Source organism: Ruegeria sp. R13_0, assembly GCF_017743995.1.
In the GTDB taxonomy this organism is placed as follows: domain Bacteria; phylum Pseudomonadota; class Alphaproteobacteria; order Rhodobacterales; family Rhodobacteraceae; genus Ruegeria.
This window is the reverse complement of record NZ_JAGHRB010000003.1, coordinates 1-111310: the sequence shown is the minus strand read 5'-3', so window position 1 is coordinate 111310 and position 111310 is coordinate 1. Positions and strand designations below refer to the sequence as shown.

113 protein-coding genes and 1 tRNA gene (1 of these 114 cut by a window edge) are annotated in these 111310 nt (G+C 59.3%); 62 read left to right on the top strand and 52 right to left on the bottom strand.

The annotated features are described in order from the left end of the window. Window positions 1-190, bottom strand: partial view of an Lrp/AsnC family transcriptional regulator gene (locus J7394_RS04925; protein ID WP_209251373.1) — the beginning only. Its footprint begins 272 nt before the window's first position; the window shows 190 of its 462 coding nt (coding positions 1-190); its start codon is at window positions 188-190; the stop codon falls past the left edge of the window. A gap of 102 nt (window positions 191-292) precedes the next feature. On the opposite strand from J7394_RS04925, the gene J7394_RS04920 reads away from it, so the two are divergent. The 4 genes from J7394_RS04920 to J7394_RS04905 all read left to right on the top strand — a co-directional run bounded on the left by J7394_RS04920 (window position 293) and on the right by J7394_RS04905 (window position 4620). Beyond that, complete coding sequence (locus J7394_RS04920) at window positions 293-1708, top strand: aminotransferase class V-fold PLP-dependent enzyme (protein ID WP_209251372.1); 1416 nt, start codon at window positions 293-295, stop codon at window positions 1706-1708. 64 nt (window positions 1709-1772) lie between these two features. After that, the gene (gene hisC, locus J7394_RS04915) at window positions 1773-2858 is read left to right on the top strand and encodes a histidinol-phosphate transaminase (protein ID WP_209251370.1); all 1086 of its coding nucleotides are present in this window, start codon (window positions 1773-1775) and stop codon (window positions 2856-2858) included. Next, on the top strand, window positions 2855-3775 hold the full coding sequence (locus tag J7394_RS04910) for a prephenate/arogenate dehydrogenase family protein (RefSeq protein WP_209251368.1): 921 nt from the start codon (window positions 2855-2857) through the stop codon (window positions 3773-3775). The genes hisC and J7394_RS04910 overlap by 4 nt, the downstream gene beginning before the upstream one ends. Continuing rightward, window positions 3772-4620 carry an extensin family protein gene (locus J7394_RS04905; protein WP_209251366.1) on the top strand — a complete coding sequence of 283 codons (849 nt, stop codon included), beginning with the start codon at window positions 3772-3774 and terminating at the stop codon, window positions 4618-4620. The genes J7394_RS04910 and J7394_RS04905 overlap by 4 nt, the downstream gene beginning before the upstream one ends. Here the strand turns inward: J7394_RS04905 and J7394_RS04900 are convergent. Then, window positions 4617-5624 (bottom strand): DUF2125 domain-containing protein, encoded by a 1008-nt coding sequence (locus J7394_RS04900; RefSeq protein WP_247748065.1) that lies wholly within the window; start codon window positions 5622-5624, stop codon window positions 4617-4619. The genes J7394_RS04905 and J7394_RS04900 overlap by 4 nt on opposite strands. Window positions 5625-5685: 61 nt before the next feature. On the opposite strand from J7394_RS04900, the gene J7394_RS04895 reads away from it, so the two are divergent. The 4 genes from J7394_RS04895 to J7394_RS04880 all read left to right on the top strand — a co-directional run bounded on the left by J7394_RS04895 (window position 5686) and on the right by J7394_RS04880 (window position 9899). Next, on the top strand, window positions 5686-6216 hold the full coding sequence (locus J7394_RS04895) for a gamma-glutamylcyclotransferase (protein ID WP_209251364.1): 531 nt from the start codon (window positions 5686-5688) through the stop codon (window positions 6214-6216). 68 nt (window positions 6217-6284) lie between these two features. Continuing rightward, window positions 6285-7463: a biopolymer transporter ExbB gene (locus J7394_RS04890; RefSeq protein ID WP_209251362.1), complete on the top strand. Its 1179-nt coding sequence runs from the start codon at window positions 6285-6287 to the stop codon at window positions 7461-7463. 3 nt (window positions 7464-7466) lie between these two features. Further along, window positions 7467-9146: a peptidoglycan -binding protein gene (locus tag J7394_RS04885; protein ID WP_209251360.1), complete on the top strand. Its 1680-nt coding sequence runs from the start codon at window positions 7467-7469 to the stop codon at window positions 9144-9146. A 111-nt stretch (window positions 9147-9257) separates the two neighbouring features. Beyond that, a complete protein-coding gene (locus tag J7394_RS04880) occupies window positions 9258-9899 on the top strand; it encodes a phosphotransferase (protein ID WP_209251358.1) in 642 nt (213 codons plus the stop codon). An 83-nt stretch (window positions 9900-9982) separates the two neighbouring features. Here J7394_RS04880 and clpA read toward each other — a convergent pair whose 3' ends face one another. Both clpA and gloB read right to left on the bottom strand, forming a co-directional pair. Further along, window positions 9983-12307, bottom strand: coding sequence for an ATP-dependent Clp protease ATP-binding subunit ClpA (gene clpA / locus J7394_RS04875; protein WP_170460457.1), 2325 nt, complete (start codon window positions 12305-12307; stop codon window positions 9983-9985). 174 nt (window positions 12308-12481) lie between these two features. Next, entirely contained in the window at window positions 12482-13249 is a 768-nt protein-coding gene (gene gloB / locus J7394_RS04870; protein ID WP_209251356.1) for a hydroxyacylglutathione hydrolase, read from the bottom strand. 62 nt (window positions 13250-13311) lie between these two features. Between gloB and J7394_RS04865 the strand changes: the two genes are divergently transcribed. From J7394_RS04865 to J7394_RS04835, 7 genes are all read left to right on the top strand, one after another. Next, the gene (locus J7394_RS04865; protein ID WP_170722335.1) at window positions 13312-14046 is read left to right on the top strand and encodes a class I SAM-dependent methyltransferase; all 735 of its coding nucleotides are present in this window, start codon (window positions 13312-13314) and stop codon (window positions 14044-14046) included. Between the two features lie 300 nt (window positions 14047-14346). Then, window positions 14347-14907: a F0F1 ATP synthase subunit delta gene (locus J7394_RS04860; protein WP_209251354.1), complete on the top strand. Its 561-nt coding sequence runs from the start codon at window positions 14347-14349 to the stop codon at window positions 14905-14907. Next, a complete protein-coding gene (gene atpA / locus J7394_RS04855) occupies window positions 14908-16446 on the top strand; it encodes a F0F1 ATP synthase subunit alpha (RefSeq protein WP_170460465.1) in 1539 nt (512 codons plus the stop codon). A gap of 12 nt (window positions 16447-16458) precedes the next feature. Beyond that, window positions 16459-17334: a F0F1 ATP synthase subunit gamma gene (locus J7394_RS04850; RefSeq protein WP_209251351.1), complete on the top strand. Its 876-nt coding sequence runs from the start codon at window positions 16459-16461 to the stop codon at window positions 17332-17334. Between the two features lie 18 nt (window positions 17335-17352). After that, complete coding sequence (gene atpD / locus J7394_RS04845) at window positions 17353-18777, top strand: F0F1 ATP synthase subunit beta (protein WP_209251349.1); 1425 nt, start codon at window positions 17353-17355, stop codon at window positions 18775-18777. Window positions 18778-18789: 12 nt separating this feature from the next. Then, window positions 18790-19200, top strand: a complete 411-nt coding sequence (locus J7394_RS04840; RefSeq protein WP_170374624.1) for a F0F1 ATP synthase subunit epsilon — start codon at window positions 18790-18792, stop codon at window positions 19198-19200. Window positions 19201-19316: 116 nt separating this feature from the next. Beyond that, the gene (locus J7394_RS04835) at window positions 19317-19667 is read left to right on the top strand and encodes an H-type lectin domain-containing protein (RefSeq protein ID WP_209251347.1); all 351 of its coding nucleotides are present in this window, start codon (window positions 19317-19319) and stop codon (window positions 19665-19667) included. 42 nt (window positions 19668-19709) lie between these two features. Here J7394_RS04835 and rpiB read toward each other — a convergent pair whose 3' ends face one another. Both rpiB and J7394_RS04825 read right to left on the bottom strand, forming a co-directional pair. Next, the gene (gene rpiB / locus J7394_RS04830) at window positions 19710-20150 is read right to left on the bottom strand and encodes a ribose 5-phosphate isomerase B (protein ID WP_209251345.1); all 441 of its coding nucleotides are present in this window, start codon (window positions 20148-20150) and stop codon (window positions 19710-19712) included. 102 nt (window positions 20151-20252) lie between these two features. Next, the gene (locus tag J7394_RS04825) at window positions 20253-21272 is read right to left on the bottom strand and encodes a ribose-phosphate pyrophosphokinase (protein ID WP_170637503.1); all 1020 of its coding nucleotides are present in this window, start codon (window positions 21270-21272) and stop codon (window positions 20253-20255) included. A gap of 107 nt (window positions 21273-21379) precedes the next feature. Here J7394_RS04825 and J7394_RS04820 point away from each other — a divergent pair, with 107 nt between their 5' ends. Beyond that, window positions 21380-21982 (top strand): 2-hydroxychromene-2-carboxylate isomerase, encoded by a 603-nt coding sequence (locus J7394_RS04820; protein ID WP_209251344.1) that lies wholly within the window; start codon window positions 21380-21382, stop codon window positions 21980-21982. A gap of 2 nt (window positions 21983-21984) precedes the next feature. Here the strand turns inward: J7394_RS04820 and J7394_RS04815 are convergent, their stop codons facing one another. The 7 genes from J7394_RS04815 to J7394_RS04785 all read right to left on the bottom strand — a co-directional run bounded on the left by J7394_RS04815 (window position 21985) and on the right by J7394_RS04785 (window position 28258). Further along, window positions 21985-23019, bottom strand: a complete 1035-nt coding sequence (locus J7394_RS04815) for a low specificity L-threonine aldolase (protein ID WP_209251343.1) — start codon at window positions 23017-23019, stop codon at window positions 21985-21987. Beyond that, window positions 23019-23492, bottom strand: coding sequence for a YcgN family cysteine cluster protein (locus tag J7394_RS04810; RefSeq protein WP_209251342.1), 474 nt, complete (start codon window positions 23490-23492; stop codon window positions 23019-23021). The genes J7394_RS04815 and J7394_RS04810 overlap by 1 nt, the downstream gene beginning before the upstream one ends. Next, window positions 23489-24421: a bifunctional riboflavin kinase/FAD synthetase gene (locus J7394_RS04805; protein WP_209251341.1), complete on the bottom strand. Its 933-nt coding sequence runs from the start codon at window positions 24419-24421 to the stop codon at window positions 23489-23491. Before J7394_RS04805 ends, J7394_RS04810 begins: the two co-directional genes overlap by 4 nt. Window positions 24422-24601: 180 nt before the next feature. Continuing rightward, window positions 24602-25045 carry a MaoC family dehydratase gene (locus tag J7394_RS04800; protein ID WP_074736482.1) on the bottom strand — a complete coding sequence of 148 codons (444 nt, stop codon included), beginning with the start codon at window positions 25043-25045 and terminating at the stop codon, window positions 24602-24604. A gap of 101 nt (window positions 25046-25146) precedes the next feature. After that, window positions 25147-26022 carry a TIGR01459 family HAD-type hydrolase gene (locus J7394_RS04795; protein WP_209251340.1) on the bottom strand — a complete coding sequence of 292 codons (876 nt, stop codon included), beginning with the start codon at window positions 26020-26022 and terminating at the stop codon, window positions 25147-25149. A gap of 229 nt (window positions 26023-26251) precedes the next feature. Beyond that, window positions 26252-27172, bottom strand: coding sequence for a manganese-dependent inorganic pyrophosphatase (locus J7394_RS04790; protein ID WP_209251338.1), 921 nt, complete (start codon window positions 27170-27172; stop codon window positions 26252-26254). A gap of 105 nt (window positions 27173-27277) precedes the next feature. Beyond that, the gene (locus tag J7394_RS04785) at window positions 27278-28258 is read right to left on the bottom strand and encodes a TraB/GumN family protein (protein ID WP_209251336.1); all 981 of its coding nucleotides are present in this window, start codon (window positions 28256-28258) and stop codon (window positions 27278-27280) included. Window positions 28259-28371: 113 nt separating this feature from the next. Here J7394_RS04785 and J7394_RS04780 point away from each other — a divergent pair, with 113 nt between their 5' ends. From J7394_RS04780 to J7394_RS04750, 7 genes are all read left to right on the top strand, one after another. Then, the gene (locus tag J7394_RS04780; protein ID WP_209251334.1) at window positions 28372-29055 is read left to right on the top strand and encodes a DUF2161 domain-containing phosphodiesterase; all 684 of its coding nucleotides are present in this window, start codon (window positions 28372-28374) and stop codon (window positions 29053-29055) included. Between the two features lie 228 nt (window positions 29056-29283). Continuing rightward, a complete protein-coding gene (locus J7394_RS04775; protein WP_209251332.1) occupies window positions 29284-29889 on the top strand; it encodes a VPLPA-CTERM sorting domain-containing protein in 606 nt (201 codons plus the stop codon). 207 nt (window positions 29890-30096) lie between these two features. Next, window positions 30097-30384: a co-chaperone GroES gene (groES, locus tag J7394_RS04770; protein WP_170352338.1), complete on the top strand. Its 288-nt coding sequence runs from the start codon at window positions 30097-30099 to the stop codon at window positions 30382-30384. A 56-nt stretch (window positions 30385-30440) separates the two neighbouring features. Continuing rightward, window positions 30441-32084: a chaperonin GroEL gene (gene groL / locus J7394_RS04765; RefSeq protein WP_170643143.1), complete on the top strand. Its 1644-nt coding sequence runs from the start codon at window positions 30441-30443 to the stop codon at window positions 32082-32084. A 178-nt stretch (window positions 32085-32262) separates the two neighbouring features. Beyond that, a complete protein-coding gene (locus J7394_RS04760; RefSeq protein ID WP_209251330.1) occupies window positions 32263-33099 on the top strand; it encodes a DMT family transporter in 837 nt (278 codons plus the stop codon). Between the two features lie 44 nt (window positions 33100-33143). After that, entirely contained in the window at window positions 33144-33917 is a 774-nt protein-coding gene (locus tag J7394_RS04755; RefSeq protein ID WP_209251328.1) for a triacylglycerol lipase, read from the top strand. Next, window positions 33914-35065 (top strand): alpha-D-ribose 1-methylphosphonate 5-triphosphate diphosphatase, encoded by a 1152-nt coding sequence (locus tag J7394_RS04750; protein WP_209251326.1) that lies wholly within the window; start codon window positions 33914-33916, stop codon window positions 35063-35065. Before J7394_RS04755 ends, J7394_RS04750 begins: the two co-directional genes overlap by 4 nt. A gap of 66 nt (window positions 35066-35131) precedes the next feature. Here J7394_RS04750 and J7394_RS04745 read toward each other — a convergent pair whose 3' ends face one another. The 3 genes from J7394_RS04745 to J7394_RS04735 form a co-directional block, all read right to left on the bottom strand. Next, window positions 35132-36199 (bottom strand): 5-(carboxyamino)imidazole ribonucleotide synthase, encoded by a 1068-nt coding sequence (locus tag J7394_RS04745; protein WP_209251324.1) that lies wholly within the window; start codon window positions 36197-36199, stop codon window positions 35132-35134. Beyond that, entirely contained in the window at window positions 36192-36680 is a 489-nt protein-coding gene (purE, locus tag J7394_RS04740; RefSeq protein WP_170664738.1) for a 5-(carboxyamino)imidazole ribonucleotide mutase, read from the bottom strand. The genes J7394_RS04745 and purE overlap by 8 nt, the downstream gene beginning before the upstream one ends. A 65-nt stretch (window positions 36681-36745) precedes the next feature. Continuing rightward, window positions 36746-36970, bottom strand: a complete 225-nt coding sequence (locus J7394_RS04735) for a YdcH family protein (RefSeq protein WP_037308505.1) — start codon at window positions 36968-36970, stop codon at window positions 36746-36748. Between the two features lie 163 nt (window positions 36971-37133). Between J7394_RS04735 and J7394_RS04730 the strand changes: the two genes are divergently transcribed. The 4 genes from J7394_RS04730 (at window position 37134) to J7394_RS04715 (ending at window position 39643) form a co-directional block, all read left to right on the top strand. After that, window positions 37134-37547, top strand: a complete 414-nt coding sequence (locus J7394_RS04730) for an Hsp20 family protein (protein ID WP_170374660.1) — start codon at window positions 37134-37136, stop codon at window positions 37545-37547. 5 nt (window positions 37548-37552) lie between these two features. Next, complete coding sequence (locus tag J7394_RS04725; protein WP_170374662.1) at window positions 37553-37777, top strand: DUF1150 family protein; 225 nt, start codon at window positions 37553-37555, stop codon at window positions 37775-37777. A 109-nt stretch (window positions 37778-37886) separates the two neighbouring features. Next, complete coding sequence (locus J7394_RS04720; RefSeq protein WP_209251323.1) at window positions 37887-38774, top strand: PhzF family phenazine biosynthesis protein; 888 nt, start codon at window positions 37887-37889, stop codon at window positions 38772-38774. After that, window positions 38771-39643, top strand: coding sequence for a glycosyltransferase family 10 (locus tag J7394_RS04715; RefSeq protein WP_209251322.1), 873 nt, complete (start codon window positions 38771-38773; stop codon window positions 39641-39643). Before J7394_RS04720 ends, J7394_RS04715 begins: the two co-directional genes overlap by 4 nt. Here the strand turns inward: J7394_RS04715 and J7394_RS04710 are convergent. From J7394_RS04710 to trxB, 4 genes are all read right to left on the bottom strand, one after another. Beyond that, on the bottom strand, window positions 39640-40479 hold the full coding sequence (locus J7394_RS04710; protein WP_209251321.1) for a hypothetical protein: 840 nt from the start codon (window positions 40477-40479) through the stop codon (window positions 39640-39642). The two genes, J7394_RS04715 and J7394_RS04710, sit on opposite strands and share 4 nt — an antisense overlap. A 241-nt stretch (window positions 40480-40720) precedes the next feature. Next, window positions 40721-42439 carry a bifunctional sulfate adenylyltransferase/adenylylsulfate kinase gene (locus J7394_RS04705; protein ID WP_209251320.1) on the bottom strand — a complete coding sequence of 573 codons (1719 nt, stop codon included), beginning with the start codon at window positions 42437-42439 and terminating at the stop codon, window positions 40721-40723. 227 nt (window positions 42440-42666) lie between these two features. Further along, window positions 42667-44337, bottom strand: a complete 1671-nt coding sequence (locus J7394_RS04700; protein ID WP_371811945.1) for an adenylate/guanylate cyclase domain-containing protein — start codon at window positions 44335-44337, stop codon at window positions 42667-42669. A 77-nt stretch (window positions 44338-44414) separates the two neighbouring features. Then, window positions 44415-45356, bottom strand: coding sequence for a thioredoxin-disulfide reductase (trxB, locus tag J7394_RS04695; RefSeq protein WP_170460512.1), 942 nt, complete (start codon window positions 45354-45356; stop codon window positions 44415-44417). Between the two features lie 225 nt (window positions 45357-45581). Here trxB and J7394_RS04690 point away from each other — a divergent pair, with 225 nt between their 5' ends. Further along, window positions 45582-46082, top strand: a complete 501-nt coding sequence (locus J7394_RS04690) for an Lrp/AsnC family transcriptional regulator (RefSeq protein WP_209251319.1) — start codon at window positions 45582-45584, stop codon at window positions 46080-46082. A gap of 117 nt (window positions 46083-46199) precedes the next feature. On the opposite strand, the gene J7394_RS04685 is transcribed toward J7394_RS04690, so the two are convergent. From J7394_RS04685 to lgt, 5 genes are all read right to left on the bottom strand, one after another. Then, complete coding sequence (locus J7394_RS04685) at window positions 46200-46982, bottom strand: Hint domain-containing protein (RefSeq protein WP_209251318.1); 783 nt, start codon at window positions 46980-46982, stop codon at window positions 46200-46202. Window positions 46983-47307: 325 nt separating this feature from the next. Then, on the bottom strand, window positions 47308-47436 hold the full coding sequence (locus tag J7394_RS23020; protein ID WP_256439789.1) for a hypothetical protein: 129 nt from the start codon (window positions 47434-47436) through the stop codon (window positions 47308-47310). A 273-nt stretch (window positions 47437-47709) separates the two neighbouring features. Further along, entirely contained in the window at window positions 47710-48468 is a 759-nt protein-coding gene (pgeF, locus tag J7394_RS04680) for a peptidoglycan editing factor PgeF (protein WP_170374677.1), read from the bottom strand. Then, window positions 48465-49532, bottom strand: coding sequence for a class I SAM-dependent methyltransferase (locus J7394_RS04675; protein WP_209251317.1), 1068 nt, complete (start codon window positions 49530-49532; stop codon window positions 48465-48467). Before J7394_RS04675 ends, pgeF begins: the two co-directional genes overlap by 4 nt. After that, window positions 49529-50416, bottom strand: a complete 888-nt coding sequence (gene lgt / locus J7394_RS04670) for a prolipoprotein diacylglyceryl transferase (RefSeq protein WP_209251316.1) — start codon at window positions 50414-50416, stop codon at window positions 49529-49531. The genes J7394_RS04675 and lgt overlap by 4 nt, the downstream gene beginning before the upstream one ends. A 97-nt stretch (window positions 50417-50513) precedes the next feature. Here lgt and J7394_RS04665 point away from each other — a divergent pair, with 97 nt between their 5' ends. The 5 genes from J7394_RS04665 (at window position 50514) to J7394_RS04645 (ending at window position 53722) form a co-directional block, all read left to right on the top strand. Then, on the top strand, window positions 50514-50762 hold the full coding sequence (locus J7394_RS04665) for an accessory factor UbiK family protein (RefSeq protein ID WP_209251315.1): 249 nt from the start codon (window positions 50514-50516) through the stop codon (window positions 50760-50762). Window positions 50763-51086: 324 nt separating this feature from the next. After that, window positions 51087-51587 carry a YbjN domain-containing protein gene (locus J7394_RS04660; RefSeq protein WP_170468281.1) on the top strand — a complete coding sequence of 167 codons (501 nt, stop codon included), beginning with the start codon at window positions 51087-51089 and terminating at the stop codon, window positions 51585-51587. A 38-nt stretch (window positions 51588-51625) separates the two neighbouring features. Further along, window positions 51626-52441 carry a pyrroline-5-carboxylate reductase gene (proC, locus tag J7394_RS04655; protein ID WP_170460524.1) on the top strand — a complete coding sequence of 272 codons (816 nt, stop codon included), beginning with the start codon at window positions 51626-51628 and terminating at the stop codon, window positions 52439-52441. Further along, the gene (locus J7394_RS04650) at window positions 52434-52772 is read left to right on the top strand and encodes a tRNA-binding protein (RefSeq protein WP_170492266.1); all 339 of its coding nucleotides are present in this window, start codon (window positions 52434-52436) and stop codon (window positions 52770-52772) included. Before proC ends, J7394_RS04650 begins: the two co-directional genes overlap by 8 nt. Continuing rightward, window positions 52772-53722, top strand: a complete 951-nt coding sequence (locus J7394_RS04645; protein WP_209251314.1) for a D-glycerate dehydrogenase — start codon at window positions 52772-52774, stop codon at window positions 53720-53722. The genes J7394_RS04650 and J7394_RS04645 overlap by 1 nt, the downstream gene beginning before the upstream one ends. Here J7394_RS04645 and J7394_RS04640 read toward each other — a convergent pair. After that, window positions 53719-54297, bottom strand: coding sequence for a thymidine kinase (locus J7394_RS04640; RefSeq protein ID WP_209251313.1), 579 nt, complete (start codon window positions 54295-54297; stop codon window positions 53719-53721). The genes J7394_RS04645 and J7394_RS04640 overlap by 4 nt on opposite strands. A 358-nt stretch (window positions 54298-54655) precedes the next feature. Between J7394_RS04640 and J7394_RS04635 the strand changes: the two genes are divergently transcribed. Further along, on the top strand, window positions 54656-55117 hold the full coding sequence (locus J7394_RS04635; RefSeq protein WP_170374695.1) for a hypothetical protein: 462 nt from the start codon (window positions 54656-54658) through the stop codon (window positions 55115-55117). A gap of 75 nt (window positions 55118-55192) precedes the next feature. On the opposite strand, the gene J7394_RS04630 is transcribed toward J7394_RS04635, so the two are convergent. Beyond that, window positions 55193-56317: a beta-ketoacyl-ACP synthase III gene (locus J7394_RS04630; RefSeq protein ID WP_209251312.1), complete on the bottom strand. Its 1125-nt coding sequence runs from the start codon at window positions 56315-56317 to the stop codon at window positions 55193-55195. A 168-nt stretch (window positions 56318-56485) separates the two neighbouring features. Between J7394_RS04630 and J7394_RS04625 the strand changes: the two genes are divergently transcribed. Genes J7394_RS04625 through J7394_RS04615 form a run of 3 tightly spaced genes read left to right on the top strand, consistent with a single transcriptional unit; the run spans window position 56486 to window position 61040 of the window. Further along, window positions 56486-56953, top strand: a complete 468-nt coding sequence (locus tag J7394_RS04625; RefSeq protein WP_209251311.1) for a MarR family winged helix-turn-helix transcriptional regulator — start codon at window positions 56486-56488, stop codon at window positions 56951-56953. Beyond that, window positions 56950-57987, top strand: a complete 1038-nt coding sequence (locus J7394_RS04620) for an efflux RND transporter periplasmic adaptor subunit (RefSeq protein WP_209251310.1) — start codon at window positions 56950-56952, stop codon at window positions 57985-57987. Before J7394_RS04625 ends, J7394_RS04620 begins: the two co-directional genes overlap by 4 nt. An 11-nt stretch (window positions 57988-57998) precedes the next feature. Further along, entirely contained in the window at window positions 57999-61040 is a 3042-nt protein-coding gene (locus J7394_RS04615) for an efflux RND transporter permease subunit (protein ID WP_209251309.1), read from the top strand. A gap of 55 nt (window positions 61041-61095) precedes the next feature. Here J7394_RS04615 and carB read toward each other — a convergent pair whose 3' ends face one another. Further along, complete coding sequence (carB, locus tag J7394_RS04610) at window positions 61096-64440, bottom strand: carbamoyl-phosphate synthase large subunit (protein WP_209251308.1); 3345 nt, start codon at window positions 64438-64440, stop codon at window positions 61096-61098. A gap of 177 nt (window positions 64441-64617) precedes the next feature. On the opposite strand from carB, the gene J7394_RS04605 reads away from it, so the two are divergent. From J7394_RS04605 to aspS, 4 genes are all read left to right on the top strand, one after another. Beyond that, window positions 64618-65745 carry an aminodeoxychorismate synthase component I gene (locus J7394_RS04605; RefSeq protein WP_209251307.1) on the top strand — a complete coding sequence of 376 codons (1128 nt, stop codon included), beginning with the start codon at window positions 64618-64620 and terminating at the stop codon, window positions 65743-65745. Further along, a complete protein-coding gene (locus J7394_RS04600; protein WP_209251306.1) occupies window positions 65700-66344 on the top strand; it encodes an aminotransferase class IV family protein in 645 nt (214 codons plus the stop codon). The genes J7394_RS04605 and J7394_RS04600 overlap by 46 nt, the downstream gene beginning before the upstream one ends. Next, window positions 66341-67012, top strand: coding sequence for a CPBP family intramembrane glutamic endopeptidase (locus J7394_RS04595; protein ID WP_209251304.1), 672 nt, complete (start codon window positions 66341-66343; stop codon window positions 67010-67012). Before J7394_RS04600 ends, J7394_RS04595 begins: the two co-directional genes overlap by 4 nt. 77 nt (window positions 67013-67089) lie before the next feature. After that, window positions 67090-68865 carry an aspartate--tRNA ligase gene (aspS, locus tag J7394_RS04590; protein WP_209251302.1) on the top strand — a complete coding sequence of 592 codons (1776 nt, stop codon included), beginning with the start codon at window positions 67090-67092 and terminating at the stop codon, window positions 68863-68865. Window positions 68866-69233: 368 nt separating this feature from the next. On the opposite strand, the gene J7394_RS04585 is transcribed toward aspS, so the two are convergent. After that, a complete protein-coding gene (locus J7394_RS04585) occupies window positions 69234-69950 on the bottom strand; it encodes a response regulator (RefSeq protein ID WP_209251300.1) in 717 nt (238 codons plus the stop codon). A gap of 135 nt (window positions 69951-70085) precedes the next feature. Here J7394_RS04585 and mce point away from each other — a divergent pair, with 135 nt between their 5' ends. Both mce and J7394_RS04575 read left to right on the top strand, forming a co-directional pair. After that, window positions 70086-70490 carry a methylmalonyl-CoA epimerase gene (gene mce, locus J7394_RS04580; RefSeq protein WP_209251298.1) on the top strand — a complete coding sequence of 135 codons (405 nt, stop codon included), beginning with the start codon at window positions 70086-70088 and terminating at the stop codon, window positions 70488-70490. Window positions 70491-70511: 21 nt separating this feature from the next. Continuing rightward, complete coding sequence (locus tag J7394_RS04575; RefSeq protein WP_170374730.1) at window positions 70512-70784, top strand: DUF1467 family protein; 273 nt, start codon at window positions 70512-70514, stop codon at window positions 70782-70784. Window positions 70785-70786: 2 nt separating this feature from the next. Here the strand turns inward: J7394_RS04575 and J7394_RS04570 are convergent, their stop codons facing one another. From J7394_RS04570 to J7394_RS04560, 3 genes are all read right to left on the bottom strand, one after another. Beyond that, the gene (locus tag J7394_RS04570) at window positions 70787-71479 is read right to left on the bottom strand and encodes an EI24 domain-containing protein (protein ID WP_209251296.1); all 693 of its coding nucleotides are present in this window, start codon (window positions 71477-71479) and stop codon (window positions 70787-70789) included. Further along, a complete protein-coding gene (locus tag J7394_RS04565) occupies window positions 71476-72054 on the bottom strand; it encodes a nitroreductase family protein (protein WP_209251294.1) in 579 nt (192 codons plus the stop codon). The genes J7394_RS04570 and J7394_RS04565 overlap by 4 nt, the downstream gene beginning before the upstream one ends. A 187-nt stretch (window positions 72055-72241) precedes the next feature. After that, window positions 72242-72481 (bottom strand): hypothetical protein, encoded by a 240-nt coding sequence (locus tag J7394_RS04560; RefSeq protein WP_170460576.1) that lies wholly within the window; start codon window positions 72479-72481, stop codon window positions 72242-72244. A gap of 120 nt (window positions 72482-72601) precedes the next feature. On the opposite strand from J7394_RS04560, the gene J7394_RS04555 reads away from it, so the two are divergent. The 4 genes from J7394_RS04555 to J7394_RS04540 all read left to right on the top strand — a co-directional run bounded on the left by J7394_RS04555 (window position 72602) and on the right by J7394_RS04540 (window position 74272). After that, window positions 72602-73303 carry a M48 family metallopeptidase gene (locus tag J7394_RS04555; RefSeq protein ID WP_209251293.1) on the top strand — a complete coding sequence of 234 codons (702 nt, stop codon included), beginning with the start codon at window positions 72602-72604 and terminating at the stop codon, window positions 73301-73303. After that, the gene (locus tag J7394_RS04550) at window positions 73300-73668 is read left to right on the top strand and encodes a YigZ family protein (RefSeq protein ID WP_170480391.1); all 369 of its coding nucleotides are present in this window, start codon (window positions 73300-73302) and stop codon (window positions 73666-73668) included. Before J7394_RS04555 ends, J7394_RS04550 begins: the two co-directional genes overlap by 4 nt. 68 nt (window positions 73669-73736) lie before the next feature. After that, the gene (locus tag J7394_RS04545) at window positions 73737-73988 is read left to right on the top strand and encodes a DUF6455 family protein (RefSeq protein WP_209251292.1); all 252 of its coding nucleotides are present in this window, start codon (window positions 73737-73739) and stop codon (window positions 73986-73988) included. Between the two features lie 14 nt (window positions 73989-74002). After that, window positions 74003-74272: a DUF6455 family protein gene (locus J7394_RS04540; RefSeq protein ID WP_209251291.1), complete on the top strand. Its 270-nt coding sequence runs from the start codon at window positions 74003-74005 to the stop codon at window positions 74270-74272. Window positions 74273-74295: 23 nt separating this feature from the next. Here J7394_RS04540 and J7394_RS04535 read toward each other — a convergent pair whose 3' ends face one another. Continuing rightward, window positions 74296-74538: a CDGSH iron-sulfur domain-containing protein gene (locus tag J7394_RS04535; RefSeq protein WP_209251290.1), complete on the bottom strand. Its 243-nt coding sequence runs from the start codon at window positions 74536-74538 to the stop codon at window positions 74296-74298. Window positions 74539-74767: 229 nt separating this feature from the next. Between J7394_RS04535 and J7394_RS04530 the strand changes: the two genes are divergently transcribed. The 3 genes from J7394_RS04530 (at window position 74768) to J7394_RS04520 (ending at window position 75764) form a co-directional block, all read left to right on the top strand. Beyond that, window positions 74768-74953, top strand: coding sequence for a hypothetical protein (locus J7394_RS04530; RefSeq protein ID WP_247748062.1), 186 nt, complete (start codon window positions 74768-74770; stop codon window positions 74951-74953). A 139-nt stretch (window positions 74954-75092) separates the two neighbouring features. Continuing rightward, complete coding sequence (locus tag J7394_RS04525; protein ID WP_209251289.1) at window positions 75093-75449, top strand: diacylglycerol kinase; 357 nt, start codon at window positions 75093-75095, stop codon at window positions 75447-75449. Window positions 75450-75551: 102 nt separating this feature from the next. Next, window positions 75552-75764: a hypothetical protein gene (locus J7394_RS04520; protein WP_209251287.1), complete on the top strand. Its 213-nt coding sequence runs from the start codon at window positions 75552-75554 to the stop codon at window positions 75762-75764. A gap of 157 nt (window positions 75765-75921) precedes the next feature. On the opposite strand, the gene rimO is transcribed toward J7394_RS04520, so the two are convergent. Beyond that, a complete protein-coding gene (gene rimO / locus J7394_RS04515) occupies window positions 75922-77310 on the bottom strand; it encodes a 30S ribosomal protein S12 methylthiotransferase RimO (RefSeq protein ID WP_209251285.1) in 1389 nt (462 codons plus the stop codon). Between the two features lie 97 nt (window positions 77311-77407). On the opposite strand from rimO, the gene J7394_RS04510 reads away from it, so the two are divergent. Continuing rightward, window positions 77408-79354: an AsmA family protein gene (locus J7394_RS04510; protein WP_209251283.1), complete on the top strand. Its 1947-nt coding sequence runs from the start codon at window positions 77408-77410 to the stop codon at window positions 79352-79354. Between the two features lie 28 nt (window positions 79355-79382). On the opposite strand, the gene J7394_RS04505 is transcribed toward J7394_RS04510, so the two are convergent. Genes J7394_RS04505 through J7394_RS04490 form a run of 4 tightly spaced genes read right to left on the bottom strand, consistent with a single transcriptional unit; the run spans window position 79383 to window position 83939 of the window. Further along, window positions 79383-80879: a phosphomannomutase/phosphoglucomutase gene (locus J7394_RS04505; protein ID WP_209251281.1), complete on the bottom strand. Its 1497-nt coding sequence runs from the start codon at window positions 80877-80879 to the stop codon at window positions 79383-79385. A 15-nt stretch (window positions 80880-80894) separates the two neighbouring features. Continuing rightward, window positions 80895-81728, bottom strand: a complete 834-nt coding sequence (gene kdsA / locus J7394_RS04500; protein WP_170689277.1) for a 3-deoxy-8-phosphooctulonate synthase — start codon at window positions 81726-81728, stop codon at window positions 80895-80897. Window positions 81729-81733: 5 nt separating this feature from the next. Beyond that, window positions 81734-83302, bottom strand: coding sequence for a capsule biosynthesis protein (locus tag J7394_RS04495; RefSeq protein ID WP_209251279.1), 1569 nt, complete (start codon window positions 83300-83302; stop codon window positions 81734-81736). After that, window positions 83280-83939, bottom strand: a complete 660-nt coding sequence (locus J7394_RS04490) for an ABC transporter ATP-binding protein (protein WP_209251277.1) — start codon at window positions 83937-83939, stop codon at window positions 83280-83282. The genes J7394_RS04495 and J7394_RS04490 overlap by 23 nt, the downstream gene beginning before the upstream one ends. A gap of 237 nt (window positions 83940-84176) precedes the next feature. Between J7394_RS04490 and J7394_RS04485 the strand changes: the two genes are divergently transcribed. Both J7394_RS04485 and J7394_RS04480 read left to right on the top strand, forming a co-directional pair. Then, window positions 84177-84764, top strand: coding sequence for a uracil-DNA glycosylase family protein (locus tag J7394_RS04485; protein ID WP_209251275.1), 588 nt, complete (start codon window positions 84177-84179; stop codon window positions 84762-84764). Beyond that, entirely contained in the window at window positions 84757-85545 is a 789-nt protein-coding gene (locus J7394_RS04480; protein WP_209251273.1) for an SseB family protein, read from the top strand. The genes J7394_RS04485 and J7394_RS04480 overlap by 8 nt, the downstream gene beginning before the upstream one ends. 58 nt (window positions 85546-85603) lie before the next feature. On the opposite strand, the gene yghU is transcribed toward J7394_RS04480, so the two are convergent. Beyond that, window positions 85604-86482, bottom strand: coding sequence for a glutathione-dependent disulfide-bond oxidoreductase (gene yghU / locus J7394_RS04475; RefSeq protein WP_209251271.1), 879 nt, complete (start codon window positions 86480-86482; stop codon window positions 85604-85606). A 229-nt stretch (window positions 86483-86711) separates the two neighbouring features. Between yghU and J7394_RS04470 the strand changes: the two genes are divergently transcribed. After that, window positions 86712-87230, top strand: a complete 519-nt coding sequence (locus J7394_RS04470) for a YHS domain-containing (seleno)protein (protein WP_170460640.1) — start codon at window positions 86712-86714, stop codon at window positions 87228-87230. Window positions 87231-87299: 69 nt separating this feature from the next. On the opposite strand, the gene J7394_RS04465 is transcribed toward J7394_RS04470, so the two are convergent. Further along, window positions 87300-87962 (bottom strand): J domain-containing protein, encoded by a 663-nt coding sequence (locus tag J7394_RS04465; RefSeq protein ID WP_209251270.1) that lies wholly within the window; start codon window positions 87960-87962, stop codon window positions 87300-87302. A 184-nt stretch (window positions 87963-88146) separates the two neighbouring features. Beyond that, a complete protein-coding gene (gene metF / locus J7394_RS04460) occupies window positions 88147-89013 on the bottom strand; it encodes a methylenetetrahydrofolate reductase [NAD(P)H] (protein WP_209251269.1) in 867 nt (288 codons plus the stop codon). Between the two features lie 94 nt (window positions 89014-89107). Here metF and J7394_RS04455 point away from each other — a divergent pair, with 94 nt between their 5' ends. Next, a complete protein-coding gene (locus tag J7394_RS04455) occupies window positions 89108-90013 on the top strand; it encodes a LysR family transcriptional regulator (protein WP_170468211.1) in 906 nt (301 codons plus the stop codon). Between the two features lie 98 nt (window positions 90014-90111). Next, complete coding sequence (locus J7394_RS04450; RefSeq protein WP_209251268.1) at window positions 90112-90897, top strand: inositol monophosphatase family protein; 786 nt, start codon at window positions 90112-90114, stop codon at window positions 90895-90897. Between the two features lie 106 nt (window positions 90898-91003). On the opposite strand, the gene J7394_RS04445 is transcribed toward J7394_RS04450, so the two are convergent. Then, on the bottom strand, window positions 91004-91747 hold the full coding sequence (locus J7394_RS04445) for a rhomboid family intramembrane serine protease (RefSeq protein ID WP_209251267.1): 744 nt from the start codon (window positions 91745-91747) through the stop codon (window positions 91004-91006). Between the two features lie 42 nt (window positions 91748-91789). Next, the gene (gene putA / locus J7394_RS04440; protein ID WP_209251266.1) at window positions 91790-95188 is read right to left on the bottom strand and encodes a bifunctional proline dehydrogenase/L-glutamate gamma-semialdehyde dehydrogenase PutA; all 3399 of its coding nucleotides are present in this window, start codon (window positions 95186-95188) and stop codon (window positions 91790-91792) included. Window positions 95189-95291: 103 nt separating this feature from the next. Between putA and J7394_RS04435 the strand changes: the two genes are divergently transcribed. The 6 genes from J7394_RS04435 (at window position 95292) to J7394_RS04410 (ending at window position 101464) form a co-directional block, all read left to right on the top strand. Continuing rightward, entirely contained in the window at window positions 95292-95780 is a 489-nt protein-coding gene (locus J7394_RS04435) for an Lrp/AsnC family transcriptional regulator (protein ID WP_209251609.1), read from the top strand. A gap of 30 nt (window positions 95781-95810) precedes the next feature. Continuing rightward, entirely contained in the window at window positions 95811-96377 is a 567-nt protein-coding gene (locus J7394_RS04430; protein WP_209251265.1) for a tetratricopeptide repeat protein, read from the top strand. Between the two features lie 86 nt (window positions 96378-96463). Beyond that, window positions 96464-96537 (top strand) — tRNA-Gly (locus J7394_RS04425). Between the two features lie 123 nt (window positions 96538-96660). Continuing rightward, a complete protein-coding gene (locus tag J7394_RS04420; protein WP_209251263.1) occupies window positions 96661-98478 on the top strand; it encodes an ABC transporter transmembrane domain-containing protein in 1818 nt (605 codons plus the stop codon). 160 nt (window positions 98479-98638) lie between these two features. Beyond that, on the top strand, window positions 98639-100528 hold the full coding sequence (locus J7394_RS04415; RefSeq protein ID WP_209251261.1) for an acyl-CoA synthetase: 1890 nt from the start codon (window positions 98639-98641) through the stop codon (window positions 100526-100528). A 12-nt stretch (window positions 100529-100540) separates the two neighbouring features. Further along, window positions 100541-101464, top strand: a complete 924-nt coding sequence (locus J7394_RS04410) for an alpha/beta hydrolase (RefSeq protein ID WP_209251259.1) — start codon at window positions 100541-100543, stop codon at window positions 101462-101464. 85 nt (window positions 101465-101549) lie between these two features. On the opposite strand, the gene J7394_RS04405 is transcribed toward J7394_RS04410, so the two are convergent. From J7394_RS04405 to J7394_RS04365, 9 genes are all read right to left on the bottom strand, one after another. Further along, window positions 101550-102386 (bottom strand): alkaline phosphatase family protein, encoded by an 837-nt coding sequence (locus J7394_RS04405; protein WP_209251257.1) that lies wholly within the window; start codon window positions 102384-102386, stop codon window positions 101550-101552. A 142-nt stretch (window positions 102387-102528) separates the two neighbouring features. Next, window positions 102529-104169, bottom strand: a complete 1641-nt coding sequence (locus J7394_RS04400; RefSeq protein WP_209251255.1) for an ABC transporter ATP-binding protein — start codon at window positions 104167-104169, stop codon at window positions 102529-102531. After that, window positions 104166-104981, bottom strand: coding sequence for an ABC transporter permease (locus tag J7394_RS04395; RefSeq protein WP_209251607.1), 816 nt, complete (start codon window positions 104979-104981; stop codon window positions 104166-104168). Before J7394_RS04395 ends, J7394_RS04400 begins: the two co-directional genes overlap by 4 nt. Beyond that, the gene (locus J7394_RS04390) at window positions 104981-105937 is read right to left on the bottom strand and encodes an ABC transporter permease (protein ID WP_170374804.1); all 957 of its coding nucleotides are present in this window, start codon (window positions 105935-105937) and stop codon (window positions 104981-104983) included. Before J7394_RS04390 ends, J7394_RS04395 begins: the two co-directional genes overlap by 1 nt. Window positions 105938-105952: 15 nt before the next feature. Then, on the bottom strand, window positions 105953-107539 hold the full coding sequence (locus J7394_RS04385) for an ABC transporter substrate-binding protein (protein WP_209251253.1): 1587 nt from the start codon (window positions 107537-107539) through the stop codon (window positions 105953-105955). Window positions 107540-107770: 231 nt separating this feature from the next. Beyond that, window positions 107771-108874 carry a DUF4147 domain-containing protein gene (locus J7394_RS04380; protein ID WP_209251251.1) on the bottom strand — a complete coding sequence of 368 codons (1104 nt, stop codon included), beginning with the start codon at window positions 108872-108874 and terminating at the stop codon, window positions 107771-107773. Next, window positions 108874-109311 (bottom strand): D-aminoacyl-tRNA deacylase, encoded by a 438-nt coding sequence (dtd, locus tag J7394_RS04375; protein ID WP_209251249.1) that lies wholly within the window; start codon window positions 109309-109311, stop codon window positions 108874-108876. Before dtd ends, J7394_RS04380 begins: the two co-directional genes overlap by 1 nt. Before the next feature lie 114 nt (window positions 109312-109425). Continuing rightward, complete coding sequence (locus J7394_RS04370) at window positions 109426-110514, bottom strand: TFIIB-type zinc finger domain-containing protein (RefSeq protein ID WP_209251247.1); 1089 nt, start codon at window positions 110512-110514, stop codon at window positions 109426-109428. Window positions 110515-111053: 539 nt separating this feature from the next. After that, window positions 111054-111310, bottom strand: a 257-nt coding sequence (locus J7394_RS04365) for a DUF4339 domain-containing protein (protein WP_209251245.1), incomplete at its 5' end; no start/stop codon positions are given.

The window sequence follows — 111310 nt, the reverse complement described above, 5'->3', positions numbered from 1 at the left end:
CCAAAGTCTCGCGCGCAATGCGGGCGGTTGACCCGATCAGAACCCCGTTTTCATTCAGCGCTTTCAACCTGCGCCAACACGCGTTCTGGGACAGCCCGACCCGATCGGCCAACTCGCGCTGCGAAAGGGTGGCGTCTTTTTGAAGCTCTCTCAGGATGTGAGTGTCTATATGATCTAAATTTTGGCCCATACCTAATCATATGACACAAAATTTATGATTTCTACGCAAAGAACGATTATGTTTCCACAGTTTGGATGGATCACATTGGACCTACAGTAAGGAGCCAATGCTATGACCCTGTCCAAATTTCGTGCGGATCTCTGTTCCACCACTCACAATTCCCACCTGCGCGACGGGCTGATCGGAGAGAATGCTCTGATACCGGGTCTGCAGGGGGACGTGCCGCTTGTCTATGCGGATTACGTTGCTTCGGGTCGCGCGTTGCGACAGGTCGAAGACTTTGTGGCCGATCACGTGTTGCCATTTTATGCCAACAGCCACACCGAGGCCTCCTTCTGCGGGTCCTACATGACCCGTCTGCGTCGCGAAGCGCGTGACGAGATAGCCCGCCTTGTTGGCGCGAGGGGAGAAGACGCGGTGATCTTTACCGGGTCCGGTGCCACGGCGGGGCTCAACCGGTTGGTCAGTCTGCTCGGGGTGGCGGAAGCTGATCAACCGGTTGTCCTAATCGGTCCGTACGAGCATCACTCGAACATCTTACCATGGCGCGAGAGCAAGGCTCTGGTGGTCGAGATTCCGGAATCGGCGGAAGGGGGCATTGATCTGCGCGCGCTGCAGGAGGCGTTGGACACGCACGCTGATGCGGATCTGTTGATCGGGTCATTTTCGGCCGCGTCCAATGTGACGGGGATCATCACCGATCCCGATCCGGTGACGCGTTTGCTCAAGTCTTATGGCGCTTTGGCCGTTTGGGACTATGCCGGGGGCGGGCCTTACCTGCCGATGGACATGGGGCCTGCGGAAGCGCGCAAAGATGCGATCGTGGTGTCTCCGCACAAGTTTCCGGGAGGGCCGGGGGCGTCGGGCGTGCTGGTCGTGAACCAGAGTGTTGTACAGCGTCGTTGCCCCAGCTGGCCGGGCGGAGGGACGGTGAGTTTCGTCTCGCCTTGGCGCCACGATTACAGCGAAAACCTGTCAACGCGAGAGGAGGCGGGAACGCCCAATGTGATCGGTGATATCCGCGCGGCACTTGCCTTCATCGTCAAGGATGTCGTCGGAACGGATGAGATCGCCCGCCGCGAGGCGCAATACAACCAAATGGCGCTGGAGAAATGGAAGGACAATCCAAACCTGACCTTGCTTGGGGTGGAAAACGCACATCGCCTGCCGATCTTTTCCTTCCTCGTGCGCGACAATGCAGGGCAGCCGGTGCATCAGCAACTGTTCACGCGGATGCTAAGCGACATATACGGCATTCAGGCGCGCGGAGGATGCGCCTGTGCCGGGCCATATGCGCATCGGCTTCTGGGCATAGATCGAGCCGCGTCAGAGGAATTGCACGCCGCTCTGTCCGCCGGTGAAGAGATGAAAAAGCCCGGATGGGTGCGCCTGAACTTCTCGTATCTGATGCGCGAGGAAACGGTCCAGTTCATCATCGACAGCGTCAATGACCTGTCCCGCCGGACCGAAGAATTCGCGCCGTTCTACGATGCCGACCCGGCGACTGCGCGCTTCAAAGCCGCATGATGGAATTGCTGCTTTTCTGAACGCGTTGAGACAGGTATGAGAGGCCCAATAAACGGAGCCTCTCATGACCAAGATTACCCCTCAACCCGGCATTATGGACATCGCGCTGTATCAAGGCGGCCAGTCGCATGTGGCGGGTGTTGAGCATGTGATCAAACTGAGCTCCAACGAAAACCCGTTTGGCCCCAGCCCCAAAGCGATTGAGGCGGTGCGCGACAGCGCCGCCACCTTGCATCGCTATCCCAGCACCGACCACGCCAGCCTGCGCAATGCGGTCGGCGCGCGTCATGGTCTGGACCCGGCGCGGATCATCTGCGGTGTGGGCAGTGACGAAGTATTGCAATTCATCGCTCAGGCCTATGCAGGGCCGGGGGATGAGGTGGTTTATACGGAACATGGGTTCTCGATGTATCCGATTATTGCTCGGATGGCGGGTGCCACGCCGGTCATGGTGGCCGAGCGCGAGCGCAAGGTTGACGTGGATGCCATTTTGGCGGCCGTAAACGCGCAGACGCGGATCGTGTTTGTCACCAACCCCGGCAATCCGACCTCAACCATGATCTCGCAGCAGGAACTGGAACGTTTAGCGCAGGGTCTGCCGGATAGCTGCCTGATGGTCATTGATGGGGCCTATGCCGAGTTTGTCGACGGTTTCGACGGCGGTGCGTCTCTGGTGGATGCCCATGAGAACGTGGTCATGACCCGGACCTTTTCAAAGGTGTATGGGCTGGGCGGGATGCGCGTGGGCTGGGGCTATGCGCATCAGTCGATCATCGACGTGCTGAACCGGGTGCGCCAACCGTTCAACCTGTCTTTGACCGCGCTGGCTGCGGCCGAAGCAGCTGTAAATGATGTCGACTTCCTGTCCTTCTGTCAGGCTGAAAACGCGCGCCTGAGGGTATGGCTGTCGGATGAGCTGGCCAAGATCGGTGTCCCGTCCGACCCGTCTTTCACCAACTTCATCCTCGCGCGCTTTGCCGATCAGGCCGAGGCTGAGGCTTGCGATGACTACCTCAAGTCGCAGGGTTTGATTGTGCGGCGCGTTGCGGGCTACAACCTGCCAAACGCGCTGCGGATCACCGTGGGCGATGAGGAAGCCTGCCGCCGTGTCGTCGCGGCCATCACCGCATTCAAAGAGGGCGCAGCATGAGCCAGATTTACGACCGTGTTGCGCTGATCGGGCTGGGCCTGATCGCCTCATCCATGTTCTGGGCCATCAAACGCGCAGGTCTGGCTGGTGAAGTCACCGGCTATGCACGCTCCGAGGCCACCCGCGACACAGCTCGCAGTATCGGCTTGTGTGATCGGGTCTGCGACACCGCGCAAGAGGCGGTCGAGGGCGCGGATCTGGTCGTCCTCTGTGTGCCGGTTGGCGCTATGGGCGCGGTCGCACAGGACATCGCCCCAATGCTGAAGCCGGGGGCAACGGTGACGGATGTCGGCTCGGTCAAACGTAGCGTGATCGAGGCCGTATCGCCTCATATCCCCGAAGGCGTCCATTTCATCCCGGCGCACCCTTTGGCCGGGACCGAGCATTCGGGGCCTGAGGCCGGGTTCGCCGAGCTCTATGACAATCGCTGGTGTTTGCTGGTGCCGGTCGAGGGATCCGACCCCGAGGCCATCGCCCAGTTGCGGGCCTTGTGGGAAGGCATGGGGGCCAATGTCGATGAGATGGACGCGGACCATCATGATCTGGTTCTGGCCGTGACCTCTCATGCGCCGCACCTGATTGCCTATACGATGGTCGGTGTTGCCGATGACTTGCGTCGGGTGACAGATAGCGAAGTCATCAAATACTCGGCTGCGGGCTTTCGGGATTTCACCCGTATCGCGGCCTCGGACCCAACCATGTGGCGCGACGTGTTCCTGACCAACAAGGACGCGACGCTTGAGATTTTGGGTCGTTTCACCGAAGAGCTTTTCGCCCTGCAGCGTGCAATCCGCACCGGGGACGGAGAGCATCTGTTCGACTATTTCACCCGCACCCGTGCGATCCGGCGTGGGATTATTGATGCGGGTCAGGATACTGATGCGCCGGACTTTGGCCGGGGGAAGGCAGGGTCATGAAACAGGTTTTGCGATACGCGTTTGTTGCCGCGCTTTGGGCCACATCCACCCACGCCGCCGCGCCCGAGCAATCCCTGTATCCCGTTGCGCGCCCCAGCACAGCCGTTGAACCTGCTGGCATCGTCGCGATCTCCAGCCGGGCAGCAACACCTCTGACCATACCAAACCTACGCCCCGAAACACGACCCGAGTCGCCTCAGCTGATCGCCGTAGCAGCGCGCCCGGCGGATTTGCCTTTGCTGGGGCCTGATACCTCTTTGATGCCTTACCTCAGACCCAAATCATTGGAGCAGGAGGTGCTTTTCAAGAAGCGCAAGCTGCGCAAAGGCTCGGTCTGCGGTGATATCGCGATACAGGGCAAGCCTGTCGGGCGTGTCTCTAGCAAAACCAAGGCTTGCGGAGTCAAAGATGCGGTCCAGATCACCTCCGTCTCGGGAGTGACGCTGAGCCGGGCTTCGACGATGGATTGCGGCACGGCCATCGCGTTGAACAAATGGGTCGACAAAACCGTCAAACCGACGTTCAAACGCCGTGGCCCGGTGGTCCAACTGCAGGTTGCCGCACACTATGCCTGCCGGACGCGCAACAACCAAAAAGGCGCGCGAGTCTCTGAGCATGGCAAAGGTCGTGCCATTGATATTTCTGGCTTTGTCATGGCGGATGGAGAGGTCGTGACCGTTCTGAAAGGTTGGCGCAAGAACCCCTCGCAAAAGCAACTCAAGAAGATCTGGCGCGGGGCTTGCGGGCCGTTTGGCACCGTGTTGGGACCCAATTCAGACAGGTATCATCGGGACCATTTTCACCTGGATACGGCGCGGTATCGCACCGGGTCCTATTGCCGTTAACGCAGGATCAGACGTGGGGCTGGGCCAAGAGGCAGCGGCCCCAGAGCCACGAACCCGTCGCGAAAATTCAGTTGCAGGTCCAGCGCGTTCGGGTTGCCGCCCAGTCCGGCCAGAAAGTTGAGCGCGCGGGTCACCGGGTCGACGGCTTGATCGGGCAGGGCGCCGGCGGCATTCGCCATTGCGATCATGTCGCGCCAATTCTCGGCCTTGATTGCAATCTCTCCGGTTGGGATGCCCTGTGTGTCTACATCCAACTCACCGGCGGCAAACAGGCGCAACTCGCCCCATTTGACCTCGGCCAGATTCAGATCAATGGCGACGGGCTGAGGGCGGCTGTCCTCTAGCGCGGTCCGGTCCCAAGGCTTGTCGAACGTAGTTAGCATATCCAACTGCAACGTCTCGAACCGCTGGGGCAGCGAGGTCGCGGATTGCATCAGTGCACGCAAATCCTCACCGGGGGTGAACCCGTCAATTTGCGCCGTGATGGCATAGGCTTCGGGCGCAGTGGTCTGCTCCATGATAACGCTGAGGGTACCACCGCCCGCCAGCGCCTCATTGTCTTCGCTGATCAGCCATGGACCAGCGGTCAGGGCCATCTTCTCTAGCACCAAGGCAACACCGGGTTGCAATTCCAACTGGGCCTGCAAAGCCTTGGCCTGGATCGTCGCGGTCTGGTCGAAATAGGATAGGCGCTGAGGTGTATCGGCAAAGCTGAGGGTTTGCCGACCGGGCCAGATTGCGGGGCTTTGAAACTCGATCCAATCGGCGCTCCAGGCGGTGCCGTTGACTGGATCGGCCAGCGCCGGGTTGTTTAAGCGGGTGGTGTGATGTGTCGGGTAGCCCGCCGTTTCAACGCCTGAGAATTCGGCTTGCCAGCCGCGCGCCTGCTGGGCATCGAACCAGCTGGTGATCGCATTGCGCAGACCATAGCCCGCGATGAACCAATAGGCGCTCCATGCGATGGCGATAAAAATGAACACTCGTATCAGACGGCGCATGAGCATTGGCCCTTTTTCCTGCCTTGGATTTGATGTTTATAGGCCCAAACGGGCAAGGACCAGAGCAATGACGATGTGGGTTTTCGGATATGGATCGCTACTGTGGAACCCGGGCTTTCCCGTGGCACGCACCGAGCTTGCGATGCTGCACGGATATGCGCGCTCTTTCTGCATGAGTTCGATCCACCATCGCGGCACCGAGGACCACCCCGGCCTTGTGCTGGCTTTGGACGAACAGCCTGAGGCGCATTGCAAAGGTTTGGCGCTGGCCGTGGAAGCCGGGCATGAGGATCGCACCCTGCAAGAACTGCGCGAGCGCGAGCTGATCTCGTCGGCCTATGTCGAAAAGATGCTGGACGTGCATCTGGACAACGGTGAGGTCGTAAATGCGGTGACCTATGTGATTGATGCCGATCACGTTCAGTATTGCGGCGGCATGCCCCTGGAAGAGCAGGCTCAGATCATCGCTCATGCCGTTGGCGGGCGCGGCCCAAACACGGAATATCTATACAACACCACCGAGCATCTGGCCGAGATCGGCCTGCACGATCCCGATCTTGAGTGGTTGTCGCAACGGGTGCGCAGCATCACCGCATAAACCCTTGGCGTCATCGGCGTCTTTTCGCTAGATTCAGGCCAGAGCAGGCAGAACCAGGAATAACGCGCATGGCGCAGGCACAACAGGGCGCGAGACCGCATTTCTCGCAACCGATCAGGCAGATTCTTCTGATGCTGATCGCAATCGGCCTGTCGGGCCTCGGGGTGTTTCTGGCGCTGCCCTACGTGCTGCCGGTCTTCTTTGCCAACCCTTATCTGAACGGCTTTATTCTGCTGGTGTTCATCATCGGCGTGTTTGCCTGTTTTTATCAGGTCGCGCAGCTGATCGGCTCGGTCCGCTGGATCGAGGCTTTTGTGGGCGGCGTGGTGCATGAGGACGCGCGCACCCCTCAGTTGCTCGCGCCATTGGCCTCGCTGCTGCGCGAACGCGGTGCGCGGTCGCAGATCAGTTCCACCTCGACCCGGTCCATTCTGGATTCGGTTGCGGAACGGGTGGAAGAAGAGCGTGAGATCACGCGCTACATCACCAACGTTCTGATCTATCTAGGCCTCTTGGGGACGTTCTTTGGCCTCGCTACCACGGTGCCCGCCATTGTCGACACCATCCGCAGCCTGAACCCGCAAGAAGGGGAAGAGGGGCTGGCCGTTTTCAACCGTCTGATGACGGGCCTTGAGGCGCAACTGCAGGGGATGGGCGTTGCGTTTGGCTCCTCCTTGCTGGGCCTTGCCGGGTCATTGATCGTGGGCCTGTTGGAGGTCTTCGCTGGCCACGGACAGAACCGTTTCTACCGCGAGCTTGAGGAATGGCTGTCGGGCATCACCCGGGTCGGATTCGCCTCGGGCGAGGACGGTGGGGCTGAGGTCGCCGTTCTGGCGCCTGTTCTGGACGCCATGTCGGATCAGATGAACGCGCTACAGGATCTGTTCTCGGCGCAGGAGGCCGAGCGGACCGACGTGTCCAATAAGCTTGGCCAGTTGGTTACTGTCATCGGACAAATGAACCAGCGTCAGGCGGATAATGAAGGCGTTGCCGCCGCGCTGGAGCGTGTTGCCTTGGGTCAGGACGCCTTGCTGGATCACATGCGCGAACACGGGGCGGGCGAGGGCATCGATGCAGAAAGCCGGATGCGCCTGCGGTCGATGGATGTTCAGTTGCTGCGCATCCTCGAAGAGATCTCCGCCGGTCGTCAGGACAGCATGAACGAATTCCGCAAGGATATCGAACTGCTAGTGAAGGCTCTGACCCTGCCACGCGGCGCGGTTCGAACCACGCACGAGGGGGAATAACCCATGGCCCTCTCCCGCCGCACCGGTCAACGGTTCCAGGGCTCGGTCTGGCCCGGTTTCGTCGATGCGATGACGGGTCTTTTGATGGTTTTGACCTTCGTGCTGACCATCTTCATGGTCATCCAATTCGTGCTGCGTGAAACGATCTCGGGTCAGGAGGATGAGCTGACGACCCTCGCGGATGAGGTTGCCGCACTGGCTGGTGCTTTAGGGTTGGAAGAGCGCGAGAACAGCCGCCTGCAAGCGCGGTTGGGGGCCTTGAATGCCACACTGACCGAAACGGAAGATAGTCTGGCTGAGGCGCAAAGCCAGATCACTGGGTTCGAGGCTCAGGTCGCGGCGCTATTGGCTGATCAGGCGCGGGCGCAAGACGCGATTGCGGCGCTTGAGACGCAACGGGCGGATCTTTTGGGCGAACGCGACAGTCTGAATCAAGCCTTGGCGCAAAGCCGCGAAGAAATCGACGCCCAAGCCGAAGCTGCCCGCCTTGCTGCAGCCCGCCGTGAGGCGCTGGAGGCTCTGGTCGCAGATTTGGAACAAAGCGGTGAGGAACGCGCGGCGCAGATAGCTCAACTCGAAGATCAGCTAAGTGCGGAAGAGGCTGGCAGGCTGGCGGAGGCCGCCGCTGCCGAAGCTCTGAGGGATCGCCTTCAGAACGCCGATGCGGAACTGACCGCCATGACCCTTGCGCTAGAGGCGCAGCGCAAAGAGGCTGAGGATACCCTGACCCTTTTGGCTGCTGCGAATGCTGCCCGCGCAGAACTGGAACGACAGTTTGGCGAGTTGAACACGGAAGAGCTGGAGGCCCAGTTGCAGGCCGCTCTGACAGCGCAGGCCCAGGCGCAGGAAGATGCAGCATCCCAGCGTTCCTTGGCCGAACAGCGCGATGCCTTGCTGGCCGTGGCTCGCGAGACGCTTTCGGCGGAACAAGCGGTTTCCGAACAGGCGCAGCGCGAGGCCGCTTTGTTGAACCAGCAAATCGCAGCATTGCGCGGGCAATTGGGATCGCTGCAGGCGCTGCTGGACGACTACGAGGACCGCAATGCGGCAGCTGAAATTCAAATCCAGTCTCTGGGGCAGGACCTGAATGCGGCTCTGGCCCGCGCCGCATCCGAGGAACGCCGCCGCCGCCTGCTGGAAGAGGCCGAGCGTCAACGCCTAGAGGCTGAGGCCGAAGCACTGGCCGGCCAGAATGAGGAACTCGCGGCGCAGGCCGAGGATCTGCAACGCTACCGGTCGGAATTCTTCGGCCGCTTGCGCGACGTATTGGGCGATCAGGATGGCGTGCGGATTGAAGGCGATAGATTTGTGTTCTCCTCTGAGGTGCTGTTCGCCACAGGGTCTGCCGTGTTGTCGTTGGAAGGCCGGCAGGAGGTCGCCAAAGTCGCTGAGATCCTCCGCACAGTTGCTGCCGAAATCCCGGAAGGTCTGAACTGGGTGATCCGGGTGGATGGCCACACCGACAATGTGCCCTTGGCTGGCTCGGGTCGATACCGCGACAATTGGGAACTGAGCCAGGGTCGGGCGCTCTCTGTCGTGCGCTATATGGTCGAAGCGCTGGGTATTCCGCCCAATCGCCTGGCCGCCAACGGGTTCGGTGAGTTCCAGCCGGTCAACCCTGAAGATACGCCCGAGGCGCGGGCACAGAACCGGCGGATTGAGTTGAAACTGACCGAGCGCTAAGGCCCTCGCGTGGCGAAAAACCGCCTTTGTGACCGGGGTTTGCCGCCTGCAACCAATGAAATACACCCGTCTCAAACCTAGATTACTGTCATAGGTTGATAGGAGACGCGCGTGGCCCATAGGGTAGCAGACCTGTACTACACGATTGAAACGGTTTTACGAGCATCATACCGACGGGTGGTGTTGTGCCGGAGCGCAAGTGGAGACAGGTTCTGGCTCAAACGGGTTGAGCGCTTTGCCCCCCATCTCTGGTTGGTCAAAGGCTGTCCTCAGGCGGCGTTTGCCAGGGACCGGACGTCGCATCGCTATTTGTGGAACAAAGGCGTGCCGGTACCGCGCATCTTGGCCGAAGGTTCGGATTTCATCGCCGTCGAGGATGCGGGTCTCAGCCTGACCCGTTTTTGCGGGGATCGTTCCCGTGAGCTTGTCAGCAAACAAACGGCCTGTCGCGCCGCAGGAAGGGCTTTGGCACGGCTTCATGCGTTGGATCTTGCCCATGGCCGCCCCGCCTTTCGCGATATGTGCTGGGATGGGCAGCAAATCAGGTTCATCGATTTCGAGTATTTCAAGCCGACCAAAGCGGGGAGTTTGCGCAAAGCCCGCGATCTGAGCATCGCAGTGCTGTCGGCCTTGTTTCAAGGTCAGCAAGCAATGCGCTATGCGTCCAGCCTGCTATCTGGTTATTGGACGGTTCGGGGCAAATGGACCGTCTCCCGTACCGCTCCAACGCGTCAGATCCACACTGGACAGTGAAAAACGGATTTTGACCACGAGGGTTTTCGACATGAAAAAACCCGCCAAACACGGGCGGGTTTTTCTGTTTCAATGAACTGAGATCAATCCGCCGTCAAAAGCGGAGGCTTGTTGCCCGGAATGCGCGGCTGATCGGGGCCGAGGATATCCAAGTGCAGATCGCCTTTCTTGACCGAAACACGAACAACACCGCCCTTGGCGAGTTTGCCAAACAGCAACTCTTCGGCCAGAGGCTTTTTGATGTGTTCCTGGATCACGCGGCCCAGAGGACGCGCGCCCATCTTGTCGTCATAGCCCTTATCAGCCAGCCATGCTGCGGCCTTGGGCGTCAGGTCGATGGTCACGCCGCGATCCAGCAGTTGCGCCTCAAGCTGCAGAACGAACTTTTCGACTACTTGCAGGATGACCTCTTTTGGTAGAGGCGCGAAGGAAATCACCGCGTCCAGACGGTTGCGGAATTCCGGCGTGAACGTCCGCTCGATAGCTGCGGTATCTTCGCCCTCGCGACGGTCGCGGCCAAAGCCGATGGCAGCCTTTGCCTGTTCTTGCGCGCCCGCGTTCGAGGTCATGATAAGTACTACGTTGCGGAAGTTCACCGTGCGGCCGTTGTGATCGGTCAGCTCGCCATGATCCATAACCTGCAGCAAAATGTTGAACACATCCGGGTGCGCTTTTTCGATCTCATCCAACAGCAAGACGCAGTGAGGATGCTGGTCGACGCCATCGGTCAGCAGACCGCCCTGATCAAACCCGACATAGCCCGGAGGCGCACCGATCAGACGGCTGACCGCGTGCTTCTCCATATATTCCGACATGTCAAAGCGCAGCAGTTCCACGCCCAGATTATCGGCCAGCTGTTTCGCCACCTCGGTCTTACCCACACCGGTCGGACCGGCGAACAGGTAGTTGCCGATGGGCTTTTCAGGCTCCCGCAGCCCGGCGCGCGCCAGTTTGATCGCGCTGGCCAAGGCCACAATGGCGTCATCCTGTCCGAAGACCACACGCTTGAGAGAGGCTTCGAGGTCTTTCAGAACCACCGCATCGTCCTTGGTGACGTTCTTCGGCGGGATACGGGCGATCTTGGCGACGACGGCCTCGATTTCCTTCACGCCGATTGTCTTGCGGCGCTTGCTTTCGGCCAGCAAATGCTGCGCGGCACCGGCCTCGTCAATGACGTCAATCGCCTTGTCCGGCAGTTTGCGGTCGTTGATATAGCGCGCCGACAGTTCCACAGCGGTTTTGATCGCATCCGCGGTGTATTTGATGGCGTGATGCTCTTCGAAATAGGGCTTCAGACCGCGCAGGATCTTCACGCTGTCTTCAACAGAAGGCTCGTTCACGTCGATTTTCTGGAACCGGCGGCTCAGCGCGCGATCTTTTTCGAAATGCTGACGGAACTCTTTGTAAGTGGTGGACCCCATAGTGCGCAGCTTGCCCCCCTGAAGCGCTGGCTTCAGCAGGTTGGATGCGTCCATAGCCCCGCCCGACGTCGCCCCAGCGCCGATTACGGTGTGGATTTCATCGATGAACAGCACCGCATCAGGGTGATCTTCCAACTCGGTCACGACCGCTTTCAAACGCTCTTCGAAATCGCCGCGGTAGCGGGTTCCGGCCAGCAGAGCGCCCATGTCGAGCGAGTAAATGGTGGTGTTCGACAGAACATCCGGGGCTTCGCCGGCCACGATCTTGTGCGCCAAGCCTTCGGCAATCGCCGTCTTGCCCACGCCGGGGTCGCCCACCAGCAGCGGGTTGTTCTTGCGCCGGCGGCACAGCACCTGAATGCAGCGCTCGACCTCATCGGCGCGACCGATCAGCGGGTCCACGTCGCCCGCGCGCGATTTGGCGTTCAAATCGACGCAATATTTGCCCAAGGCGCTTTCTTTTTGATCTTCGTCGCTGGCGGTGGCCTGCACTTCATCTTCGACCTGATCCGCGCCCGAAACCGAGCGGCTTTCGCCATAGGCCGGGTCTTTCGCGACGCCGTGCGCGATGAAATTGACCGCGTCGTACCGGGTCATGTCCTGTTCCTGCAGGAAATAAGCGGCGTTGCTTTCGCGTTCGGCGAAGATCGCGACCAGTACGTTGGCGCCTGTAACCTCGGTCCGGCCCGAGCTTTGCACGTGAATGGCAGCGCGCTGGATGACGCGCTGGAAGGCTGCCGTTGGTACGGCCTCGGACCCGTCGATATCGGTGACGAGGTTCGACAGATCCTCATCAATGAATTCGACCAATGTGCTGCGCAATTCGTCCAGATCAACGCTGCAGGCTTTCATGACCCGGATTGCGTCAGGCTCTTCCAATAGCGCCAGTAGTAGATGCTCTAACGTAGCAAACTCATGTCGCCGTTCATTCGCCGCTGCCAGAGCTGCGTGAATGGCTTGTTCCAAAGTGCTCGAGAATGAAGGCACGTGGGTGCTCCTCTGTCTTGGGTCAGAAGGGGGCAGGCTTTCGGCCGGATCCCCATCCCAACCATGTCCTCATACTATTAGAGTTTGGTTGATCGACGCCCGGCTTCAAGGGTTTTCTTTCACTTGACAGTCACATTTGTTGTGAGAGTGGCCGTGAGGATGGTCAAATAGGCATCAGAAATTGTCTTTTCTACCCCTGATCTCGGCAAAAACAGCAACCGGGTCCGCGCCTTCCATGCCCAAATGGGCTAGAATCGCCGGATCTTCGGCGCGCAGGAACGGGTTGGTTGCCTTTTCCAGACCCAGTTTCGAGGGCACCGTGGGCTGCCCAGCGGTGCGCGCGCGGTCGATATTGACGACGCGCTGTTGTAGCGCCGTGTTGGTTGGGTCGACGGTGACGGCAAATTTGGCGTTAGACTGGGTGTATTCGTGGCCCGAACAGACCAGCGTGTCATCCGGCAGCGCCGCAAGCTTGCTGAGTGATCGCCACATCTGCTCTGGCGTGCCTTCGAACAAGCGCCCGCATCCCAGCGCCATCAGGCTATCCGCGGTGAAGACAGCGGCACTTTGCGGCATGTAATAGGCGACGTGACCCAAAGTGTGCCCCGAGACATCCATCACCTGAACTGGCACGCCCGCAAACTCAAAGCTATCGCCATCGCTGACTTGTTGGTCGAGCGGGGGCAGGCGGTGTGCATCGGCGGTGGCTCCGATCACCTTGGCTGGGTGTTTTTCAAGAATTCCGGGCAGTCCGTCGACATGATCCCAGTGGTGGTGAGTTAGCAAGACATGGCTGAGGGTCCAGCCGCGCGCCTCCAACTCGGCCAGGATGGGCCCGGCTTCTGGTGCGTCGATCAGCGCGGTCGCGCCGCTCTGGGCATCATGCGCAAGAAACGCGTAATTATCGCTGAGACATGGGATGGTTACGATCTCAAGAGGCATGGCCTTTTGCCCTTTCGTTGCTAGACTGCGCCTCAGCTAAGCCGATTGACCGGGTGTCCGCAATGCATCTTGATGTGCAGGATCTGAGGAATTTCTACTATCGCAGCACGCTGGGCCGTGCGGCGCAGGCTGCGATTCGTGGTCGGCTGATCGACCTCTGGCCCGAGGCGAAGGGCCAGACGGTGGCCGGATTTGGCTTTGCGGTCCCTCTTCTGCGGCCCTACCTCGCCGATGCGCGGCGGGTTATCGGTTTGATGCCCGGCCCTCAGGGGGTGATGCCCTGGCCTGCCGGGATGCCCAATGTGTCCGTCCTGACCGAAGAAACGCTCTGGCCGATTGAGACGGGCCACGTGGACAAGCTGGTGGTGATGCACGGGCTTGAGACCTCGGAACAGCCCAGCAAGGTGCTTGAGGAATGCTGGCGCGTGTTGGGGCCGGGGGGGAGGGCGCTTTTTGTAGTGCCGAACCGGGCGGGGCTGTGGTCGCGCTCTGACCGGACGCCGTTCGGATTTGGTCACCCATATTCGGCCACGCAACTTGAGAACCTTCTGCGCAGCCATCATTTCGTGCCTGAAAACCACTGTTCTGCGCTTTATCTTCCACCCTCATTCCGGCGGTTTTGGCTAAAATCGGGTAGCCTGATCGAAAAAACCGGCCAGCGCATTCCCACCGTAATGGCCGGAGGCGTGCTGATGGTTGAGGTCAGCAAGCTGATCCGCCCGCCAAGCGGTACGGTCACCAAGGACAAGGTGAAACGTCCGATAAAAGCGCTGGACGGTTTGCTGAAGCCGGCGTGACGATTCCGCGCAGTCATCGGGAAAAAATGCGGGAAAAAGGTCACAGGAATCGCAAAAACCTGCAAATCAGTAACATTTTTCAACTGCGCCAAGGGGTCCAAACGGTCGCACTTGGGTTAAGCCTATGAAAACTAACGATTTGTGGATAATTCAGTTACCGCTATCGCGTATTGCTTGGTGGAAGCACCTCTGATACATCCCCGGTGATTTTGATCCCCGCCCTTCATGGACGGGGTATCTTCACGCCCCCGGGTTGGCTGCGTGCGCGGTTTTCGGGGCCTAAGTATCGGAAGGGTGGACGTGTCCGAACCAGCTTCGATTTCCACAGGCATCGCCGAGCGCTATGCCACCGCGATTTTCGAGATCGCAAAAGAGAACAAAGACCTTGCAGGTCTGGAATCCGGCATCAATGATCTTGCAGCAGCACTGGGCGAAAGCGCCGATCTGCGCGACCTGATCGCATCTCCGCTGGTTTCCCGCACCGAACAGGAAAACGCCATTGCCGCTGTTGCTGATAAGATGGGCCTGAACGCCATCCTGCGCAACACGCTGGGCCTGATGGCACAGAAACGCCGCCTGTTTGTGGTGCCGCAGTTGGTGCAGGTTCTGCGTGACATGCTGGCCGACGAGCGTGGCGAAGTGACCGCCGATGTCGCCTCGGCCAAGGCGCTGACCAAGACACAACTGGAAAAACTGTCCAAGACGCTGTCCGAGCGTGTGGGCAAGACCGTGACTATCAATGCGACCGTGGATGAAAGCCTCATCGGCGGTCTTGTCGTTAAAGTGGGCTCGAAAATGATCGATAGCTCGATCCGTTCGAAGCTGAACTCCCTACAGAATGCAATGAAAGAGGTCGGATAAATGGGAATCCAAGCTGCAGAGATTTCTGCAATCCTGAAGGACCAGATCAAGAATTTTGGTCAGGAAGCCGAAGTGGCCGAGATCGGCCGCGTGCTGAGCGTCGGTGACGGGATTGCCCGTGTATACGGCCTGGACAACGTGCAAGCCGGTGAGATGGTCGAATTCCCCGGTGGCATCATGGGCATGGCCCTGAACCTGGAAAGCGACAACGTTGGCGTCGTTATCTTCGGTTCTGACCGTGACATCAAAGAAGGTGACACCGTCAAGCGCACCAACTCGATCGTGGACGTTCCGATCGGTGACGAGCTGCTGGGCCGCGTTGTAGACGGTCTGGGCAACCCGCTGGACGGCAAAGGCCCGATCAACGCCTCCAAGCGTGGCGTTGCGGACGTCAAAGCCCCCGGCATCATCCCGCGTAAATCGGTGCACGAGCCGATGGCAACCGGCCTGAAATCGGTTGACGCGATGATCCCGATCGGCCGTGGCCAGCGTGAGTTGATCATTGGTGACCGTCAGACCGGTAAAACTGCCGTTGCTCTGGACACCATCCTGAACCAGAAAGTTTACAACGACGCAGCAGGCGACGACGAGTCGAAGAAACTGTACTGCGTTTACGTTGCGGTTGGTCAGAAGCGCTCGACCGTTGCGCAGCTGGTGAAGAAACTGGAAGAGTCCGGCGCGATTGAATACTCGATCGTTGTTGCTGCGACCGCGTCCGACCCGGCGCCGATGCAGTTCCTGGCGCCCTACGCCGCGACCGCGATGGCGGAGTACTTCCGCGACAACGGCCGCCACGCTCTGATCATCTATGATGACCTGTCGAAGCAGGCTGTGTCCTATCGTCAGATGTCCCTGCTGCTGCGCCGCCCGCCGGGCCGTGAAGCGTATCCGGGTGACGTTTTCTACCTCCACTCCCGTCTGCTGGAACGTTCGGCGAAGCTGAACGAAGATTTCGGTGCAGGCTCGCTGACCGCTCTGCCGGTTATCGAAACGCAGGGTGGTGACGTTTCGGCGTTTATTCCGACCAACGTGATTTCGATCACCGACGGTCAGATCTTCCTGGAAACCGAACTGTTCTACCAGGGCATCCGTCCTGCTGTGAACACCGGTCTGTCGGTTTCGCGTGTGGGCTCCTCGGCTCAGACCAACGCGATGAAATCGGTTGCTGGTCCGGTTAAACTGGAACTGGCTCAGTACCGCGAAATGGCTGCGTTTGCGCAGTTCGGTTCGGACCTCGACGCCGCAACCCAGCAGTTGCTGAACCGTGGTGCGCGTCTGACCGAGCTGATGAAACAGCCGCAGTACTCGCCGCTGACCAACGCGGAAATCGTCTGCGTCATCTTCGCGGGTACAAACGGTTACCTCGACAAGATCGACGTATCGGATGTTGGCCGCTACGAGGCCGGTCTGCTGGCGCACCTGCGCGGTAAGCACGCTGACCTGCTGACATGGCTCACCGACGAAGATCCGAAGATCAAAGGTGAAGCGTCCGACAAGATCAAGGCAGCGATCGACGAATTTGCCGCGACCTTCGCATAAGAGGAGGTTCCGATGCCTAGTCTGAAGGACCTTAAAAACAGGATCGAGTCGGTCAAATCGACCCGCAAGATCACCAAGGCCATGCAGATGGTCGCGGCTGCAAAACTGCGCCGCGCCCAGGAATCTGCTGAAGCCTCGCGCCCCTATGCCGAGCGGTTCAATGCCGTGATGGCGGGGCTGGCGGCTTCGGTCGGGGGCAGTGACAGCGCCCCCAAGCTGCTCCGTGGTACGGGCAGTGACGATGTCCATCTGCTGGTTGTGATGACAGCTGAACGCGGCCTATGTGGCGGCTTCAACGCGAACATCGCCAAGCTGGCCCGTGCCAAAGCTGAAGAGCTGCGCGGCAAAGGCAAAACGGTCAAAGTTCTGACCGTTGGCAAAAAAGGCCGCGACGCGCTCAAGCGTGATCTGGGCGACTTGTTCGTAGGTCATGTCGACCTGAGCGAAGTCAAACGTATTGGCTACACCAATGCGCAAGACATCGCGAAGGACGTCCTGTCTCGCTTCGATGCGGGTGAGTTCGACGTTGCCACGATCTTCTACTCGAAGTTCGTCAACGTTGTGACCCAGATCCCGACGGCGCAGCAGGTCATCCCCGCCTCGTTCGAGGATACCGAGGGTGACGACAGCGGTGCCATTTTCGACTACGAGCCCAGCGAAGAGGCCATTCTGGCCGACCTGCTGCCCAAGGGGGTTGCGACGGCAATCTTCTCGGCTCTGCTCGAAAACGGAGCGTCTGAACAGGGTGCACGGATGTCCGCGATGGACAACGCGACCCGTAACGCGGGTGAGATGATCGACAAGCTGACGATCCAGTTCAACCGCTCGCGTCAGGCCGTGATCACCAACGAGCTGATTGAAATTATTTCCGGCGCCGAAGCGCTGTAAGAAAACCGGAGACGAAACATGGCGAATGCAAAAGGCAAAGTCACACAGATCATCGGGGCCGTCGTCGACGTGCAGTTCGAAGATCAACTGCCTGAAATTCTGAACGCGCTGGAAACCACCAACAACGGCAAGCGCCTGGTGTTGGAAGTTGCTCAGCACCTGGGTGAAAACACTGTCCGCACCATCGCGATGGACGCGACCGAAGGTCTGGTCCGTGGCGAAGAAGTGACCGACACCGGCGCACCGATCTCGGTTCCGGTTGGGAACGCAACTCTGGGCCGCATCCTGAACGTTGTCGGCGAGCCGATCGACGAAAAAGGCCCTGTTGAAGCAACTGAAGCCCGTGCCATCCACCAGCCCGCACCTGAGTTCGACGAACAGTCGACCGAGTCGGAAATCCTGGTCACCGGCATCAAGGTTGTTGACCTGCTGGCCCCCTACGCCAAAGGCGGTAAGATCGGCCTGTTCGGCGGTGCCGGCGTTGGTAAAACCGTTCTGATCATGGAACTGATCAACAACATCGCAAAAGTGCACTCGGGCTTCTCGGTGTTCGCGGGTGTTGGTGAACGGACCCGTGAAGGCAACGACCTGTACCACGAGATGATCGAATCGAACGTTATCAAGCCCGATAACCTGGAAGAATCGCAGGTTGCGCTGGTTTACGGTCAGATGAACGAACCTCCGGGTGCGCGTGCGCGTGTTGCTCTGACAGGTCTGACCCTGGCCGAGCAGTTCCGCGACCAGTCCGGTACCGACGTTCTGTTCTTCGTCGACAACATCTTCCGCTTCACGCAAGCCGGCTCCGAGGTTTCAGCTCTGCTGGGTCGTATTCCTTCGGCTGTGGGCTACCAGCCGACACTGGCCACCGACATGGGCGCCCTGCAGGAACGCATCACCTCGACCAAGTCGGGCTCGATCACCTCGGTGCAGGCGATCTACGTACCTGCGGACGACCTTACCGACCCCGCGCCGGCCACCTCGTTTGCTCACTTGGATGCGACCACCGTTCTTAACCGTGCGATCTCGGAAAAGGGTATCTACCCGGCTGTTGACCCGCTCGACTCGTCGTCGCGTCTGCTGGACCCGGCCATCGTTGGTGAAGAGCACTACGCGGTTGCGACCGACGTTCAGCAGATCCTCCAGCGCTACAAGTCGCTGCAGGACATTATCGCCATCCTCGGCATGGACGAACTGTCGGAAGAAGACAAACTGACCGTTGCCCGCGCCCGAAAGATCGAGCGCTTCCTGTCGCAGCCGTTCGACGTTGCCGAAGTCTTCACCGGTTCGCCGGGCGTTCAGGTTCCTCTGGACGTGACCATCGCATCGTTCAAAGCTGTTGTGGCTGGCGAATACGATCACCTGCCCGAAGCGGCCTTCCTGATGGTTGGCGGCATCGACGAAGTGATCGCCAAAGCGGAGAAGATGGCCGCAGAAGCCGCCTAAGGAGTATCCCTGATGGCAAACACAATGCAATTCGACCTCGTCAGCCCCGAGCGGAGCCTCGCTTCGCTCGCGGCCACCGCGGTCCAGCTACCCGGCGCGGACGGGGATATGACGGCCATGCCCGATCATGCCCCTACGATCACGACGCTGCGCCCGGGCATCCTGAAGGTCGACGCGCCCGAAGGCACCAGTGAATATCTGGTGACCGGCGGGTTTGCTCAGATCAACGGTGATGGCCTGTCGGTTCTGGCCGAAAAGGCCATTCCGGTTGCCGAAGTGACCCGGTCGCATCTCGATGACCTGATCGCTGACGCGCGTGCCTCGCATGACGCGGCCAAGGAAGGAGATGATCAGTCCATCGTCGACGAAGCCGCCAAGCTGCTGGCCGATATGGAAGCCCTTGGAACGCATATGAGCCTGTAACAGGTTCACCTGCAGAAGAATTGAACGGCCTCGCTTTCGCGGGGCCGTTTTTTTGTCGTGATTGTGAGATATCTGTGGAATAAGTACCGGTAATTACGAGTTAAAGACATAAAAATATGAAGACTTTTCGCACCCATCCCATAGGTATTGATCAAGGCGAGACTGTTTTGTTCTCGGACTTTTCCAACGGCGGCGAGATGTGGACAGGCAATGGCCCGCGTGAACGCCGTTCCCCGGTGAAATTCAGCCAGCCGTTCCGGTCAGCCCCGGTGATCCAGATCGGAGTGTCTTTGTGGGATGTGGATACATCCTCGGCCCTGCGTGCCGAGGTTCAGGCCGAAGAGATCACCGCCGAAGGGTTCACGGCCGTGTTTCGAACATGGTCCGATACGAAGATCGCGCGTATCCGCGCCTCATGGACGGCAATTGGTGAGGTTGCCCATGAGGATGATTGGGACATCTCATAAGACGCTTCTCTGGCCCGCAGTTCATGCGGGCCATTGCTTTGGTTATTCTTCGATCATGTCCACGCGTGTTGCGTGGCGGCCGCCTTCGAACTCAGCCTTCAGAAACGCATCCACGATGTCGATAGCCTGACCTTCACCGATGACGCGCGCGCCGATGGACAGCATGTTGGCGTTGTTGTGCTGGCGGATCATCCGGGCCGAGAACGTGTCAGAGCAGACGCCGCAGCGGATACCCGGAACCTTGTTTGCAGCCATCATGATCCCCTGGCCTGTGCCACACAGCAGAATACCCAGCGTACAATCCCCCGAGGCCACACGTTCAGCCGCAGCCTTGCCGTGCAGAGGGTAGTGCGTGCTTTCAGGCGTGGTGGGGCCGATATCGACGACCTCCCACCCGGCTTGGGCGATATGCGCGGCAAGGGTCTGGCGCAGGTCGATGGCGGCGTGGTCGCTGGAAAGAACGACGCGTTTGGTGTCAGTCATGAGAACGCTGTCCCGCTGTTTGGTGGTAGAGAAAGGGCAGAGGCGTCCTAAGCCGCCGCTGCTGAAAAGAAAAGGGCGGCTATCGCAAACCGCCCCGTCAGATCAGTCCATCTGGTACATGGATTCGTAGATTGGGGTCAGGGTCTTGTCCTCGAACAGGGACGAGACGCTGGTGCCGTTCCAGATGTTCAGGATGGCCTGGGTAAAGATCGGCGCGGTCGGCACGATGCGGATGTTCTTGGCTTTCAGGATCGCATCTGTCGGCTGGATCGTGTCGGTTAGAACCAGAGATTTCATTACCGAATTCGTCACACGCTCAACCGCGGGGCCGCTCATGACGCCATGGGTGATGTAGGAGTGGACCTCTTTCGCGCCGTTATCCAGCAGCACCTGCGCCGCCTTGCATAGGGTACCGGCGGTGTCGCACATGTCGTCAACGATCAGGCAGATCTTGTCTTTAACATCTCCTATGACGGTCATCTCGGCCACTTCGCCGGCTTTTTCGCGGCGTTTGTCGACGATCGACAGGGGGGCTTCGATCCGCTTGGCCAGTTCGCGCGCGCGGGCCACACCGCCGACGTCGGGCGAGACTACCATGATCTCGTCCATATTGTCTTTGAACTGGTTTTTCACATCCAGTGCAAAGATCGGTGAGGCGTAGAGGTTGTCCACCGGGATGTCGAAAAAGCCCTGAATTTGGGCCGCGTGCAAATCCATGGTCAGAACCCGCTCGATCCCTGCGCCGGTCAGCATGTTGGCGACCAGCTTGGCCGAGATCGGTGTGCGCGCCTTGGTGCGGCGGTCCTGACGGGCGTAGCCAAAGTATGGGATCACTGCGGTGATGCGCTGCGCGGACGAGCGGCGCAGGGCATCGGCGATGATAAGCAGCTCCATCAGGTTGTCATTCGCCGGGTTTGAGGTCGGCTGGATAATGAACATATCCTCGCCACGGACGTTCTCGAACACCTCGACGAAGATCTCGCCGTCGTTGAAGCGCTCGACGCGGGCATCGACCAGCCCCTGATCGACGCCGCGATACAGGCTCATGCGGCGTGAAATGGTTTCGGCAAGCGGAAGGTTAGCGTTCCCAGCAATCAGCTTGGGTTCGTGGAGTGTCGGCATCGGCTGGAGTCCCCGGACAGCGTTGGCAATGTGACAGATTCGTGATGTTGACACCGCTTAGCATGGCCTTACCGTTCCGCAAAGACAACGCAGCGGAGAAAGTGCAGATGACCCAGATTGACTACTATTTTGCGACAATTTCACCCTATACCTATCTGGCGGGCACACGGCTGGAGGAGATCGCAGCCAAGCACGGCGCGACGATCAATTACAAACCGCTGGACATAATGGCGCTGTTCGGGCGCACGGGCGGGACGCCACCAAAAGACCGGCATATCTCCCGCATTGAATACCGCGCACAGAATTTGGTGCGGGTCGCGAAAAAGTTAGGCGTACCGTTCAACCTGAAACCGGCGCATTGGCCGACCAATATGGCTCCGTCCTCTTATGCCGTGATTGCGGCAGCAAAGGATGGATCGGGGGATGTGGGTAAACTATGCCATTCCCTGCTGCGCGCGTGTTGGGCCGAAGAGAAAGACGTCGCGCAGGACGACGTTGTCCGTGATTGCCTGACGCAAGCCGGGTTCGATGCCGATCTGGCCGATAGCGGCCTGTTGGTGGGGGCCGAGACCTACGCCGCCAATCTGGAAGAGGCCGTTGATAGCGGCGCCTTCGGCGCGCCCTTCTACATCACGCCGGATGGTCAGCGGTTCTGGGGGCAGGACAGTCTGGATGACCTTGACCAACATTTGGCCGAGTTGAAAGGCTGAGCCTAAAGATGGGATAGAAACTGGTCGATCTGTTCATGGCTGATCGACCAGTCGCAGACCAGACGGCAGGGCAGAGGTTCTGCCTCATCCGCGCCTTCCAACTGCGCTCCCCACAGGTGATAGACCGCGCCCGCCTTATGAAGCTGGCGGTGTTTGGCGCGCGGGAAGGAGGCGAAGATCATGTTGGCCTGCGGCTCATGCAGGAAATCGGCTCCTTTCCCCCGAAGACCCTCAGCCAGACGAGCACAGTTTGCATTCGCCTGGCGAGCTGATGTCAGCCAAAGATCATCGTCCAGATAGGCTGCCATCTGTGCAGACAGATACCGGTGCTTCGAGAACAAATGCGCCCCGCGTTTGCGGCGCAGCTCGAATTCCCATGCTTTGGATTCGTCGAAGAAGATCACCGCCTCGACGCCCATCAACCCGTTCTTGGTCCCGCCAAAGCTGACCGCATCCACGCCGGCCTTCCATGTCATCTCTGCCGGTGAACATCCCAACGCGACCAGAGCGTTGGTGAACCGCGCGCCATCCAGATGCACCGGTAGGTCATACTCTTTCGCTACGGCGCAGAGCGCCTGTATTTCTTCCAGCGAATAAACCGACCCTCGCTCGGTCACTTGTGTGATGGAAACCGGTCCGCGTTGCGGTCCATGCACACCACGCGTTTCTTCTAAGGAAATCGTCCGGCGCAGGGCCGCGGGGGTCATCTTGTCAGTACCCGGCACAAGGGTCAGCTTGGCGCCACTGTAGAATTCCGGCGCATTGCACTCATCCTCGTGGATATGCGCGACCGGAGAGCAGAAGATCGTCTCCCACGGGTTGGAGAGGGTGGCCAGCGCCAGTGAATTCGCTGCCGTTCCGGTCGCCACCAGATAGACCGCCGCGCCGGGGGCTTCGAAAATGCTGCGAAGGCGATCCCGGACCTCATTCATCAGCGTGTCCGCCCCATAGGCCATCTGATAGCCCTGATTGGCCTCGGTCAGTTTTGCCAATACCTGCGGATGGACAGGCCCGGAATTGTCGGAAGCGAAATACATCAGGTCGGCTCCTCAATGATATAGTCTTCCCACTCTTCCAGGGGGGTCTCGAACTCGGACACGGTACGCCCCTGAACCGAGACGCCGGCGGCATGAACAGAGTCAGCTGTACCAGTCAACAAGGGGTGCCAATCATAGAGAGGCTTACCCTCCCACAGCAGGCGATAGGCGCAGGTTTGGGGCAGCCAGTAGGCGTGCGAGTCGATGTTTTCTGGCGTCATGACGATGCATTCGGGCACGAACTGGTGCCGGATGTCATACTGGGTGCAACGGCAGCTTTCATCGTCCAAAAGGCGGCAGGCGACGCAGGTCAGAGCGACCTCGCCAGTGTCTTCGTCTTCCAACTTGTTCAGGCAACATTTGCCGCACCCATCGCAGAGCGCCTCCCACTCGCGCTGGTTCATCTTGCGCAGGGGTTTGCGTTCCCAAAAGCGCGGGGGCAGGCCCGCGCGGTTGATCGGATCCACGCTCATCGAGCCGCCAGAATGTCGCGCGATTTCGCGCAATCGGCATCCATCTGGGCGATCAGCCCGTCCAGACCATCGAACTTCATTTCAGGGCGCAGGAACTCGACCAATCCGACCGAGAGGGTTGCGCCGTAGAGATCGCCGGAGAAATCAAACAGGAAAGTCTCAATATTGGGGACCTCACCATTGAACATGGGCCGTACGCCAATCGACGCCGCGCCTTGGTAGGAGCCCTTGTTGGGGCCGTCCAGAACGTCCACCAGTACGGCATAAACACCGAATTTCGGCGGGTGCAGGCCCTCGATCGACATGTTTGCGGTGGGAAAGCCCAGCTCGCGCCCGCGCTGCTCGCCGCCAATGACCTCACCTTCGATGCGGTGCCAATGGCCCAGCATGGTCGCTGCATCGCCGGGTCGGCCTTCGCTGAGCGCGGTGCGGATCGCGGTCGAAGAGACGACGTTCTCGGACCGCTCCATCAAAGGGGCGATGGTCACGCCGAACCCCATTTGCGCGCCAAAACGGATCATATCCTGCGCCGTTCCGATCCGCCCTTTGCCAAAGCAGAAATCGGCCCCCACGACGATATGAGACAAGCCCAGACCATCGCAGATCACATTGCGCGCGAATTCCTCGGGGGTCAGCCCGGCCAAAGCGGCATTGAAGGGCAGTTCGTAAAGCTTTTGCACACCCAGCTTCTCAAGCCGGTGTGCCCGCGCGTTCCCGCGCATCAATCGAAACGGAGGCGCATCGGGTGCAAAATACTCACGCGGATGCGGTTCAAACGTCAGCACGCCCAGAGGTGCATTCGGAGCCGCATTGCGCGCCAGCTCGATAACCGACTGATGCCCCACATGGACGCCATCAAAGTTCCCGATCGCCACGCTGGCGCCGCGGTCTTTTGGCTCGATATACTGGAAGTCCCGGATGATCTGCATGCGCTTTGGGTACTGTTCATCAACAGTATGTTCAAGCGTGACCTTCGAGAATTTCGGACAATTCAGCCCGTTCCGATGGTGAGGGGCAATGCGGCACTCGGTTCAGCGAAGACGGATACAGCGCGCCGGTCATTGCCGCAGAGATTGAGCCCCTCTGTGGCAAGGTGTGTGTTTACTCGCTCAGTCGAACTTACGCGATGGAGCAAGGACCATGGCTTCACCGACCAGAACCTTTTTGCCGTCGACTGCGCAGTGACAGTCCAGCTTCACGCGGCGTTTGGCAAAATCAATATCGATCACCTTGACCTCGGCATAGACCATGTCGCCGGGGCGGACCGGAGCCAGGAACTTCAGCGACTGACCCATGTAGACCGTCCCGTGGCCAGGCAGTTGCTCACCAATCACGGCCGAGATCAACCCGGCTGTCAGCATCCCATGCGCGATGCGGCCCTCAAAGATCGTATCGCGGGCGTAGTCGTCGTCCAGATGCACAGGGTTCCGGTCGGTCGAGACCTGGGCGAACATCTCGATATCTTCATCCGTCACCACTTTGCGCAGGTGGCGGGACATGCCCATCTCGATGTCTTCAATACAGATCGTTCCGCGTGGAAGATTGTCCAACATGGTGCCCTCACTTGATATCTGCCGAGTAACAAAAGTCTACCATCGGCCATCCGTTGGCAACTTTATTACTTCGCAACTGCAGAAAATCAAGTGAAAAATGACTACCGCAAACGCCCGATTGTATAGGTGGGATTGATCTTTTCCCTTTCAATATAGGTGCTTAGAGATTCTGCATGGGGGTGGTGCGACGTTTTCGTCTCCGCTGCGGCTAACCCGCCTGAGATAAAGAGCGTATCGATTCCCTCCCCCATGCCGCCAAGGATGTCGGTATGCGGGCCGTCACCGATAGCCAGAACGTCGCTGTCCGAGACGTCAACATCCATTTCCTGCATGCGACGACGCGCCAGATCATAGATCGGAGGATGGGGTTTGCCGAAATACAGGCTCTCACCACCCATCTCGGTGTAAAGCTTCGCCAAAGCGCCTGCGCACCATTCCCGTACTTCGCCCCGATCGACCACTATGTCAGGGTTCGCACATAGCAGCTTCATGCCTTTTTGCTTGGCATATAGGAAGTCCGGGCGATTTACGTCGGGATCCGCCATTGTGTCAAAAGGCCCGCAGCATACGATCCCCTCGGCCTGATCCAGAGGGACGCGCTCGATATGAACAGGATGGTCCAACAGCTTCAGGGGCTCGAAGAACCCCGCATCGCGTTCCCATTCGCCCATGAAGTAGACCTTTTCGCCGACCGTTCCGCGGAACATGGCTGAACGCGCTGAATCCCCGCTTGTGGCGATGGTGTCATAGGCATCGGCGGGGACCTTGAACTGCGATAACTGCGTGGCGACGCCCGCGCGCGGTTTTGGTGAGTTTGTCACCAGAACAACGAAACCGCCCTTCGAGCGGTAGGTTTGCAACGCGGCAACCGCTTCCGGATACGCAGTGATCCCATTGTGAACACAGCCCCAAAGATCGACAAAAAGTACTTTGTAACGGTCGGAGATCTCGTGGAGGGCGGAGATGATCTGGGTCATGGGATTCCCTTTGGCATGGTCTGCAGACAGCCAAGCCTATGGCAGAGCTTGGCGGGTTTTGCCAGAGGGGGCGCTGCCCCCGCCGCGGCAAGCCGCGCCTCCCCCGAGGTATTTTGAAACAGAAGAAGCAAGGGATCCGCACTTCATCTGGCTAAAAATATCCCGGAGCGCGAGGCAGAGCCTCGCACAAAGAAAAAGGCGCCCGCTTGGGGCGCCTTAGAGTAAGGTCTCAGACCTTGAGGTTCGGAATGATCTGCTTTTTCCGGCTCATGATGCCGGGCAGGACGACGGCGTCGCCGTCGACCGATGCACCGAAGCTTTTCTCGGCAACGGTTTTGACCAATTCATTTGGGACCAGCAGGGTGGCTTCTTCGTTCAGGATGTCGACGACGAACAGCAGCACCTGATCGACGCCGTCTTCTTTTGCTACGTCAACCATCGACGCGGCCAAGCTGCCCTTGCGGTCCAGAACAACGCCCGGAACCGTGGTTTCCAGAACCGAAACACGGAACTTGGTGCCGTCAACTTCGTATTCCTTGCTGTCCATGCGGATCAATTCGGCGTCCGAGAACGAGGACACATCCGATTTTGCCGCGAACATATCTGCCGCATAAGCCGATACATCCAGACCCAGTTCCGCTGCCAGTTTCTCGGCCACTTCGCGGTCATGCGCGGTGGTGGTGGGCGAGCGGAATTCCAGCGTGTCGGACAGGATGCAGGTCAGCGCCGCGCCTTTGATGGCCTCGGGCATCTTGGCGGCGTCGTCACCCATCAGGTCAACCATGATGGTCGCGGTGCAGGCCAGAGGGCGCACGGTGATGTCGATTGGTCCTTTGGTTTCCAAACCGCCAACCAGCTTGTGGTGATCGATAATGGCGCGAATGTCGGCGCTGTTAACGCTGGCGGGCAGCTCGGCCGGGTTGTTGGTGTCGACGATGACAACCGGAGTGTCCGCTTCCACGTCTGCGATGATGCGTGGCTTGGGCAGGTCCCAGCGCTGCAGCATGAAGGCGGCTTCGGTGTTGGGCTCGCCCAGCAGCACGGGTTCGGCCTGCTCGCCTTTTACTTCGTTCAGGTACCACGACCACAGGATCGGAGAGCCGGTGGAATCGGTGTCGGGAGATTTGTGACCAAATACTAGGGTTGTCATATCAGCGTCCTGCGGATTGGAAATTTGCGCGCCTTATAGGGCGCGAGACATGGCTTGTCACCCGCTTGCGGGCCCATGCGACTGTTGGTCTGCCATGTCGAGAATTCAGAACGGCGCGCGCGTCAGCGTGTAGCCTTCCCTTTCCAGAAGTGAGAGCAAGCCGTATGTCTGGCTGAGATGCCCGGCACCAACAGCGATCACGGCCGTTTGGTCTTGAATACGCAGGATGTGGTCCATCCAACTGTTATTGCGATCCACCAACAATTGCTGTTCGAACTGCGCCCATTCTGCGTCGTAATCCTTTTGCGACAGGCCCGAAGCCTCGAACCCCTGAATCCGGGCCAGTTGCAGGATCTGCGCATGTTTTTCCTCGAGATACGCATTGGCCATCGTGGCAAGGTGGTTGGCATCGGCCTGCATCGCTCCGGACAGGCGGACCAGCGAGTCGACCTGTTGTTCCAGTGAAAGCGTGTCGAACATAGCCATCAGGTCTTCGATCCGCTCCAGCGAGTGCTGGGGGATTCCGTGCGCCTCGGCCACGTCTGTCAGGCGGGCATCCATACCATGGTTCGCATCCGGGTTCTGCATCAGGCAGGGCGGGATGCCCAACATCATGCTCAGAAACCACGGCCGCATTTTGGCTGCCATCCAGCTGGGAATGCCGCGTTCGGCTAAAGAGGCCGAGAGGGCAGCCCAGTCCTCGGCGCTCATCAGGTCGATCAGGGTGGGGCCCTCGGTGATCATCACGGGGCTCAGATCATTGGCCAAACCTTGCTCGAACGCTTCCATTTTGGCCTCGGTGACTTCGAAATAGATCGCGTCTGCCTGGGCTACGATGGGTGTCAGCCGTTCGACGACCGGCCCCATCCGTGCATCACTGGTGTGCAGTGTTCCGATCAGGTGCAGGGTCGTATCGCCCTTGGTGGCGATCCAGTGATTGCCCTCGGGGTAGGGGACCGAGGCAAGGGAGTGCTGCAGGGCGGCCTGATCCTCTTCCGACATCAAGGGCCGCAGGTCGTGACCTTCGCAGGCGGCATGTGCCGTCATGGGCAGAAGCAATAGTCCAAAAAGGGCCATCAGGCGCATAGGCGGTCCTTCCTCGGTTGGTCAAACAGACGACACAGGATTTAGGCATCCAAATGCAGCATATTCAAGGCGACCCATCTGGTATTTCGACACGAAACGCATAGCATTGGGCCATGGAGCGCGAGCAGGATCTTTATCCCCCCATCAAGGCATTGTTCGAGAGGCAGGGCTATACCGTAAAAGGTGAGGTTGGCGCAGCCGACATCATGGCCGTGCGCGACGGGTCCGAGCCGGTGATTGTCGAGTTGAAGCTGCGCTTTTCGCTGGCTTTGTTTCATCAGGCCGTCGCGCGGCTCAGGATCACGGATCAGGTCTATCTAGGCGTCAGCAAACCAACCGGACGCACCGCGCGTCGTGCGTTGCGGGACAATCTGGCGCTCTGCCGCAGGTTGGGCTTGGGACTGATCACCGTGCGCGCGGACGGAGCGGTCGAGGTGCAGTGCGATCCCGGCCCCTATGCCCCGCGCAAGAACAAGGCTAAAGCGGGCCGGATGCTGCGAGAGTTTGATCGGTTGCAAGGCGACCCGAACTCTGGCGGCGCAACGCGGCACGGCATTGTCACGGCCTATCGTCAGGATGCTTTGAAATGCGCGGCCCATCTTGCCGAACATGGCGCCTGCAAAGGGGCCGAGGTCGCGAAGTCGACAGGCGTAGCTGAGGCCACTCGGCTGATGCGCACCAATCACTACGGGTGGTTCGAAAAGGTTGAAAAAGGTGTTTACGCCCTAACGGATGCGGGGCAGGAAGGCCTTAAACACTGGGCCTACAGTTGGGAGGATAGTGAGTTGCGGAACTAGGGGCGCGAATCATTCAACTTTGCCCGACTAACCGAAACAATTTTCGTCCTTCGATCACATTGTATTTGGGTGGTTCAGCTTTTGGCTGAGTAGCCTCTTGTGAGATCTCCAAAACGGAGAACTTCCATCCAATTATGGCAAAAAATGGGCTTTTAGTTTGGATGCAAGACTGATCCGTGAGATGGTTATGAGGGTGTGAAATGGTTAAACGGTGTTTTGGAGTGCGTAATGATCAGAGTTTGTTGTCTCTTTTTAGCTTTTTGTCTGGCTGCAAGTAGTGCTGACGCGGCTACTTATCGATATCTTCTGGGTGACCACCCTGGTGGTTCGGCGCAAGCGAACTATGACTACGGTCTGCGGCTAGACAGGGAAGACCCAGATTTATTTTACACATTCCAAAACAACAATGCGTTTTTGATCTATGACGATGTGCTGGGTACAGCGTCAATTACTGGTACAGTTAACCAGTCGCTGTTTGGCAATGTAACTTCGCCTACAAATGTTGCCATTAGCTATGTTCTTTCAGGCATCGTTGATTTCGGCGGTGGTTTTTTTACCGCAACAGGAGGATCTGGTAGCGTCGGAGGGAACCTGCTGATGGGTAAACAGCAGGACATGAATGATCCTACCAGCCCCGCTTTTCTTTTCCTCAATGATGGTCACCGACTTGGTGGTTCCGGTATCGTAGGCCGCGGTTGGGTGAATGGTGAGGAACGTCCAAACGATTTCTTGTTCACTGCGACAGTGGCTCCAGTTCCACTTCCAGCTGCTGGTCTGCTGCTGATAGGTGGTCTTGGTGCCTTGGGTCTAATGCGTCGAAAAAAACGCGCTTAATTTGTTTTTTGTAGTTTTAGAACGCCCGGATTTTTCCGGGCGTTTTTTGCGGCAAGTTTTTGCGACAAGTTTTTGCGACAAGATAGTTGACACAGTCGGGGGGGCTGACTAGCTATGCGTCGTTATCACTCTCTACCCTTGAGTGCTAACGCCTCGCCAGTCGGCGAGGGGAGGATAGATAAACTTTGAGCCCAAGGAGCTGCAAAGATGGCATTGAAACCGCTTCATGACCGTGTGCTGGTTCGCCGTACAGAAAGCGAAGAGAAAACCGCAGGCGGCCTGATCATTCCTGACAGCGCAAAAGAAAAGCCCAGCGAAGGCGAAGTCGTCGCAACCGGTGAAGGCGCACGCAAGGACAGCGGCGAGCTGATCGCAATGGCGGTCAAAGCTGGCGACAAGATCCTGTTCGGCAAATGGTCGGGCACCGAGGTTCAGGTCGACGGCGAAGAGCTGCTGATGATGAAAGAAAGCGACATCATGGGGATCATCGAGTAAGCCGCCGCGCTTCACTCTGATCTTCATTTACAACTAATTTCTCAAGGAGAAACGACATGGCTGCAAAGGACGTCAAGTTCGACACCGATGCCCGTAACCGCATGCTGGCAGGTGTGAACATCCTGGCCGATGCTGTTAAAGTGACCCTGGGCCCCAAAGGCCGCAACGTGGTTCTGGATAAATCCTTCGGCGCACCGCGCATCACCAAAGACGGTGTTTCGGTTGCCAAGGAAATCGAACTGGAAGACAAGTTCGAAAACATGGGCGCGCAGATGGTGAAAGAAGTCGCCAGCCGCACCAATGACGAAGCCGGTGACGGCACCACCACCGCAACCGTTCTGGCTCAGTCCATCGTCAAAGAAGGTCTGAAGCAGGTTGCTGCTGGCCTGAACCCGATGGATCTGAAGCGTGGCATCGACCTGGCGACCGCCAAGGTTGTTGAAGGCATCAAGGCCGCTTCGCGCGAAGTCAAAGACTCGGCCGAAGTTGCTCAGGTTGGCACCATTTCGGCCAACGGTGAAGCTGAAATCGGCAGCCAGATCGCAGACGCGATGCAGAAGGTTGGCAACGAAGGTGTTATCACCGTCGAAGAAAACAAAGGTCTGGAAACTGAGACTGATGTTGTCGAAGGTATGCAGTTCGACCGTGGCTACCTGTCGCCTTACTTCGTCACCAACGCAGACAAGATGATCGCAGAACTCGACGACTGCATGATCCTGCTGCACGAAAAGAAACTGTCCTCGCTGCAGCCGATGGTTCCGCTGCTCGAGCAGGTGATCCAGTCGCAGAAGCCTCTGCTGATTATCGCTGAGGATGTTGAAGGCGAAGCGCTGGCAACTCTGGTTGTCAACAAACTGCGCGGCGGCCTGAAAATTGCTGCTGTAAAAGCACCGGGCTTCGGCGATCGCCGCAAAGCCATGCTGCAGGACATCGCAATCCTGACCGGCGGTCAGGTCATCAGCGAAGATCTGGGCATGAAGCTCGAGTCCGTGACCATGGACATGCTGGGCACCGCCAAGAAGATCGAGATCACCAAAGACGAAACCACCATCGTTGACGGTGCTGGCGAGAAAGCCGAGATCGAAGCACGTGTTGCTCAGATCCGCACTCAGATCGAAGAAACCTCGTCGGACTACGACCGTGAGAAGCTGCAAGAGCGCGTTGCCAAACTGGCAGGCGGTGTTGCTGTTATCCGCGTCGGTGGCATGACCGAAGTTGAAGTGAAAGAGCGTAAGGACCGTGTGGACGATGCTCTGAACGCGACCCGCGCTGCTGTGCAGGAAGGCGTTGTCGTCGGCGGTGGTGTTGCTCTGGTTCAGGCCGGCAAAGCACTGGAAACTCTGGAAGGTGCAAACGCTGACCAGAACGCCGGTATCAACATCGTTCGCAAAGCGATCGAAGCGCCGCTGCGCCAGATCGCCGAGAACGCAGGTGTTGACGGTGCGGTCGTTGCGGGCAAAGTCCGTGAATCCGGCGATGTATCGTTCGGCTTCAACGCGCAGACCGAAGAATATGGCGACATGTTCTCGTTCGGCGTGATTGACCCGGCCAAAGTTGTCCGTACCGCGCTGGAAGACGCGGCCTCGGTTGCTGGTCTGCTGGTCACCACCGAAGCAATGGTTGCTGACAAGCCCGCCAAAGAAGGCGCGGCACCTGCTGGCGGCATGCCCGACATGGGCGGCATGGGCGGCATGATGTAAGCTGCCTAGGCCATAGTGCTTACGAGCGGGGTCGCCTTTGGGCGGCCCCGTTTGCGTTTGGAATGCCCGTTGCGCGGTCATGCCTTCGGCGGAGGTTTTGTTGAACTGAAGAAGGCTGCCGTTGCACTTAGCTGGAAAGTGAGTGTGCAAAGCGGGGGCAACGCGCTATGCGGGTTTCATGAGACTTTTTCTTCTGACCTCCCTGACCATGTGCGCCTTTGCGGCCAATTCGATTCTGAACCGAATGGCGATTGAGAGTGGGGTGAGTGATCCTGCGGGGTTCGCCGTTGTCCGTGTTCTCGCGGGGGCGGTAGTTCTGGCCGTGTTGGTTCTTTTGAAGGGCGGGGTTCTGCCGCTTCGGTCGCCACGTCGGATCATCGGGGCGGGTTCACTGTCTCTCTACATGATTGGCTTTTCTTTGGCTTACCTGACGCTGGACGCCGGGTTGGGGGCGTTGATCCTGTTTGGTGTCGTTCAGATCACCATGTTCGCAGTTGGGGCTATGACTGGAGCGACCCCGACGGCGCGCCAATTGGCAGGCGCAGCGGTTGCGCTGGGCGGTTTGGCCTATGTGCTTTGGCCATCGGGGGCCGTTCAGGTGGACACCTTGGGGGCTGCTCTGATGGTTGCGGCGGGGATTGGCTGGGCCGCTTATTCCTTGGCCGGGCGTTCCGAGCCGAACGCGTTGGAGGGCACCGCGGCCAATTTTGTTGTCGCCTTGCCCGTCACGGCATTGGCCTTGCTGGTGGCAGGTGGTACATGGCAGATGACCGGATTTGGCTATTTTCTGGCGGCTCTGTCCGGAGGCGTGACTTCGGGCCTTGGCTACGCGCTTTGGTATCGCGTGTTGCCGCAGCTTGCCCCTTCGGTCGCTGCGGTCGTACAGCTGAGCGTCCCTGTCATCGCAATCGTTGCCGGAATTTTGCTGTTGGGTGAGGTGGCAAGCGTACGATTGATCATCGGCGCAGCGCTGGTTTTGGGCGGGATCGCGCTGGCAGTACAGCGCAGAACCTGAGGTCACATCTTTCCCCGAACCAAAATAGGCCTTATCTGGCGGGTATGAGAGTTCTGCTTGCCATATTTTTTCTCCTTCTCCCGGCTGCGGCCCAGGCGAAATGCGTGATCCTGCTGCACGGGCTGGCTCGGACCGAGGCGTCCTTTTCGGTGATGGAGCAATTGTTCGAGGTGCATGGCTACACGGTCATTCGCCCAGGTTATCCGTCGACCGATTTGGGCATTCCGGAATTGGCCGAGCAAACTCTGCCCGATGCGTTCGCCGAATGCGGGGACGACACCGCAAATGTCGTGGCGCATTCCATGGGCGGTATCCTGTTGCGCTACTGGCTGCAGGATCATGAACCGGAGAATTTGGGTCGCGTTGTTATGCTTGGGCCGCCCAATCAGGGCAGCCAGTTGGTAGATGAATTGGGTGCATGGGAGGTGTTCGGCTACCTCAACGGTCCGGCAGGATTGCAGTTGGGCACAGGCCCCGAGGGGATCCCGCGCCAATTGCCTCCGGTAGAGTTCGAGCTTGGGGTGATCGCGGGTGAAAATTCTCTGAACCCGGTCTTTTCGACGATGATAGACGGGCCTGACGATGGCAAAGTGTCGATCCGCACGACCCGAGTAGAAGGTATGGCGGATCATATCGTTCTGCCCGTGACGCATACTTTCATGATGAACAATCCTCGCGTCATGGCTCAGGCGCTGCACTTCATCGAGTTTGGACAGTTCGACCCGCAAATCACTTGGCTTGATGGGGTGATGGACGTAATTGACGAGATCTGTATCGGGCAGGATTGCTCGGAGCCAGACTCGGAGCGCACGGAATGACCGCATTGGAACTGACGTTGACCGGAGCAGAGGTTCTGCTGCCGGAGGCCGGGTTGTCGCGTGCCGATTTGTCAATCGCCGAAGGGGAGGTGCAGGGCGACCGAACCGGGCGACAGGTTGATCTGTCCGGCTATTTGGTTCTCCCCGGCATCATCGACCTGCACGGGGACGGGTTTGAACGTCATATTGCCCCGCGCCGTGGTGCCATGAAGCAGATGAACGAAGGCATCCTTTCGGTCGAGGCCGAACTTGCCGCCAACGGCATCACCACCGGCGTTCTGGCCCAGTTCTACAGCTGGGAGGGCGGGGTGCGCGGGCCGGATTTTGCCTCTCAGGTGTTCAAGGCGATTGCCGAGGTCAAGGACAGCACCGTCACGGATCTGATCCCGCAATTGCGGTTCGAGACACATATGTTGGACGATTATGACGGCTTGGCCGAAAAGATCGCGGATTGGCAGGTGCCGTATGTCGTCTTCAACGATCACCTGCCGCATGACCGCCTGGCCGAAGGGCGCAAACCACCACGCCTGACCGGGCAGGCCTTGAAAGCGGGGCGCAACCCCGATGCGCATTTTGAGATGCTGCTATCCATGCACGCCCGTAGCGATGAAGTCCCTGCGGCGTTGGACACGCTTTGCGCTGAATTGACCCAAAGCGGCGTGCGCTTGGGCAGCCACGATGATGCCACGCCCGGGACCCGCGCAGGGTGGCGCACCAGAGGCGTTTCGATCGCTGAATTCCCCGAAACCCTCGCCGCCGCCGAAGCCGCACGTGCGGCCGGAGATCATATCATCCTCGGCTCACCTAACGTGGTGCGCGGAGGCTCCCATAAGGGCAACGCCAGCGCGCTGGACTTGATCGCGATGGGGCTGTGTGATGCTCTGGCCTCGGACTACCACTACCCCAGCCCGCGCCGCGCCGCATTGATGTTGGCAAAAAGCGGGTTGCTGGATTTTGCAAACGCCTGGGCGCTTGTCTCATCCGGCCCCGCACGAGTTCTTGACCTGAAAGATCGGGGCACGCTGATGCCGGGTCAACGCGCCGATATCGTCATCCTTGACGCTAAAACCCACCGCGTCGCCGCCACCTTTGCGGGCGGACGTGTCAGCCACATGTCCGGTGACATAGCGGCCAGATTTTTCGCCTGACCACCTCATCTTCTTCTGTTCAAAAATACCTCCGCCGGAGGCATCGCGCAGACTGCGCGATTTCCCTCAGCGAGCGATGCGGTTGAAGTGACCCATCTTCCGTCCCGGCTTGACCTCGGCCTTGCCGTACAAGTGCAATGCAACTTCCCGCTCCTGCGCTAGGTCCGGCACGCGGTCCATGTCGTCGCCGATCAGGTTCTCCATCACCACGTCCGAATGCCGCTGCCCATCGCCCAACGGCCATCCGACCACGGCGCGAATGTGCTGTTCGAACTGGTCGACGGCGCAACCATTCTGCGTCCAATGACCCGAGTTATGCACCCGAGGCGCGATTTCATTCACGATCAGGCCCGAGGGTGTAACGAACAGCTCCACCCCCATCACGCCCACATAGTCCAGCGCATTTAGAATGTTGGCCGCGAGCAGTACCGCATCCGTCCGTTGCTCCGGGCGCAGGCGGGCAGGGACCGTTGTGGTGTGCAGGATACCGTCGCGGTGGACATTCTCACCGGGGTCAAAGCAGGCGACCTGACCATCAAGCCCGCGGGCCGCGATGATCGAGACCTCGTGCGAAAACTCCACAAATCCCTCAAGGATCGCAGGCGCGCAGGCCATATCGGCCAGAGCAGCCTCGGCATCCTCAGGCGCGCGCAGGCGGGCCTGGCCTTTGCCGTCATAGCCGAACCGGCGGGTCTTCAGGATCGCGGGTGTGCCGATTTCCTCAATGGCCGTATTCAGACTTGCCAGATCGGTGACGTCTGCAAAAGGCGCGGTGTTGAGCCCCAGACTTTGTAGGAAGTTTTTCTCGGTCAACCGGTCCTGACTGACCCGCAGCGCCTCGCGTCCCGGTCGGATCGGGCGGTGGGCTTCCAACAGGTCTAGCGCCTCGGTTGGGATATTCTCGAACTCGTAGGTGATGACATCGACCGAGTCGGCGAAGGCGCGCAGCGCGTCGGCGTCGTCATAGGGTGCGGTTGTCAAGCGGTCGGCGACTTGCGCTGCAGGCGGGTTCGCGCCCGGCTCAAAAATATGCGTCACAAACCCCAAGCGGGAGGCAGCGACCGACAGCATCCGGCCCAACTGGCCTCCGCCCAGGATTCCAATCCGGGCACCGGGTTTCAGAGCGTCACTCATCAACAGGCTCCTCCGGGATCGAGGCGGACAGAGCCTCACGCCACGCGTCCAGCCGTTCAGCCAGTGCGCCGTCCTGCAAGGCCAGAATACCGGCCGCCATCAGACCCGCATTGGCCCCACCTGCCGAGCCGATTGCCATGGTTGCCACAGGAAACCCTTTCGGCATCTGAACGATCGAATACAGCGAGTCGACGCCCGACAAAGCCCGCGTCTGAACCGGAACGCCGATCACTGGCACGCGGGTTTTCGATGCCATCATGCCGGGCAAATGTGCGGCCCCGCCAGCGCCTGCGATGATCACATGCAAACCGCGCGACGCAGCGGTCTTGCCGTAATCCCAAAGACGATCAGGGGTGCGGTGGGCCGAAACGATGCGTTTTTCATACGCGATGCCCAATTCATCCAAGATATTGGCGGCTTCTTTCATCGTAGGCCAATCCGATTGGCTGCCCATGATGATCCCCACTTTCACATCGCTCATCCGCTTGCGTCCCTGCCGTTCGAAAGAGCGCGCACTATAGCCAAATCCGCATGCGTGGCAATGCGTCAGGCGATGATGTCGGGGGTCAGGCGATCCTCGATCAGACGGATGATGTCTTTCAGCCGCAGTTTCTGCTTTTTCAACCGTTTGATCGTCAATTGATCCGATGTACCGGTGGCCTGCAACGCCTCGATCGCCTCATCAAGATCACGGTGCTGACGGCGAAAAACCTCCAGCTCAACACGCAGAACTTCGTCGGTTTTCATGGAAAGGTCAGTGGGCGCGTTCATTGGCGACTCGGGCTTGTTGTGGTGCGTCCCCAACAAGATAGTGTGCAAGACGTTATCGCGCCAGACCTTGTGGACTTCCCGGTTTCTTCCCATATTCTATCTTGTGCGGTTGCCAAAACGGGGCCGCCCAATACGTCGCTTTGACATAAAAGGACGAGAACACGTGTCAAAACTTACCTTGGGCTCATACCCGCATCTGTTGGGGTTCGAGCAATTGGAACGCCTTCTGGAACGGTCTGCAAAGGCTGGCAATGAAGGATATCCGCCCTACAACATCGAACAGACCTCGGACTATTCCTACCGCATCACTCTTGCGGTGGCCGGGTTCGCGGAAGAGGATCTGTCGATCACAATCGAGGATCGCCAGCTGGTGATCCGAGGCCGTCAACGCGACGACAGCGAGGGGCGCATCTTCCTGCATCGCGGCATCGCGGCGCGTCAATTCCAGCGCATGTTCGTGCTGGCCGACGGTGTTGAGGTGGGCGAGGCGATCATGGAGAACGGTCTGCTGCATGTGGATCTGACCCGCGCCGTGCCGGAAACCGTGGTGCAGACAATCAACATACGGAAGGGGTAAGAGCAATGAACACACCGATTGAAATCAACACCGAAGGCGACCGTATCGTCTATGTCAAAACGGTTGAGGTTGCCGATTTGCCCAGCGATCTGCGCGATCAGGCGGGTGATCTGGATCAGCTGTACGCCGTTCATGACTCAGACGGGCAGCAACTGGCGCTTGTCGCCGACCGCAAGCTGGCCTTTGTGCTGGCCCGCGAGCACGATCTCTCGCCGGTGGCCGTTCACTGAACGGCCCCAGCCACACGCGTTTGCGCGTGACATTCCGCCCGACACCAGCGAAACATGCACAAGCTCCGGATTGCATCCGGGATGACATGTGCATGTAAGGAAAAGCTGGATGAGCTGGTTCGATTTTGACTGGGTGGATGCCTTTACCGACAAAGCCTTTGGTGGCAATGGCTGCGCCGTCGTCCATGGCGCGGCCCATCTGTCGGACGAGGTCTGCATGGCCTATGTGCGCGAAACCTCTCTGGTCGAGTGTACGTTTTCAGGCCCGTCGGATGTGGCCGATATCCGGGTGCGGTATTTTCTGGCCAGTCGTGAAATCCCCTTTGCCGGTCATCCGACCATCGCAACGGTCGCGGCACTTCGGTCGCGCGGCCTAGTTGAGGGTGACTCTCTGACGTTGGAAACCGGGGCAGGCCTTGTCGCCATTCGTCTGAACGGTAATGAGATCGAGATGACACAGGTTGCGCCGGAATTTGGAGCACATGTTCCCGCCGATCTGGTTGCCAGCGCGATTTCGCTGTCCGAGGACGCGATAATTTCTCCGCCGCGATTTGTCTCTACCGGGTTGCCGTTCTGTATCACTGTGCTGCGGGATCACGACGCCTTGCGCGCAGCGCGGCTGGCCGAAGGTCCTTTGCGCGAGGTGGCAGCAGTAGCGGGATTTTCTGGTTCAGATATGGCAGAGCCGTTTTTGGTCACCTTGCAGGGAGCGACGACACAGGGGGATACGTTCTCGCGCCTGCTGCTGGCCCCGCCCAGCCCACCCGAGGACCCATTTACTGGGTCTGCCACGGGCGCGATGGCGGCCTATCTTTGGAAATACGGTTTGATGAAGAAAGACCAATTCATCGCTGAGCAAGGCCATGACATGGGGCGCCCGGGGCAAGCAACGGTGACGCGTGTCGGTCCGAGCGATGCCATGACCGGGATCAAGGTGGCGGGGCAAGGCTATGTTCTGATGCGCGGACAGGTCGACTTGCCTGAGGCGGACCAATGACCGAAGCGATTGCTGTTTTGCCTTACGGGCACCGTCTGGGCCCGAAACTGGCCAAGGTGCCTCTGTCCGAGCTGATCTGGCACGAGGGCTGCCCGGATCGTTTGCTGGGCAAAACAGTTGGCGACCTCGCGCCGACGGATCATCTGATCATGTATCCCAATTCGACGGTTCACTGGCGATTGCGGCGGGGCACAAAGGCGCGGATTTCACTGATGATGGGTGAGCCTTCGGCCATCCACGCCAAGCATGACCGACAGCTGCGCCTGACATGGCGGCGGTTCTTTCGGGTGTTCACCTTTCACGACGTTCTGCTGGAAAACCTGCCCAACGCCGTTTTTCTGCCCTATGGCGTGACGATGGTGCCGGACTGGCAGGAGCTACAGGCTGAGAAGGTTAAATCCTGCTCGCTGATCGCCTCGGCCAAGCGGGACCTCGTGGGCCACCAGCTGCGCCATGACGTGATCGACTGGATCCGAGAAACCGGGGCCGATGTGGATATCATGGGGCGCGGATACACGCCTTTCGACCAAAAGTCGGATGGGCTGGCCCCTTACCGCTATTCAGTCGTGATCGAGAACGTGCGGGAGCGGAACTATTTTTCCGAGAAACTGATCGACTCGATCCTGTGCGCAACGGTTCCGATTTACTGGGGCTGTCCGAATATCGGGGATTTCATGGACACTTCGGGGATGATCCTCTGCGAGACACAGGCAGAGATACAACAAGCGATCCAATCTGCGTCCCAAGAAGACTATGCTAAGCGTCTGCCGCATCTGAAGGCGATTCAGGACGTAGCCGCAGATTACGGTCAGTTCGAAGAGCGGGCAGTACGCGCTCTGCGGCATGAGCTATCGGGCGCGCCCGGTTAAAGCCCCATCCAAGCCATCGGCGCGATTGGGTTGTCTTGTGGGTCAATCCTGTGGCGAGTGCACAAGGTGCTGAGAAACGATCCCCGCGCCGGCAGGCCCGCAGTCTGTTGGGCCATGAATTTCTTCTGATGCCCAAATACATGCACGGAATGCACCCCGTCCCGTTCAATAGCGGATGGCGGCACACGAGGATCGTGCAACTTCCAAAGCCCCTCATTCGCCAGCGGGTAGAACGTATCGGCGGGCATAGCGTGGATGTCCTCTCCGGTCTCACACAGAAAATGCCCCAGCGCCTTCGGGCCGGAGCATCCCCAGGGCAGCGCCTCGATACCCCAGGTCTCGCCTTCCGCGATACGCTGCGCATTGCGTCTACGCAGCTTGGCCCCGCGCCAGGGTTGAGTCGGGTTGGCCGAGGTGACAAAGGCCAGCATCTGCGCAAGCGTTTGCGAGTCTTGCGGCAAGCGCAGCACTCCGTTGGGAAATTTGCCGGATTGAGACGGGGCAAAGACATAAGGGGACGCAAAATCAAAGGGCTTCAGACAGAGCGCATCCAGATCCACCCAGATGAAATCTGTGCTTTCCAGCAACCTCAGCCTGAAAATATCCGAAAAAACCGCAACACCCAGCCGATCTTCGGGCCGCAGATCAAATTGGGCGGGCCACAGTATCTCGGACGCGTGCCGCAGGTCGACGCCATTCGGGATGCCCGCGATGTCATGCGCCGCAAAAAGGGTGAAGGAATGGCCATGGTCCAGATAGGATTGTATGCACAGCGCCTCAAGCCAGCTGAGATCGGAGCCAAACCAGAAGCTGGCGATTTGAGGAAGGGGGTGCATCGTGGATTGGCCGAACAGAAACTGACTGGGCCGACTGCATCAAGGCTACGCATCTTTGTCAATCTCGGTCGTCATAGCGTTTCGGGTTAAACCTGCGACACGAATACCCTGCCACGCTTTCAGCGTTCTCGGGACATTCGCGCCACTTTATGATTTAGTTAAAACCCGAAACGCTTTGATTGTACGAAAAACGGCCCCCGGATGACCGGAAGCCGTTTCCATTCTGGCTTAGCGCAATCGCTTAGTTCGCGGCGATCAAGCCCATGCTCTCAAGCTTCAGCAGAACCTGATGGGCGCAGTTGTCGACCTCGACATTCTCGGTCTCGACGCTCAGTTCAGGGTTCTGGGGCACGTCGTAAGGGTCCGAGATGCCGGTAAACTCTTTGATCTTGCCTTCGCGCGCCAGCTTGTACAGGCCCTTGCGGTCGCGGCGTTCGCATTCCTCGATGCTGGTGGCCACGTGAACCTCGCAGAAGGCGCCGAACTTTTCGATCTCTTCGCGCACAGCCCGACGGGTGGCGGCATAGGGCGCAATCGGCGCACAGATGGCGATACCGCCGTTCTTGGTGATCTCGGAGGCCACGTAGCCAATGCGGCGGATGTTCAGATCGCGGTGTTCCTTCGAGAAGCCCAACTCGGACGACAGGTTTTTACGCACGATGTCGCCATCCAGCAGCGTCACGGGGCGGCCGCCCATTTCCATCAGCTTGACCATAAGCGCGTTTGCGATGGTGGATTTGCCCGAACCTGAAAAGCCGGTGAAGAACACGGTAAAGCCCTGCTGGCTGCGCGGCGGTTTGGTTTTGCGCAGTTCCGCCACAACCTCGGGGAAGCTGAACCATTCGGGGATTTCCAAACCTTCTGCCAGACGACGGCGCAGTTCGGTGCCCGAGATGTTCAGGATCGTGACATCGTCCTTGTCGAGGATCTCGTCATTCGGCTCGTACTGGGCGCGTTCCTGCACATAGACCATGTGCTTGAAATCGACCATCTCAACGCCGATTTCATCCTGGTATTTGCGGAACAGGTCTTGCGCATCATAGGGGCCGTAGAAATCTTCGCCAGCCGAGTTCTTGCCGGGGCCAGCATGGTCGCGGCCAACAATGAAGTGGGTGCAGCCGTGATTGGCGCGGATCAGACCGTGCCAGACGGCCTCACGCGGGCCAGCCATACGCATCGCCAGGTTCAGCAGCGACATCGAGGTGGTCGAGGCCGGGTATTTATCCAGAACCGCCTCATAGCAGCGCACGCGGGTAAAGTGGTCCACGTCGCCAGGCTTGGTCATGCCGACAACCGGGTGGATCAGCAGGTTGGCCTGCGCCTCTTTCGCGGCGCGGAAGGTCAGTTCCTGGTGGGCGCGATGCAGCGGGTTGCGGGTTTGGAACGCAACAATGCGACGCCAGCCCAGTTTGCGGAAATAGGCGCGCAGCTCGTTCGGAGTATCCCTGCGGCCACGGAAATCATAGTGTACGGGCTGTTGAATGCCGACAACGGGACCGCCCAGATAGACCTTGCCTGCGACGTTATGCAGGTAGTTGACGGCCGGGTGCGCATCGTCATCCGCGCCAAAAACCTTCTCGGCCTCGCGCGATTTGTCGGGGGTCCAGCGGTCGGTCACGGTCATGGTGCCGAGGATCACGCCCTCTTGGTCGCGCAGGGCAATGTCCTGGCCCAGTTCGATGCTTTCGGCGAACTCTTCGCTCACATCCAGTGTGATCGGCATCGGCCACAGCGTGCCGTCGGCCAGACGCATGTTCTCGACCACGTTGTCGTAGTCGGCCTCGGACAGGAACCCTTTCAGCGGGTTGAAGCCGCCGTTCATCAGCAGTTCCAGATCGCAGATCTGGCGCGGAGACAGGTCATGGCTGGTCAGATCCGCTGCCTCAACCTTCAGCTTCTGGGCCGAGTCATAAGAGACGTATAGTTCGGGAATGGGGGCGAGATTGCTTAACATTGTCATCGGAATTCTCTTGTCGATGTGATGATGCGCCAGTGTGATCTTGGCATTTGAAACGGCATGTGCCCCGCCACTGAGTCAGAGTCCACAGGGTCAGATAAAACTAAGGAGGATATGAGCGGTTTTTCTTGTGATTGGAAGAATTTTTCCAATTCGGCGGAAAACGGGCGATCAAAGTTCTGGCAATCTAGCGCAAATGTGCCACAGTAAGTATGCGTGTTCCTGTTGTATCAGGCCTGTTCCAGTTCCGAGGCGCGGGGCACCGGCAGGGCTGGAACGGGCTCGGATACGCCGCGCAAATTGAAGGGCTGAATACGATCGTCCGAGATATCCATCTCGGCGGCCTGTAGCAGCTTGGCCGACACCAGCAGCTCAACCCCCAGCGGTTTTGTTTCAGCCTCAAGCCGGCTGGCGACGTTCACCGCGTCCCCGATGATGGTTTGCGCGGCATGGCCGGCCGCGCCAATTTCCCCAAGCACCAGATCGCCCAGATGCAGCCCCATGCCAATGCGGATATGCGGGCTGTCTTCGGATGAGAGCTGCCGGTTGAACTGTTCCAGCGCATGGCTGATCTCAATAGCGGCTTTCAGACCGGCGCGGGCGGATTGCTGGGGGTCGGGTTTGTCAAAGACGGCCAGCAACCCATCCCCCATATATTTGTCAACGACCCCGCCTTGAGAGATGATCGAAGGCACAATCGCGTCAAAGAACCGGTTTAATAGGAAGACGATGTCATAGGGCAGTTGCCCCGCAGTGCGGGCGGTAAAGCCGCGCATGTCCAGAAACAGAACGGCCAACTGACGTTCCTGCCCCTGACTGGCATGGGCCCGGTCGTGCTTGCCGTCGGGGCGGAAAACCCGAAAGACCTTGACCGGCTCGGTCGGGCGCATCTGACAGGCCAGGCGCGTCTGGGCCGAGGCCCCAACAGCGGCCAGACTGCGGGCTTCGATCTCGCTGGGCGGGGGTAGGTGATCTCCGCCATCCTCAACGATCACGCGGCAGGTTGTGCAGCGACCCTTGCCGCCACACAGGGCGGCATGCGGGATACCATTAGCCTGCGACATCTCAAGAAGGGTCATACCCTTCTCGGCAAAAACCTCGGGGCCACGGGCATAAGTCACCTGTACAGAGTGCCGACGACGCCACAGCTTGCGGCCAAGATAGAAGGCCGCCGTGGCCCCGAGCGCGGCCCAAAAACCCGTCATGGCGTTGTCTTCGACGCGGAACATGGCCTCAAAGGCCTCGGCCGAGGGCCAGTTATAGTGTTCGATATACTGTGCGCGCAGGAAGTCATCGGCAAAATCGGCCCAAATCCGGCGCCCCTCGGTCAGGACACCAGCCAGGGCGAAACAGGGCACAAAGACCGCAATACCGATCAGGTAGGGCAGGGTCTTGCCCCACCACCGGGTCAGCCGCAGCCACATGTGCAACCCGATGCAGCCATGTACCCACACGATCAGCAACAGCAGGCTTTGCATCCAAATCGCAGAGCTTGGCCACATCAGGATGATGATGTAGCCCATTTCGTCATTCACGTCGTAGATCTCATGCGCGTATCGCGTGTGAATGATATGGACGATCAGCTGGATCGGGATCAGCAGCCCCAGCACGATTTGCAGGGCTGAGCTGAACGGCATGCGCAAAGTCCGTCGTTGTATGATTGACGTTAGCGCAAGGCCCGAATGCACGATCAGCGCAAGGTAGAGAAGCGCGCTCATGGCGTCGTGGCGGGTTACGGCCTTTCGACCATCTTGCATGCCATGCAGATAGTCGGTGTGAAACAGGCCCAGGCCAATGTTCAGAAAGTGGAAGAAGGCAAAGACAAAAAGGACCAGCCCGCTGCCGATTCTAAGCCGGGTTGACCACCCGCCACGCCAAAGAGCGTTGTCCGTTGTGACCACGCGCGACCCTCATGTTTTGCACCAGTGTGAGGCCGCGCGGGGATAGGGTCAAGCCGGTCTGGCTTGACCCTGTGCCCTTAGTCCTGTTCGGCCAGAAAGCGTTCGGCGTCCAGGGCGGCCATGCAGCCCATCCCTGCGCTGGTGACGGCCTGACGGTAGATGTGATCTGTCAGGTCACCGGCTGCGAAAACGCCCGGAACCGAGGTCTCTGTCGATCCCGGTTTGGTGACGACGTAGCCACCCATATGGGTTTCCAGCGTGTCCTTGACCAATTCATTGGCCGGGGCATGGCCGATGGCGACAAAAACGCCCTTGCACGGGATCTCAGAGATTTCGCCCGTTTTCACGTTCTTGACGCGCACGCCTTCGACACCCAAAGGCGCGTCAGTCCCGATGACTTCGTCCAGTTCGTGGAACCAGAGAGGCTCAATCTTTTCATTCTTCATAAGGCGATCCTGCAGGATCTTTTCCGCCCGCAACTCGTCGCGGCGGTGGATCAGGGTCACCTTGCTGGCGAAATTGGTGAGGAATAGCGCTTCTTCCACGGCAGTGTTGCCGCCACCGATTACAACGATCTCTTGCCCGCGATAGAAGAACCCGTCGCAGGTCGCGCAGGCCGAGACGCCGAAGCCTTTGAATTTCTCTTCCGATGGCAGGCCAAGCCATTTGGCCCGCGCACCGGTCGCCAGAATGACCGCGTCAGCGGTGTAAACCGTGCCGCTATCCCCTTTTGCGGTGAAGGGACGTTTCGAGACGTCCAGATCGCTTATGATGTCGCCGATGACCTCACAGCCCATCGCCTTGGCGTGGTCCTGCATGCGGACCATCAGGTCGGGGCCTTGTACCTCGGTATCGCCGGGCCAGTTTTCGACCTCGGTGGTGGTCGTCAGCTGGCCGCCGGGCTCGATCCCTTGCACCAGAATGGGTTCCAGCATCGCGCGGCTTGCATAAACCCCGGCTGTATAGCCTGCGGGCCCTGACCCGATGATCAGAACCTTGGTGTGTCGTGTGTCGGCCATGGTACCCCCGCTCGAACTGCATGAATTGGGCCTTTTGCCCGTCGCAAGGATATAGCGATGGGCGGGCAGGGCTTAAAGCCCCTTCATGAAGGGAAGCTGATATGCCTTGACGGTATGGCCCTGCGCAAATGAGCGATTTGAAAACAAAGAAAATTGCGCAGCAACGAAACATTATTGCGCGTGGGCTGGGTGCTGATATAAGAACCGAAAAATCAGGAGCGTTTTATGGTCACGACCCGGCTGGATGAAATTGATCGCAAGATTCTGGCGGAATTGCAGGCGGACGGTCGCATGACCAATGTGGAACTGGCCAAAAGGGTCGGTATCTCGGCCCCTCCGTGCCTGCGCCGCGTGCGCACGTTGGAGGAATCGGGTTATATCACCGGTTACCACGCCGAAGTGAACGCCCGCGAACTTGGGTTCGAGGTTCAGGTCTTTGCGATGGTTGGATTGGACAGCCAGGCGGAATCGGAACTCAGCGCGTTCGAGGCGCAATGCGGAAAATGGCCGTTGGTGCGTGAGTGCCACATGCTGAACGGCGAGGTTGACTTCATCCTGAAATGCGTCGCGCCCGACCTCAGCAGTTTTCAGCAGTTCCTGACCGGAGAATTACTGACCACGCCAAACGTGGCCAGCGTCAAGACATCGCTTGTTATCCGCGGCGCAAAAGACGACCCAGGCGTCCCGTTCGATGTGTTGGAAGACCGAATGAACCGCTCGGCGTAAACCACATCCGTCGTGTTTCTGTCGGGCAGGGTGGCAGCATAGCCACCACCGCCAGGGTCAAAGCCCATCCTATCAAAATCTGCATAAAGCCCCCACTCTGCAGTACTCTTTAACACGTCACGCCGATATCGCGTCGATCTCGCCGTCTCCGGCGCGTGGCATAAGCAACGGGCCAAAATCGTTCAACGATTCGATATGCGCGAACAGGTTCAGATAGATCGACCGCAACGAATGGCTGATCATGCGAACCGCATTAGCACCTGGATGATAGGTTTCAAAGGGCAGGCCGTCTACACGGATGACGGAGTGTTTTTTCAGGCAAATGTGAAACAATTCTACCGGAGTTGGCGGCATTGTTTCCACAACGCCCATTCCGTCCTGAAATTCAGCCACAGGAGCCAGAATCGGTGACCCACCATGCAGGTGCCGCAAATGGGCTGGCGTGCCAAGCAGGCGCGCGGCAGGTCCTGCGATCACACCGGACATCGGTTTCTGCATACCAAACGTATCGGCCATTATGCGGGTCAACGGACGGGTGCGCCCGCGCGAATCCTCGCGGCCCGGTATCAGCGTCACAGAGCCTTTCCACAAAACGGTCTCGGAGGTTCCGTCCTGCGTCAGTACTGTGTCGCCGGGCAGCAGATCCTCGATCGCCATGGGCCCCTGTTCGGTTTCCACAAGCGACCCCCGTGAGAAGGCGCAAAAGGCGTCCTCGAACATCGGCAGGGCCGGTGCGATATGCCGGGTTTGCGCGATGTCTCCGTTTCTGAGCAGGGCGCTCACTTCGTAACGGCGCAGCTGAGCTTTCTGTTTTGTCGTCGGCCGTGGAGTGTCGCGGAGCAATGCCGAGGTTTCGACAGCATTTCTGGCAGCAATGGCCAGTGATTTTGGAATAGTCATTAATATTCCGTTCCTTTTAGAACCGGATCAGACGGGGCATACCCCCATGCAGGCCCATCTGTCGGTTCGGTTCTTTGTCTTGAAATAAATGGGTAACCCCTGGGCACCGGCGATGGCCGCAGCGCACAGCGAAGCAATTTCGCATTCCATTGGTCAATCCATTGACCCCCCAGACAAACTCGTACAGCGCGGGCGAAAATGCCCGCAAACACGCTCCGAACTCAGGATGCAGTTTTCGTTGCATCCCCCGCACACCGGACCGGAGCACTACCCGGTGCGCGTTGACCAAATGGAACCGGCAGCTTGGTTCCGTTGGCTTTCTGTTTCAGCGTCGCGTCGCGAGACGGCGTGCAACCCTGACAGAATGGCTTGAAACTCGCTTCCACGGCATGTCCAGTTTCGGATCCTGTGCGGCCTGAATGACCGCGCTGAGAAAGCGAGATTTCTGTTTCATTTTCTGGTCCTGCTCGATCGGAGGTCTGAGCCTCATTCCGTGTGTGTAGACTTAGCGTGCCGCGTGTTTGCGGCAGGGATAAGGCTTAACCGGGATCAAAAACGGACAAAAAATATAGGTTGGCGGTTCCTCTGTTTGAGGTGCCAGCATTCATTTGTCGGCAAAGACAGATAACCTTCTGAGTACTGGCACAAAATTCACTACGATTCTGTGTCAGATAAACACAATAAATGTGGCGGAAAGGTGGCGATTTTGCCTTAATTGAGGCCTAATCTACAATCTGATCGCCGATATCAACCGCCCGTAATCCGCCTCTTTGGCGTGTGTTGTCCGGCGGTATGAATAAAAGCGATCCGGATCGGAATACGTGCAATGCCGGGTCCATTCTGCCTGCCCAACACCTGCTTGGCGCAGTTTATGTAGGCCAAAGGCGGGCAGGTCGAATTGCATCCGGTCGTCGGTGCCATTGGCGAAGAATCGGCTATTTTCCGAGGATTCCGCCATGAACGCATCCAGAAACTCGGGGCCGACCTCATAGGCTGCCTGCGAAATGGATGGCCCGATCACGGCACGCGTGTTTTCGCGCGTGGCTCCCAGTGCCTCCATCGCGTCCAATGTGGCCTCTAGTACTCCGTCCAAGGCTCCGCGCCAGCCAGCATGGGCGGCGCCGATCACGTTCGCGTCAGGGTCGCAGAAAAGCACAGGCTGGCAATCCGCGGTCAGAATTGTCAGGGCCAACCCGGGCGTGGCGGTCACGAGCGCATCCGCCTTAGGTTTGTCACCCGTAAGGGGCGCATCCACCGTCAACACATCGGGCGAATGCACCTGATGAATACCAACCAGCGCCTCGGGCGTGACATCCATCGCGTCAGCAACTCGTCGGCGATTCAGGGCGACGATCTCTGTCTGATCGGATGAGCCATAACCGCAGTTCAATCCAGCGAAGACACCCGAGGATGCACCGCCTCTACGGCTGAAAAAGCCGTGTTTTACGGGGGCCAGCATATCCGACGTAAGAATTTCCAAAGTCATGGTTCCAGTCCCGGTGGAGGCGCAGCTTGGGGCGGGTAGAGGCCCAGCACTTTGAACAGATTTCCCATTTCATCTGGATGCGTCAACCGGCGATGTGCGGCCACCAGTTCATCAAGCTTGGAGCCGCCTATACCCTTGGCCAGAGCCTGTGCACGGGCGGTGATTCCCAGACGTTCCAGAAAAATGCCCTGTGGTGTCAGGCGGGTATGGGCGCAACCTGCGGCCTTTGCTGCGTGCGCCAGGGGCTCGAAATCCACATGCGCGGTCAGGTCGGCTTGGCCGGGGGCGTGCAGAGGGTCCACACGCTCATGCGCCTTTAGGGCCTGAAGCGTATCGCCAAGCGAGCGCCAGTCACCATAGTCCACGATCAGCGCAGCCCCACCGTTCTGCGCGATTCGGCTGGCGAGGATGGTTAGAATCGGAATGGCAGGTGCGCAGAGTTCAACGAGATCCCCGTCTCGCGTATCGGACAGCCGGTCCTGTAGCGCCGTTTGCGGTGCGGCGGGGCCAAGGCCAAAGGTAAGCGCGCCATCGGCCTCTCCGATCAGTCGTTCGCACCAAGCGGTGCCGTCGCGCAGGAACTGACGGATGGGCAGGGCGTCAAAGAACTCATTCGCCACCAGAAACATCGGCAAGTCCGGCAGTTCCGCCACATCGCTGATCCACTGCGGGTTGTGATCTTTCAAAGTTGCCTTTTGCGCGTCTCGGAGCGTTTGTGAGGCCTCCATTAGAACAACCTTGGCCGCCGCATGAAAACCGGGAACCGAGCGGGTCGCCCGCAGGATATCCGCCATCAGCGTGCCGCGACCCGGTCCAAGTTCGGCCAGTGCAAACGTTGATGGCTGCCCCTGATCCATCCAGCTTTGCGCCAGTGATAGGCCGATCAACTCGCCGAACATCTGACTGATTTCAGGCGCAGTGATAAAATCTCCCTGCGCACCGAATGGATCGCGCGTGGAATAGTAGCCCCAAGTTGGGTGTAGCAGGCATTCGGTCATGTAATCGGCCAGCGTCATCGGGCCGTCTTGCCGCATTCGGGCGATCAGAAGTTCGTGCAGGCTCATGCCGTTCGCCGGGCGCGCAGGGCGAACCATAGCCCAAGAGCAATCATCGGCAGGGACAGGATTTGCCCCATTGTCAGGCCGTAGCCGCCGATATGCCACGCCAGCCCAAGTGGGTTACCGGGCGAGATGAACTGCGCGTCGGGTTGACGGACGAACTCGACCACGAAGCGGGACGCCCCGTAGCCTGCGAGAAAAACGCCCATGATCAGGCCGGGTTTTCGGAACGCGCCGCGCCGATAGACCAGCCACAGAAGGACTGCGCCCAATAAGACACCCTCAAGCGCGGCTTCGTATAGCTGCGAGGGGTGACGGGCACACATACCGGCCACGACGCCGGGGCAGTCCTGCGCCGCGAAGCCGGGAAAGATCACGGCCCAGGGCAGCTCGCTTGGTCGGCCCCAAAGCTCGGCGTTGATGAAATTGGCAAGCCGTCCCAGCAACAGGCCGGGCGGGACGGTATAGGCTACCAGATCGCCCAACGACAGGGTCGGAATGTTGTGACGGCGTCCATAGAGGTATGAGGCGACGATCACCCCAAGCAGCCCGCCGTGAAAGGCCATCCCCCCTTGCCAGACCTTCAGGATATCTGCCGGGTGCGACAAGTAGTAGGCCGGTTGATAGAACAGCACAAAACCCAGCCGCCCACCGAGAATGACGCCGATGATGATCCAGGTCAGCAGGTCGTCCAACTGTTCGGGCTTCATGGGTGGCGTCTCATTGCGCCACAGAGCAGGACGCCGCAGGGCCATCACGGCCAGACGCCAGGCAATCAAGATGCCGACAATATATGCCAGCGCGTACCACCTGAGCGCGAACTCCATCCCGAACAGTGAGATCGAGAACAGCTCGGGCGACAGATCGGGGAAATTCAGAACAGCCTGCATGTGCGTCTCATTGCCCGGGGTTTGCAGGGCAAGTCAACCTTGAGCCTGCGCCATTCCTTCCCCATATAGGGAACAACCGCGATTTCGGAGAAAAGCCATGCAAACCCGCAACAAGATCCTCGACGATGTTTCCCAGCTGATGACCAACGCCATGGGTGTGGCGCAGGGCGCACGCGAAGAGGCCGAGAATGCGATGAAGTCGATGATCGACCGTTGGCTGGCCGAGCGCGATTTCGTCACGCGTGAAGAATTCGACGCCGTACGCGCCATGGCCCAGAAGGCCCGCGAAGAGAACGCCGCGCTTGAGGCGCGCATCGCCGCACTTGAGGCGAAACTGGACAAGTAACGCGCATATCCAGTTTTGAAGACCCAAATTTTGAAGGCAAGATTAGCGCCGCGCAATCCAAGGTCGGGTTGTGCGGTGTTGTGTATCATGCCGCCTTGCAGAAATTAATCAAGACAAAGCTGCATAAGACGCCAATATTTTGATCGTCGTTGCCAACTGTCCACAACTTATTGCTGTTATCCCCAAGAAATGGGGTTGCCAGACACCCTCTTGCGGCGCACCATATTTGGTACAGGCCTACGGGGGAAGCCCGGCTTGTAGAGCAGGCAACTAGCGCTGGGGCGCTGCCAGCCCCGAAATGCTAGAGAGTAGTGAGGTGGCATTATGGCCCTTTCCGAGCAGTTTCTCGAAGAAGACCTTCATCCAATCGATATTGTTGAACATCTGGCCGAACATCACGACTGGGATTTTGACCGCATCGGCGACGATCAGATCGCCATGGCTGTCGAAGGGCAGTGGCGGACGTATTCGATCACGCTGGCCTGGTCCAACTATGACGAAACGCTGCGCATGGTTTGCTCGTTCGAGATGGAGCCTCCGGCGGAGCGTGAGAGTGAGCTGTATGAGCTGCTCAACAAGATGAATGATCAGTGCTGGGCGGGCGCATTCACCTATTGGGCGAACCAGAAGCTTATGGTCTATCGCTACGGCCTGGTTCTGGCCGGTGGTCAGACCGCAAGCCCTGATCAGATCGACACGATGATCAACGCCGCGGTGTTGAGCGCCGAGCGCTACTACCCGGCGATTCAGCTCGTCACCTGGGGCAATCGCGATCCGGAAGAAGCGATGCAAGTCGCCATTGCAGAGGCCTACGGCCGAGCGTAAACCTTTGCCCTGAACCGTTGAATAGGGGAGGGGCACAGATGGACATGTCGCGCGTGGCCGAGCAGGGCCTTGTGTTGTTGGGTTGCGGAAAGATGGGATCCGCGATGTTGGCGGGTTGGCTGGATCACGGCCTGCCCGCTGCTTCCGTTTGGGTGATTGATCCTTACCCCTCAGACTGGCTGAAAGCGCAGGGCGTCAACATCAACACGCCACTGCCCGAATCCCCCGCAGTCGTGTTGGTAGCCGTCAAACCGCAAATGATGGGCGAGGCTCTGCCTGCGATCCAGGCCCTCGGTGGAGGTGGCAGCCTGTTCGTATCCGTTGCGGCTGGCACCTCGATTGCCACGTTTGAGGACGTGCTGGGCGAAGGCACACCGATTGTACGGGCCATGCCGAACACACCGGCGGCGATCCGTCAGGGTATCACGGCGATGATCGGCAACGCACATGTATCCGGTGACGATTTGGACCTTGCGGAAAACCTGCTGTCTGCGATTGGCGAGACCGTGCGTCTGTCGGATGAGGCTCAGATAGATGCGGTCACCGGCGTCAGCGGTTCTGGCCCGGCCTATGTGTTCCACCTGATCGAAACGCTGGCCGCCGCAGGGCAGGCGCAGGGTTTGCCGCATGAGCTGGCCATGAAGCTGGCGAAATCCACGGTAGCCGGCGCCGGCGCCTTGGCCATGGCCGCCGAGGAAGACCCCTCGCAACTGCGGGTCAACGTGACCTCGCCCAATGGCACGACACAGGCCGCGCTAGAGGTTCTGATGCACGAAGCAGAGGGTTTCCCGAACCTGTTGCACCGGGCCGTCAAGGCCGCGACCGACCGTTCCAAGGAGTTGGGCCGTGAGTGAGATTTCCTTCGATGACTTCCTGAAGGTCGACATCCGCGTCGGTGAGGTCATCCGCGCCGAGCCCTATCCCGAAGCCCGCAAGCCCGCGATCAAGATGTGGATCGATTTCGGCGATGAGATTGGTGAGCGCAAGACCTCGGCCCAGATCACCGCGCATTACGATCCGTCGACACTGATCGGCAAGCAGGTGATGGCTGTGGTCAACTTCCCGCCACGCCAGATCGGGAAATTCATGTCCGAGGTTCTGGTCCTTGGTCTACCGGATGAAAACGGTGAGATCGTGCTGATCGGCCCGGATGGCAAAGTCCCCGTTGGCGGAAGGATGCACTGATGAAACTCTGGATCACACGCCCGATGACGCCGGCGGTCGAAGAGCGGGCAACCGCCGAGTTCGATGTTGAGATCCGCCCCGCAACCACCCCGCTGTCCGAGGATGAGATGGAGCGGGCCTTGCGGGACTATGACGTAGTTGTGCCCACTCTGGGCGACCTGTTCTCGGCCGAGATCTTCGCCAAAGTACCCGAGCCGCGCTGCAAGCTGTTGGCCAATTTCGGCGTCGGCTACAATCACATCAATGTCGAGGCCGCGCGCGCCTTGGGCATCGCCGTCACCAACACGCCCGGCGCGGTCACCGACGCGACCGCCGATATCGCCCTGACCTTGCTGCTCTCGACCGCGCGCCGCGCGGGTGAGGGGGAGCGTCTGGTGCGGGCTGACAACTGGCAGGGTTGGCATCCAACGCAGATGTTGGGGCATCACGTCACCGGCAAGCGGGTCGGCATCGTCGGCATGGGCCGCATCGGTCAGGCCATCGCGCGGCGCTGTCACTTCGGGTTCGGCATGCGGGTCGCGTACCAATCCCGCAGTGCCAAGCAGCTTGATTTTGAGGCCGAGTTCATCCCCGATCTCTCTGTACTTGCGGCCTCGGTCGATTTCCTGGTTCTGGCCGTTCCGGGCGGGGCTGAAACGCGCCATCTGATCAATGCCGCAGTGCTTGAGGCTATGAACCCCTCGGCCATTCTGGTGAACATCGCGCGGGGTGAAGTGGTGGACGAGGCCGCTCTGATCAGCGCGCTGCAAGCGGACCAAATCGCCGGGGCCGGGCTGGACGTCTACGAGTTCGAACCGGTCGTACCGCAGGCACTGCGCGAGATGCAGAACGTCACCCTGCTGCCGCATCTGGGCACCGCTACCGAAGAGGTTCGGACCGGCATGGGGCATATGGCTCTGGACAATGTGGCCGCCTTCGTCGCCGGGCGCGACCTGCCGAATCCCGTCTAGTCGCCGACTGCCTCGCGCCAGTGTTTACGGCAGAGCGAGACATAGGTCTCGTTCCCGCCGATCTGAACCTGAGCGCCCTCGGTGATGGCGCGGCCTTTCTCGTCCTGCCGAATCACCATCGTGGCTTTGCGTCCGCATTCGCAGATGGTGCGGACCTCGCGCATCTCATCGGCCAAGGCCAACAGGGCGGCTGAGCCGGGGAAGAGTTTGCCCTGGAAATCTACCCTTAAGCCATAAGTCAGCACCGGGAGCTTCAGGTCATCCACGGCGCGGGCCAGTTGCCAGACCTGATCCTCGGACAGGAACTGGGCCTCGTCCACAAAGACGCAGGCGATCTGATCGGCCTTCTGGCGCGTTTCGATCATGGCAAAAACGTCATCCTCCGGGCGGAAGGTATCCGCCTCTTCGGAAATACCGATACGCGAGGCGATCCGCCCCAAACCGGCACGCCCGTCCACGGCGGCGGTCATCAGATAGGTCTTCATGCCGCGCTCGCGGTAATTGTGCGAGGCCTGCAGCAATACGGTCGATTTGCCCGCATTCATGGTCGAGTAGTTGAAATACAGTTTTGCCATGCGGCGGGTCTAAAGCGCCGACGCCAATCGAACAAGCCATCAATCTATCAGGGGGAAGCGACGTCGCCGTTACCATTGCAGAGGCCGAGCAGATGCTCTTTGGGGATGGAACCTTGCACATGCAACAGCGACGCCATCGGTCAACATGTGACCAAAACGAAGTGAGGCTGAACAATATTGCCTCACGATTACTCATTACCGGCACTGAACGGCCGCCACTCACTCACAAAACCCTCGCATATCTGAGGGATAGTCAATTTATGGCATTTCAATTATGACTCGGTTATGGGAAATTTCCCTGTGCTTTCCCCCAAAACGGACAGAAGGGGCGGCGCGTGCAGGTAGCAAAGGTAGAACTATGGCAGATATCGGGGCCTATCTTAAGAAACACACCGAAGCCTTGGTGAAAGATGTCGGGATCGAAGCCGCGTGCGAGATCACGGGCAAATCCAAGGCAACGCTCGGCCGCTACTATTCGGATAATTCGGAACACGCGGATCGGTTCATGCCGGTTGACGCGGTGGCGCGGCTAGAGAATGCGGCCAACTATCCGCATGTGACCTCGGCACTGGCGGACCTGAAGAACATCACCCTGTCTTACGGGGATCGCAACACGGATTCTCCGCGTACAGGTGGTGTAAACGCGGATGTCATCGCCCTGAGCCAGCGGTTTGCCATGCTGATGACCGAGTATCAGGCGGCCATCGAAGACGGGATCATTACCGTCAACGAAGCCAAGCGCCTGCTGAAGGAAACCAGCCTTTTGCAGCAGGTTCTGATTGAGATGAAACTGCATCTCGAAGAGGAAAGCGTCAGTTAAGAGCTGTCGCGTTTGGGCGGTCGTTTTAAGAACGCGCTGATTGCCCCGCCACCTGGCGGCTGGTTCAATCCAGTATCAGGATTTCCGTTTCACGATAACGGACCCAACCGAATAGCCCGCTCCGAACGAGCAGATCAGCCCGATATCCCCATCCTCAAGATCGTCGGAGTATTTGGAGAAGGCGATAATCGATCCGGCCGAAGACGTGTTGGCATAGTCCTGCAGGATGTTGGGTTGCTCACCCGCTTCGGGCACGCGTCCAAGGACCTTCTTGCCGATGAAATCGTTCATGGTCTTGTTGGCCTGATGCAGCCACAGGCGTGTCAGGTCGTCGCTGCCGATGCCTTCGGCCTCCATGTGGTCGCTGATGTGTTGGCTGACCATGGGCAGGACTTCCTTGAAGACCTTGCGCCCGTTCTGCATGAACTGCATGTCGCGCCGGTCGATCATCCCATCAGGGCGCGAGCGGCGCAGAAAACCGTTATTGTTGCGGATATTGTTCGAGAAGCTGGTGGCGCAGCGGGTCGACAGGACCTCAAAATGCGGGCCTTGCGCGTCTTCGATGCGTTCGATCAAGGTGGCCGTGGCCACATCGCCGAAGATGAAATGGCAATCCCGGTCGCGCCATTCCAGATGGCCCGAGCAGATCTCGGGGTTCACCACCAATGCGGACCGAACCGAACCCGACCGCACCATATCCGCCGCCGCCTGAATGCCAAACGTGGCCGAGGAACAGGCGACATTCATGTCAAACCCAAAGCCATTGATGCCCAGAGCCTGCTGTATCTCGATCGCAATGGCCGGGTAGGCGCGTTCGTGGTTTGAGGCCGCGCAGATCACCAGATCGACATCTGCCGCTGTCCGACCAGCCTGCGCCAGAGCTTTGTTGCAGGCATCCACCGCCATTTCGGTCATGATCCCCGACTCGTCATCGCTGCGCTGGCGCAAAGCAGGGTACATTGTGTCGGGGTCCAACACGCCGGATTTATCCATCACATAGCGGTTTTCGATGCCTGACGCCTTGACGATGAACTCCTCGGAGGAATGCTGCATCGGTTCCATCTGTCCGGCTTCGATGGCCGCCGCGTTCTCTGCATTCACCTTGTCGGCATAGGCGTTGAAGGCCTGCACCAGCTCGGCATTGGTGATGACGTTTTCGGGCGTGAAAACGCCTGTACCGGTGATAGCAGGGATATACATGGCAAGTCCTGAACGTTTTGGGTTTGCTCAAAATGCAGTCACAGAGGCATTTGATCAAGTCTTGGTTACCCGAGGGAAACTAGGCCCGAGGATGATTCTCCGCTTCAGTTATTGAATAGTTCATAATTTGAAGTATATGACCCGCAACGACGTCTCGGAGTCTCTTCAATGTCAGACAGTATCAGCGACAGGCTTGGCCGCCTGAGCCCTGAAATTCAGGCCATCATGGGCGTCTATGCCCTTTACTGGAAACTCGAAGAGACCTTCGACACCATCGAAACAGACCTGAGCCACCCGGAATGCCATATGCTGATCAAGCTGGATGAACCCAAGCGAATGGGTGTTCTGGCAGCCGATATGCTCAGCGTGCCATCCACCATCACGGCCACTGCAGATGCTCTGGAACAAGCCGGCTATCTGGCACGCCAGCGCGATCCCAGCGATCGCCGCGCCTGGTTGCTGGTGCTGACCGAGCAAGGCAAGGGCGCGCGTGATATGCTTGTTTCAGCCGCCGGAGACCTGTTTCACAAGGCCTCTGGCCTGAACGCAGATGAAACAGCCGAGTTTGCCCGGATGGCAAGCAAGATTCGTGACAACGTACTGAAAACGGGAATTCCCGAGGGATTGAAGAAATGAAACAGCTGACTTCTTTGGGCCTTCTTTTGGCCGTTTTGGCGACGCCGCTTGTCGCGCAAGAGACCGCGAAACCGGTCAAATTGATGCAGGTACAGGAAACGGCGCCGGGCTTCACGCGCCAGTTCTTCGGTCGTGTTGCGGCGCGCCAGACCGTTGATCTGGCCTTTCAGGTTCCAGGGCAGATTGTTGAGATGCCCGTCACCGAAGGGTTCGTCATACCGAAAGACGGTCTGATTGCCCGTCTGGATCAGGAACCGTTCGAACTCAGGCTAGATCGCGCCCGGTTGCAAAAAGAACAGGCCGACCGCACGGTTGCGCGTCTGTCGCGGTTGCGCGGCACCACGGCCAGCCAGGTGGCGGTCGATGATGCCGACACCGAGGCGCAGCTGGCCGCGATTGCCCTGCGCGACGCGGAATACGAGCTGGAACACGCAACACTGACAGCCCCGTTCGACGCGCTCGTGTCAAGCCGCGCAGTTGAGGCCTTTACCACCGTCTCGGCGGGAACACCGATCGTGCGCATCCACGACATGTCGGAACTGCGGATCGAGGTGGACGTCCCCGAGATCCTGTTCCAACGCTCGGGTCAGCAGGATGACATCACAATCACGGCCAAATTTCCTGTCAGCGACGAAGTTTTCCCGCTGGAAATCCGTGAGTTCGACGCCGAGACCTCAAGCGTGGGACAAACTTTCCGCATTCAGTTCGGCCTGACCCCACCTGAGGGGCTGCAGATTCTGCCCGGCTCGTCCGTGTCGGTGAACGTGCATGTCCGGGATGGCCGCACGGGGATCGTTCTGCCGGCGTCAGCCATCGTCGCTGGCGCGGATGGCGCGCTGGGCGTGATGGTCTTTTCTCCGGCTGGCGCAGATGAGGGCACGGTACGCCTTGCACCCGTAACCATCGAACCAACGCAGACCGGAGAAGTCCGTGTTTTGACCGGCTTGTCAGACGGCGATGAGATTGTTGTCGCGGGTGGTTCGGCGTTGACGGACGGCCAGAGCGCGCGCCGTTTCACCGGCTTCTCGAACTAAGGGGCGGGCTGATGAGAATTGCGCGCGCATCTATCGACCGACCGCTTTACACGTGGCTGATCATCCTGATCGCCCTGTTTGGCGGCATATGGGGCTTCCTTTCCCTGGGCCGTCTGGAAGACCCGGCTTTTACAATCAAAAACGCGGTCATCGTCACGCAATACCCCGGTGCCACAGCCGAGCAGGTGGCGCTGGAAGTCTCTGAGCCTCTGGAATCGGCGATCCAGCAAATGGGCGAAGTGGATACGATCACCTCGTTGAATCAGCCGGGGCGGTCCTTAATCGAGGTTGAGATCAAATCCACCTATGACGGCAGCGAATTGCCCGCCATCTGGACCCGCCTGCGGGCCAAAGTGCGCGATGCGGCGCGGGGCCTGCCATCCGGCGTGAACCAGCCCTTCGTCAATGACGGTTTCGGCGACGTGTTCGGCTTGTTCTACGCCGTCACGGCCGAAGGGTTCTCGGACGCCGAAAAGCACGAATTGGCGACGTTTCTGCGGCGTGAGCTGTTAACGGTCGACGGCGTGGCCGATGTCGAGGTTCAGGGCTTGCCGCAAGAGGCGATCTTCATCGAACCGGATCTGTCCATCTCGGTGAACCAGAATGTCCCCATCCAAGCCATCAACGAGGCAATTGCCAACGCGGATTCGGTCAACTCCTCCGGCTCGGTTCGGTCCGAGAACGACCGCACCACCATTCTGACAGCCGAAGGCTCGGATAGTGTATCGGCTATCGCCGGATTATCGGTCGGCTCGCAAGGGCAGGTCATCAACCTGTTTGACATGTCCAACGTTTACCGCGCCCGTCAGACCGACCCGGATATCATGATCCGTTTCGATGGGACCGAGGCTTTTACGCTGGGCATTGCCGGGTTGGCCGCCGAGAACATCGTCGAAGTCGGCAAACGCGCGGATGCCAAATTTGCGGAACTGGATACGCAAATCCCTTTTGGCGTGGAAATTCTGCCCATCTACCAGCAGCATGTGGTGGTCGAGCAAGCCTCGAACGACTTTCTTGTGAACCTCGCCATGTCGGTGATCATCGTGGTCGCTGTTTTGGGCATTTTCATGGGATGGCGCGCCGCCATTGTGGTCGGGTCGACACTGCTGCTGACCGTGGTTGGCACGCTGCTGTTTATGGCGCTTTTCTCGATTGAGATGGAGCGCATTTCGCTGGGTGCCCTGATCATTGCGATGGGGATGTTGGTGGACAATGCCATCGTGGTGGCCGAGGGCATGCAGATCGCGATGCTGCGCGGCAAGTCCTCGCGCGATGCGGCGGATGAGGTGGCTTCAAAAACGCAGATCCCGCTACTGGGCGCGACTGTCATCGGCATCATGGCCTTTGCGGGCATCGGTCTCAGCCCCGACGCGACCGGAGAGTTTCTGTTCTCGCTCTTTGCAGTTATCGGGATCTCGTTGCTGCTCAGCTGGGTTCTGGCAATCACCGTAACCCCAATGTTGGCGCACTACTTCTTCAAGCAGGGAAAAGAGGGTGAGGTTGACGCCTATGGCAGCCTTCTGTTCCGCGTTTACGGCGCGATCCTGCGCTGGGCGTTGCGGTTCCGCTGGCTCGTTGTGGCCGGGCTGATCGCTGTGACGGTGGCCTGTTATGCGGGCTTTGGCCTGATGAAGCAGCAGTTCTTCCCGGACTCGAATACGCCGCTGTTCTTTGTCCACTACAAACTGCCTCAGGGCACCCCAATCTCGCGTACCTCTGCGGATATGGCCGTGGTTGAGGATTGGCTGGCGGAACGTGATGATGTGGTGTCTGTCACCACGTTTGTCGGGCAAGGCGCGACCCGTTTCATGCTGACCTACAGCGCGGAGGACCCGAACCCAAGCTACGGTCATATGATCATTAGGACGGAAACGCTCGAGGATATCCCAACGCTGCAGGCCGAGCTTGAAGCCTTTGGGGTGGCTCAGTTCCCTGAAAGCGAGTTTCGTACCAAACGTCTGGTTTTTGGTCCGGGTGGAGGCACCCCGATCCAAGCCCGCTTCTCGGGTAGCGACCCAGCCGTGCTGCGGCAGTTGGCGGACGAAGCGGTTCAACGTATGGCCGCTGCCACGCCGAACGCGCTGAACATCCATCATGACTGGCGCGAAAAAGAGCTGGCGGTGCAACCGATTTACGCAACCGAACGCGCGCAGACAGCCGGTGTTTCGCGTGAAGATATTGCGGCCACGCTGCAATTCTCGACCGATGGCATCACCGGAGGCGTCCTGCGTGAGCGCGACCGCCTGATCCCGATTATTCTGCGCCGCCCTGCAGAGGGTGACTATTCGATCGTCGATCAGGTCGTATATTCCGATCAGTCAGGCCAATTCGTGCCCATCGAGCAGATGGTGGATGGGTTCGAGTACCAGTTGCTCAACACCGAGGTCCACCGGCGCAACCGGGTGCTTACCATCACCGTTGGCGCAGATATCCCGCCGGATGTGACCGCAGCGCAGGTGCATTCCGAGCTGCGGGCAACGATCGAAGAGATGGATCTGCCACCCGGCTATCGTATGGAATGGGGTGGAGAGTTTGAAGACTCGGGCGATGCCCAGGAAAGCCTTGGCAGGCAATTGCCGCTGAGCCTGCTGATCATGGTGCTGATCTCGGTGTTGCTGTTCAATGCGATCCGCCAACCGGTGATCATCTGGCTGTTGGTGCCCATGTCCGTGAACGGCGTGGTGATCGGTTTGCTGGGCACCGGACTGCCGTTCACCTTTACGGCGCTACTAGGTCTGCTCAGCCTGTCGGGGATGCTGATCAAGAACGGCATCGTTCTGGTCGAAGAGATTGACCTGGTCCGCGCGACGGGCAAACCCCTGCAAGAGTCGATCATCGAAGCATCCGTCTCGCGTCTACGGCCGGTGATGCTGGCAGCGATTACAACGATCCTTGGGATGGCCCCACTGCTGACCGACGCGTTCTTTGTCTCGATGGCGGTCACCATCATGGGCGGGTTGGCTTTTGCCACGGTCCTGACCATGGTCGCGGCCCCGGTCTTCTACCTGCTGTTCTTCCAGCGAGATGAGAAACGGCAAGCGGTTGCTGCTTAAATGAAAAACCCCCGGTCAACGACCGGGGGTTTTGCTTTTTTCCTTGTGCTGCGGGTCAGCCCTGCAGCGATTTCACCTCAACATCACCTTCGGCCTGTGCCTTGATCGCCAACGCTGCTGCGTGGCTGGCGGCGGCGGTGGTGAAATAGGGGATCTTGTCATAAAGAGCGATTGAACGGATCGATCGGCTGTCTTCCACCGCCTGTGCGCCTTCGGTCGAGTTCATCACCAGCTGAACACCGCCGTCTTTCATCAGGTCAGTCACATCGGGGCGTCCCTCATAGACCTTGTTGACCACTTCGCAAGGTACGCCCTGCGCGTCCAACCAGGTTTGCGTGCCGCGTGTAGCGACCAGTTCAAAGCCCTGATCGACCAGAACGCGCGCGGCCTCCAACATGTCCGGCCCTTTGTCGGTATCCTTGATTGAGATGAACGCACGGCCCGCCGAGGGCAGCACCATGCCAGCGCCGATTTGGGCTTTCAGGAAGGCACGCGGGAAGTCGCGATCCCAGCCCATGACCTCACCGGTCGAGCGCATTTCCGGGCCCAGAATGGTGTCGACACCGGGGAAGCGGGCGAAGGGCAGCACGGCCTCTTTCACCGAGAACCACGGCATGTCCGGGTCGGCCAGTGTCATCTGGTCGGCGATCTTGCTGTCGTCGACTGTTTTGTAGGGCGGGCGTTTAGGGAAGTCCGCCAGTTTCTCACCCGCCATGACACGCGCGGCGATGGACGCAATCGCGCTGTCGGTGGCTTTGGCGACGAAGGGGACGGTACGCGAGGCGCGCGGGTTTACTTCGATCAGGTAGATTTCATCATCCTTGATCGCGAACTGAACGTTCATCAAGCCGACCACGTTCAACGCTTTGGCCAGTTTGAATGCCTGTTCCTTGATCTGCTCGATGATCTCTTTCGAAAGCGAATAGGGCGGCAGCGAACAGGCCGAGTCGCCCGAGTGAACGCCTGCCTCTTCGATATGCTGCATGATGCCTGCAACGTGAACGTCAGTGCCATCGCACAGAGCATCGACGTCCAGTTCCACCGCACCGGCCAGATAGCTGTCCAGCAGAACAGGGCTGTCGCCTGAGACCACAACGGCCTCGTTGATGTAGCGCCGCAGCTGATCCATATCGCGCACGATCTCCATCGCGCGGCCGCCCAGAACGTAGGAGGGGCGGATCACCAGCGGGAAGCCGATCTCTTCGGCGATTTCAAGCGCCTGTTCATCGGTCGAAGCGATGCCGTTTTTCGGCTGCTTCAGGCCTAGCTCGTTGACTAGCGCCTGGAAGCGTTCACGGTCTTCAGCTAGGTCGATCGCGTCGGGCGTGGTGCCGAGGATCGGAATGCCTTCGGCCTCAAGCGCGTTGGCCAGTTTCAATGGAGTCTGGCCGCCGAACTGGACGATGACGCCGTGCAGCGTGCCGTTTTCCTGCTCTTTCGTCAGGATTTCCATGACGTGCTCAAAAGTCAGCGGCTCGAAGTACAGACGGTCCGAAGTGTCATAGTCGGTCGAGACCGTCTCAGGGTTGCAGTTGACCATGATGGTCTCATAACCCGCATCGGTCAGCGCGAAGCATGCGTGGCAGCAGCAATAGTCGAACTCGATGCCCTGACCGATCCGGTTCGGACCACCGCCGAGGATGACGACCTTTTTGCGGTCACTCGGGCGCGCCTCGCATTCGACCTCACCCATCATCGGAGCTTCGTAGGTCGAGTACATATAAGGTGTCTGCGCTTCGAATTCGGCGGCGCAGGTGTCAATGCGTTTGAACACGGCCTTTACGCCCAGATTGCGGCGGGCGCGGCGGACGTTGTCTTCGTCACGGCCAGTCAGGTTGCCCAGACGTGCGTCGGTGAAGCCCAGCATTTTTAGCTTGCGGATGCCGTCCTCGGTGACCGGCAGGCCGTCTTTGCGCACCTGACGCTCGGCCTCGATGATCTCGCGGATGCGGGCCAGGAACCAAGGGTCGAATTTGGTAACGCCGAAAATCTCATCATCGGAAAGACCATGACGCATGGCCTGCGCGATGGTGCGCAGGCGGTCGGGAGTCTGCTGGCTGATTGCTTTGATAACGGCAGCCTTGTCGTCCGCTTCGTCCCAGACACCGACATTCAGGCCGGGGATTTCGATCTCATCAAAGCCGGTGAGGCCCGATTCCATTGAGGCCAGCGCCTTCTGCATCGATTCGTGGATCGTGCGACCGATGGACATGGCCTCGCCCACTGACTTCATCGCGGTGGTCAAGTAGGGCTCGGAGCCCGGGAATTTCTCGAAGGCGAATTTCGGGATCTTGGTGACGACATAGTCAATGGTCGGCTCGAACGAAGCTGGGGTGACCTTGGTGATGTCGTTGTCCAGCTCATCCAACGTGTAGCCCACGGCCAGTTTTGCGGCGATCTTGGCAATCGGGAAACCGGTCGCTTTGGACGCAAGCGCCGAGGACCGCGATACGCGCGGGTTCATCTCGATCACGACCATACGGCCATCATCGGGATTGATCGCCCATTGTACGTTCGATCCGCCGGTCTCGACCCCGATCTCACGCAGAACAGCGATCGAGCCGTTGCGCATGATCTGGTATTCTTTGTCTGTCAGCGTCAGGGCCGGGGCGACGGTGATCGAGTCACCGGTGTGTACGCCCATCGGATCGACGTTTTCGATGGAACAGACGATGATGGCGTTGTCGGCAGTGTCACGCACCACCTCCATCTCGTATTCTTTCCAGCCCAGCAGGCTTTCATCTACGAGGATCTGATTAACCGGCGAGGCATCCATGCCCGAGCGGCAGAAATGGATGTAGTCCTCACGGTTATAGGCCACACCACCGCCTGTACCGCCTAGTGTAAACGCAGGGCGGATGATGGCGGGAAGGCCAATCTCTTCCAGCTCATCCAGTGCGATTTGCACACCCGCGTCCAAATCGGTGGAGCCATCTTCTCGCTTAGGGGCGGTCACGATGGTGGCTTTGGGGTTCTCAAGGCCCAGACGGTCCATTGCCTCGCGGAACAGGGCGCGGTCTTCGGCCATTTCGATGGCGTCGCGCTTGGCGCCGATCATCTCGACGCCGAACTTGTCCAGCACACCCATCTCTTCCAACGCGAGCGAGGTGTTCAGGCCGGTTTGACCACCCATGGTGGGCAGGAGGGCATCGGGGCGCTCTTTCTCGATGATCTTGGCGACCACTTCGGGGGTGATCGGCTCAATATAAGTTGCATCGGCCAGACCCGGATCGGTCATGATCGTCGCGGGGTTCGAGTTCACCAGAATGACCCGGTACCCTTCCTCGCGCAGCGCCTTACAAGCCTGAGCGCCGGAATAGTCAAATTCGCAGGCTTGTCCGATAACAATGGGGCCCGCCCCAATGATCATGATCGACTGGATGTCGGTTCTTCTCGGCATGGCCTTGTTCCTTCGATTGTCAGCGAGTCAGGGCACCGCCCCAGCGCCCAAATTGTCCTGCGTTATAGGGACCGCGCGAAAAGGTGCAAGAGGTATCGGGAACAGAGGTGAAATTGCCGCTTTCCCCCCTTTCCCTTGGCAGAGTATTCTCTATATCGCGCATCACGGCTTATGAGGATGCACTTGCGTATTCGTTTTGATCAGGGACCTGCCGGTCCGGGAACCCGGTTCGACCGGCCATCCCACATCATCCGGGCGGATGCCGCGGACGAGGTGCCACAGGCGTTGGCGGCCCTCGATGACGCGCGCGCGGCGGGCAGCTGGCTGGCCGGTTACGCCAGTTATGAACTGGGCTATGTGTTGGAACCTCGGCTACTTGGCCTGCTGCCGAGCGACCGCAAACTGCCGCTGCTGTGTTTCGGCGTCTATGACGAACCGGACCAAAGCGTGTTGCCCAAAGCCGAAGGCGGCGTTTCCGCGTTTCAGCCGCGTTGGGGTGAGACCCGCTACGCTCAGGCCTTTCAGGCAGTGCATGATGCCATCGGGGCAGGGGATATCTATCAGGCGAACCTGACCTTCCCGATTGATCTGAAGGTGGATGGGGAAAGCGCGGCGCTCTACGCGGCGCTGACATCCGGCCAGCCGGTCGGCCACGGAGCGCTTGTTCAACAGGACGGTCTGCCGGACCTTCTCAGCCGCTCGCCCGAACTGTTCTTCCGCACAGATGAAACCGGTCGAATCGAAACGCGGCCCATGAAGGGCACCCAGCCGCGCAGCGAAGACATGGCGGAAGATGCCCGCCGTCGCAATTTCCTGTCGTCGGATGAGAAAAACCGGGCCGAGAACCTGATGATCGTTGACCTGCTGCGCAACGATATCAGCCGCGTGGCGCTGCCCGGTTCTGTTCACGTGCCCGAGCTGTTCAAGGTCGAAACCTATGCCACGGTGCATCAGATGGTTTCGCTGGTGCGGGCGCAGCTGCAGGTCGGGGCCGGGTTGTCCGACATCATGACGGCCCTGTTCCCCTGTGGTTCGATCACCGGAGCACCCAAGATCCGCGCGATGGAGATCCTCTCCGAGCTTGAGCCCTGGGCGCGTGATATCTATTGCGGAACGATCGGTTGGGCCGCGCCGGATGGCCGGTCGGAGTTCAACGTCGCCATCCGCACGCTGATGGTGGAGGACGGAAAGGCCACGCTGAACGTCGGCGGCGGCGTGGTTTGGGACAGCACAGCCCCATCTGAATACGAGGAAGCCCTATGGAAAGCCCGCTTCGCCCACCAGTTGAGCCTGATTTCCGCCTGATCGAAACGCTGGGTTTTCACCCTGATCAGGGTTTCTTGCGGCGTGACAGGCACCTTGACCGTATGGCGCGCACGGCAAAGGCTTTGTCGCTGTCCTTCGACCGCAATGCGGCGCTTGCGATATTGTCCGACGTTACCAGCGATACCTCTTTGCGGTGTCGGTTGACCATGGACGTCTACGGAGGCTTTGACCTGACCGCCGCCGCTTTGGCTCGCAACCCTGAGGTCTGGCGGTTGGTGATACCCCAGACCCGGCTGAACTCGGACGACTTCTGGTTGCAGCACAAAACGACGCGCCGCGCTGTCTACGATTCTGCCCGAGCCTCCTTGCCGGATGACGTTGACGAGCTGCTGTTCCTCAACGAACGGGAGGAGCTGTGCGAAGGAACCATCACCAATCTATTCGTTGAAATGCCGGACGGGCGCAGGCTTACGCCTCCTGTGTCTAGCGGTCTTTTGCCTGGCATTCTTCGCGAAGAAATGTTGGAAGAAGACTGGGCCGAGGCAGTGCTGAACTTAAACGATCTGAAATCCGCAAAGGCGATATATATGGGCAACTCTCTGCGCGGCCTGATCCCCGCAAACCTGGTGGTACTATGAGCAACGACAGTGCGTTGGACCACCGCCCAGTGGCGATAGGACGCCTGCGGCTGGAATTCGGTGCGTTCTTCATTGCCGCCCCGCTGCTGATCGCTGTCCTGTTCCCGCCCAACTGGATGTTCCCGGCCTTGTTCGCGTTCACCGGGTTGGGCATCGCCCTTTTGCACGTTACACCGGGCTTCCAATGGGCTGAGCTTCGCTACAATTGGGCAAACTGGTCGATCCGTGAACTGGTTGCGTTCACGACAGTTACCGCCCTGTTCTGCACCGCGTTGATCTACCTAACCCGCCCGGATGCCGCCTTTTTCCTCGTGACCCATCGGCCCGATATGCTGGCCTTCATCTGGGTCGCCTATCCGCTTGTGTCTGCTCTTCCGCAAGAGCTGTTGTTCCGCCCGCTGTTTTATCGCCGCTACCATGGCATCCTGCCAGACGGCCGCAAGGCCGACCTCCTGAACGCGGCCATCTTTTCCTTCGCCCATCTGATGTACTGGAGCTGGATCGTCGCCGTCATGACTTTTGTTGGCGGCCTGCTGTTTAGCTGGGCCTATCGCAAACGAGGGTCCTTCTTCTATGCGGTGCTGCTGCACGCGATTGCGGGGAATATCATCTTTGCCGTGGGTCTGGGCGTGTATTTCTATTCCGGCAACGTTCAAAGGCCGTTTTGACGGCGCGACCCGCCTTGACTTTCCAAGCCTGACAGGGTGTATCGGCGCGACGAATTCTGCGCCCGAAGGGATATTCCATGCACGCCTATCGCAGCCACACCTGCGCCGCTCTGACCGCCGCCAATGTCGGTGAAACCGTCCGCCTGTCCGGTTGGGTGCATCGTGTCCGAGATCACGGCGGTGTGCTGTTCATCGATCTGCGCGACCATTTCGGAGTGACACAAGTTCTGTGCGACGGCGACAGCGCGGCTTTTGCCGAGCTAGAGAAAGTGCGCTCGGAATGGTGTATCCGCATCGACGGCACTGTAAAAGCGCGTGATGCCGATCTTGTGAACCCGAAACTGCCCACCGGCGAGATCGAAGTTTACGTGCGCGAGCTAGAGGTTCTGGGCGCCGCCGACGAGCTGCCGCTTATGGTGTTCGGCGATCAGGAATACCCCGAGGAAACCCGCCTGCGCTATCGCTACCTCGACCTGCGCCGCGAGGCGATGCAACAGAACATGACCCTGCGTTCGGACGTTGTGGCCTCGATGCGTCGCCGCATGTGGGATCAGGGCTTCCGCGAGTATCAGACGCCGATCATCACCGCCTCGTCGCCCGAAGGCGCGCGCGACTTCCTTGTGCCCTCGCGTCTGCACCCGGGCAAATTCTACGCGCTGCCGCAGGCCCCGCAGCAGTTCAAACAGCTGATCATGGTGTCGGGCTTTGATAAGTATTTCCAGATCGCGCCGTGCTTCCGTGACGAAGACCCGCGCGCAGATCGTTCGCCGACGGATTTCTACCAGCTCGACCTCGAAATGTCCTTTGTTGAACAGCAGGACGTGTTCGACACGATTCAGCCCGTTCTGGCTGGCGTGTTTGAAGAGTTTGGTGGCGGCCGCAAGGTTGATCAGGACTGGCCGCAGATTTCCTACAAGGACGCGGCGCTTTGGTATGGAAGCGACAAGCCCGACCTTCGGAACCCTATTAAAATGCAAGTGGTCTCCGACCACTTCCGCGGGTCTGGCTTCGCGATTTTCGCGAAGCTGTTGGAGCAGGAAGGCACCGAGATTCGCGCCATCCCAGCGCCGACTGGCGGTAGCCGCAAGTTCTGTGACCGTATGAATGCGTTCGCCCAGAAAGAGGGTCTGCCGGGGATGGGTTACATCTTCTGGCGCGATCAGGGCGAAGGAATGGAGGCCGCTGGCCCGTTGGCCAAGAACATCGGCGCCGAACGGACCGAGGCGATCCGTCAGCAACTGGGTCTGGGTATCGGCGATGCCGCGTTCTTCCTGGGTGGCAAGCCGAAAGCTTTTGAAAAGGTCGCCGGCAAGGCGCGTGATGTGATCGGTGAGGAACTTGGCCTGACCGAGAAAGATCGTTTCGCCTTTGCCTGGATCGTGGATTTCCCGATCTACGAGCAGGACGAAGAAACCGGCGCGATCGACTTTGAACACAACCCGTTCTCGATGCCGCAAGGCGGTATAGAGGCGCTGAACGGCAATCCGCTGGACGTGCGCGGTTATCAGTACGATCTGGCTTGTAACGGGTATGAGCTGGTTTCGGGCGCGATCCGGAACCACAAACCGGAAATCATGCTGAAAGCCTTTGAACTGGCAGGCTATGGCGCGGATGAGGTCAAATCCCGCTTTGGGGCCCTGTTCAACGCGTTCCACTATGGCGCGCCGCCGCACGGTGGCTGTGCTGCGGGCATCGACCGGATCGTGATGCTACTGGCGGATGAAGCCAACATTCGCGAGGTCATGATGTTCCCGATGAACCAACGCGCCGAAGATTTGATGATGGATGCGCCGTCCGATCCAAGCTCGGATCAATTGATGGAGCTGGGGCTTCGCATTATCCCGCAGGATTAAAGAAACAGCCGCCCGCTTTTAGCGGGCGGTTTGCGTTTGAGTGGGCGAAACCAAGCAATTGCTTCGTTTCACCTGATCGCGCCGATCATTGGGGCAAGACTGCGTTTGTATTTCGGTTCTGTCTCGCCACCTCAATCCCCTGATATGCCAGTGACCTTCTCGGGACGTTGGCGTCGCTCAGCGCGTCAGGCAAACCTGGCCTAGATCGCTTCGGGTTAAACCTGTGACACGAATACCCTGCCACGCTTTAGTCCAGAGGATTGGCCACCCCGACCCGTTTCGCCCGGATGGCCTGAGCCGAGTTGCGGGCCTGTCGGTACATCCACAAACACAACAAAGATGCGGTGATGAAATAGGCGGTGATCAATTCAGATAGCCTCTTTCTGCTGCAATCTGTCTTGAACAATCCCGGCAACTTGCGCGGCGCGCGCTGTGATCGGCGTGCCCTCGGAGCGCGAAGCTGCAAGGTCCTTTGCCGCCTTGATCAAGACCAGATCATTGGCCTCACGCGCGACGCTGCCGAGAAACTGGGCTGCATAATCCAGCGTGCGGTGATCATTCGGACTGGCCAGCACATCGGCGATATGGGCCATGTCGTCCTGATAGGCGAGGGGGTCGGGATGGATCTGCTCATCCCGGACCGCGTGCAGCTCGCTGGGGCGGCGTTCTTCGGGCAGCAGCTCGAGAATGGTTCTTTGAAAGAAGGCCATGGATTTGATTGGTTTATCCAGAAATCCATCTGCACCAGCCTGCATCGCCTGTTCACGGGTGCAGTCTTCGCCGGACATGCCAAGGATTACGCCGATCCGAGGGGTGGCCTGCGTCAGTTCGGCAATCAGATCGGCGCCCGAGCCATCCGGCAGCCCCATATCCACGACGACGATCGAGGGGCGATAGATCTGCAGGTGACGCCGTGCCGATTTCAGGCAATCTGCGCGCCGGATGCGCGCGCCACTGTGCAGGCACATCAGGCGGATCACGTCGCAAGAGTATCGGCTGTCTTCGACAACCAGAATGGTCTGTCCCCGCAACGGCCGGGTCGCGGTGGGTGTGGCAATGGTGGTCAATGGTCCCGAATCGTCCATGGCAGCTCTCCTATCCAGCAGATGCCTCACGCTAGGAACTTCTGGCTAACACAGGGTTAACGGGCAATTTGGCGCACTTGTTCTTTGACCGGGCAGCCCCCATAACCCAAGCAACGCAGGACAGAGGAGACTATCATGATTGGACGCCTGAACCACGTTGCCATCGCCGTTCCGGACCTTGAGGCCGCATCGGATCAATACCGCAATGCGCTGGGCGCCAAGGTGGGCGCGCCTCAGGATGAACCCGATCATGGTGTGACGGTTGTCTTCATCGAACTGCCCAACACGAAGATCGAGCTTCTGTACCCGCTGGGTGATAACAGCCCGATCAACGGGTTTCTGGAAAAGAACCCCGCCGGAGGTATCCACCACGTCTGCTACGAGGTCGACGATATCATCGCCGCGCGTGACCACCTGAAAGAAACCGGCGCGCGTGTGCTAGGCTCGGGTGAACCCAAGATCGGTGCCCATGGCAAACCGGTGCTGTTCCTGCACCCCAAAGACTTCAACGGTTGCCTGGTCGAGTTGGAGCAGGTCTAACACCAGCCCGGAGGGCCTGACATGACTATCACTGCCGCTTTGGTTCTGTTTGCTGTCATTTGGTTCATGACGCTGCTGATCGTTCTGCCTATTCGTATCAAGACGCAGGGCGATCTGGGGGATATCGTTCCGGGCACCCATGCGGGTGCGCCGGAAGAGCATCACATGAAAAAGAAGATGTGGATCACCACCGGCATTTCGATCGTTCTGTGGGCGATCATCGCCGGGATCATCCTATCAGGCGCGATTTCTGTGCGCGACTTCGACTGGTTGAACCAGCTGGAACCGCGCTGACCTCAGGTTCCCGAAAGCTTGTGATAGATATGGGTGAACGTGGCCGCCCCGAGGATTGGGATCACCAGGTTCACCAAAGGAACGGAAAGCGGGATCGCCATCAGCGTTCCTGCGGCCCAGATTGTGGTGACGTGTTTGGCGCGTAGCTTGCGTGCCCCGTCACGACCCAAGCGGCGCATCGCTGCCAGCGTAAAATACTCTCGCCCCAGCAGAAAACCGTTCATCGCCCAGAAAATGAAGGGCGCGAAGGGTGGGAAGATCGCGTAGAGGATCAGCGCAAGAATATTGGCCACAATCAGAACGCCCAAAAAGCCCAACCCATCCATGATGGCCTCGGATACCGGTATCCTTGGGGCTTTGGGCAGGGTTGGATAATGCTTGTCCTCGACGGCCTGTGCCACGTCCTCGAGAAAGATTGAGGTGATGGCCGAGGCGACCGGCACCATCAGGAACACCGGCAACACCAGCACCAGAAAAATGCCCGAGTAATTCAGCACGTCATTCAACCACGAAACCGTGCCGACGAAAGGCAGTGAAATCTCGTTGCCGGATAGCGAATTGATGAACCAGATCGCGCCCGCGCAGGCGAGGATCAACAACAGGATGGTGAGCCCGATACCTCGAAACAGGACCGAGCGGAATTTTGGGTCTCCGATCTGACCCAGCGCCGCAAAAAACGCGTTGAGGATGATCATTCCGCGACCCATTCCGTCAGGGCGAAAACATCGGGCCGAGGGCGCTCGGGCGGGGCGCTGCCTTCGGTGGCGATGTGAATCAGGCCCGCGACGCTTTCATTGTCGGCGAGACCAAATGCTTTCTGGCAGAAGACACGGTCATGGGTCTGCCAGCCGGACAGCCAGTTGGCGCCCCATCCTGCGGCCAATGCCGCGTTCAACAGCGCAAGACAGACCGCGCCCGCCGAATAGGTCTGTTCGATGGCGGGGATTTTTTCGGAAGGCTTCTGAACCTCAATCACGGCCACGGCCAGATGTCCCAAGTCGAACTGGCTGCGGGCCTTTGCGATGTCTTCGGGGCTTTTGCCCAAAGCGGTGCCGCATTCCTCGGTCAGGCTGGCCAGACGCGCCATGGCGCCTCTTTCCAACACAATGAACCGCCAAGGCTCTAGCTTGCCATGATCAGGGCTGCGTGCGGCTGCGGTCAACAGCGGCACCAGCTCATCCCGCGTCGGAGCCGGTGCGATCAGCGTTTTCGCCGGACGAGAGCGGCGCGCCTGCAGAAATTCCAGCGCGGCGGGGTTTTTCAGGGACATATGTTAACTTCCTTTACATCAGCGGTTTGTATTTTGGTTGCCACGGCTTGGGTTTCAAGGGGCAGGGCAAGTTCGCTGGGTCTTTTCCGGCCGGACAGTGGGGCCTACAGAAAAGGGGTTTGAATGGCTACATTTGGGATATCTAAGGCATCGGCGTGTCGCCGTCCATGCGCGCGCTTCGAGGGCCTTAATCCTGCGTTTCGCGAATCTGATAGACGCCTTCGGGCAGGTCTAGCGCGGCTGCCAGATCACGCACCTGTTCAGGCGACAGCGTTATCTTCTGGACCTCACCGGTGCGGGGGTCAAATTGCTCCAACGTTACACATTCCGCGAAGCTGTTGATGACCACGTCCTCGTTCAAAGGCTTGTCGCCTTCATCCACCAGAGTGATCACCGTCGAGTCGAATTCATGCTCAATCGAAAACATGAGATCAGAGTGCGCGCGACCGCCCTGCAATGCAAGTCGTTTGGGCGCGATCCGGGTATGGTCGTGTCGTCATGCGCGCGCTATGTTCCCCTTAAGGCCTGACCGCTTGAAGGAAACCTGATGCGTCGACTCATTCTTCTGGTGATTGCACTGTTTCTGGCGGCATGCAGCGCGGAAACCCTGCGTGAGCAGTCCGTCGCCGAATGGGAGGCCTCGGACGCGCCCGTGACGGTTGTGACCTTCCGCGAGGTGAGCCGGGCAATCGGTGACGAAGCACGCGCGCAATGTCTGCGTGCCTCAAGGGGTCAGAACTGCGACTTTCGAATTCTGGTGGACTTGAACCCAAAGGCTCCGGCCAATGCGTTTCAGACGCTGGACGACAAAAAACAGCCGGTGATCATTTTTACCCGCTCGATGATCCAGTCTGCCCAGAACGCAGATGAGCTGGCCTTTGTCATGGGCCATGAGGCAGCCCATCACGTTCTGAGTCATATCGCCCGTCAAAGCGAAAATGCCAGCGCCAGTGCCGCGAAATTCGGAGACCTGGCGCGGCTTCGCGGCGGCAGCGACGCCGAGATTGAACAGGCGCAGAAACTGGGTGCTAAAGTGGGCGTGCAGGCCTATGTCCAAGCCTTCGAGCTTGAGGCGGATCAACTTGGTACCATTATCACCTACAATGCCGGGTATAACCCCTTGGTCGGTGCCAAGTACTTCGACCGCATTCCGGATCCCGCTGACAAGTTCCTCAGCACACATCCACCCAACGCGCAGCGCGTGCAGATCGTTCAGGAAACGGCCCGGCAGCTTGGATTGACCCAATGACGGATGTGTTGCGGATGGGGGTCGTTCTGACGGATCGGGGCTCGAAATACGCGGTGTCGGGCGCACATGTCGAATCGCGGGCCGAGATTGATGCGGTGCTGGACGCGCTGCGTTCGGACAAAAGCTATGCCAAGGCCACGCATAATACATGGGCAGCGGTTTTGCCGACTGGCGGACTAAAGGCGGACGATGGCGAAAGCGGCGCTGGTATGGTGATCTTACGTATGTTGGAGCGTGAAGGCCTGCGCAATCACGTGATCATCGTCACCCGCTGGTATGGTGGCAAGAAATTGGGTGGAGACCGCTTTCGTCGCGTTCAGGACGCCACGCGCGCCTATCTGGACCGGATCAGCGCCCCAACTTGACCTGAATCAAAGTCCTTTGGCCCATGCTTGCTACCCTGTTTGCCAGCGCCACAGGGAAAGGACGCAACATGCCCAGCCTGAAATCACTGCGATTGCATGCCGGTTTGGTGGACGACATGGCAAACATGCTGGATATCGATCTGGAGGAAGCCACGATCCGGGGCGATGTGTCCATGGACCAGCTCTCAGAGGCGGTACTGCGCTGCACCGATTGCCCCAATCCCGACAATTGCCAAACGCTGCTGGCTCAAGCGTCGTCTCTAAGCCGGACCCCTGAATACTGCCGCAACAAAGACTTGCTGCATAAACTGATGCCCTAGCGCGGATTAATAGGATGCCGCATCTGGGAAACATCATGACCCATTTTCGTCTGGTCCTGCGCATGGGGCAGACAACCGGCGCAGACCTTGTTCAGGCGCATCGGTCCGGCAAGCTCAGCCAAGAGGAATGGGCCGAGATGATCCAGTTCTGCCGAGGGTGCGCATCTGCGCAGGATTGCCCCGAATGGATGGATCGGCAGGCCGCGGGCGCAGACGCACCGCAGACCTGTCCGAATCGGGCGAAATTCGCCGCGCTCAAGGCCGCGCAGACCGAACAGGCCTGAGGGCTCAGGACCTGACCTGCCAATCAGAGTTTGGAATGCGACCCGTCGCACAGGGGTTGCTTGGACGTGTGTTTACACCCGCAGAAGAACACCTTTTTGCTGGCCTCAGCAGTGTATTTGACCGGCTCGAACGTGCTGCCTTTGTGGGAGCCATCGCAGAAAGGTTGCCGCTTGGACTGGCCGCAGGAGCACCAGAAATAGCTTTTCCCTTCTTCGACCTCGACGGGAATGGGCGAGTCCTGGGCGATGATCGGGGGCTGAGACATGTGGCTACTCCGTCCTTTGGCTGATGTCTGAAAAAAGTCTAGGGTTAAGTTTCGAAAAAGGTAGCCTGTCTTGGCGCGTAGGTCGCAAATTGCCGATCATGCTGGCATGGAATCGCTGCGTTTCACGGTTTTGTGATTGATTCTGTTGCCAGATTGCTTGTCAGCCCGTATTCTGGTCCTGGCCCCGAAAATTGGGCAATATCAGCAAAGTAATAAAGGAATGATGGACATGAAACTGAAGTTCGCCGCCGTTGGTGCATTTGCCCTGATCCTGACTGCCTGTGCGCAGCAGGAAGAACCGACCCCCGTATTTGTTCAGCCGAGCTATGACAAAGCTGGCACGCCAAGCTGCCCGGGCGGGTATGAGCTGGCAACAACCGAAGCAGGCCAGACTGTCTGTAACCCGGTACAATAAGGTTTTTGCAGGCGGCCCCGATGCGGGCCGTCTGCACATCCAACGGAGTTTTTGCCGCCCTTGGGGCGGTTTTTTCTTGCCCATTGCACCGCAGGCGCCAACGGTTCAGAACGGCACGACAGCAATCGCCCGAGGACCCATGCTCAATTTCTTTTCCCGCCTCAAGGACCGTACCAAGTGGAGCTGGCAAGGATTGCTCGCCACCTGGCGGGAGGAGTATTCCTTTCGCGTCTGGGGCTATGCCAACCTGATCTCGGCGGTGCTGGCTGTGTGGTTGCCGATAAGCGGGGCCGAGCGTGGTTTGATCCTTGTCATGGGTGTTCTGGTGCTTGTGGCTGAGCTGTTCAACACGGCCATCGAACGCGCGGTTGACTATACCTCGACCGATCATCACCCGCTTGCGGGACAGGCTAAAGATGCTGCGAGTGCTGCCGTTGCATTGACCGCGATTGCCGCCGGGATCGCCTGGGCCGTAGCGCTGATTGGTCTGATCTAGGACGCGTTAAGCTACGCTTAAAACCTAAAGCGCTCAGCGAAACTTACGATGTATCTTGTGACGCAGACCAAATGATCTGTGTTTCAGATGCCGCGGCCTGTGATGCTTGAGTACCAATTTTCGACGCGGGTGCAGGACACGCTTGGCCGGTTTGACCTTGTGCTTGAGGACCGGAGCTGCGTGATGCCGGTGAACAAATTGCTTGCGCTTGTGAATAACCAGCTTGCTGCCACCCAACGACAAAATCTTGACCGTGCCGCCATGCGCGTGCTGCGCCGCTACCGGAGGCGCCAGCATCATGGCCGCAACCGCTAGTATTTTGAAATGAGATGAGATCGCCGGAAACCGAAACATAAAACCCTCCAACCCGTGTCGAGTTCAATATCGCGGCTTTGGCGGGCCAGCGCCAATAAACTCCGCTCACGCTTGCCCCATCTGTTTTGTAGCTTTCAGATCATAGAATTAGGGGAGATTAAACCCGTTTACCCCACAAGTCATACTCGCCCGCTTCATCGACCTCGACCGTCACGAGGTCTCCGGGTTTGAGGGTTTCGAACCCTTCATCAATGAACAGGTTGCCGTCAATCTCGGGAGCATCGGCCTTGGTTCGGCAAGTCGCGGCCTCGTCGTCCACCTCATCCACGATAACCTGAAGGGTCTGACCAACCTTGGCGTCCAGTTTGGCCGCTGAGATCGCCTGCGCTTTCTCCATGAAACGGTCCCATCTGTCCTGCTTGACCTCGGGGGCCACATGATCGGGCAGATCGTTCGAGCGCGCACCATCGACGTTTTCGTACTGAAAACAACCAACACGATCCAATTGCGCCTCGTCCATCCAATCGAGCAGGGTCTGGAATTCGGCCTCGGTCTCACCCGGATAGCCAACGATGAAGGTCGAGCGCAGAGTGATGTCCGGGCAAATCTCGCGCCAGGCCTTGATCTCATCGAGTGTTTTGGCAGCCGCCGCCGGACGGGCCATGCGCTTCAGCACATCCGGGTGGGCGTGCTGAAAGGGGATATCCAGATAGGGCAACACGGCGCAGCCCGCATCTGCCATCAGCGGGATCAACTCGCGCACATGCGGGTAGGGGTAGACATAGTGCAGCCGGACCCAGGCATCGAGCTGCCCCAATTCGCGCGCCAGATCGGTGATGTGGCTGCGCACCTCGCGATCTTTCCACGGGTTCACATCGTATTTCCGGTCCAACCCATAGGCCGAGGTATCCTGACTGATCACCAGCAACTCGCGCACGCCGTTGTCGACCAGCTTTTCGGCCTCGCGCAGCACCGCATGGGCCGGACGGCTGGCGAGCTTGCCGCGCATGTCGGGGATGATGCAGAACTTGCACTTGTGGTTACAGCCCTCGGAGATCTTCAGATAGCTGTAATGCCGCGGAGTCAGCTGTACCGAGCTGGCAGGCAACAGGTCCACGAAGGGGTCCGGATTAGGCGGCACCGCCACATGAACTGCGTCCAGAACCTGCTCGTATTGATGCGGGCCGGTGACGGCCATGATGCGCGGGTGGTGTTCCCGGATATAGTCCGGCTCGGCCCCCAAACAGCCGGTCACGATGACCTTGCCGTTTTCGACCAGAGCCTCGCCGATGGCGTCCAGAGATTCGGCCTTGGCGCTGTCCAGAAACCCGCAGGTGTTCACAATCACGGCATCGGCCCCGGAATAATCGGGCGAAATGCCGTACCCTTCGGCGCGCAACCTGGTCAGGATGCGCTCGCTGTCTACCAGCGCTTTGGGGCAGCCCAATGAGACCATACCAATGGTCGGCTGGCCTGAACGCGGCGTGTCGGTGATCCGGGCAGACGGGGCAAGGTCGGGGCGGAGGTTTGGCGGATTGCTACTCATGCGGCCGCATATAGTTTGGATTGGTTCCCCTTGCAAATGCGGCCGTGGGTTTGAATGATACCTAAAACACAAGCCAAAGAAGGCGGAGAGCAGTTCGATGAAATGGCTGATACGTATCCTGTTCATCTTGGTGGCCGTTGTGGGCCTTGTCGTGGGCGCGCTTTTGTTAATGCCCGGCGACAAACTGGGGGCGCTACTGGCTGAACAGGTTAAAGCGGAAACGGGGCGTGACCTGACCTTCTCGGGCGATGTTTCGATCTCATTCTGGCCGGTTCTTGGCCTTGAAACGGGGCCGGTCACCTTCGGCAACGCCGATTGGGCGGGGTCTGAGCCGATGCTGAGCGCTGAAAGCCTGTCTTTCGGTGTGGATGCGGCGGCGCTGTGGGGGGGCGAGATCCGGATCAAACGGGTCTTTGCCGACAGCCCGGTTCTGCGGCTGGAATACGCCAATGGGCGGGGGAATTGGGAACTGACCGCACCAACCTCCGCAGCCAGCACCGGCGGAGGAACAGCGCCCGCGCCTCAGGCGACGCAACCGATCACGCTCGACCGGCTTGAACTGAGCAAAGCGCGCCTGATCTTTGTCGAAAACGGAGCGACCAAGTGGAATTTTCGGGACGTCAACCTCTCGGCGCAATGGCCGGGTGTCTCGGCCCCGATGATCATGGAGGCCAATATGGCCGTGCCCGGTGGCACTGTTCAGGTGGAGTTGAAGCTGCCTGACCTGCCAGCCTTCGCCTCGGGCGGCGCGGCACCTCTGGAGCTTTCGATGACAGCGCCGGGCGGGCGTATCGCCTTCAACGGGCGCGCGACCATCGAAGGAGAAATGGACGGCAAGACCGAGGTCAAGACCAACAATACCGACGCCATACTGGCCGCGTTCGGGCAGGCAGGGGTGGCGGTGCCCAATGGTCTGGGGCGTGTGGCAGATGTGTCGGGGCAGATGACATATACGCGGGACGGTCGCGTCTCTTTGCGAAACATGACTGCAGTGCTGGATCACAACCGGTTCGATGGCGAGGCGGATATCGTGATTTCAGCCCCTCCACAGATCACAGCCCGTTTGAGGGCCGGGGATCTGGATTTTTCGACCTTCGCAGACACTGTCGACACGGGATCCGGTGGTGGAGGGGCCTCTGCCAGCGACGGATGGTCGACGACGCCCATCGACGCGTCGGCGCTGGGTTTGGCGAATGGGTCGATTCGACTCACCGCGCCCTCCATCGCTGTGCCGGACATGACGCTTGGACAAAGCGACCTGACGCTCACCCTCGACCGATCGCGTGCGGTTCTGAAGATGCAACCCGCAACCCTGTTTTCCGGGCAATTGAACGGGCAAGTGGTGGCCAACAATCGCAACGGCCTGTCCGTCGGCGGAAACTTCAAGGCTGAAGGAATCGACGTGCAGCAGGCGCTGTCGACGCTAGGAGGCATAGAACGGCTGACAGGTACGGCCTCGGCCTCGCTTGAGTTTCTGGGCGTCGGGCAGACCGAGGAGGCGATCATGCGGTCGCTGTCCGGGAAGGGCGATATTGCGGTCGGGAAAGGCGTGATCTCCGGCTTCGACCTGAACCGGCTGATGGGGCGCGGCGAAGGGTCCGGGGGGACCACTGTGTTCAACAGCCTGACGGCCAGTTTCACCATGGATGGCGGCAATCTGACGAACAATGACCTGCTTATGTCACTGGACAATTTCAGGGCGGATGGCGCGGGACGCGTCGGGATCGGCGCGCGCGATATCGACTATCTGTTCACGCCGGTCGCCCTGCGCGCCAATTCAGGTGAAGGGATCGCCGTGCCGGTGCGCATCGTCGGTCCGTGGAGCGACCCTTCGATCCGCCCAGACCTGACAAAGGTCATTGAGGCGGCGGCAGAAGGAAAGCTGAAAGATCTGGAAAACGACACCAAAACCAAGGTTCTGGAAAAAGTCGGGTCAGAGCTGGACACGACCATCACAGACACGGATCAAATCGAGGACGTGCTGAAGGACAAGCTAGAGGAGGAAGCCAAGAAAGGCTTGTTCAAGCTGTTCGGAGGGGATTGATCGGGGCGCGTATCGGCGCCCCTTTCTTTTAGATCGTTTGGTCGTAGTCGCCGACGCCGGGCTCGGTCCGGATGACAGCATCGATGTCGGCAAAAATCGCCCGCATCTCTGCTTCGCTTTCGCTGCTTTCGCAGACAACCACCAGATTGGGGGTGTTCGACGAGGCCCGCACCAGACCCCAGCTGCCATTGTCCAGAATGACACGTGCGCCGTTGACGGTGACGACCTCTTTGATCGCCCGGCCCGCGAAGCTATCGCCTGCGTCGGCCTTGGCGACCAGCTTGTCCACGAGGCGCTGCAGGATGTCGTATTTCTCGGTATCCGCCGCGTAGGGCGACATGGTTGGGGTGGACCACGTCTTGGGCAGGGCCTTGCGCAAGTCGGACATGCTCTGATCCGGGTTGCGGTCCATCAATTTGCAGATTTCCACCGCCACGCGCATCCCGCAGTCATATCCGCGCCCAACAGGCTCGGCGAGGAAGTAGTGACCGGATTTCTCAAACCCTGCGAGGGCTCCGATCTCTTTGACCCGGCGTTTCATATGGCTGTGGCCGGTTTTCCAATAGTCCGCCTTGACGCAGAGGGCCTGCAGTTCCGGATCACTGGCAAACAGGCCGGTGGATTTCACGTCGGCCACGAAGGTCGCGCCGGGATGCAGCTTGGCCAGATCGCGCGCCATGATGACACCGACCTTGTCGGCGAAGATCTCTTCGCCCTCGTCATCGACCACACCGCAGCGATCGCCGTCGCCGTCAAATCCCAAGGCCAGATCGGCGCCGCTGGATTTCACCGAATTCGCCATGTCGTGCAACATCTCCATGGCTTCGGGGTTCGGGTTGTAGTTCGGGAACGTGTAGTCGAGTTCGGTGTGGCTGGGCACAACCTCGACACCGATCCGCTCAAAAATCTCGGGTGCAAAGGCCGAGGCGGTGCCATTACCCGTGGCGCAAACCACCTTGAGCGGGCGGGACATTTTGAAATCGCCGACCAGATCGTCGATATAGGCCTCTTTCACGCCGTCGACGAATTCGTACGAGCCGCCCTCGCGCGCCACAGTCTCACCATTCAAAACGATGTCGCGCAGTTCGGACATCTCATCCGGGCCGTGGGTCAGCGGTCGGTCGAAACCCATTTTAACCCCGGTCCAGCCGTTGGGGTTGTGGCTGGCGGTGACCATCGCCACCGCCGGAACATCCAGATGGAACTGCGCGAAATAGGCCATTGGGCTGAGGGCAGGGCCGATGTCCTTCACCTGAATACCCGCCTGCATCAGGCCGAGGATCAGCGCGTTTTTGATGGCCAGAGAATAATCGCGGTAGTCATTGCCGACCGCAATGACCGGCGCGATGCCGCGTTTGTGCATCTGAGTACCGATCCCCAGACCAAGGGCGGTCATGCCCGGCAGGTTGATCTCATCAGGGTATTTCCAGCGTGCATCATATTCGCGGAACCCTGTGGGTTTGATCATCGGGTCGCGCAGAAAGCTCCAGGTGTTTGGGGTCACCTCGGGAATGGGTTTGGTCATAACTAGTCTCAATCGTTAAATCTGAATCGGGTTCGCTTTGGCCAGCGCATCAAAACGCATCAATGTGTCAACAAGATGGGGCATCTGATCCAACGGGATCATGTTGGGGCCATCAGACGGTGCTGTGTCGGGGTCCTGATGGGTTTCGATGAACACCGCTCCGATCCCCAGCGATACGGCGGCGCGCGCCATCACCGGCGCGAATTCGCGCTGGCCACCCGAGGAGCCACCCTTGCCACCCGGCTGTTGAACCGAATGCGTCGCGTCCATCACGACCGGATAGCCCGTCTTCGCCATTTGTGGCAGGCCCCGCATATCGGCCACCAGAGTATTGTACCCGAACGAGGTTCCACGTTCCGTCAGCAGAATGTTCTGGTTCCCAGTGCTTTCGATCTTGTCGACAATGTTGCCCATTTCCCAAGGGGCGAGAAACTGGCCTTTCTTGACGTTCACGGCCTTCCCCGTTGCGCCCGCCGCCAAAAGCATATCGGTCTGGCGGCACAGAAAAGCTGGGATCTGCAGAATATCAACGGCCTCGGCCGCGATGGCGCATTGGGCTTCGGTGTGGACATCGGTCAGCACGGGAATGCCCATAGTGCTGCGAATGTCATCCAGAACCTTCAGCCCCGCATCAATCCCCATGCCGCGCTTGCCGGACAAAGAGGTTCGGTTCGCCTTGTCATACGACGCCTTGAATACATACTGCGCCCCGGCCGCGTCGCAGGCTTCTTTCATGGCGCCCGCAATCATCTGGGCATGGTCCGCCGTCTCAAGCTGGCAGGGGCCGGCGATGATGGTAAGCGGAAGGTCGTTGCCGACCGTAAGGTCGGAGATTTTTACATGTTTCATATGTCTTACGAGGATACCTGTTCACGAAGGACCGACGCGGTAAGCGAGATCATCAGGTAGATACCAGCAAACAACAGGAAAGCCAAAATCGTATTTTCGAACTTCCTTGGATAGGTCGGGTCCTGCGCCTCCACTGGGTTGACCGAAACCGTCAGGTAACGCACTTTGCGGTTCGCTTCGGATCGCGTGGTTTCCATTTGTTGCATTGCCGTTTGCAGCATCATGTCACGCGCTGCCAGATCAGCCTGCGCCATCTGGATTCGGACGCTCAACCGCGCCAGCGAGTTTTCGCCTGCGGATGCGTCCAGCATCTCGGCGTTCAATTCGGCCAAGACAACCTCCAGTCGGGCGATATCGGCACTGACGCCATCGACCTTGGCCTGGTTTGGGCGACGGTTGTCTTGTAAGGCGGCCAGTTCCAGCTCTTTATCCTGAATGGCGACCTCGATCTCATTGATCCGACCGCGAAGACCAGCGATGACGTTTTCAGGGTCCAGCAAGGCACCCTGCAGCTGCAACTCGATCAATGCTTCCTGCGCCTTGCGCCGCTCTGTCTGCGCCGCCTCGAACCCTTCGCGCGCATCGCGCATCTGATCTTCGCGCTTGAGGCCGGACAGGCTGTTGATCCGCTCTTCCGCGTAAGAGATCAGGCGTTGCGACAGTTCGACAGCGATTTCAGGTTCGGGGGCTGCGACTTCCATCCGAACAATCCCGTCGCTTGGGTCATATCCGATGGTCACCATACGTTTATACAGCTTGTGGGTGTCTTCCAGACTGGCGTCCTGAGGCAGCCTCTGGATCGGGTCGATCCATTCCTGCTTGAAGATTTGGGAAAAGCCCATGTCGCGTTCCAAACGCTCTAATGCGTCCTTGGATTCGAGAAACTCTTGGGTGGAAACCGAATCCTGCGCGGTTGCATATTGGGTTCCGCTCAACAGGCCGCCAATCGTTCCGCCGCCGCCATCAGCTTGCAGGATCGAAAAGGCGGAATCGCTGGCGTACATCGGGGTTGCAACCTGGTAGAAATAGTACCCCACCGCAAAGGTGGGCAAAAAGACGAACACCGCAAGCCGCGCGAACAACGCCGCCAGCTTTTTCTTTCGGCGGAGGGCAATGTCCTTCTGGATCTGACCGATTTCGCGATCGCGCCGCTCGGCCGGGCTCATCTCTGGTCCCGGCAGGGTCTGAGGGGCCTCGCTCACCGGTTGTGGCAACTGGACGGGTGCGGTTTCGTCACCATCCGTTTTCGCCGATGCATTTGCCGAGGCAAGCTCCAGCAAATTGCTGCGTCGGAACGGGTCAATGCCCTTCTTGCGCAACAGGCGCACCGCGTCATAGTCCGAGGTCGCCGCCAGCCCGTGTTTGCTGGCCAGACGCCGGGCGATGCGCAATTGTCGACCGGTCAGGCCCTCGCGCTTGATATCGTCCAGCTCGGTTCCGGGCTGCGTTTCGCCCGACGAGGCCTGCGTAGCGCTGCGGATGCGCGCCATCGCGTCCGAGCGGGCCTCGGGCGAGGCGCCGGATTGTGCCCTGTGACGCCAGTTGTATTTTCTAACCTTGGGTTTCGTAGTCATATAACTGCTTTGCCTCTTCCAAGGTTTCAAACATGCGCAACTGGCCGTCGACCAGAACAGCCGCCTGTTTCACAAATTTCTCCAGCGTTGCCGGGCTGTGCGACACGATGACCAGCGTTGTCGTGCGCAGCCTTTCCTGCAGGATCGCGCCGGCCTTATGGTTGAATTCCACATCCGTAGACGCGGGCATGCCCTCATCAATCAGATACATGTCGAAGTCCAGTGCCAGCATCAGCGCAAAGGTGAATCTGGCCTTCATGCCCGACGAATAGGTGGCCATAGGCTGGTTGAAATACTCGCCGAGACCGCACAGCCAGCTGCAGTAGGCTTCGACATAGTCGGGGTCCATACCGTAGATTTTGGCGATATAGCGTGCGTTCTCCAATGCAGACATCTTCGAGGAGACACCACCGGTAAACCCCATCGGGAAAGACACCTTGCACTCGCGCCGGATGACCCCTTCATCGGGCTTTTCCAAACCTGCCATCATATTGATCAGAGTGGTCTTTCCCGTCCCGTTCGGCGCAAGCACACCCAGCGACGTCCCGAGTTCGACACGGAACGAAACCCGGTCGAGGATCACCTTGCGGCGCGTCCCCGTCCAGAAGGATTTACTGACATTCTCGAACTCAAGCATGCTTGGCCTGCTGCTCAATCCTTTGGTTTGATCGCTCTTTTCGATGGGCGTTTGGATGCGAAGTCTATCGTTTCATGTTGGCTACATTATGTCGAATTATGAAACAAATGTTCAATGCACCTTCACAAACTGCAGATCACATCGTGGCAAACATCAACACGAAAAGATGTTTTGGCGGCAGGTTGGACGGTGGTTATCTTCCCTTGATACTCACGATTTCGGGGCAAGACAGCGGCTATGAGTGATCTGCAAAAGGAAATCTCGGCCTGTCGGCTGTGTGCGGATGCGTTTGCGCAAACCGCGACGCGGCACGCGCCGCGCCCTGTCGTCTGGTTCCGCGCTGGCACTCCGATTCTGGTTGCGGGGCAGGCTCCGGGCGCACGGGTACATGAGTCGGGTCGGCCTTTTACAGACCCCTCCGGGGATCGCTTGCGCGATTGGTTGGGGATCGACGAGGGGGTGTTTTACAATCGGGATCGTCTGTCCATCGTGCCCATGGCCTTTTGCTTTCCCGGATATGACGAGCGAAAAGCGGATCTGCCACCGCCCGCCTTGTGCCGCAAGACCTGGCATGACCGGGTTGTTCAGGCGTTGGGGCCGGTCCCTCTGACAGTGTTGGTCGGGGGGCACGCCCATAAGTACCATCTCGGGGTGCGCAGTTCGGTTACCGAAACGGTTCGTAATTGGCGGGACCACGCGCCGCACATCTTTGCCTTGCCTCATCCGTCCTGGCGCAATACGGCATGGATCAAGAAAAACCCGTGGTTCGAGACCGACCTGCTGCCGGCCTTGCGGGCACGGGTGCAAGAGGTTCTGAATGACTGAAGCAACAGCGCTGGACACAGCGCATACCGCGATGGAGGCCGCCCCGCAGGACGATGCCGCCCGGCTGCGGTTTTTTGAGCGGCTGGCCGATAGTGAACTGTTCCTGATGCTGACCGAAGAGGCGCAGGGCGAGAATATCTCGCCCGAGCTGTTTGACGTCGCAGATGGCCGTTTCGTGCTGGCCTTTGATCGCGAGGATCGGTTGGCGCAGTTTGCCGGACGTCCGGTTCCTTACGCGGCGCTTTCGGGGCGTATCCTGTCGTCGATGCTGGCAGGGCAGGGGATTGGTCTGGGCCTGAACCTCGAGGTCGCGCCATCCTCGATGCTGATCCCGTCCGAGGCGCTGGGCTGGCTGGCGACAACGCTGGAACATGCGCCGGATGAGGTCGAAGAGAAACTGGCCGAGTTTTTGCCTCCAACCGGTCTGCCGGAAACCCTGTTGCGGGCGTTGGATACAAAGCTGTCGACCGCAATCGGTCTGGCGCAGGCGGCCTATCTGGTCGGCACCAAATCCGAAACGGGGGCTTCGGGGCACTTGCTGGGCTTTGTCGGGGCCGTGGACGGGGCGCAATCGGCACTGGCCAAAGCCGCATCCGAGGCGCTGACCTTTTCGGGGATCGAAGCCGGAGCGATGGATGTCGGGTTCTTTGCTCCTGAATCCCCCGCTGCCGCGTCTTTGGCGAAGGTTGGATTGCGGTTCGACCTGCCGCAACCCGAGGCCCGTGACCTGACGCGGCCTGTGCCCGGTAGCGATCCCGAGAACCCGCCGATCCTTAAATAAATAAGCGCGGTGCAGTCTTTTGCACCGCGCCAAATGTTTCGAAGGAACCTCGAAGAGATTAATCCGCCGCCGCTTCCAGCTTGTCCTGCGTGCGGGTACCAAAATCGCTGGCCTCATGACGTTCATGAAGCTGCGTGTGCGGCTCGCCAAACGCGCGGTTGACCATGCGGCCCCGCTTTACGGCCGGACGCGCGTCAATCGCCTTGGCCCAACGCATGACGTTTTCATAGGATTCCACATCGAGGAACTCGGCAGCATCATAGAGACGCCCAAGAACCAGCTGCCCATACCAGGGCCAGATTGCCATATCCGCAATCGAGTAATCCTCGCCCGCGATATAGGTGTTTTCGGCCAGTTGACGGTCCAGCACATCCAGCTGGCGCTTGGCCTCCATGGCGAAGCGGTTGATCGGGTACTCCCATTTCTCGGGCGCGTAAGCGTAGAAATGTCCAAACCCGCCGCCCAGATAAGGCGCGCTGCCCATCTGCCAGAACACCCAGTTCATCACTTCGGTCCGCTCCGGGCCTGCCTCGGGCAGGAACGCTCCGAATTTTTCGGCCAGATGGAACAGGATTGAGGCGCTCTCAAAAACGCGCACTGGTTCATCACCTGACCGATCCCAGAGCGCCGGGATTTTCGAGTTCGGGTTCGCCTCGACAAAGCCCGAGCTGAACTGGTCCCCTTCGCCGATATTGATCAGCCACGCATTGTATTCGGCTTCTTCGTGACCCAGCGCCAAAAGTTCTTCGAGCATGACTGTCACTTTGACGCCATTTGGCGTGGCCAGCGAATAGAGCTGCATGGGGTGGCGGCCGATGGGCAAGTCCTTGTCATGGGTTGCTCCGGCGATGGGGCGGTTGATATTGGCGAAGCGCCCGCCGCTTTCGCTGTCCCAGGTCCAGACTTTGGGGGGAGTGTAAGTGGATTGATCGCTCATCTGATGCCTTTCTTGCCAATCGCAGGGCTGCAAAGCCGATGCGCTAACAGCTAATGTTGCAAATCGCCGAGTCCAACCCCGCTTGACGCGGGAAACTGTAATAATTCTCTCACGAAATCTCGTTGATGGTCACACCGGCGCGAGCGGGCCTACGAAGCGCCTCAGAATCGCTTATTGTCTGTGGTGTCAGCCAAACGGCACCCCCGATACACGAAAAAGGAATGACCACATGAAACGTTTTGCCCTGTCTTTTGCTGCGGCCATGGCTCTGGCAATTCCGGCTTTTGCAGGCCCCCAATATGTCGACGGAACCGGATTTGCGGTCTCTGGCTATGATGTTGTCGCCTATCGCGGCCTTGATCAGGCACCGGTCGGGACGTCGCAGCCAGCAGGTGTGCGCGGCAATGCCGACATCACGGCGGAATACAACGGCGCAACCTGGGCCTTTGCATCGGAAGAGAACCGCGACAAGTTTCTTGAGAACCCTGCCTACTATGCACCTCAGTATGACGGGCATTGCGCCTATGGCGTCTCAAAAGGCGGCAAGGTTCCGGCAAACCCGAACCTGTGGCGCATCGTTGATGACAAGCTGTACCTGAACATCACCGACGTTGTTGTAGGCTTCTTTGAAGAGGACATCCCCGGCAACATCAACCTGGCCGAAGGCAACTGGCCCGGTATCGAAAGCGCAGACGCATCGACCAGCGTGATCCCGAAATTCACCTCGGAAGGTCCGGTCAGCAACTGATTGCAGACACTGTCGTGAAGAAATTCAAGCCCGGCTCCCCCCCACTGAGCCGGGCTTTTCTCTGGCGGGCTATCCGGCCAGCCAGAATTCGTCGATCATGTGCTGATCGGCTTCGAACCTGATACGGACACTCTTTGCCCCCGGAAACTTGCGTTCGCAAATCGTGTCGGGAATCACCACCTCACCCGGGCCGGCGTTGTTGGACTTGAAGCTCAGAATCTCGGTCTCGACATGCCGTCTGTTGCTCAGCACCGAGGTCGGAAGGGCGATGCGGTTCGCGCCTTCGGTGACCGGTGTCGCCACGAAAAAGGTCAGGTGGCGACCATAGCATCCGACGGCATCGGGCACATGGTCTGATGCGGCCGTTTCGACATCTGTGTCCCGAGGCGATGGCGAACCTGCCATATGCGGCAGTGCTTGCGTCGGGTTCAGCATGGATTTGCAGGCGGAGATGTCTTCGGGCGGCAACTCGATCACGCGCTTTTTGAGGCGCGGCCGTTTCGGCATCTGCGGACCCGACGCGCATTTTGCGCCCAACCCTTGTTTGCGCAGAAAGTCATAGGCAGTCTTGGCGCGCGAGAAGTCTTCGCAATCCCCTGGCATATGGTCGGGATGCGCGCGGAAGGCAATATTACGCCAGGCTTCGCGGATTTCGTCGGAACTGGCAGAGGGCGACAACCCAAGGTCCGCCAGCGCGCTGTTTCGCGCTGCGATCTTATCGACAGGTTTCATACTCAAAAACACTCATTAACGTACACGAGACCAGTTTGAGCACGGTCACGATTTTGTCAAATTCTTCTCAAGATTGAACGAGTTGCGGGGGACAATGATCTGGCCGTGCAGACATTGTTCCACCAGCAAAGCAAAATGCCCGCGCTTTCGGATGGCGCGGGCATTTCGTCTTTGTCGACAGGGATCAGGCGACGTTCTGCAGTTCGGCTTTCGGGGTGATCCCAAGGGCGAAGCACACGTCGCGGGTCAGCTCGGGCCGGTTCAGGGTGTAGAAGTGTAGCTTGTCGACGCCGCCCTCCAGTAGGTCCGAACACAGCTCGGTGCAAAGGGCCGTAGCCAGCAGATCCTCGCGATCATCGCGAAGGGCTTTTTCAAAGGCGTGATCGACCCAATCGGGTATCCGAGTGCCGCAGCGCTGGGCAAAGGCGCGCGCGCCTTTCCAGTTTTCGATCGGCAGGATGCCCGGCACGATCGGCTTGTCGATCCCGGCTTTGGCACAGGCATCACGGAACCGGAAGAAGGTTTCGGCCTCGAAGAAAAACTGCGTCAGCGCCTCATCGGCGCCCGCGTCCAGCTTGGCCTTGAGCCAGTCGATATCTGCGCGCGTATCCCGTGCTTCGGGGTGAATGTCGGGATAAGCGCCGACGCGAATGCTGAACATCTCGGTTTCTGCGAGGGCCTCGATCAATTCAACAGAGTTGGCAAAACCTTCGGGGTGAGGGACAAACCTGTCCTGACCCTTCGGCGGATCGCCCCGCAATGCGACGATGTTCTCTACACCGGCACGGGCGAAGGTGTCTGCAATCTCCAGCGTTTCCTGACGCGAGGCATCAACACAGGTCAAATGCGCCGCAACCGGCAGGCCTGATGACTTATGCAACGTTGCCACGGCATCGCGTGTCAACTCTCGCGTGGTGCCTCCCGCGCCATAGGTGACAGAAACGAAACGGGGCTCCAGAGGGGCCAGCGTCTGCACCGTATCCCACAGCCGGAATGAGGCCTCCAGCGTTTTGGGTGGAAAAAACTCGAATGAGATTTCAGGTTTGGTCATCGCAGCCTCTCAGGATCAATTGAGGGTCTTGTCGCATGGCTTGCATTGTGAGACAAACTCATATTCCTCAAGAACAACATGAGCTCCACTTCAGATGCATATCGAATTCCGGCACCTGCGCACCATCAAGGCGATCCATGACTGTGGCGGTCTTGCGCGTGCGGCCGATCAACTGAACATCACCCAATCGGCGCTGAGCCATCAGATCAAAGGGCTGGAGGATCAGGCCGGGGTGGAACTGTTCCTGCGTCGGTCCAAGCCGATGAAGCTGTCGGCGGCGGGTCTGCGACTGTTGCGATTGGCCGAGCAGATTCTGCCTCAGGTCGAGGCCGCGCAGCATGAATTCTCATCCCTGCGCGATGGCCGCACGGGTCGGATGCATATTGCGATTGAATGCCACGCCTGTTTCGAATGGCTGTTTCCGGTGCTGGAGTCCTTTCGGAAATCCTGGGGCGATGTCGACGTGGATATTCGCCCCGGTTTGGCCTTTGACGCGCTACCTGCCTTGCAAAAGGAAGAGGTTGATCTGGTTGTATCCTCCGACCCTGAAGACCTGCCGGGTGTCGAGTTCGTGGAGTTGTTCGACTATAACCCGGTGTTCGTCGCTGCATCTTCCCATCCGCTGGCCGAGAAAGACTTCATCGAGGCTGAGGATTTTCGCGGTCAGACCCTGATCACCTATCCGGTCGAGCGCACGCGTCTGGACGTGTTCAGCCAGTTGCTGATCCCGGCGCGGGTTGAACCGGCCAGCATCCGTCAGGTCGAACTGACAGCCGTGATCCTGCTGCTTGTCGCCTCAAATCGGGGAATTTCTGTCCTGCCGGATTGGGTCGTGCGTGAGGTTAAGTACAACTCGGATTACGTCACCCGCCCGCTGACGAAAGAAGGGATCACCCGTCGTCTCTATGCCGCTGTCCGCTCTGAAGATCTGGAAAAACCCTTCGTGCAGGAGCTGGTCAAACTGGCACGGGACGAGGCGCGGAAGTTGCAGGCGCAGTAACGGCGTTTTGCTAAGGTCTGCTATGCGCATCATTCCTCTTGGCAAGGGCGCATTGCATCAGTATACGCGCGGTTTGACCGGACAGGAGCCTTTTCACAATGGTTGGCAGTGCAAATCTCAACATCATGATCAAAGCCGCGCGCAAGGCGGGGCGGTCTCTGGTCAAGGATTTCCGTGAAGTCGAGAACCTGCAGGTGTCGATGAAAGGCGCGGGCGATTTTGTGTCCAAGGCCGATATCGCCGCTGAAGCCATCCTGAAAGATGAACTGCTGGGCGCGCGTCCGACCTATGGCTGGCTGGCCGAAGAGGGCGGCGCGATTGACGGCGAGGATCCGACCCGCCGTTGGATCGTCGATCCGCTGGACGGCACCACCAACTTCCTGCACGGGTTGCCGCACTGGGCGATCTCGATCGCGCTGGAGCACAAAGGCAAGATCGTCGCCGGGGTGATCTACGACGCCGCCAAGGATGAGATGTTTTTTGCCGAAAAGGGCGAAGGTGCGTGGATGAATGATATGCGTATCCGTGTCTCGGGCCGTCACCGTATGATCGAGTCGGTTTTCTCGACCGGTCTGCCCTTTGGCGGTCGCTCGGATCTGCCCGCCACGCTGCAAGATCTGGCGCGCCTGATGCCCACATGTGCCGGTGTGCGTCGGTGGGGCGCTGCTGCACTGGACATGGCCTATGTCGCCGCGGGTCGCTACGAGGGCTTCTGGGAGCGTCGCCTGAACGCTTGGGATCTGGCGGCAGGTATCATCATCGTGAAAGAGGCCGGTGGTCTGGTTCAGCCCTTGAATCCCGAAGGCACCATTCTGGAAGATGGCGAGGTCATCTGCGCCAACGAGCCAATTTTTGACAGCTTTGCCAAGGTCATCCGGGGCTAGATCGCTTTGCGTTTGATTTGAATCGAACTACGCTGCCTCTCCCTTCGGTTGAACGCGCATTTCGACCACTTTGCCTCAGGTAAAACGCAAAACGCTTTAAACGCGTTTACCTGCGCGGCACGCGCGGGATGCGGGATTGCGACAGCTTGTATTTCGTCTCGGGGTGAGGCGGGTGGCCGTGCGTGTGGTCCCAATACGCTGGCCCTCCGCGTTTCAGCCAGAGCGGGATGCACACGATCAGCCCCACGACGAACCCACCGGTATGGGCCCAATAGGCAACGCCGCCCTCGTCGGGGTTGCTGGAAAGACTGCCGAAAAACTGCAGGCCCAACCAGACCCCGAGCATCACGAAGGCCGGGATGGTAAAGACCCGGAAATAGACGATCAGGATCAGCAGAATATCCACGCGGGCTTTTGGGAAAAGCAGCAGGTACCCGCCCATCACGCCCGCAATCGCCCCGGAGGCTCCGATTGTGGGCACGACCGAGTCGGGTGCGGTGATCACATGGATCAGCCCGGCTCCGATCCCGGCGACAAGGTAGAACAGCAGAAAGGGCAGGTGGCCCATTTCGTCTTCCAGATTATCGCCGAAAACCCAAAGAAACAGCATGTTGCCCGCCAGATGCATCCAGCCGCCATGCAGGAACATCGAGGTCACGAAGGTTTCTGGCGCCAGCCCCTCGGCGCTGCGGGCGGGAATGATCGCGTAGTCGAAATAGAACTGCTGAAGCACCCGTGCGTTGTCCATGATCCCGACATAGCTGACAAAGATCAGGATATTCGCCGCCATCAGAGCGTAGACAACATAGGGCGTGCGCCCCGAGGGGTTGTGATCTCGGATCGGAAACATGGCGCGACGCTGGGCTTTTCCGCGCCCAGCGTCAAGGTCAGGCTATGCCGCACCACCCAACAGCGCCGCATTGCCGCCCGCCGCTGTCGTGTCGACGCAGACATGGCGTTCCGCCAGCACCCGCGTACGATCCGGCAGGCCGGGGATCATGGGCAGGATCGGCCCGTCGCGCCGCGCCAGATGCTGTTCGATCTGACGGGCGATCTCCTCGTCTCCCCACCACAGAACGCCCGCGAAGCCGGTCAGGTTCTCCAGACGATGCAGGTCGAGCATGCCCGTTGCCTCAATCGCCGTGCCGCCCAAGGCCAGAACCGCATCTGCCTGAGTGCGCGCAGCGCTCTCGCCGGGGCCAAGGCACAATAGCGGAGGCCGCGCAAATTCAGACAACCGGTTTGATTCCCCTGTTGGTCCGGGCAGGGTTTGGGTGCGAACCGGGGCCGGTTGCCCTTTCGGCGCGGGCAAATCCGCAGTTGCCTGCCATGTCTCTGAGGTGCTCTGACGATCCGGAGCGCAGAACCGGGCCATGTAGTTCGGCCCACCCGCTTTGGGACCAGTGCCTGAAAGCCCCTCACCTCCGAAGGGCTGAGATCCCACGATGGCGCCGATCTGGTTGCGGTTCACATAAACATTGCCTGCATGGATCGCCTCGGTCACATGCTGGACACGGTCGTCGATGCGGGTGTGCAGGCCGAAGGTCAGCCCGTAGCCGGTGGCGTTGATGTCGGCTATCACCGCGTCGATCTCTTGCGCTTTGAATCGGGCGACATGCAGAACCGGGCCGAAAATCTCGCGTTCCAGATCGGCGATGCCGCCAATTTCGATCAGGGTGGGGGCAATGAATGTCCCCTCGGGCGGCGTGTTGAGTTCTTTCAGAACCCGGCCTTCTGAACGGGCTTTCGCGACATGGTCCGCGATTCCCTGACGCGCGGCTTCGTCAATTACTGGCCCGCAATCGGTTGAGATCAGCCACGGATCGCCGACCTGCAGCGCCTCCATCGCGCCTTTGAGCATGGTCAAAACATCCTCGGCAATATCCTCTTGCAGATAGAGACAGCGCAGGGCCGAGCAACGCTGACCAGCTGATTGAAACGCGCTTTCGATGATGGACTGCACCGCCTGTTCCGGCAGCGCCGTACTGTCCACGATCATCGCGTTCAAACCGCCCGTCTCAGCGATGAGCGGCGTACCGGGCCGCATGTTCTGCGCCATGGCCGAGCGGATTTTCAATGCTGTCGCCGTCGATCCGGTGAACGCCACGCCCGAGACGCGCGCGTCCGAGGTCAGCGCCGCCCCGACCTCCGGTCCGCCGGGCAGTAATTGTAGTACATCGCGAGGAACTCCGGCCTCGTGCAACAGCTGCACCGCTCGGTGCGCGATCAGAGGCGTCTGCGGCGCGGGTTTGGCGAGGACGGCGTTGCCGGTTGCCAAAGCCGCCGAAATCTGTCCGGTGAAAATCGCGAGGGGGAAGTTCCACGGGCTGATACAGGTGAAAATCCCGGCCGGTTTGGCATCGGGAATATTCGCCGCGTAGTAGCGCAGGAAATCTACCGCTTCGCGCAACTCGGCAACCGCGTCGGGCAGAGATTTCCCCGCCTCGCGTGCCAGAAGGGCGAAGAGCTCACCGAAATGAGCCTCATACAGATCGGCGGCTGCGTTCAGAGCTTTGGCGCGTTGCTCTGCCGGGGCTTGCCATGGGCTGGCCGAGGCCAGGGCAAGCTCCACATCGGCAGTACTGGTCGCCGCAACTGTGCCGGGCTTGTCCTGTGGTTTGGCCGGGTTAATCACCGGCTCTTCAGCCATGGGTTTCGCGTCCTCGGACAGCAAAGGCTCCGCGCGCCAATCAGTTGCTTGGAACCGATCCCGCGCTGCGTCGATCTGGTCCAGCGTCGGTGTGTGGTGCAGATCAAAGCCCTTGGAGTTGGGACGCTCGGGCAAAAACAGCTCTGGCCCGGTGGGCAGAGGCGCGGGCGGTGTCTCAATCGCGGTGAACGGATCAGTGGCGACCTCTTCGGGTGGGACGGCCTCATCCACAATCTGGTTCACGAAGGATGAGTTCGCACCGTTCTCCAACAGACGCCGGACCAGATAGGCCAGCAAATCGCGATGCGCCCCGACCGGCGCGTAGATGCGGCAGCGGGTTTTGTGCGTGTCCAGAACCAGCCCGTGCAGCGTTTCGCCCATCCCGTGCAGGCGCTGGAACTCGAACGGCTGCCCCTCGGCCATATGCAAGATCGCGCTGACGGTGTGGGCGTTGTGCGTGGCAAATTGCGGATAGATCCGGTCGGTCATACCCAACAGCTTGCGGGCATTGGCGATATAGGACACATCCGTTGCAGCCTTGTGGGTGAAAACGGGGAAGCCATCGACCCCTTCGACCTGCGCGCGCTTGATCTCCGTATCCCAATAGGCGCCTTTGACCAGCCGCACCATCAGCTTGCGATCATGGCGTTGAGCCATGTCGTAAAGCGTATCCAGAACCAGCCCGGCGCGCGGGCCGTAAGCCTGCACGACGATGCCGAACCCATCCCAACCGGCCAAGGCGGGCTCGGCCATCACCTCCTCGATCACTTGCAGCGACAGGGACAGCCGGTCGGCCTCCTCAGCATCCACATTCAGGCCCATACCGGCCGCCTTGGCCAGCAAGGCCAGCGCGCGTAGGCGGGGGACAAGCTCATCCATGACCCGCGCCTCTTGCGCCAGTTCATAGCGCGGATGCAGGGCAGACAGCTTGACCGATATGCCGGGATTGGCGCGGATATCTTCATGGGTACACGCCCCGGCAATGGCGGCGATGGCGCGAGAATAGGACAGGTGATAGCGGGCGGCGTCGGCCTCGGTCCGGGCCGCTTCGCCCAGCATATCGTAGGAGTAGGTGTAGCCCTTGGCCTCCATCCCGCTGGCGCGATCCATGGCCGATTGAATGGTCTCGCCCAGAACGAACTGACGCCCCATCTCTTTCATCGCGCGTCCCACGGCGGTGCGGATGACCGGCTCACCCAGCCTTTTGATCGCCCCGCGCAGGGCACTGACGGGAGAGGCTTTGCCCTCATCCAACACCTTGCCGGTCAGCATCAAGGCCCAGGTCGAGGCGTTGACCAGCGAGGATGAGGACTGTCCCAAATGTTTACCCCAGTCCGAGGGCGCGATCTTGTCTTCGATCAGCGCATCAATCGTGTCTGCATCGGGCACCCGCAGCAGCGCCTCGGCCAGGCACATCAGCGCCACACCTTCGTCGGTGGACAGGCCGTATTCAGCCAGAAACACCTCCATCATTCCGGGCGATGTGCTGGACCGGATATCGCGGACCAGCTGGGCCGCCGCATCGCAGATGGCGCTACGGTCCGCTTCCGACAGGGCGGCCTGGTCGGTCAATGCCTGCAGAACGGTCGATTGATCGGCATAGGCGTAGGTGTCGATGGATGTGCGCAGGCTGTGAGACATGGTTCCTCCGGGCGTTTTAGTCAGTGTACACGCAATTTTCCGGGACAACGGACCGAGTTTTGCCATACAGAGGTCAAATAAACTGATTTCTTACGGTATGGCGATGCAAATGGACTTTCCAAACCTCGACCGCTTTGATCGCGCGATTCTGCAGGCTCTGGCCGAAGACGGGCGCATCTCGGTCGCGGATCTGGCGCGGCGGATCGGGTTGTCGAAATCGCCGACTCAGGCGCGGTTGAAGCGGCTTGAGGCCGACGGCGTGATCACGGGATACCGGGCGATGCTGGATCCGATCCGGTTGGGGCTGGATCACGTGGCCTTTGTCGAGGTGCGCATGACCGACACGCGGGAAAAAGCGCTGGCCGAGTTCAATGCCGCTGTTCGCAAGATCGCCGAGATCGAACAAGCCCATATGATCGCGTCCAATTTCGACTATCTGCTGAAGGTGCGCACCGGGTCGATGTCGGAATATCGCGCGGTGCTGGCCGAGAAGATCTCATCCCTGCCGCATGTCGCCAACACCTCGACCTTTGTTGCGATGGAGGCGGTGAAGGAAACCGGTTTGCTGGGCGGCCTCGACCGCGAAACTTGACCAAAGCGGATTGCGCGTCACACTTGGTCTATGACCCGCACGTTCATAGGCCCTGTCATTGCCCTTTGGCTCATAACTCCCGCTTTGGCGCAATCCTGCCCGTCTGCACCGGACCATTCGGAAGGAATGGGCGCGCTGATTGCACAAATTCAGCAGGCCGAGTCGCAGTCTGAGGCGCGCGGGATCTCCAACCAGATGTGGGAGTTATGGACCGACGCCCCCGATCTGCGCGCTCAGACGCTGTTGGATCGTGGCATGGCGCGGCGCGAGGCATCGGATCTTCTGGGCGCTTTGCAGGAGCTGGACGCGCTGGTGGTCTACTGCCCGGACTATGCCGAAGGGTACAACCAACGTGCCTTCGTCAATTTCCTGCGGCAAGACTTCCCCTCAGCTTTGGTTGATCTGGATCGGGCACTCGAGCTATCCCCAAATCACATCGCGGCCATGAGCGGCCGTGCTTTGACGTTATTGGGTCTGCGGCGGTTGGATGAGGCCCGCACCGCCCTGACTGCGGCCCTTGAGCTGAACCCATGGCTATCCGAGCGAGCCTTGCTGGAACCCGGCGGCGCGCTCGAGCCGCCGGGCGAGGATATCTGACAAAGCCGCCCCAAGGAAATGCACGCCCGGCGTGATTTCGGTTCTTGACGCCCCCAGATGCTTGGATTACTCAACCCAAACGCTGAGCGGGTATAGCTTAATGGTAAAGCCCCTGCCTTCCAAGCAGGCTATGTCGGTTCGATTCCGTCTACCCGCTCCAACTCAGCCCTACATCTCTGCGTCAAATGGCCCGGTCCTTTGGGCATTTTGCGCGCGGCCTTGACCCTGCGGGCCAGTATCGCCAAGAAACAGCAACTCAGCATTGAAGAAACAAGGGCCGCACATGGCGAGACAGACAGCCAGCACGACCACCGCATCCGCGCCGGGCGCCAGCGAAGAAAGAGCAGGCTCAAAAAAGCTGGGCGTCTTGGCGTCGCTTTGGCCGTTCATGAAGCCGTATCGCCTGCTGATGCTGGGGGCGACACTGGCGCTGGTCCTGACGGCTGGCATGACGCTGACCTTGCCCTTGGCCGTGCGTCGCGTGGTGGACAACTTCCGCATTCAGGACGGAGAGCTGCTGGATTGGTACTTCCTGGCCGCGCTGGGCATTGCCGGTATTCTCGCCGTGGGCACAGGCATCCGCTACGCGCTTGTTACCCGTCTGGGCGAACGCGTGGTCGCCGATATCCGCAAGGCCGTCTTTGACCGTGTGATTGGCATGAGCCCCGAGTTCTACGAACGCATCATGACCGGAGAGGTCCTCAGCCGGATCACCACCGACACGACGCTGATTCAATCGGTGATCGGGTCATCTGTCTCGATTGCCCTGCGCAACCTGCTGATGTTCGTCGGAGGGTTGGTGCTGATGCTGTTGACCTCGGCCAAGCTGACAGCGCTGGTTCTGCTGCTGATCCCGGTGGTTGTGGTGCCTATCCTGGTGCTGGGGCGCAGGCTGCGCGCAATCAGTCGCGAGAATCAAGACTGGATCGCGGCCTCATCGGGCAACGCGGGCGAGGCGCTGGGGGCGGTCCAGACCGTGCAGGCTTTCACCCACGAACGCGCAAGCCGCCAGCAATTCGGCGACATGACCGAGACCTCCTATGTTGTTTCGCTTCGGCGTATTCAGACGCGGGCCATTCTGACGGTCATCGTAATCTTTCTGGTCTTCTCAGGCATCGTTGGAGTGCTGTGGATGGGGGCCAATGACGTGCGCAATGGAGTCATGACCGAAGGGGTTTTGATCCAGTTCGTCATCTACTCGGTCATCATGGCAGGCTCCGTCGCTGCCTTGTCCGAGATCTGGAGCGAACTTCAGCGTGCTGCAGGGGCCACTGAACGGTTGGTTGAGCTGCTGAATGCCGAAGACACGGTGATCGACCCGTCTCAAGCAAAACCGTTGCCGCAACCGGTGCGCGGAGAGATCAAGTTCGAAGAGGTCACCTTCCGCTATCCTGCGCGGCCCGATGTGGTGGCGCTGGACAAGCTCAGTCTGCAGGTCAATCCCGGCGAGACGGTTGCCTTCGTTGGCCCCTCGGGCGCAGGAAAAACAACGGTGGTTCAGCTGCTCCAGCGGTTCTACGACCCGAACTCGGGGCGCGTGATGCTGGATGGGATGGATCTGCAAAACCTGAACCGGGCAGATTTCCGCCAGCATATGGCTCTAGTCCCGCAGGATCCGGTGATCTTTGCCGCCTCGGCCCGTGACAATATCCGCTTTGGCCGTCTAGATGCTTCGGACGCCGAGGTCGAGGCCGCGGCACGGGCCGCTGCCGCGCATGAGTTCATCGCGGCACTCCCGGAAGGCTATGACAGTTTCGTCGGCGAACGGGGAGTGATGCTGTCCGGCGGTCAGAAACAGCGGATCGCCATTGCCCGCGCCATTTTGCGGGATGCGCCGGTTCTGTTGCTGGACGAGGCGACCTCGGCGCTGGATGCGGAAAGCGAGCGGGCCGTTCAGGGCGCGGTTGATCAGATGCGCGCCGGGCGCACGACACTGATCGTGGCGCACCGGCTGGCAACAGTGAAAAAGGCAGATCGCATTGTAGTGCTGGAGGCCGGTCGCATCGTCGCCCAAGGCACCCATGACGATCTGGTGGCGCAAGGGGGCCTTTATGCGCGTTTGGCCCGTCTTCAGTTCACTGACGGCGTCGCAGCAGAGTAAATTGACCTTTGGGCAACCGCTGTTTCGCCGCAGCGTCATTCTACATTTTGTATTTTTCCCTCGCTAAGCCCTTGCTTGCGCCGCCAAGGTTGTGATCCCATCTGAGATAAGATCACTCCGCGTGTGGCGCGCGGGAGGTTACAAAAATGGGAGGAGCCACATGGCCTTTGTTGGCAAGGAAGACAAAGCGCGTATTGAACAGGAAATGACGTGGGAGGACCGCAATCTGCCGGTGACGTTCCACCAGCTGCTATCGCGCACGGCAGAGAAATTTCCAAACCACAACGCGGTCAGTTTTCAGCTGTTTTCGGGTCCCAATGACAAGGCCGAAACGCTGACATGGTCCAACCTTCTGGGGCAGGTCAATCAGGCGGCCAACCTGTTCCGCTCGCTCGGGATCGGCGAAAACGATGTGGTGGCCTACGTCCTGCCCAATTGTAACGAGACGCTGGTGACCCTGATGGGCGGTGCCGTCGCAGGCATCGTAAATCCGATCAACCCGCTGCTCGAGCCGGAACAGATCGCCGCCATCCTGCGCGAGACAGGTGCCAAGGTTGTCGTCACGCTCAAATCTTTCCCGAAAACGGATGTGGCTCAGAAGGTGGAAGAGGCCGTGCGCCATGCACCCAAGGTCAACACCATTCTCGAGATTGACCTGAACCGATATCTGACGCCGCCGAAATCCTGGATCGTGCCCTTCCTGCGCCCTAAAATGGGCGACAAGGAAAAGCTCGCACATGCGGATTACAAGAACTTCAATCAGGAACTGGCCAAGCAGCCCAAAACCCTGACCTTCGCAGACAGCACCGAGGACCGGGTGGCCTGTTACTTCCACACAGGCGGCACGACCGGCATGCCGAAGGTGGCGCAGCACAAATATTCGGGCCTGATCTACAATGGTTGGCTGGGCAATACGCTGCTGTTTGACGAAAACGATGTCATCATGTGCCCGCTGCCGATGTTCCACGTCTTTGCCGTGCATGTGATCATGATGGCGGCTGTGTCCTCGGGCGCTCATGTGATCTTCCCGACACCTCAGGGCTATCGCGGCGATGGCGTGTTCGACAATTTCTGGAAGCTGATCGAACGCTGGAAGGTCAGTTTCATCATCACTGTGCCCACGGCGATCTCGGCCAAGATGCAGCGTCCGGTGGATGCTGATATTTCCTCGGTGAAAACGGCGTTCTCCGGCTCGGCCCCGCTGCCGGTGGAACTGTTCCGGCGGTTCGAAGAGGCAACAGGTGTGACCATCGTCGAAGGCTATGGCCTGACCGAGGCCACCTGCCTTGTCTCGTGCAACCCGGTAGATGGAGAGAAAAAGATCGGCTCGATCGGTATTCCCTTCCCCTACACGGATGTCAAAATCCTGCAGGACGGCCCGGACGGTCCAAAGGAATGCGCGGTGGATGAGATTGGCGAAATCTGCGTTTCAAACCCCGGTGTATTCGCAGGCAATACCTATACCGAAACCGACAAGAACGAGAACCTGTACCACTACGACAAGTATCTGCGCACAGGCGATCTGGGTCGCTTTGATGAGGACGGGTACCTCTGGATCACCGGTCGCGCCAAGGACCTGATCATTCGTGGCGGCCACAATATTGACCCCGCAGAGATCGAAGAGGCCTTGCTGGGGCACGAGGCGGTGGCCTTCGCAGGTGCCATTGGTCAGCCCGACGCCCATTCCGGTGAGGTGCCTTGCGCATTCGTAGAACTGGTCGATGGGGCCTCGGTCACCGAAGAGGCGCTGATGGAGTTCTGTAAGGTCCATGTCCATGAGCGCGCGGCTCAGCCCAAGCACATGACAATCCTGACCGAATTGCCCAAGACCGCGGTTGGTAAGGTGTTCAAACCGGATCTGCGCAAGCAAGCGATCACCCGGATCTACAATGGCGCGCTTGAGCAAGCTGGCGTTGATGCCCGTGTCGTCTCGGTCATCGACGACAAAAAGCGTGGCCTTGTCGCGCAGCTTGACGCGAACGGCACATCCGAGGACGATGTCAGCAAAGTGCTGGGCGCGTACACCCGGCCGTGGGAGTGGGCAGCCTAACCGGGAGGGAACATGGATTATGAACGTCTGATTGATGAGGAAACTTGGGCGTTCATAAGACGCACGTCGGAAAGCTATCCTGACGATGCGGTGGATCTGTCAATCGAAGACCAGCGCAAGGTCTATGACGCGATGTGTCAGGACTTTCGCCAGCCACGGCCCGAAGGGGTAGAGGTGCAGGACCTGTCTGCCAATGGCGTGCCGGTCCGTATCTATGCCGCGGGGCAACCGACACGAACCGTCGTCTATTTCCATGGCGGCGGTTTCGTCGTTGGGGGGCTGGATAGCCACGATGATGTCTGCGCCGAGATTTGCGCACAGACCGGATACCGAGTTGTCGCCGTAGACTACCGCCTGTGCCCCGAACACGTGCATCCGGCGCAATTTCTGGACTGTTGGACTGCTACAAACTGGGCGGCGGACGAATTTGGCGACCCGATGATTCTGGCCGGTGACAGTGCAGGGGGCAATCTGGCCGCATCTGTCGCTCACCACGCGCGGGGTCGGCTAGAGAACATCTTGGGGCAGGTCCTGATCTACCCCGGGCTGGGCGGCGACACGTCCAAAGGTTCGTATATCAAACACGCGCATGCGCCGTTGCTGACGCTTGAGGATATTAAGTTCTACGAAACCGTCAGATGCGGAGGGCCAGCCCCGAGCGGTGATCCAAGTTTTGCCCCGCTTCAGGACACCGACTTCTCGAGCTTGCCACCGACCGTTGTCATCACCGCCGATTGCGACCCTCTCAGGGATGATGGATCAGATTATTGCGCTGCGATCCAATCCGCCGGAGGACGGGCAGAATGGATCAACGAACCCGGCCTCGTCCATGGCTATCTGCGCGCCCGAACCTCGGTCAAGCGCGCGGCAGATAGTTTTGAACGGATTTCCATCGCCATTGAGGCGCTGGGGCAGGGGATCTGGTCCTACGACTAACCCATATCGGGTCCAGTATAGAAAAGGAATGCCCTGCCAAGTTCAGGACATTCCTGCCGCCATATGTGGCAGCGAAGTGCTTTGATCAGCTCAGGAAGGGCTTGGCCTTCATCGTGTCCGCAAGCGGCGCGCCCATACGGGTCAGGATGGTAGGGGCAAGCTGTAGCTGGTCGATCACGGTATCGGCCTCTGGGCCTTCTGCATCGCCAAAGTAGTAGAGCGCGGTTTCCTGTTGCAACGGGCTGCGCCCGCCGTGGTGACCGCGTTCGTCCTGCCCGTGATCGGCGGTGACGATGACCTCATAGCCCAGCTTGCGCCAGTTCGGGATGAAAGGGGCCAGCATCTCATCCATCACGAAACAGGCGTGGTCCATTTCCTCGCAATCGTGGAAGAAGCGATGGCCCATGCTGTCCAAGGTGCAGGTGTGCAGGATGCCATAGTCCAACCCATGGCGCAGGCACAGGTTCGTCAGAGTGGCAAACAGATCGACATCGCAGGGCGTCATCTGGTTGGCCTTGCCATAGCCGGTCATGCTGTGGAACCGCCCGTGATTGATGGTCTTGCTGTCCGGCTCGTCATATTCCACGTCGCGCACATAGTCGAACGGGTGGCGGTTGAAAAATTGCGACCAATAGCTGTGCGTCACGGCTCCGGTCACGCCTCCGGCCTCGCGGACCTGGCTGAACACGTCCTTGTGGCTTAGGCGGAAGACATTGCCGTTGCCGGTGCAACCATGCTCCTGCGGGGTCACACCGGTGTGGATCGAGGCATAGCAACTGGCCGAGGTCGATGGCAGGACCGAGCGGAGTTTCCACACGCGGGCCTCGCCGCAGTCGACCCAGCCTTCGAGATTGCCGAACAACCGGCGGAAGTTACGCCACGGGACGCCGTCCAGAATGATGAGGAGGAGTTTGCGGTCCATGATCCGACCCTTTTCGAGAGTGTTTCCGGCGACCCTAGAAGATTCGTTGCGCTTGGGCTGCCCATTCCCGCCCCAAATAGCAAAATCCCGACACCTGTTTGTGACACGTGCCGGGATTTCATAGCATTGGCTGGGGCAGGGGTCAGTTCCCGGCCGCCTCCATCTTACGGTTGGCAACGACTTTTTCCAGCCAGCCAAGCTCCATCTCGGGGACCGAGCTGAGCAGCAGGTCAGTGTAGTCGTCGAACGGCGGGCTAAGCACCTGAGATTTCGAGCCATAGCGCGCGACGCGACCCTGATACATCACCGCGATGCTGTCGCTGATCGCTCGGACCGTCGCCAGATCATGGGTGATGAACAGGTAGGCCACATCCTCGATCTTCTGCAGGTCCAGCAGCAGCTTCAGGATGCCGTCAGCCACAAGTGGGTCCAGCGCCGAGGTGACCTCATCACAGATGATCATCTTGGGCTTGGCCGCCAGTGACCGCGCGATACAGACACGCTGTTTCTGCCCACCGGACAGCTCAGCCGGATAGCGATCGATGAACTTTTCGCCCAGTTCGATCTCATCCAGCAGCTCGACAACGCGTTTGCGTTTCTCGGCCCCGCGCATGTTGAAGTAGAACTCCAACGGGCGGCCGATGATCGTGCCGACGGTCTGACGCGGGTTCATCGCCGTGTCTGCCATCTGATAGATCATCTGCAGCTCTCGCAGGTCTTCGCGCGTGCGCCCCTTCAGATCCGAGCTCAGCTTGCGCCCGTTGAAGGTGATCTCACCCTCGCGTGCGGGCAGGAGGCCGGTGATCACACGCGCCAGCGTGGATTTCCCCGAGCCGGATTCGCCAACAACCGCCAAAGTCTGCCCCGGATGGAGCTCAACATTGACGTTGTGCAGCACATCGAAGTTCAGACCCTTGTAGCGTGCGGTAATACCGTCGACCTGAAGAACTGGCTCTGAGGTCGGCTTTTTCTCTTCATGCTCGATAGACCGGACCGAGACCAGAGCCTTGGTATAGTCTTCCTGCGGGTTGTTGATGATCTGATCGGTATTGCCGTATTCGACCGTGTCGCCCATCCGCAGAACCATGATGTCGTCGCTGACCTGCGCCACAACCGCAAGGTCGTGGGTGATATACAGCGCGGCGACGCCAGTATCTGCAATGGCTTCCTTAATCGCCATCAGAACGTCGATCTGGGTGGTCACATCCAAGGCCGTGGTCGGTTCGTCGAACACCACCAGATCAGGTTCCGGGCACAGGGCCAGCGCGGTCATGCAGCGTTGCAGCTGACCACCGGAAACCTGGTGCGGGTAGCGACTGCCGATATTGTCCGGATCGGGCAGGCCCAGCTTGGCGAAGAGTTCACGCGCACGGGCCTCGGCCTGTTTGCGGGTGAATTTCTTCTGCTCGACCGCCGCTTCGACGACCTGATCCATGATCCTTTTGGCAGGGTTGAACGACGCAGCAGCGGATTGGGACACATAGGTGACCTCACCCCCACGCAGCTTGCGGATATCCCCGTGAGATGTCTTGAGGATATCGCGCCCGTTTACCCAGACCCCGCCGCCGGTGATCTTCACGCCACCCCGGCCATAGGCCATTGAGGCCAGGCCGATGGTGGATTTACCGGCACCGGATTCGCCGATCAGGCCCAACACCTTGCCGCGTTCGAGGTCAAAGCTGACCCCATGCACGATTTCGATGTCATGGGGCTTTTCGCCCGGCGGATAGACGGTCGCGCCGATCTTGAGGTCGCGGACCTTGAGAAGGATATCGTCGCTCATCCCCGGCCTCCTTTCAGCGATGTGGTGCGGTTCAGAACCCAGTCAGCCACAAGGTTGACCGAGATGGCCAGCGTCGCGATAGCCACGGCGGGCCACAGGGCAGCACCGATGCCATAGACGATACCGTCCTTGTTTTCCTTCACGATGCCGCCCCAGTCCGCCAGCGGCGGCTGCACGCCCAGGCCCAGGAAGGACAGGGTCGAGATAAACAGAACCATGAAGATGAACCGCAGACCGAACTCGGCCACCAGTGGCGACAGAGCGTTGGGCAGGATTTCCCGGAAGATAACCCATGTGCGCCCTTCACCGCGCAGTTTCGCGGCTTCGACGTAGTCCATCACGTTGATGTCCACTGCGACCGAGCGCGACAGTCGATAGGGGCGGGTTGCGTCCAGCAGGCCCATCACAAGGATCAGGATCGGAACGGTCACCGGAACGATGGCCAGAATAACCAGCGCCAGGATCAGGGTCGGGATCGACATGATCAGGTCAACAGTCCGGCTAAGCGCCTGATCCGCCCATCCGCCAAGAACGGCGGCCAGCAAACCCAGAGATGTACCGGTCAGAAAGCTGAGCAACGTGGCTGCGGCAGCGATGAAGATCGTCGTGCGCCCGCCATAGATCATGCGGGTCAGTAGGTCCCGCCCGATGTTGTCCGTACCCAGCAGATGCTCGGCGCTGGCAGGCTCCCACACATCGCCGACAACTTCTGCCATTCCATAGGGCGCAATCAGGGGGGCCGCGATGGCCACAAAGAAATAGGCGCCAGTGAACAAGAGGCCAATCAGTGCCGAAAGAGGAATGTTCTTTATCATTTCGGATGCCTCAGTCTTGGATTGGCAAGGATCGACACGATATCGGCAACCATGTTCAGGCCGATATAGACGGCCGCGAATACAACGCCACAGGCCAACACGACGGGCACGTCGCGTTTGGTCACCGCATCCACCAGATATTGCCCCATGCCGGGATAGACGAACACAACCTCGACCACGACGACGCCGACAACCAGATAGGCTAGGTTCAGCATCACAACGTTTACGATCGGGGAAATCGCGTTTGGGAAAGCATGGCGTGCAATGACCTGAAAGGTGCTCAGACCCTTAAGCTCGGCGGTTTCGATATAGGCCGATTGCATGAGGTTCAGAATGGCCGCGCGGGTCATGCGCATCATTTGCGCCAGAACCACCAGCGTCAGAACGAAAGCCGGCAGGGCAATTGCATTCAGCTTCTGCCCGAATGTCATGGAATCGTTGATCATCGCCAGGGATGAGAACCAACCCAGTTTGACCGAGATAAAGTAGATCACCACATAGCCGATCAGAAACTCGGGGATTGAAACGGTTGTCAGCGTGATCGCCGAGATCAGCTTGTCAGGCCAGCGATTGCGGAACCGGACGGCCAGAAGGCCCAGGAAAATCGCAAGCGGAACGGACACGATCGCAGCGACGCAAGCAAGGAACAACGTATTGCCGAGGCGTTTTCCGATGCTCTCGGAGATATCAAGTTTGTTGGTGAGGGATTGCCCCAGATCGCCTTGCGCGATGCCACCCAACCACTCGAAATAGCGGGTTAGGGCAGGGCGGTTCAGGCCCATCTCTTCTCGGAGGTTGGCAAGGGCCTCAGGGGTTGCGGACTGCCCCAGGACGGCTTGCGCGGCGTCTCCGGGAAGGGCTTCGGTCAGGCCAAAAATCAGAGCCGAAGCGCCGAGCAGCAATAGGAGTCCCAGCGCAAGGCGCTGGGAAACCAGTTTGATGATAGGATGCATTATCCGTTGCCCGAGTTACACGAACCACATCTTGCGTGAGATGTTGCCGTTCATCATCTCTTGCGTCGGATCAGATTCCCAACCGTCCAGCTGGTTGCTGATGCCTTCGACAAAGTCGTTGAACATCGGGCAAATCAAGCCGCCTTCGTTGCGGACCATCTGGCCCATCTGGCTGTAGATACCCTTGCGTTTCTCCGCGTCCAGTTCGGCGCGCGCTGCGAACAGCAAGTCGTCGAAGGCCTGAACCTTGAAGCGCGTGTCGTTCCAATCTGCGCTCGACAGGTACGCGGTCGAATACATCTGGTCCTGGACCGGACGACCGCCCCAGTAAGAGGCACAGAACGGCTGAACGTTCCAAACTTCCGACCAGTAGCCATCATTGGGTTCACGTTTGATTTCCAGCGGGATACCTGCCTGAGCTGCGGTTTGCTGGAACAGCGCCGCCGCATCCACAGCACCCGGGAAGGCGCCATCTGCAACGCGCAGAATGATCGGCGATCCATCGTGACCGGATTTCTTGTAGTGCTCGGCTGCTTTTTCAACGCTGAACTCACGCTGTTCGATAGTCTCATCGAACAGGGGGTAGGCCGCGTTAATCGGCATGTCGTTCCCGATCGAGCCATAGCCACGCAGAACTTTGTCCACCAGATCCGCGCGGTTGATGGCGTATTTCAGAGCCGTGCGCAGTTCGTTGTTGTCGAACGGAGCCGTGTCACAATGCATGATGAACACATAGTGGCCACGACCGGCGGTCGAATGAACAGTCAGGTTTGGCGCGCGGCCCAGCAGGTCGGCAACTTTGGGCTCGACGCGGTTCACTGCGTGAACCTGACCCGATTGCAGCGCGGCTGTCCGGGCAGTTGCGTCGTTGATGACAACCACTTCGACGCTGTCGAAGTTGCCGAAATCGCTGTTCCAGTGGTTTTCGTTCTTGGTGAACAGGTGACGGACGCCGGGCTCATCAACTTCCAGCTTGTAGGGACCTGTACCGATACCGGCTGCCGGGTCCTCCATACCGCCATCCGGCTGAATGATCAGGTGATAGTCGGCCATCAGATAGGGAAGGTCGGCGTTGGGCTCGGACAGGGTGACCTGGAAGTTGTCGCCATCGGCCTTCATCGACTCGATGCCCTTCATGATGCCCAATGCACCGGACTTGGAGTCTTCGTTCGAGTGGCGCTGCATGGTTTTCAGCACGTCTTCGCTGGTCATGGTCTTGCCGTTGTGGAACTCGACCCCCTGACGCAGCTTGAAGGTCCAGACCTTGGCGTCTGCACTGCCTTCGACGCTTTCGGCAAGGCGTGGTTCGATCGTGCCGTCGGGTGCAACTTCGACCAGTTGGTCGCCAAACTGTTTGCCGTTCTGGAACGGAACCGAGCTTGCATAAGTTGCCGGGTCCAGCGAGTTGGTCGATTCGCCGCCCTGCAGGCCAAATTTCAGATCGCCACCCTTTTTCGGGCCGGCTGCACGGGCCGCGTCGGCAAACATCGTGCTGGCCACGGCTGCCGAAACGCCAAGAGCGGCGGCTTTGCCCATGAACTCGCGACGGGTCAGTTTGCCTGCCGTCACCTGTTTGGACATGTGAGTGAGTTGTTCGTTCATTCAGAAGCTCCCAGTTGATTGTGTTCGCCCGTTTTCGGGCTTTTTATTGACGCGTGAGTCAACGTTGACGCATTTCAGCGGGTCGGGCAAGTGGAATTCCGTGTCGCAAATGTGCCTTGCCTGACAATACCGTGTTTATCAAAGCCGTCATAGCGCCCTGTCTTTGCGTCCTCCGCTATGCCGAAAATGATCTATCGGTTGCCTTGGTCGGTATCGGGAGAATCCGTCATTCTAATCCCGAATTGCGACAATCAGGTCCATGACATTGGTCCCCGTCGGCCCCGTGACCAGCAAAGCGCCTGCATTTTCCAGAAAGGCCCCACTATTGGCGGCGGCCAGCGCCTCATCCGCGCCCTCGGCCCAAGTTGAGCCAGAAACGACCCCGCCCGCTGCATTGGTTGGGCCATCCGTTCCGTCGGTTCCTCCGACTACGACCGTGATACCTTCAAGGCCGGAAATCTCATGCGCCAGCGCCAGAGCCAGTGCCTGATTGCGCCCACCCTGTCCGGGGTTGGGGGGCAGCACAACAGTCGGCTCGCCGCCAAAAACCATGACGCCTGATCCCATCTGTCGCAGCTTCTCACCGAGCGCTGTGGCGACAGCCTGATAGTCGTCATGCAGGGCTTCTTCATTGGCCAGCACCGACAGACCCGCATCCGCGGCCGCTTCGGCGGCTGCCGCACGAGCATGGGCGTTCGAAGCAATGATCTGCGCTTCGGCCTCGTAAGAGACCTGTTCAGGCAGCGCACCGATGCCCGAGCCGATAACGTTCAGATCATCCCCCGGCACGTCCGAGATCGCCAGAACCGTGACCTTTCGGCCTTTGAGCCGGGACAGCAATCCTCCGCCCTTGACCAGGGAAATCTTGCGCCGTTCCGCGTTCATTGCCGTGATATCAAGCCCCTCGGACAGCAGCTTTTTGTTCAACGCCTCCAGATCCTCAAGCGTTTTGCCACCTATCAAATCTTCAGCCAGCGAGGACGCGCCGCCCGACACCAACAGCAGCAAATGCGCCTCGGCTGGCATGGCCTCGACCGCAAGGCGTAGCGCCCGGCCGCCTGCAAGGCTGCGGCTATCCGGGACGGGATGTGAGGCCTCGATCACGTCGACGCCCTCCGGCAGGTCGCGCCCATGGTCGTCCTTGGTGACCACCAGCGTTGGGATGTCTCCGAAATGATCCAATGCCGCTCGGGCCATCGCCGCCGCGGGTTTGCCCACGGCCAATATCCGATCCGGTTTTGCAACATCGGAGAGCGCTTTTCGGGTCGCCGTGTATCCGTCTACCGCCGCGACTCCGGCTTGCCAGAGTGCGATTGCCTGTTCAGCGCGGGTCATCAATTCTCCATCCAGATTGTCACTGGCCCATCATTGACCAGCTCAACGGCCATGTCGGCCCCAAATTGCCCTGTCTCAACCGCGATTCCGCACGCCGCGAGGTTCTTGGCAAAACTTTCATAAAGGTGTTTCCCGACATCCGGCGCAGCGGCCTGCGAAAATCCGGGCCGGTTACCGCTGGCCGTATCCGCAGCAAGGGTAAACTGACTGACAACCAGAGCCGAGCCGCCCATGTCCACAACAGACCGGTTCATTTTACCGGCGTCATCCTTGAAAATTCGCAGCTTGGAGATTTTTGCCGCCAGTTTCGAGGCGTTCTCTTCGCTGTCGCCCTGCATTGCGCATACGAGAATCATCAGTCCCGGTCCCGATTGACCGACAACAGCGCCATCTACCGAGACTGACGCCCTTGATATCCGTTGTAAGACTGCGCGCATCGCTCTCCCCAAATCGCATGCGTTCAGCAGTCGGTTTAGCTGTCGGTGACCCACTTGTCATCCAGCGTCTTGCCCGTATTCGGGAAAACGTTTGCCTGTGTGATTTTGGTAGGCTCAGCCCTGCGACGTCGCCATCACGTACCCCACGCCCGCCGCCACCAGCAGGCCGAGGACCACCGCAATGGTTATCTTGATCGCAGACCACGGTCGTTCCCCCTGCACCCGGCCAGTGCGCCCGTTGACCACAAACCGATAGGTTTGCCCGCGATACTTATAGGCAGCCATCCAGATGGGCAGCAGGATATGCTTGAACGTCACATCGCGCACATCCGTGTCCACCGCGTGAATACGCTGCCGGTCGCCGCCGATGTCAAAGCGCACGTCACGCTCGATTACCCGCGCCATGTGCGCGCGCGCCTCGGAATACCCATCGGGTAACTCGACCGAATACGCCTCGGCCCGGAACCCCGCCAGGTATTGCGGCTGGTAGGGTTCAAGTGCGGGCAGATCCCAGGGCTCCAACGAGTCTGTATATTTCTTGGGCAGAGAGCGTGACGCCAACACCAGAACGTCATCAAAGAACCGCGCGACGCGACCGGATTTTGGACTCCAGCGCACTTTGGCTACCTGTTGCTGCACTCGCTTCCCGTCGCGCATAACAGTGCGCGTTTCATAGTAAACGGTGCCGCGCTCCCCGCGATAGCTGGATTTGGTGTCCGCGTCGAAGGTCCAGTAGGGCACGTAAATGCCCTGCATTTTTCGGCCCTTGCGCGCATAGTCCTTCAGCCCGTTCGGCGCGAACCAAAGCCGACCAAGCCAATCCCCCATCGCCTTATGGGCGGACCGTTCATCCAGCGCAAAAGGCAGGATGCCTTTGGGTTTGATATGCCTGTTGACGCCTGTATCCGTCACCACCGGCGTGGCACAGAACGGACATTCCGCGGCGTGGGTATTCGGGTCAAACTCGACCTGTGCGGCACAGTTCGGGCAAGACAGAACCCGCGTTTCCTCAATCTCGCTGTCGGGCAGACGGTCGGCGATAGCGGTGTCAAAATCCAGCTCGCGCAGGCTTGCACCGCCCCATGGGCCCGCGCCAATGGGTTCCGAGTGGCCGCAATGGTCGCAGGTCAATGTGCCATCGCCGGGGTTGAACCGGTAGTCTGCGCCGCACTGGTCGCAGGGAAAGCGGTGTTCTTCGGTCATTCGTCCGTCCTGAATGTAGTTCTTGCCCCTGGTCCGATCTGCCAACGCACTAGCAGTGCAATCAAAGCGCATAACAGAACAAATTGCGCGGAGTTTTGGGCGAGTATCCACCATCCGTAAGGTGTCAATATGCCGTCGACCGACCGAACGGACCCGTTGCCTCCCATTGTCGAACTAAAATCTGGGTTTATTGATTGAAACCAACCAAAAAGCCGCCCGAGTAAGATGCTCACTCCTACCAAGCCACACCCAATTCCAATACCCCATTTGGCGGCGCGTAAATAACCTATGGGCTTTTGCGATACTACGCGCAAGGCAGGCGCAACTAACACCCACGCAATGAGAAAGGACAAAGGCAAGCCAATCAACGTGAATAGAAAGAACAACGACTTCAGCGTAGGATCAAACCCGCGAACCAGCATTTCAGAAGCCAAAGGTATTCCGACCACTGCAACCCATCCAGATATCGCGCAAAGATTTATTGCGCGCCGAATCTCTCGCTTTTCATAGGGGGATTGAGCGACATCTATCACCATAGGCTATGAACTTGGCGGAGGCGGAGGCAGGATCGTGAACAACTGCGCCAACTCCTGCACCTCGCCTGCTTTCTTCCAGCCATCCTGACCAGCGGTCCAGACATGGGTGTCTCGCGTCAGCTCTCCGTCCGACGCCATACGCCCCATCTTGGCCTTCGAGAACGGTCCGCTGGTCTGACCGTCCACCGCGATATGCCATACATGCTCAACGGGCGGAGGGGGCGGCGGGGCCGCATGCGCGGATGGTTGCGGGGCAGCGG

What these genes read in the sequence shown, in the direction of transcription:
- J7394_RS04390 (WP_170374804.1), bottom strand. Translation starts at nt 105,937, where the DNA reads ATGCATCCTATCATCAAACTGGTTTCCCAGCGCCTTGCGCTGGGACTC.
- J7394_RS04570 (WP_209251296.1), bottom strand. Translation starts at nt 71,479, where the DNA reads ATGATCATCCTCAACGCGTTTTTTGCGGCGCTGGGTCAGATCGGAGAC.
- J7394_RS04805 (WP_209251341.1), bottom strand. Translation starts at nt 24,421, where the DNA reads ATGCAGATCATCCGGGACTTCCAGTATATCGAGCCAAAAGACCGCGGC.
- J7394_RS04435 (WP_209251609.1), top strand. Translation starts at nt 95,292, where the DNA reads ATGCAAATGGACTTTCCAAACCTCGACCGCTTTGATCGCGCGATTCTG.
- aspS (WP_209251302.1), top strand. Translation starts at nt 67,090, where the DNA reads ATGCACGCCTATCGCAGCCACACCTGCGCCGCTCTGACCGCCGCCAAT.
- gloB (WP_209251356.1), bottom strand. Translation starts at nt 13,249, where the DNA reads ATGCCTCTTGAGATCGTAACCATCCCATGTCTCAGCGATAATTACGCG.
- J7394_RS04605 (WP_209251307.1), top strand. Translation starts at nt 64,618, where the DNA reads ATGCACTTGCGTATTCGTTTTGATCAGGGACCTGCCGGTCCGGGAACC.
- J7394_RS04430 (WP_209251265.1), top strand. Translation starts at nt 95,811, where the DNA reads ATGACCCGCACGTTCATAGGCCCTGTCATTGCCCTTTGGCTCATAACT.
- trxB (WP_170460512.1), bottom strand. Translation starts at nt 45,356, where the DNA reads ATGGCCGACACACGACACACCAAGGTTCTGATCATCGGGTCAGGGCCC.
- J7394_RS04385 (WP_209251253.1), bottom strand. Translation starts at nt 107,539, where the DNA reads ATGAACGAACAACTCACTCACATGTCCAAACAGGTGACGGCAGGCAAA.
- J7394_RS04495 (WP_209251279.1), bottom strand. Translation starts at nt 83,302, where the DNA reads ATGACTACGAAACCCAAGGTTAGAAAATACAACTGGCGTCACAGGGCA.
- dtd (WP_209251249.1), bottom strand. Translation starts at nt 109,311, where the DNA reads ATGCGCGCAGTCTTACAACGGATATCAAGGGCGTCAGTCTCGGTAGAT.
- hisC (WP_209251370.1), top strand. Translation starts at nt 1,773, where the DNA reads ATGACCAAGATTACCCCTCAACCCGGCATTATGGACATCGCGCTGTAT.
- carB (WP_209251308.1), bottom strand. Translation starts at nt 64,440, where the DNA reads ATGCCGAGAAGAACCGACATCCAGTCGATCATGATCATTGGGGCGGGC.
- J7394_RS04555 (WP_209251293.1), top strand. Translation starts at nt 72,602, where the DNA reads ATGCGTCGACTCATTCTTCTGGTGATTGCACTGTTTCTGGCGGCATGC.
- J7394_RS04660 (WP_170468281.1), top strand. Translation starts at nt 51,087, where the DNA reads ATGGCCCTTTCCGAGCAGTTTCTCGAAGAAGACCTTCATCCAATCGAT.
- putA (WP_209251266.1), bottom strand. Translation starts at nt 95,188, where the DNA reads ATGTCTCACAGCCTGCGCACATCCATCGACACCTACGCCTATGCCGAT.
- J7394_RS04685 (WP_209251318.1), bottom strand. Translation starts at nt 46,982, where the DNA reads ATGACTATTCCAAAATCACTGGCCATTGCTGCCAGAAATGCTGTCGAA.
- J7394_RS04745 (WP_209251324.1), bottom strand. Translation starts at nt 36,199, where the DNA reads ATGAGTGACGCTCTGAAACCCGGTGCCCGGATTGGAATCCTGGGCGGA.
- groL (WP_170643143.1), top strand. Translation starts at nt 30,441, where the DNA reads ATGGCTGCAAAGGACGTCAAGTTCGACACCGATGCCCGTAACCGCATG.
- J7394_RS04835 (WP_209251347.1), top strand. Translation starts at nt 19,317, where the DNA reads ATGAAGACTTTTCGCACCCATCCCATAGGTATTGATCAAGGCGAGACT.
- J7394_RS04560 (WP_170460576.1), bottom strand. Translation starts at nt 72,481, where the DNA reads ATGTTTTCGATTGAGCATGAATTCGACTCGACGGTGATCACTCTGGTG.
- J7394_RS04920 (WP_209251372.1), top strand. Translation starts at nt 293, where the DNA reads ATGACCCTGTCCAAATTTCGTGCGGATCTCTGTTCCACCACTCACAAT.
- J7394_RS04575 (WP_170374730.1), top strand. Translation starts at nt 70,512, where the DNA reads ATGACTATCACTGCCGCTTTGGTTCTGTTTGCTGTCATTTGGTTCATG.
- J7394_RS04600 (WP_209251306.1), top strand. Translation starts at nt 65,700, where the DNA reads ATGGAAAGCCCGCTTCGCCCACCAGTTGAGCCTGATTTCCGCCTGATC.
- J7394_RS04485 (WP_209251275.1), top strand. Translation starts at nt 84,177, where the DNA reads ATGAGTGATCTGCAAAAGGAAATCTCGGCCTGTCGGCTGTGTGCGGAT.
- J7394_RS04620 (WP_209251310.1), top strand. Translation starts at nt 56,950, where the DNA reads ATGAAACAGCTGACTTCTTTGGGCCTTCTTTTGGCCGTTTTGGCGACG.
- rpiB (WP_209251345.1), bottom strand. Translation starts at nt 20,150, where the DNA reads ATGACTGACACCAAACGCGTCGTTCTTTCCAGCGACCACGCCGCCATC.
- J7394_RS04755 (WP_209251328.1), top strand. Translation starts at nt 33,144, where the DNA reads ATGAGAGTTCTGCTTGCCATATTTTTTCTCCTTCTCCCGGCTGCGGCC.
- groES (WP_170352338.1), top strand. Translation starts at nt 30,097, where the DNA reads ATGGCATTGAAACCGCTTCATGACCGTGTGCTGGTTCGCCGTACAGAA.
- kdsA (WP_170689277.1), bottom strand. Translation starts at nt 81,728, where the DNA reads ATGAAACATGTAAAAATCTCCGACCTTACGGTCGGCAACGACCTTCCG.
- J7394_RS04710 (WP_209251321.1), bottom strand. Translation starts at nt 40,479, where the DNA reads ATGCACCCCCTTCCTCAAATCGCCAGCTTCTGGTTTGGCTCCGATCTC.
- J7394_RS04890 (WP_209251362.1), top strand. Translation starts at nt 6,285, where the DNA reads ATGGCGCAGGCACAACAGGGCGCGAGACCGCATTTCTCGCAACCGATC.
- J7394_RS04900 (WP_247748065.1), bottom strand. Translation starts at nt 5,624, where the DNA reads ATGCTCATGCGCCGTCTGATACGAGTGTTCATTTTTATCGCCATCGCA.
- J7394_RS04445 (WP_209251267.1), bottom strand. Translation starts at nt 91,747, where the DNA reads ATGTTTCCGATCCGAGATCACAACCCCTCGGGGCGCACGCCCTATGTT.
- J7394_RS04750 (WP_209251326.1), top strand. Translation starts at nt 33,914, where the DNA reads ATGACCGCATTGGAACTGACGTTGACCGGAGCAGAGGTTCTGCTGCCG.
- J7394_RS04705 (WP_209251320.1), bottom strand. Translation starts at nt 42,439, where the DNA reads ATGACAATGTTAAGCAATCTCGCCCCCATTCCCGAACTATACGTCTCT.
- J7394_RS04905 (WP_209251366.1), top strand. Translation starts at nt 3,772, where the DNA reads ATGAAACAGGTTTTGCGATACGCGTTTGTTGCCGCGCTTTGGGCCACA.
- J7394_RS04520 (WP_209251287.1), top strand. Translation starts at nt 75,552, where the DNA reads ATGCTTGAGTACCAATTTTCGACGCGGGTGCAGGACACGCTTGGCCGG.
- J7394_RS04510 (WP_209251283.1), top strand. Translation starts at nt 77,408, where the DNA reads ATGAAATGGCTGATACGTATCCTGTTCATCTTGGTGGCCGTTGTGGGC.
- J7394_RS23020 (WP_256439789.1), bottom strand. Translation starts at nt 47,436, where the DNA reads ATGAAACAGAAATCTCGCTTTCTCAGCGCGGTCATTCAGGCCGCACAG.
- J7394_RS04545 (WP_209251292.1), top strand. Translation starts at nt 73,737, where the DNA reads ATGCCCAGCCTGAAATCACTGCGATTGCATGCCGGTTTGGTGGACGAC.
- J7394_RS04895 (WP_209251364.1), top strand. Translation starts at nt 5,686, where the DNA reads ATGACGATGTGGGTTTTCGGATATGGATCGCTACTGTGGAACCCGGGC.
- proC (WP_170460524.1), top strand. Translation starts at nt 51,626, where the DNA reads ATGGACATGTCGCGCGTGGCCGAGCAGGGCCTTGTGTTGTTGGGTTGC.
- J7394_RS04615 (WP_209251309.1), top strand. Translation starts at nt 57,999, where the DNA reads ATGAGAATTGCGCGCGCATCTATCGACCGACCGCTTTACACGTGGCTG.
- J7394_RS04850 (WP_209251351.1), top strand. Translation starts at nt 16,459, where the DNA reads ATGCCTAGTCTGAAGGACCTTAAAAACAGGATCGAGTCGGTCAAATCG.
- J7394_RS04405 (WP_209251257.1), bottom strand. Translation starts at nt 102,386, where the DNA reads ATGGACCGCAAACTCCTCCTCATCATTCTGGACGGCGTCCCGTGGCGT.
- J7394_RS04420 (WP_209251263.1), top strand. Translation starts at nt 96,661, where the DNA reads ATGGCGAGACAGACAGCCAGCACGACCACCGCATCCGCGCCGGGCGCC.
- J7394_RS04725 (WP_170374662.1), top strand. Translation starts at nt 37,553, where the DNA reads ATGAACACACCGATTGAAATCAACACCGAAGGCGACCGTATCGTCTAT.
- J7394_RS04415 (WP_209251261.1), top strand. Translation starts at nt 98,639, where the DNA reads ATGGCCTTTGTTGGCAAGGAAGACAAAGCGCGTATTGAACAGGAAATG.
- pgeF (WP_170374677.1), bottom strand. Translation starts at nt 48,468, where the DNA reads ATGACTTTGGAAATTCTTACGTCGGATATGCTGGCCCCCGTAAAACAC.
- atpA (WP_170460465.1), top strand. Translation starts at nt 14,908, where the DNA reads ATGGGAATCCAAGCTGCAGAGATTTCTGCAATCCTGAAGGACCAGATC.
- J7394_RS04505 (WP_209251281.1), bottom strand. Translation starts at nt 80,879, where the DNA reads ATGACCAAACCCATTCCCGAGGTGACCCCAAACACCTGGAGCTTTCTG.
- J7394_RS04630 (WP_209251312.1), bottom strand. Translation starts at nt 56,317, where the DNA reads ATGTATATCCCTGCTATCACCGGTACAGGCGTTTTCACGCCCGAAAAC.
- J7394_RS04585 (WP_209251300.1), bottom strand. Translation starts at nt 69,950, where the DNA reads ATGGACGATTCGGGACCATTGACCACCATTGCCACACCCACCGCGACC.
- J7394_RS04465 (WP_209251270.1), bottom strand. Translation starts at nt 87,962, where the DNA reads ATGAAACCTGTCGATAAGATCGCAGCGCGAAACAGCGCGCTGGCGGAC.
- J7394_RS04525 (WP_209251289.1), top strand. Translation starts at nt 75,093, where the DNA reads ATGCTCAATTTCTTTTCCCGCCTCAAGGACCGTACCAAGTGGAGCTGG.
- J7394_RS04715 (WP_209251322.1), top strand. Translation starts at nt 38,771, where the DNA reads ATGACCGAAGCGATTGCTGTTTTGCCTTACGGGCACCGTCTGGGCCCG.
- J7394_RS04625 (WP_209251311.1), top strand. Translation starts at nt 56,486, where the DNA reads ATGTCAGACAGTATCAGCGACAGGCTTGGCCGCCTGAGCCCTGAAATT.
- J7394_RS04775 (WP_209251332.1), top strand. Translation starts at nt 29,284, where the DNA reads ATGATCAGAGTTTGTTGTCTCTTTTTAGCTTTTTGTCTGGCTGCAAGT.
- J7394_RS04825 (WP_170637503.1), bottom strand. Translation starts at nt 21,272, where the DNA reads ATGCCGACACTCCACGAACCCAAGCTGATTGCTGGGAACGCTAACCTT.
- J7394_RS04720 (WP_209251323.1), top strand. Translation starts at nt 37,887, where the DNA reads ATGAGCTGGTTCGATTTTGACTGGGTGGATGCCTTTACCGACAAAGCC.
- lgt (WP_209251316.1), bottom strand. Translation starts at nt 50,416, where the DNA reads ATGCAGGCTGTTCTGAATTTCCCCGATCTGTCGCCCGAGCTGTTCTCG.
- J7394_RS04455 (WP_170468211.1), top strand. Translation starts at nt 89,108, where the DNA reads ATGCATATCGAATTCCGGCACCTGCGCACCATCAAGGCGATCCATGAC.
- J7394_RS04565 (WP_209251294.1), bottom strand. Translation starts at nt 72,054, where the DNA reads ATGTCCCTGAAAAACCCCGCCGCGCTGGAATTTCTGCAGGCGCGCCGC.
- J7394_RS04595 (WP_209251304.1), top strand. Translation starts at nt 66,341, where the DNA reads ATGAGCAACGACAGTGCGTTGGACCACCGCCCAGTGGCGATAGGACGC.
- rimO (WP_209251285.1), bottom strand. Translation starts at nt 77,310, where the DNA reads ATGAGTAGCAATCCGCCAAACCTCCGCCCCGACCTTGCCCCGTCTGCC.
- J7394_RS04785 (WP_209251336.1), bottom strand. Translation starts at nt 28,258, where the DNA reads ATGCGCCTGATGGCCCTTTTTGGACTATTGCTTCTGCCCATGACGGCA.
- atpD (WP_209251349.1), top strand. Translation starts at nt 17,353, where the DNA reads ATGGCGAATGCAAAAGGCAAAGTCACACAGATCATCGGGGCCGTCGTC.
- metF (WP_209251269.1), bottom strand. Translation starts at nt 89,013, where the DNA reads ATGACCAAACCTGAAATCTCATTCGAGTTTTTTCCACCCAAAACGCTG.
- J7394_RS04840 (WP_170374624.1), top strand. Translation starts at nt 18,790, where the DNA reads ATGGCAAACACAATGCAATTCGACCTCGTCAGCCCCGAGCGGAGCCTC.
- J7394_RS04645 (WP_209251314.1), top strand. Translation starts at nt 52,772, where the DNA reads ATGAAACTCTGGATCACACGCCCGATGACGCCGGCGGTCGAAGAGCGG.
- J7394_RS04795 (WP_209251340.1), bottom strand. Translation starts at nt 26,022, where the DNA reads ATGACCCAGATCATCTCCGCCCTCCACGAGATCTCCGACCGTTACAAA.
- yghU (WP_209251271.1), bottom strand. Translation starts at nt 86,482, where the DNA reads ATGAGCGATCAATCCACTTACACTCCCCCCAAAGTCTGGACCTGGGAC.
- J7394_RS04480 (WP_209251273.1), top strand. Translation starts at nt 84,757, where the DNA reads ATGACTGAAGCAACAGCGCTGGACACAGCGCATACCGCGATGGAGGCC.
- J7394_RS04410 (WP_209251259.1), top strand. Translation starts at nt 100,541, where the DNA reads ATGGATTATGAACGTCTGATTGATGAGGAAACTTGGGCGTTCATAAGA.
- J7394_RS04910 (WP_209251368.1), top strand. Translation starts at nt 2,855, where the DNA reads ATGAGCCAGATTTACGACCGTGTTGCGCTGATCGGGCTGGGCCTGATC.
- J7394_RS04675 (WP_209251317.1), bottom strand. Translation starts at nt 49,532, where the DNA reads ATGAGCCTGCACGAACTTCTGATCGCCCGAATGCGGCAAGACGGCCCG.
- J7394_RS04380 (WP_209251251.1), bottom strand. Translation starts at nt 108,874, where the DNA reads ATGACCCGCGCTGAACAGGCAATCGCACTCTGGCAAGCCGGAGTCGCG.
- J7394_RS04820 (WP_209251344.1), top strand. Translation starts at nt 21,380, where the DNA reads ATGACCCAGATTGACTACTATTTTGCGACAATTTCACCCTATACCTAT.
- J7394_RS04470 (WP_170460640.1), top strand. Translation starts at nt 86,712, where the DNA reads ATGAAACGTTTTGCCCTGTCTTTTGCTGCGGCCATGGCTCTGGCAATT.
- J7394_RS04790 (WP_209251338.1), bottom strand. Translation starts at nt 27,172, where the DNA reads ATGACAACCCTAGTATTTGGTCACAAATCTCCCGACACCGATTCCACC.
- J7394_RS04635 (WP_170374695.1), top strand. Translation starts at nt 54,656, where the DNA reads ATGGCAGATATCGGGGCCTATCTTAAGAAACACACCGAAGCCTTGGTG.
- purE (WP_170664738.1), bottom strand. Translation starts at nt 36,680, where the DNA reads ATGAGCGATGTGAAAGTGGGGATCATCATGGGCAGCCAATCGGATTGG.
- J7394_RS04550 (WP_170480391.1), top strand. Translation starts at nt 73,300, where the DNA reads ATGACGGATGTGTTGCGGATGGGGGTCGTTCTGACGGATCGGGGCTCG.
- J7394_RS04665 (WP_209251315.1), top strand. Translation starts at nt 50,514, where the DNA reads ATGCAAACCCGCAACAAGATCCTCGACGATGTTTCCCAGCTGATGACC.
- mce (WP_209251298.1), top strand. Translation starts at nt 70,086, where the DNA reads ATGATTGGACGCCTGAACCACGTTGCCATCGCCGTTCCGGACCTTGAG.
- J7394_RS04640 (WP_209251313.1), bottom strand. Translation starts at nt 54,297, where the DNA reads ATGGCAAAACTGTATTTCAACTACTCGACCATGAATGCGGGCAAATCG.
- J7394_RS04690 (WP_209251319.1), top strand. Translation starts at nt 45,582, where the DNA reads ATGGTCACGACCCGGCTGGATGAAATTGATCGCAAGATTCTGGCGGAA.
- J7394_RS04810 (WP_209251342.1), bottom strand. Translation starts at nt 23,492, where the DNA reads ATGAGCGTGGATCCGATCAACCGCGCGGGCCTGCCCCCGCGCTTTTGG.
- J7394_RS04530 (WP_247748062.1), top strand. Translation starts at nt 74,768, where the DNA reads ATGAAACTGAAGTTCGCCGCCGTTGGTGCATTTGCCCTGATCCTGACT.
- J7394_RS04540 (WP_209251291.1), top strand. Translation starts at nt 74,003, where the DNA reads ATGCCGCATCTGGGAAACATCATGACCCATTTTCGTCTGGTCCTGCGC.
- J7394_RS04885 (WP_209251360.1), top strand. Translation starts at nt 7,467, where the DNA reads ATGGCCCTCTCCCGCCGCACCGGTCAACGGTTCCAGGGCTCGGTCTGG.
- J7394_RS04400 (WP_209251255.1), bottom strand. Translation starts at nt 104,169, where the DNA reads ATGAGCGACGATATCCTTCTCAAGGTCCGCGACCTCAAGATCGGCGCG.
- J7394_RS04800 (WP_074736482.1), bottom strand. Translation starts at nt 25,045, where the DNA reads ATGTTGGACAATCTTCCACGCGGAACGATCTGTATTGAAGACATCGAG.
- J7394_RS04735 (WP_037308505.1), bottom strand. Translation starts at nt 36,970, where the DNA reads ATGAACGCGCCCACTGACCTTTCCATGAAAACCGACGAAGTTCTGCGT.
- J7394_RS04490 (WP_209251277.1), bottom strand. Translation starts at nt 83,939, where the DNA reads ATGCTTGAGTTCGAGAATGTCAGTAAATCCTTCTGGACGGGGACGCGC.
- J7394_RS04535 (WP_209251290.1), bottom strand. Translation starts at nt 74,538, where the DNA reads ATGTCTCAGCCCCCGATCATCGCCCAGGACTCGCCCATTCCCGTCGAG.
- J7394_RS04865 (WP_170722335.1), top strand. Translation starts at nt 13,312, where the DNA reads ATGCATCTTGATGTGCAGGATCTGAGGAATTTCTACTATCGCAGCACG.
- J7394_RS04450 (WP_209251268.1), top strand. Translation starts at nt 90,112, where the DNA reads ATGGTTGGCAGTGCAAATCTCAACATCATGATCAAAGCCGCGCGCAAG.
- J7394_RS04760 (WP_209251330.1), top strand. Translation starts at nt 32,263, where the DNA reads ATGAGACTTTTTCTTCTGACCTCCCTGACCATGTGCGCCTTTGCGGCC.
- J7394_RS04780 (WP_209251334.1), top strand. Translation starts at nt 28,372, where the DNA reads ATGGAGCGCGAGCAGGATCTTTATCCCCCCATCAAGGCATTGTTCGAG.
- J7394_RS04370 (WP_209251247.1), bottom strand. Translation starts at nt 110,514, where the DNA reads ATGACCGAAGAACACCGCTTTCCCTGCGACCAGTGCGGCGCAGACTAC.
- J7394_RS04815 (WP_209251343.1), bottom strand. Translation starts at nt 23,019, where the DNA reads ATGTATTTCGCTTCCGACAATTCCGGGCCTGTCCATCCGCAGGTATTG.